At 44.6% G+C, this 115,343-nt stretch carries 110 protein-coding genes, 4 tRNA genes, 1 other RNA gene and 1 pseudogene (2 of these 116 cut by a window edge); 66 read left to right on the top strand and 50 right to left on the bottom strand.

Features of this window, described 5'->3' with window-relative positions:
- A protein-coding gene (locus tag DQN70_RS08075; protein WP_023936974.1) for a M16 family metallopeptidase crosses the window boundary here: on the top strand, positions 1-2,023 show its 3' portion. 908 nt of this gene lie to the left of the window's left edge; only the last 2,023 of its 2,931 coding nucleotides appear in the window; its start codon lies beyond the left edge, outside the window; its stop codon occupies positions 2,021-2,023.
- A gap of 122 nt (positions 2,024-2,145) precedes the next feature.
- Here the strand turns inward: DQN70_RS08075 and DQN70_RS08080 are convergent, their stop codons facing one another.
- Both DQN70_RS08080 and DQN70_RS08085 read right to left on the bottom strand, forming a co-directional pair.
- Positions 2,146-3,021 carry a nucleoside phosphorylase gene (locus tag DQN70_RS08080; protein WP_023936972.1) on the bottom strand — a complete coding sequence of 292 codons (876 nt, stop codon included), beginning with the start codon at positions 3,019-3,021 and terminating at the stop codon, positions 2,146-2,148.
- A 61-nt stretch (positions 3,022-3,082) separates the two neighbouring features.
- Positions 3,083-4,510 carry a hypothetical protein gene (locus DQN70_RS08085; RefSeq protein ID WP_023940818.1) on the bottom strand — a complete coding sequence of 476 codons (1,428 nt, stop codon included), beginning with the start codon at positions 4,508-4,510 and terminating at the stop codon, positions 3,083-3,085.
- A gap of 191 nt (positions 4,511-4,701) precedes the next feature.
- Here DQN70_RS08085 and DQN70_RS08095 point away from each other — a divergent pair, with 191 nt between their 5' ends.
- From DQN70_RS08095 to tssR, 30 genes are all read left to right on the top strand, one after another.
- Positions 4,702-4,911, top strand: a complete 210-nt coding sequence (locus tag DQN70_RS08095; protein WP_111759361.1) for a hypothetical protein — start codon at positions 4,702-4,704, stop codon at positions 4,909-4,911.
- A gap of 171 nt (positions 4,912-5,082) precedes the next feature.
- Positions 5,083-5,475 (top strand): type VI secretion system tube protein TssD, encoded by a 393-nt coding sequence (gene tssD / locus DQN70_RS08100; protein ID WP_023936966.1) that lies wholly within the window; start codon positions 5,083-5,085, stop codon positions 5,473-5,475.
- Positions 5,476-5,578: 103 nt separating this feature from the next.
- Positions 5,579-6,040 (top strand): hypothetical protein, encoded by a 462-nt coding sequence (locus DQN70_RS08105; protein ID WP_023936964.1) that lies wholly within the window; start codon positions 5,579-5,581, stop codon positions 6,038-6,040.
- 17 nt (positions 6,041-6,057) lie between these two features.
- A complete protein-coding gene (locus DQN70_RS08110; RefSeq protein WP_023940825.1) occupies positions 6,058-7,452 on the top strand; it encodes a DUF5458 family protein in 1,395 nt (464 codons plus the stop codon).
- 53 nt (positions 7,453-7,505) lie between these two features.
- Positions 7,506-9,377 (top strand): phage baseplate assembly protein V, encoded by a 1,872-nt coding sequence (locus DQN70_RS08115; protein ID WP_023940826.1) that lies wholly within the window; start codon positions 7,506-7,508, stop codon positions 9,375-9,377.
- Positions 9,378-9,393: 16 nt separating this feature from the next.
- The gene (locus DQN70_RS08120) at positions 9,394-10,239 is read left to right on the top strand and encodes a hypothetical protein (RefSeq protein ID WP_023936959.1); all 846 of its coding nucleotides are present in this window, start codon (positions 9,394-9,396) and stop codon (positions 10,237-10,239) included.
- 3 nt (positions 10,240-10,242) lie between these two features.
- A complete protein-coding gene (locus tag DQN70_RS08125) occupies positions 10,243-11,727 on the top strand; it encodes a PAAR-like protein (protein WP_111759362.1) in 1,485 nt (494 codons plus the stop codon).
- Between the two features lie 11 nt (positions 11,728-11,738).
- On the top strand, positions 11,739-12,623 hold the full coding sequence (locus DQN70_RS08130) for a hypothetical protein (RefSeq protein ID WP_111759386.1): 885 nt from the start codon (positions 11,739-11,741) through the stop codon (positions 12,621-12,623).
- 258 nt (positions 12,624-12,881) lie between these two features.
- Positions 12,882-14,264 (top strand): DUF4280 domain-containing protein, encoded by a 1,383-nt coding sequence (locus DQN70_RS08140; RefSeq protein ID WP_262510157.1) that lies wholly within the window; start codon positions 12,882-12,884, stop codon positions 14,262-14,264.
- Between the two features lie 10 nt (positions 14,265-14,274).
- Entirely contained in the window at positions 14,275-14,739 is a 465-nt protein-coding gene (locus DQN70_RS08145) for a hypothetical protein (protein WP_042226304.1), read from the top strand.
- A 56-nt stretch (positions 14,740-14,795) separates the two neighbouring features.
- Complete coding sequence (locus DQN70_RS08150) at positions 14,796-15,521, top strand: hypothetical protein (protein ID WP_111759364.1); 726 nt, start codon at positions 14,796-14,798, stop codon at positions 15,519-15,521.
- Complete coding sequence (locus DQN70_RS08155) at positions 15,508-16,404, top strand: hypothetical protein (protein WP_111759365.1); 897 nt, start codon at positions 15,508-15,510, stop codon at positions 16,402-16,404. The genes DQN70_RS08150 and DQN70_RS08155 overlap by 14 nt, the downstream gene beginning before the upstream one ends.
- A 258-nt stretch (positions 16,405-16,662) precedes the next feature.
- Positions 16,663-18,030, top strand: coding sequence for a DUF4280 domain-containing protein (locus tag DQN70_RS08165; protein ID WP_262510158.1), 1,368 nt, complete (start codon positions 16,663-16,665; stop codon positions 18,028-18,030).
- A 12-nt stretch (positions 18,031-18,042) separates the two neighbouring features.
- Positions 18,043-18,390 carry an immunity 22 family protein gene (locus tag DQN70_RS08170; RefSeq protein ID WP_036888631.1) on the top strand — a complete coding sequence of 116 codons (348 nt, stop codon included), beginning with the start codon at positions 18,043-18,045 and terminating at the stop codon, positions 18,388-18,390.
- 67 nt (positions 18,391-18,457) lie between these two features.
- Positions 18,458-19,129: a hypothetical protein gene (locus DQN70_RS08175; protein ID WP_023941025.1), complete on the top strand. Its 672-nt coding sequence runs from the start codon at positions 18,458-18,460 to the stop codon at positions 19,127-19,129.
- A gap of 21 nt (positions 19,130-19,150) precedes the next feature.
- Entirely contained in the window at positions 19,151-19,600 is a 450-nt protein-coding gene (locus DQN70_RS08180; protein ID WP_042226158.1) for a hypothetical protein, read from the top strand.
- A gap of 286 nt (positions 19,601-19,886) precedes the next feature.
- Positions 19,887-20,213 (top strand): hypothetical protein, encoded by a 327-nt coding sequence (locus DQN70_RS08190; RefSeq protein WP_042226163.1) that lies wholly within the window; start codon positions 19,887-19,889, stop codon positions 20,211-20,213.
- A gap of 336 nt (positions 20,214-20,549) precedes the next feature.
- Positions 20,550-23,039, top strand: coding sequence for an ATP-dependent Clp protease ATP-binding subunit (locus DQN70_RS08195; RefSeq protein ID WP_023941034.1), 2,490 nt, complete (start codon positions 20,550-20,552; stop codon positions 23,037-23,039).
- A 3-nt stretch (positions 23,040-23,042) separates the two neighbouring features.
- Positions 23,043-23,468 carry a type VI secretion system tube protein TssD gene (gene tssD, locus DQN70_RS08200; protein ID WP_023941035.1) on the top strand — a complete coding sequence of 142 codons (426 nt, stop codon included), beginning with the start codon at positions 23,043-23,045 and terminating at the stop codon, positions 23,466-23,468.
- Between the two features lie 21 nt (positions 23,469-23,489).
- A complete protein-coding gene (gene tssD, locus DQN70_RS08205) occupies positions 23,490-23,900 on the top strand; it encodes a type VI secretion system tube protein TssD (protein WP_036887898.1) in 411 nt (136 codons plus the stop codon).
- 97 nt (positions 23,901-23,997) lie between these two features.
- Positions 23,998-24,456: a hypothetical protein gene (locus tag DQN70_RS08210; protein WP_036887802.1), complete on the top strand. Its 459-nt coding sequence runs from the start codon at positions 23,998-24,000 to the stop codon at positions 24,454-24,456.
- A gap of 389 nt (positions 24,457-24,845) precedes the next feature.
- Positions 24,846-25,286 carry a GPW/gp25 family protein gene (locus DQN70_RS08220; protein ID WP_023938956.1) on the top strand — a complete coding sequence of 147 codons (441 nt, stop codon included), beginning with the start codon at positions 24,846-24,848 and terminating at the stop codon, positions 25,284-25,286.
- A gap of 155 nt (positions 25,287-25,441) precedes the next feature.
- A complete protein-coding gene (locus tag DQN70_RS08225; protein WP_231968822.1) occupies positions 25,442-27,145 on the top strand; it encodes a hypothetical protein in 1,704 nt (567 codons plus the stop codon).
- Positions 27,146-27,151: 6 nt separating this feature from the next.
- Positions 27,152-28,012 carry a TssN family type VI secretion system protein gene (locus DQN70_RS08230; RefSeq protein ID WP_036887810.1) on the top strand — a complete coding sequence of 287 codons (861 nt, stop codon included), beginning with the start codon at positions 27,152-27,154 and terminating at the stop codon, positions 28,010-28,012.
- An 18-nt stretch (positions 28,013-28,030) separates the two neighbouring features.
- On the top strand, positions 28,031-29,164 hold the full coding sequence (locus DQN70_RS08235; RefSeq protein ID WP_023941041.1) for a hypothetical protein: 1,134 nt from the start codon (positions 28,031-28,033) through the stop codon (positions 29,162-29,164).
- A 19-nt stretch (positions 29,165-29,183) separates the two neighbouring features.
- Positions 29,184-30,143, top strand: coding sequence for a type VI secretion system baseplate subunit TssG (locus DQN70_RS08240; RefSeq protein ID WP_023938951.1), 960 nt, complete (start codon positions 29,184-29,186; stop codon positions 30,141-30,143).
- A gap of 15 nt (positions 30,144-30,158) precedes the next feature.
- The gene (locus tag DQN70_RS08245; RefSeq protein WP_023938949.1) at positions 30,159-30,665 is read left to right on the top strand and encodes a hypothetical protein; all 507 of its coding nucleotides are present in this window, start codon (positions 30,159-30,161) and stop codon (positions 30,663-30,665) included.
- A gap of 33 nt (positions 30,666-30,698) precedes the next feature.
- Positions 30,699-31,184 carry a type VI secretion system transmembrane protein TssO gene (locus DQN70_RS08250; protein WP_023938947.1) on the top strand — a complete coding sequence of 162 codons (486 nt, stop codon included), beginning with the start codon at positions 30,699-30,701 and terminating at the stop codon, positions 31,182-31,184.
- Positions 31,181-32,071: a PKD domain-containing protein gene (locus DQN70_RS08255; RefSeq protein WP_023938946.1), complete on the top strand. Its 891-nt coding sequence runs from the start codon at positions 31,181-31,183 to the stop codon at positions 32,069-32,071. The genes DQN70_RS08250 and DQN70_RS08255 overlap by 4 nt, the downstream gene beginning before the upstream one ends.
- A 5-nt stretch (positions 32,072-32,076) precedes the next feature.
- Complete coding sequence (tssR, locus tag DQN70_RS08260; RefSeq protein ID WP_023938944.1) at positions 32,077-34,530, top strand: type VI secretion system protein TssR domain-containing protein; 2,454 nt, start codon at positions 32,077-32,079, stop codon at positions 34,528-34,530.
- Between the two features lie 457 nt (positions 34,531-34,987).
- Here the strand turns inward: tssR and DQN70_RS08265 are convergent.
- The 12 genes from DQN70_RS08265 to DQN70_RS08320 form a co-directional block, all read right to left on the bottom strand.
- Positions 34,988-35,060 (bottom strand) — tRNA-Phe (locus tag DQN70_RS08265).
- 329 nt (positions 35,061-35,389) lie between these two features.
- Positions 35,390-35,770 carry a hypothetical protein gene (locus DQN70_RS09625; RefSeq protein ID WP_231968824.1) on the bottom strand — a complete coding sequence of 127 codons (381 nt, stop codon included), beginning with the start codon at positions 35,768-35,770 and terminating at the stop codon, positions 35,390-35,392.
- Entirely contained in the window at positions 35,748-36,101 is a 354-nt protein-coding gene (locus DQN70_RS09630; protein ID WP_023938260.1) for a hypothetical protein, read from the bottom strand. The genes DQN70_RS09625 and DQN70_RS09630 overlap by 23 nt, the downstream gene beginning before the upstream one ends.
- Positions 36,102-36,564: 463 nt before the next feature.
- Complete coding sequence (locus DQN70_RS08275; protein WP_036887819.1) at positions 36,565-38,388, bottom strand: YgiQ family radical SAM protein; 1,824 nt, start codon at positions 38,386-38,388, stop codon at positions 36,565-36,567.
- A gap of 15 nt (positions 38,389-38,403) precedes the next feature.
- On the bottom strand, positions 38,404-39,255 hold the full coding sequence (gene ispE, locus DQN70_RS08280) for a 4-(cytidine 5'-diphospho)-2-C-methyl-D-erythritol kinase (RefSeq protein WP_023941051.1): 852 nt from the start codon (positions 39,253-39,255) through the stop codon (positions 38,404-38,406).
- Between the two features lie 143 nt (positions 39,256-39,398).
- Positions 39,399-39,482: transfer RNA gene (locus DQN70_RS08285), tRNA-Leu, on the bottom strand.
- Positions 39,483-39,529: 47 nt separating this feature from the next.
- Positions 39,530-39,611 (bottom strand) — tRNA-Leu (locus DQN70_RS08290).
- Positions 39,612-39,621: 10 nt separating this feature from the next.
- Positions 39,622-39,694 (bottom strand) — tRNA-Gly (locus tag DQN70_RS08295).
- A gap of 270 nt (positions 39,695-39,964) precedes the next feature.
- Entirely contained in the window at positions 39,965-42,676 is a 2,712-nt protein-coding gene (locus DQN70_RS08300) for a TonB-dependent receptor (RefSeq protein ID WP_023938268.1), read from the bottom strand.
- 503 nt (positions 42,677-43,179) lie between these two features.
- Positions 43,180-43,683, bottom strand: coding sequence for a thiol peroxidase (tpx, locus tag DQN70_RS08310; RefSeq protein WP_023938270.1), 504 nt, complete (start codon positions 43,681-43,683; stop codon positions 43,180-43,182).
- A 126-nt stretch (positions 43,684-43,809) separates the two neighbouring features.
- Positions 43,810-44,712 (bottom strand): coiled-coil domain-containing protein, encoded by a 903-nt coding sequence (locus tag DQN70_RS08315; RefSeq protein WP_023938272.1) that lies wholly within the window; start codon positions 44,710-44,712, stop codon positions 43,810-43,812.
- A 966-nt stretch (positions 44,713-45,678) separates the two neighbouring features.
- Positions 45,679-51,450: an alpha-2-macroglobulin family protein gene (locus tag DQN70_RS08320; protein WP_042226166.1), complete on the bottom strand. Its 5,772-nt coding sequence runs from the start codon at positions 51,448-51,450 to the stop codon at positions 45,679-45,681.
- 262 nt (positions 51,451-51,712) lie between these two features.
- On the opposite strand from DQN70_RS08320, the gene DQN70_RS08325 reads away from it, so the two are divergent.
- The 10 genes from DQN70_RS08325 (at position 51,713) to DQN70_RS08370 (ending at position 62,632) form a co-directional block, all read left to right on the top strand.
- Positions 51,713-52,789 carry a DHH family phosphoesterase gene (locus tag DQN70_RS08325; RefSeq protein ID WP_023938286.1) on the top strand — a complete coding sequence of 359 codons (1,077 nt, stop codon included), beginning with the start codon at positions 51,713-51,715 and terminating at the stop codon, positions 52,787-52,789.
- A gap of 4 nt (positions 52,790-52,793) precedes the next feature.
- The gene (locus tag DQN70_RS08330; protein WP_081711909.1) at positions 52,794-53,396 is read left to right on the top strand and encodes a DUF4827 family protein; all 603 of its coding nucleotides are present in this window, start codon (positions 52,794-52,796) and stop codon (positions 53,394-53,396) included.
- Between the two features lie 13 nt (positions 53,397-53,409).
- Positions 53,410-54,801 (top strand): phosphoglucosamine mutase, encoded by a 1,392-nt coding sequence (gene glmM / locus DQN70_RS08335; protein ID WP_023941063.1) that lies wholly within the window; start codon positions 53,410-53,412, stop codon positions 54,799-54,801.
- Positions 54,798-56,252 carry a 23S rRNA (uracil(1939)-C(5))-methyltransferase RlmD gene (rlmD, locus tag DQN70_RS08340; RefSeq protein WP_023941064.1) on the top strand — a complete coding sequence of 485 codons (1,455 nt, stop codon included), beginning with the start codon at positions 54,798-54,800 and terminating at the stop codon, positions 56,250-56,252. The genes glmM and rlmD overlap by 4 nt, the downstream gene beginning before the upstream one ends.
- A gap of 21 nt (positions 56,253-56,273) precedes the next feature.
- Positions 56,274-57,719, top strand: coding sequence for an MltF family protein (locus DQN70_RS08345; RefSeq protein WP_023941065.1), 1,446 nt, complete (start codon positions 56,274-56,276; stop codon positions 57,717-57,719).
- 21 nt (positions 57,720-57,740) lie between these two features.
- Positions 57,741-59,033 (top strand): adenosylmethionine--8-amino-7-oxononanoate transaminase, encoded by a 1,293-nt coding sequence (bioA, locus tag DQN70_RS08350; protein WP_036889425.1) that lies wholly within the window; start codon positions 57,741-57,743, stop codon positions 59,031-59,033.
- Between the two features lie 53 nt (positions 59,034-59,086).
- Positions 59,087-60,253, top strand: coding sequence for an aminotransferase class I/II-fold pyridoxal phosphate-dependent enzyme (locus tag DQN70_RS08355; protein ID WP_023941067.1), 1,167 nt, complete (start codon positions 59,087-59,089; stop codon positions 60,251-60,253).
- A 72-nt stretch (positions 60,254-60,325) separates the two neighbouring features.
- Positions 60,326-60,952 (top strand): pimeloyl-ACP methyl esterase BioG family protein, encoded by a 627-nt coding sequence (locus DQN70_RS08360; protein ID WP_231968825.1) that lies wholly within the window; start codon positions 60,326-60,328, stop codon positions 60,950-60,952.
- Positions 60,922-61,713 (top strand): malonyl-ACP O-methyltransferase BioC, encoded by a 792-nt coding sequence (gene bioC / locus DQN70_RS08365; protein WP_023941069.1) that lies wholly within the window; start codon positions 60,922-60,924, stop codon positions 61,711-61,713. The genes DQN70_RS08360 and bioC overlap by 31 nt, the downstream gene beginning before the upstream one ends.
- 169 nt (positions 61,714-61,882) lie before the next feature.
- The gene (locus tag DQN70_RS08370) at positions 61,883-62,632 is read left to right on the top strand and encodes a thioredoxin domain-containing protein (RefSeq protein ID WP_036887834.1); all 750 of its coding nucleotides are present in this window, start codon (positions 61,883-61,885) and stop codon (positions 62,630-62,632) included.
- Between the two features lie 141 nt (positions 62,633-62,773).
- On the opposite strand, the gene panB is transcribed toward DQN70_RS08370, so the two are convergent.
- Positions 62,774-63,595 carry a 3-methyl-2-oxobutanoate hydroxymethyltransferase gene (gene panB, locus DQN70_RS08375; protein ID WP_023938301.1) on the bottom strand — a complete coding sequence of 274 codons (822 nt, stop codon included), beginning with the start codon at positions 63,593-63,595 and terminating at the stop codon, positions 62,774-62,776.
- A 64-nt stretch (positions 63,596-63,659) separates the two neighbouring features.
- A complete protein-coding gene (gene guaA / locus DQN70_RS08380) occupies positions 63,660-65,180 on the bottom strand; it encodes a glutamine-hydrolyzing GMP synthase (protein ID WP_023941071.1) in 1,521 nt (506 codons plus the stop codon).
- A gap of 601 nt (positions 65,181-65,781) precedes the next feature.
- Between guaA and DQN70_RS08395 the strand changes: the two genes are divergently transcribed.
- Genes DQN70_RS08395 through DQN70_RS08410 form a run of 4 tightly spaced genes read left to right on the top strand, consistent with a single transcriptional unit; the run spans position 65,782 to position 68,776 of the window.
- Positions 65,782-66,318 (top strand): phosphoribosyltransferase, encoded by a 537-nt coding sequence (locus DQN70_RS08395; protein ID WP_023938306.1) that lies wholly within the window; start codon positions 65,782-65,784, stop codon positions 66,316-66,318.
- A complete protein-coding gene (locus tag DQN70_RS08400) occupies positions 66,315-66,893 on the top strand; it encodes an adenylate kinase (RefSeq protein ID WP_023938308.1) in 579 nt (192 codons plus the stop codon). Before DQN70_RS08395 ends, DQN70_RS08400 begins: the two co-directional genes overlap by 4 nt.
- A gap of 9 nt (positions 66,894-66,902) precedes the next feature.
- Entirely contained in the window at positions 66,903-68,054 is a 1,152-nt protein-coding gene (gene obgE / locus DQN70_RS08405; protein WP_023938310.1) for a GTPase ObgE, read from the top strand.
- A 2-nt stretch (positions 68,055-68,056) separates the two neighbouring features.
- Positions 68,057-68,776: a B3/B4 domain-containing protein gene (locus tag DQN70_RS08410; RefSeq protein ID WP_023938312.1), complete on the top strand. Its 720-nt coding sequence runs from the start codon at positions 68,057-68,059 to the stop codon at positions 68,774-68,776.
- A 62-nt stretch (positions 68,777-68,838) separates the two neighbouring features.
- Here DQN70_RS08410 and DQN70_RS08415 read toward each other — a convergent pair whose 3' ends face one another.
- The 5 genes from DQN70_RS08415 to rnpB form a co-directional block, all read right to left on the bottom strand.
- Entirely contained in the window at positions 68,839-70,104 is a 1,266-nt protein-coding gene (locus tag DQN70_RS08415) for a type IX secretion system plug protein (protein ID WP_023941078.1), read from the bottom strand.
- A gap of 15 nt (positions 70,105-70,119) precedes the next feature.
- A complete protein-coding gene (miaA, locus tag DQN70_RS08420; protein WP_023938315.1) occupies positions 70,120-71,052 on the bottom strand; it encodes a tRNA (adenosine(37)-N6)-dimethylallyltransferase MiaA in 933 nt (310 codons plus the stop codon).
- A 21-nt stretch (positions 71,053-71,073) separates the two neighbouring features.
- Complete coding sequence (locus tag DQN70_RS08425) at positions 71,074-71,640, bottom strand: IS1096 element passenger TnpR family protein (RefSeq protein ID WP_023938316.1); 567 nt, start codon at positions 71,638-71,640, stop codon at positions 71,074-71,076.
- Positions 71,641-71,692: 52 nt separating this feature from the next.
- Positions 71,693-73,117 carry a YihY/virulence factor BrkB family protein gene (locus DQN70_RS08430; RefSeq protein ID WP_023941080.1) on the bottom strand — a complete coding sequence of 475 codons (1,425 nt, stop codon included), beginning with the start codon at positions 73,115-73,117 and terminating at the stop codon, positions 71,693-71,695.
- Positions 73,118-73,179: 62 nt separating this feature from the next.
- Positions 73,180-73,554: RNase P RNA component class A (gene rnpB / locus DQN70_RS08435), an RNA gene on the bottom strand.
- A gap of 897 nt (positions 73,555-74,451) precedes the next feature.
- On the opposite strand from rnpB, the gene DQN70_RS08450 reads away from it, so the two are divergent.
- The 3 genes from DQN70_RS08450 (at position 74,452) to DQN70_RS08460 (ending at position 76,574) form a co-directional block, all read left to right on the top strand.
- A complete protein-coding gene (locus DQN70_RS08450) occupies positions 74,452-75,195 on the top strand; it encodes an outer membrane beta-barrel protein (protein WP_023941085.1) in 744 nt (247 codons plus the stop codon).
- 44 nt (positions 75,196-75,239) lie between these two features.
- Positions 75,240-75,935, top strand: a complete 696-nt coding sequence (locus tag DQN70_RS08455) for a porin family protein (RefSeq protein ID WP_023941086.1) — start codon at positions 75,240-75,242, stop codon at positions 75,933-75,935.
- 294 nt (positions 75,936-76,229) lie between these two features.
- A complete protein-coding gene (locus DQN70_RS08460; protein WP_023941088.1) occupies positions 76,230-76,574 on the top strand; it encodes a hypothetical protein in 345 nt (114 codons plus the stop codon).
- A gap of 606 nt (positions 76,575-77,180) precedes the next feature.
- Here the strand turns inward: DQN70_RS08460 and rsmA are convergent.
- The gene (gene rsmA, locus DQN70_RS08465) at positions 77,181-77,987 is read right to left on the bottom strand and encodes a 16S rRNA (adenine(1518)-N(6)/adenine(1519)-N(6))-dimethyltransferase RsmA (protein WP_036887861.1); all 807 of its coding nucleotides are present in this window, start codon (positions 77,985-77,987) and stop codon (positions 77,181-77,183) included.
- An 87-nt stretch (positions 77,988-78,074) separates the two neighbouring features.
- On the opposite strand from rsmA, the gene DQN70_RS08470 reads away from it, so the two are divergent.
- The 5 genes from DQN70_RS08470 to DQN70_RS08490 all read left to right on the top strand — a co-directional run bounded on the left by DQN70_RS08470 (position 78,075) and on the right by DQN70_RS08490 (position 82,643).
- Entirely contained in the window at positions 78,075-79,115 is a 1,041-nt protein-coding gene (locus DQN70_RS08470; protein ID WP_023941094.1) for a lysylphosphatidylglycerol synthase transmembrane domain-containing protein, read from the top strand.
- A gap of 36 nt (positions 79,116-79,151) precedes the next feature.
- Positions 79,152-80,606, top strand: a complete 1,455-nt coding sequence (locus DQN70_RS08475) for an aminoacyl-histidine dipeptidase (RefSeq protein WP_023941096.1) — start codon at positions 79,152-79,154, stop codon at positions 80,604-80,606.
- A 70-nt stretch (positions 80,607-80,676) separates the two neighbouring features.
- Positions 80,677-81,558, top strand: a complete 882-nt coding sequence (fabD, locus tag DQN70_RS08480) for an ACP S-malonyltransferase (RefSeq protein ID WP_023938551.1) — start codon at positions 80,677-80,679, stop codon at positions 81,556-81,558.
- A 465-nt stretch (positions 81,559-82,023) separates the two neighbouring features.
- Positions 82,024-82,302: a helix-turn-helix domain-containing protein gene (locus DQN70_RS08485; RefSeq protein ID WP_023941098.1), complete on the top strand. Its 279-nt coding sequence runs from the start codon at positions 82,024-82,026 to the stop codon at positions 82,300-82,302.
- Positions 82,303-82,304: 2 nt separating this feature from the next.
- A complete protein-coding gene (locus DQN70_RS08490) occupies positions 82,305-82,643 on the top strand; it encodes a helix-turn-helix domain-containing protein (RefSeq protein ID WP_036889437.1) in 339 nt (112 codons plus the stop codon).
- Between the two features lies 1 nt (position 82,644).
- Here the strand turns inward: DQN70_RS08490 and DQN70_RS08495 are convergent, their stop codons facing one another.
- The 3 genes and pseudogenes from DQN70_RS08495 to DQN70_RS08505 form a co-directional block, all read right to left on the bottom strand.
- Positions 82,645-83,988, bottom strand: a complete 1,344-nt coding sequence (locus DQN70_RS08495) for a T9SS type A sorting domain-containing protein (protein ID WP_081711910.1) — start codon at positions 83,986-83,988, stop codon at positions 82,645-82,647.
- A 43-nt stretch (positions 83,989-84,031) separates the two neighbouring features.
- Positions 84,032-84,457 (bottom strand): hypothetical protein, encoded by a 426-nt coding sequence (locus DQN70_RS08500; RefSeq protein ID WP_023941118.1) that lies wholly within the window; start codon positions 84,455-84,457, stop codon positions 84,032-84,034.
- Positions 84,458-84,765: 308 nt separating this feature from the next.
- Positions 84,766-85,935 (bottom strand): annotated as a pseudogene (locus DQN70_RS08505) (tyrosine-type recombinase/integrase).
- A gap of 678 nt (positions 85,936-86,613) precedes the next feature.
- Between DQN70_RS08505 and DQN70_RS09660 the strand changes: the two are divergent.
- The 9 genes from DQN70_RS09660 to DQN70_RS08560 are packed head-to-tail and all read left to right on the top strand — an operon-like array spanning position 86,614 to position 90,743.
- Positions 86,614-86,823 (top strand): hypothetical protein, encoded by a 210-nt coding sequence (locus tag DQN70_RS09660; protein ID WP_042226229.1) that lies wholly within the window; start codon positions 86,614-86,616, stop codon positions 86,821-86,823.
- A 12-nt stretch (positions 86,824-86,835) separates the two neighbouring features.
- Positions 86,836-87,054 carry a hypothetical protein gene (locus tag DQN70_RS08525; protein WP_023941126.1) on the top strand — a complete coding sequence of 73 codons (219 nt, stop codon included), beginning with the start codon at positions 86,836-86,838 and terminating at the stop codon, positions 87,052-87,054.
- Positions 87,055-87,065: 11 nt separating this feature from the next.
- The gene (locus DQN70_RS08530; protein WP_023941128.1) at positions 87,066-87,347 is read left to right on the top strand and encodes a hypothetical protein; all 282 of its coding nucleotides are present in this window, start codon (positions 87,066-87,068) and stop codon (positions 87,345-87,347) included.
- Between the two features lie 12 nt (positions 87,348-87,359).
- Positions 87,360-87,950: a hypothetical protein gene (locus DQN70_RS08535; RefSeq protein ID WP_023941130.1), complete on the top strand. Its 591-nt coding sequence runs from the start codon at positions 87,360-87,362 to the stop codon at positions 87,948-87,950.
- Between the two features lie 17 nt (positions 87,951-87,967).
- Complete coding sequence (locus DQN70_RS08540; RefSeq protein WP_023941132.1) at positions 87,968-88,384, top strand: PcfK-like family protein; 417 nt, start codon at positions 87,968-87,970, stop codon at positions 88,382-88,384.
- Between the two features lie 21 nt (positions 88,385-88,405).
- Positions 88,406-88,936 (top strand): antirestriction protein ArdA, encoded by a 531-nt coding sequence (locus tag DQN70_RS08545; RefSeq protein WP_023941134.1) that lies wholly within the window; start codon positions 88,406-88,408, stop codon positions 88,934-88,936.
- Positions 88,937-88,952: 16 nt separating this feature from the next.
- Positions 88,953-90,227, top strand: a complete 1,275-nt coding sequence (locus tag DQN70_RS08550; RefSeq protein WP_023941136.1) for a PcfJ domain-containing protein — start codon at positions 88,953-88,955, stop codon at positions 90,225-90,227.
- 26 nt (positions 90,228-90,253) lie between these two features.
- Positions 90,254-90,508 (top strand): hypothetical protein, encoded by a 255-nt coding sequence (locus DQN70_RS08555; RefSeq protein ID WP_023941138.1) that lies wholly within the window; start codon positions 90,254-90,256, stop codon positions 90,506-90,508.
- 4 nt (positions 90,509-90,512) lie between these two features.
- Positions 90,513-90,743, top strand: coding sequence for a hypothetical protein (locus DQN70_RS08560; RefSeq protein WP_023941139.1), 231 nt, complete (start codon positions 90,513-90,515; stop codon positions 90,741-90,743).
- A gap of 166 nt (positions 90,744-90,909) precedes the next feature.
- Here DQN70_RS08560 and DQN70_RS08565 read toward each other — a convergent pair whose 3' ends face one another.
- The 20 genes from DQN70_RS08565 to DQN70_RS08660 form a co-directional block, all read right to left on the bottom strand.
- Positions 90,910-91,479 carry a hypothetical protein gene (locus tag DQN70_RS08565; RefSeq protein WP_023941141.1) on the bottom strand — a complete coding sequence of 190 codons (570 nt, stop codon included), beginning with the start codon at positions 91,477-91,479 and terminating at the stop codon, positions 90,910-90,912.
- Positions 91,480-91,595: 116 nt separating this feature from the next.
- Positions 91,596-92,105 carry a glycoside hydrolase family protein gene (locus DQN70_RS08570; RefSeq protein ID WP_023941143.1) on the bottom strand — a complete coding sequence of 170 codons (510 nt, stop codon included), beginning with the start codon at positions 92,103-92,105 and terminating at the stop codon, positions 91,596-91,598.
- Positions 92,089-92,550: a DUF3872 domain-containing protein gene (locus tag DQN70_RS08575; RefSeq protein ID WP_042226195.1), complete on the bottom strand. Its 462-nt coding sequence runs from the start codon at positions 92,548-92,550 to the stop codon at positions 92,089-92,091. The genes DQN70_RS08570 and DQN70_RS08575 overlap by 17 nt, the downstream gene beginning before the upstream one ends.
- 20 nt (positions 92,551-92,570) lie before the next feature.
- On the bottom strand, positions 92,571-93,425 hold the full coding sequence (locus DQN70_RS08580; RefSeq protein ID WP_023941148.1) for a toprim domain-containing protein: 855 nt from the start codon (positions 93,423-93,425) through the stop codon (positions 92,571-92,573).
- Complete coding sequence (locus tag DQN70_RS08585) at positions 93,425-94,009, bottom strand: conjugal transfer protein TraO (protein ID WP_023941149.1); 585 nt, start codon at positions 94,007-94,009, stop codon at positions 93,425-93,427. Before DQN70_RS08585 ends, DQN70_RS08580 begins: the two co-directional genes overlap by 1 nt.
- A gap of 1 nt (position 94,010) precedes the next feature.
- Complete coding sequence (gene traN / locus DQN70_RS08590; RefSeq protein ID WP_023941150.1) at positions 94,011-94,931, bottom strand: conjugative transposon protein TraN; 921 nt, start codon at positions 94,929-94,931, stop codon at positions 94,011-94,013.
- A gap of 38 nt (positions 94,932-94,969) precedes the next feature.
- Positions 94,970-96,331: a conjugative transposon protein TraM gene (gene traM / locus DQN70_RS08595; protein WP_023941151.1), complete on the bottom strand. Its 1,362-nt coding sequence runs from the start codon at positions 96,329-96,331 to the stop codon at positions 94,970-94,972.
- Positions 96,282-96,614 carry a TraL conjugative transposon family protein gene (locus DQN70_RS08600; protein ID WP_042226202.1) on the bottom strand — a complete coding sequence of 111 codons (333 nt, stop codon included), beginning with the start codon at positions 96,612-96,614 and terminating at the stop codon, positions 96,282-96,284. The genes traM and DQN70_RS08600 overlap by 50 nt, the downstream gene beginning before the upstream one ends.
- Entirely contained in the window at positions 96,611-97,234 is a 624-nt protein-coding gene (gene traK, locus DQN70_RS08605) for a conjugative transposon protein TraK (RefSeq protein WP_023941153.1), read from the bottom strand. Before traK ends, DQN70_RS08600 begins: the two co-directional genes overlap by 4 nt.
- Positions 97,235-97,240: 6 nt before the next feature.
- On the bottom strand, positions 97,241-98,332 hold the full coding sequence (gene traJ, locus DQN70_RS08610) for a conjugative transposon protein TraJ (RefSeq protein WP_042226204.1): 1,092 nt from the start codon (positions 98,330-98,332) through the stop codon (positions 97,241-97,243).
- A gap of 2 nt (positions 98,333-98,334) precedes the next feature.
- Positions 98,335-98,964 carry a DUF4141 domain-containing protein gene (locus DQN70_RS08615; RefSeq protein ID WP_042226209.1) on the bottom strand — a complete coding sequence of 210 codons (630 nt, stop codon included), beginning with the start codon at positions 98,962-98,964 and terminating at the stop codon, positions 98,335-98,337.
- A 32-nt stretch (positions 98,965-98,996) separates the two neighbouring features.
- The gene (locus tag DQN70_RS08620) at positions 98,997-101,483 is read right to left on the bottom strand and encodes a TraG family conjugative transposon ATPase (protein ID WP_023941161.1); all 2,487 of its coding nucleotides are present in this window, start codon (positions 101,481-101,483) and stop codon (positions 98,997-98,999) included.
- Positions 101,480-101,857, bottom strand: a complete 378-nt coding sequence (locus DQN70_RS08625; protein WP_023941163.1) for a DUF4133 domain-containing protein — start codon at positions 101,855-101,857, stop codon at positions 101,480-101,482. The genes DQN70_RS08620 and DQN70_RS08625 overlap by 4 nt, the downstream gene beginning before the upstream one ends.
- Before the next feature lie 4 nt (positions 101,858-101,861).
- Positions 101,862-102,161, bottom strand: a complete 300-nt coding sequence (locus DQN70_RS08630; RefSeq protein ID WP_004332848.1) for a DUF4134 domain-containing protein — start codon at positions 102,159-102,161, stop codon at positions 101,862-101,864.
- Positions 102,162-102,333: 172 nt separating this feature from the next.
- Positions 102,334-102,927, bottom strand: a complete 594-nt coding sequence (locus tag DQN70_RS08635; RefSeq protein WP_023941165.1) for a hypothetical protein — start codon at positions 102,925-102,927, stop codon at positions 102,334-102,336.
- Complete coding sequence (locus DQN70_RS08640) at positions 102,915-103,655, bottom strand: ParA family protein (protein WP_042226215.1); 741 nt, start codon at positions 103,653-103,655, stop codon at positions 102,915-102,917. Before DQN70_RS08640 ends, DQN70_RS08635 begins: the two co-directional genes overlap by 13 nt.
- Positions 103,656-103,680: 25 nt before the next feature.
- Complete coding sequence (locus DQN70_RS08645; RefSeq protein ID WP_023941170.1) at positions 103,681-104,271, bottom strand: hypothetical protein; 591 nt, start codon at positions 104,269-104,271, stop codon at positions 103,681-103,683.
- Positions 104,268-104,621 carry a DUF3408 domain-containing protein gene (locus tag DQN70_RS08650; RefSeq protein WP_042226232.1) on the bottom strand — a complete coding sequence of 118 codons (354 nt, stop codon included), beginning with the start codon at positions 104,619-104,621 and terminating at the stop codon, positions 104,268-104,270. Before DQN70_RS08650 ends, DQN70_RS08645 begins: the two co-directional genes overlap by 4 nt.
- Positions 104,622-104,646: 25 nt before the next feature.
- Entirely contained in the window at positions 104,647-105,075 is a 429-nt protein-coding gene (locus DQN70_RS08655; protein ID WP_023941174.1) for a DUF3408 domain-containing protein, read from the bottom strand.
- A complete protein-coding gene (locus DQN70_RS08660; RefSeq protein WP_023941176.1) occupies positions 105,059-105,841 on the bottom strand; it encodes a ParA family protein in 783 nt (260 codons plus the stop codon). The genes DQN70_RS08655 and DQN70_RS08660 overlap by 17 nt, the downstream gene beginning before the upstream one ends.
- A gap of 856 nt (positions 105,842-106,697) precedes the next feature.
- On the opposite strand from DQN70_RS08660, the gene mobA reads away from it, so the two are divergent.
- The 4 genes from mobA (at position 106,698) to DQN70_RS09545 (ending at position 110,863) form a co-directional block, all read left to right on the top strand.
- On the top strand, positions 106,698-107,111 hold the full coding sequence (gene mobA / locus DQN70_RS08670) for a conjugal transfer protein MobA (protein WP_024999196.1): 414 nt from the start codon (positions 106,698-106,700) through the stop codon (positions 107,109-107,111).
- Complete coding sequence (mobB, locus tag DQN70_RS08675) at positions 107,096-108,328, top strand: conjugal transfer protein MobB (protein ID WP_023941184.1); 1,233 nt, start codon at positions 107,096-107,098, stop codon at positions 108,326-108,328. Before mobA ends, mobB begins: the two co-directional genes overlap by 16 nt.
- 14 nt (positions 108,329-108,342) lie before the next feature.
- Positions 108,343-110,355: a conjugal transfer protein MobC gene (mobC, locus tag DQN70_RS08680; RefSeq protein ID WP_023941186.1), complete on the top strand. Its 2,013-nt coding sequence runs from the start codon at positions 108,343-108,345 to the stop codon at positions 110,353-110,355.
- Positions 110,356-110,659: 304 nt separating this feature from the next.
- Entirely contained in the window at positions 110,660-110,863 is a 204-nt protein-coding gene (locus DQN70_RS09545) for a permease of the drug/metabolite transporter (RefSeq protein ID WP_197711764.1), read from the top strand.
- Positions 110,864-111,126: 263 nt separating this feature from the next.
- Here DQN70_RS09545 and DQN70_RS08690 read toward each other — a convergent pair whose 3' ends face one another.
- From DQN70_RS08690 to DQN70_RS08710, 5 genes are all read right to left on the bottom strand, one after another.
- Entirely contained in the window at positions 111,127-112,338 is a 1,212-nt protein-coding gene (locus tag DQN70_RS08690; protein WP_023941189.1) for an ATP-binding protein, read from the bottom strand.
- A gap of 152 nt (positions 112,339-112,490) precedes the next feature.
- Positions 112,491-112,826 (bottom strand): RteC domain-containing protein, encoded by a 336-nt coding sequence (locus tag DQN70_RS08695; protein WP_023941191.1) that lies wholly within the window; start codon positions 112,824-112,826, stop codon positions 112,491-112,493.
- 22 nt (positions 112,827-112,848) lie between these two features.
- Positions 112,849-113,097 (bottom strand): hypothetical protein, encoded by a 249-nt coding sequence (locus DQN70_RS08700; RefSeq protein WP_023941192.1) that lies wholly within the window; start codon positions 113,095-113,097, stop codon positions 112,849-112,851.
- A complete protein-coding gene (locus tag DQN70_RS08705) occupies positions 113,094-114,908 on the bottom strand; it encodes an ABC transporter ATP-binding protein (protein WP_023941193.1) in 1,815 nt (604 codons plus the stop codon). The genes DQN70_RS08700 and DQN70_RS08705 overlap by 4 nt, the downstream gene beginning before the upstream one ends.
- A gap of 22 nt (positions 114,909-114,930) precedes the next feature.
- A protein-coding gene (locus tag DQN70_RS08710; RefSeq protein ID WP_042226220.1) for an ABC transporter ATP-binding protein crosses the window boundary here: on the bottom strand, positions 114,931-115,343 show its 3' end. Its footprint extends 1,336 nt past the window's final position; 413 of the gene's 1,749 nt are visible here — the last part of the coding sequence; its start codon lies beyond the right edge, outside the window; the stop codon is at positions 114,931-114,933.

Here is a 115,343-nt window from a genome sequence, read left to right on the forward strand (position 1 = left end):
AAAAGCCAAACCTGTCCCTCAAAAAACATTCCCCAGAGAAAAGCCGATAGAAAAGCCGGTTGTTCGCGAGCTATACAGCAAGGATGCGGAAAATATATACCTGACCTATCGTTTTGACGGAGGCACGGGCAGCAAAGATGATATATACATATCCCTTATAGATATGTTGCTGACCAATGGTAAGGCAGGCTTGATAGACCTGTCTCTAAATCAGGGTCAAAAAGTCTTTATGGCCGGATGTTCTCCTCTCATCCTAAAAGAGTACAGCCTGCACAGCTTCTATGGTATTCCGAAAGAGGGTCAAACACTCGAGCAAGTAAAAGAGCTTCTTTTGGAGCAAATAGAAAGGATTAAGAAAGGGGATTTCCCCGACTGGCTTTTGGAGGCTGTAGTGAATGATTTGGAGCTTAGTGAAATCGCCTCCCTCAAAAATGCCGGTAGCATAGCCGAGGTGCTCTGCGCTTCCTTCATACAAGAGCGTCCGTGGAGCGAACGAGTATCACGTATCAGTGAGATGCGCAAGGTAACAAAAGCTGACATCGTAGCCTTTGCCAATAAACACTATGGCAATAACTACGTGGAAATACTGAAGCGTCAGGGTGAGAACGAAGACCTTATACGTGTAGAAAAGCCGGCTATCACTCCTCTTGAGATAGACCGAAGCGTAATTTCGGAGTTCGGTACCAAGATCTTGTCTGAAGAGGCTCCTCGGATCAAACCTCTCTTTGTCGACTATCAGAAAGAAATCAAAAAGGAATCGGTGAAGGGTCATGAGATCGACTATATCATAAACCCGGATAACGACCTCTTCCATCTCTACTTTATTTTCGATATGGGAAGCAGCAATGATAAGAAAGTAGAGTTGGCAACCTCTTATCTAAATTTCCTGGGAACAGACAAACTCAGTCCAGAAGAAGTAAAGCAAGAGTTCTACAAGCTTGGTATCGACTATAGTGTAAGTACCGGTCAAGATCGCACTTATTTGATGCTCTCCGGTTTGGGCCGCAATATGGGAAAAGGAGTAAAGCTATTCGAGGAACTGCTCGCCAATGTAAAGCCTGACAGCAAAGCCCTGCAGGAAATGATTGCTCTCACCCTGAAAGATCGTAAAGAGGAAAAGAATGACAAGAATCGGATCTTCAATGCCGCAACTGCTTATGCCATGTTTGGAGAGGTTTCTGCCAGACGAGACATCCTCTCTCGAGAAGAGCTTATGGCTATACAGCCGGAAGAACTTACAGCCATTATCAAGGATCTGACAAACTACAAACACCGTATATTCTACTACGGCAACAGGTTGTCCGAAGCCAAGAATGCTCTCAGTGCTTATCATCACTTTGGGCAAAAAGAATATCCTACTCCTGTCATCTACAAAGAACAGCCGACTGGGGGCAAAGTGTACTATACCGACTACGATATGGTACAAGCTCAAATCAACATGATCCGCAGAGTAAAAGTCTATGATCCGAGAGAAGAGGCTTTGGCGTTGATGTTCAATGCTTATTTCGGTGGTGGCATGTCTTCTATTGTTTTCCAAGAGATCCGTGAGGCCAAGAGTTTGGCATACTCGGCCTATGCATTCTACTCTCGTGCGAAAAAGAAGGAGGGGTATAATCACGTGATCGCATTCATCGGTACACAATCCAACAAACTCACCGATGCATTCCACGCCATGCAAGGCCTGGTACAGGATATGCCTCAGAGCGAAAAGAGTTTTGAAGCAGCTAAAAATTATGTACTGCAGGAGATAGAATCTCAGCGTATCACCAAGGACAATATATTCTGGTCTTACGAAGGGCTCAAACGCAAAGGGATCCATCAAAACAATGCGCGCGAGATCTACGAGGAAGTCAAAAAGATCACGATGCAAGACTTGCTCACCTTCTTCAACGAAACAATCAAGGGTAACGATTATACTTTTGTTCTCATCGGTAGAGAAAGTGACTTGCCTTTGGATCTGATGCGTCAGCTCGGTACTGTAGAAAAGCTCGATATAGACTATATCTTCAACAATAAGGAATAAGTTCGCAAGAGCTAATCCCCATTGCACAATAAAAGAGGGTGTGCCACACTTTGGATGGCACACCCTCTTTTTAGATTATTGGGAAATAATTTGATAAAGGGAAACGAGACTTTCTCTTATTCTTAAATGCGATCTAAGACCATATCAATCAGATTTTCCAAACTGCTCTTGTAGTCAGTATTCATCTTCTCATTCTTACGACCGGCAATGATACAGCAGACAGTCATTCCTCGGTGCCCCATCAGTGCAGCCAATCCTGCCAACGAAGAGCTCTCCATCTCGAAGTTGGTAATACGTTTACCATCGTAATCAAATGCCTGTATCTTTTTATTCAGTTCGCTGTCTTTCAGTTCTATGCGTAATTTTCGGCCCTGTGGTCCGTAGAAACCATTGGCAGCAATTGTAACTCCACGCAAGACATCGTCTTGGCATATTTGGTCTACCAATCCCTCATCGGAAGATACGACATAAGGCTTGAGACCATCCAGCTGCCAATCCAGCTGACGAAGAAGCTCTTTCTCAAAAGCCAAATCTCTTATTTGCTCGGTATTCCCATAGAAATACATCACCCCATCGAACCCAATACTTTTGCTTGCAGCTACATAAGTCCCAATCGTTGTATTGTCTTGCAGTCCACCGGATGTACCTACTCTCACCAACGTCAGCTGGCGAAAAGAATCCTTGACCTCTCTGGTCTGGAAATCTATATTAGCCAGTGCATCCAACTCATTGAGCACAATATCGATGTTGTCCGTCCCTATCCCGTGACTAAGCACTGTGATGCGCTTGCCCTTGTAGGTCCCGGTGATAGTATGAAACTCTCTACTGGAAACATTACACTCTATGCTATCAAAGCGTTTGGCCACCATATCTACACGAGCTGGATCCCCCACCAGAAAGACTTTATCAGCAAGCTGTTCTGGTTTGATGTGTAAATGAAATACGGATCCATCCGAATTGATGATCAGTTCAGATGCCGGAATAATTCTCTTTGTCATGGTCTATTCTCTATTTATTGGTTAATTGACTTTGTTTATATCAGAATAGGATTTCTTCGCATCATTCTCCTCCTTTTCGGGACAATTCTGCTGCAAGACAATCCTGTTTCAGTTGCGCTATTTCTCGTCGAAGAGATAATTCTTGCTCCTCAAAGGAATAGATACGATCCCTCAGTCCTACCCTTCGGTTAGGGTTTTGTCGATATACTGACCTCATTCGCCCCAGTTCTTTCAACACAAGCTCAAGCTTATCTTTTCGGTCAAGCATCTGTCGATATAGTTCGGCTCCTTTGGAGCTGCGAAAATCAGTCCAATATCTGTACCTGCGACCTTCCACCAAGAGATTAACTTCCTCGACATGAGCATCGGCAGTGTCCACAGTACGAGACTTGAGTTTCTCAGTATAGTCAGTACCGATCTCTTGCGTTGCTGCAATGCATCGGAGTGTGGCTTGAGTTCTTTTTCGGTCCAAATCATCAGTTGGGAGCTGAGTATTTATGTCATCAAGCAAGAAAGTATATATACAGACCCAACCTTGTGGTTGGTAACGGTCGGAAGCAAAGTAGCCTACTCCACGGCCTTCATCATAGACAAGCAGATAATCATTGTAAATGGAATTATAAGGCATACCAAGAAGAGTAGGATCAAGGAACAACTCACCGGAAGCATTGCGCCGAGTCATATATATATCCATACCACCCAAACCTCGCTCATTATCCTCTCTGCAGAAAAATAGAGTCGAACCATCTTGTTTCATCCCGGGGTAGTTTTCCGTACCTGTTTTATTGAGGTTTTCTTGTGATCGGACTTCTTCCCATCGAGAACCTATTTTCCTCAATTCGACCAATTCGGTACCTCCTCTCCCTGCTCTGCGGGCTCCGGCTACAGCTCTTTGGTTACGAGCATCTATATGAGCTGTGATGTAACGGTCAGTCCCATTCATATCAGCCCCAGACAAGATCCGACCGGCTTCAGGAGACAATCTACTATAAGCATTGATCAATTCTCTGGCAGGAATCACCAAGCTATCTATCACCTCTACTCTGGCGACCTGCTCCATCATAGCGGCTGCCCGATCTATTTTGTCAAGAAAATGCAACGCATCCTCTATCGGCTTCTTCTGTTTCTTCAAGAATGCAATGTAGGCATCCTCTTCCTGTCTGGCCTCTGAGAAGAAGTAAGAATGGAAATAGGCTTGAGCAAGTATCCGATGAAGTTCGGGTTCTCGTTTGGCAGCAGTCCGTAGCTCAGTCACAACTCTCTGGTACTCTTTGTGCTCTATCAAGGCTTGGCCATAGCGAAGTGCATAGGTCCGTTTGCGAGGATTCTTCCGATACAACTCAGCTATTGCCTCCAAAGAAGAAGTTTCACTGTTTTGTGCAACAAGTTTGTACCCACTCTCTGTACTTCCAAATAGAAAGATCATCAAGAGCAAATAGCGCAATGACAATATCGATGAAAGACGAATAAAACCTATATCTCTTGTCATGTATTCTTTTTTGGCTTTTGTAATACCTCCGATAAAGGTAATCCAAAAGCCAGAGGGCTACAAGGCTGCACATCTTACAGCTGTCTCTCACCCATATGTTCAAAGGAAAAGAACAAGGAGATTATTCAAGGCTTATAATCGAATCAATCATAGGCAAGATCTCCAACAAATCCGTAAAAAGGCTGCATAAAATGCCTCTTAAGAGATTCCCTGTCCAACTCTTAATAGGGGCCTATCTAATCCTTCAGTATGTCTTGAATTGGCTTGGGGCTATAATCCAGCAAGAAGTTTTTAAGCACACTGTCATTATTCATAGATCTCATAAATATCGTTTGATTGACTTCTATCAATCAAAGGGTTTCGACCTGACCGATTTCATCCATGGAGAAGAGAATGGATAAGGAGTAATACTTCGCAGAGGAGAGAAAAGCGTAATTTTGAGTGTTAAATAAAAATACTTACCTTGCAGTGTTGTTTCCTGTGTATGAGGAGCTTTAGGCATAATCTTAATGCTCCATGTTGTGGGAAATTCACTTAAAAACTACTCTAACCTAACTAAATTTTGTAGAGCTATGGCATTTAGATCAACTCTCAACTTAGGCGGAAAGGAATACGATGTTCTTGAATGCAAGTATTCGCTTCGCCGCGATGTAGACTCCAAAGGGCGTCCTGCATCCAACATCTATGGTGGGCGTATTCGTGTTCGTGTAGAATCGACTGCTGATACCACGATTTTGGAGCACATGGTGAATCAATTCAAGCCATTTAACGGTAGCATTGTTTTCAAGAAAGGAGATGAGGAAGCCAAGATGAAAGAATTGTCTTTCGAGAATGCTTACATCATCGAATTCGAAGAAGGCATCGACATCGTAGGTGAGAACCCCATGTCTTTGGCTATAACCATTTCAGCACAAACCATCAAGATCGGTGGAGCACAGTACGAGGAGAACTGGCCGACCAATTGATCTCCTAAGACGGATTCAAAACGGGTGTCGTTCCCTTGTCCGGGCCGGCGCCCGTTTTTGGAAAAAAAAGAAACTGGATTCCAACCATAATACAGACTATTCCATGGGCATACTGAACTACGAAATTGGCGGTAACGAAGTAAAAATAGATGCTTCGGAAGCCATTGCCGACATTCCAGAAAATCGAACTCTTCTGATAGAAAAATTGACAGCGGATGATCCTATCAATCCTGAAACAGTGGAAGGACTGACAACCATCGAGGAAGTTTTTGCGGCTTTCCAGCCGAACGTCGATGTTGAATTTGAAAACGCTGAGGGAGAACCTGTGAAAGAAAATTTCCGCTTCAATAGTACTGCAGATTTCCAAGTCAAGAACATGACAGCGGGAAGTCGCTTCCTGAACAACTTGTCAATCAAAAAAGATTTCTACAGCAAATTGGTGAAGCAACTTCGTTCGAACAAGGTGCTTCAGCGGGCATTGGAGAGTCCGGAAAGCCGACAAGCTCTCATCGATGCCTTATCAGAATTAAAGAAAGAACTTCAAGAAACATCATCCGCACAATAACCCCCCCTACATAAGCAATGGCAGATAAAGAACTGAAGCAACAGACAGAACAGGCCACATCCTTACAGCCTGAATTCCGGGAAAAACCCGCAGAAAAGTTCTCCAAGCAATCTTTGGATACCGCCTTGGCCGGGTTGTCGCGATTCGGAGGGTTCAGTTTTTTGGAATCAGCTATCGATGGAATCCAAAACCTGAATCCGGAACGCAAAGCTCGTAAGAAAATGTTCCTGCTTGAGGAACAGAAAGAAGGAGAACGTAAGGATTTGGCAGAAAAGATAGACCTTTGGCTCGAACTCCTCTCGGGCAATAAGGATGTAGCCCAAATGGTGGAAGAATGCCAAGGCAAGGCCTCTACCGTATCCGAATTACTCTCGAAAAATCAGCTAACAGCGGTGGAAGCGGTCAAGGATTTGGAGCGTTCATACCGTGCTGTACAGCTATTCTATAAGAATACAGAATCGGATAAACTCACGAACATAACTATCGTCAATGCTACTCCAGAACAGCTAACCGATTTGGATAATTCCCGCTTTATCGATTTTGTCGCCGACGAGCTGAAACAGAACTATGACCGTCTAGACTTGCGGAACAACTATTCCCTGCTTGTCATACCTGGCTACCTTGGATCAAACAAGGTAGTGGAGAAGTGGGCCAAAATAGCAAATAACAACAAGGTCATGTTATTTACAGATTTTGCAGACCTCGAAAAACCTGACGATGTTGTGGACATGTTCTTTAGCTCAAATCTATCGGGAGGTGACACTTTCAAGTGTAATACAGTTATGTGTTGCAATTGGCTGGTAGGACGTGGGGCCTATAAAGAAATAGGAGAGACAGACGATCTGCACGTTTCTCCGGCATCTGCACTTGCGGGAAAGGTCTATTACACTCTCATGTCTCAGGTGACGGCCGGCAAGAAACATGGAGGTCTGAACGAAGTCGATGCAGTTGCATTCCCTCTGAAAAAAAGCGAAATCTCTCAGCTCGATTCCATGGGCTTGGTACCTATGGTTAATGAATACGGTAAGGTCATGGCCTTCTCGGCCAAGACCCTCTTTAATGGAGACAATCTTGGCCTACAAACCTACTCGGTAGTTCGAGTTTTCGACTACATCACCAAAGTGCTATTCGATTTCCTGAATCGTCGCTCTTTCGAGAATTGGAGTGGGAAAACAGAGCGTGATCTGCGCAGTCAGATCGTAAAGTTCCTGGACAATATACAGGGGCCCGATCGTCTGATAGAGCGTTCAAAGATTGTGCGGTTAGAAAGGGATCCATACCAAAAGGACCGCATTTATCTGGATATCCATATCACGCCATATTTCCCTGCCAAGAGCTTTGTTATCAAGCTGGATGGGACTAAGGGAGATGACGAAGCCAGCTGGAACAGCGAATATGAACAGGAGAAATAATACTTCTCCTGTTATGTTCGGCCAAACTTAACAGAACAAAAAAAGAAACTATCATGGGAGCAGGAACGAACTTGAATGCGGTAAAAACGAAGATACGTCTTGACGGAGAGGAGATTCTTTTTGAATCCTTAATTCTCGATCAGACAATGAACTCTTGCCACCGGTTCGAAATAATCAGAGAGTATCCTACACACAATCAGCTCTGGAAAGAAACTCCCGAAAAACTGATCGGGGCGGTCGGTGCGCGAGTACTGATCCGCTTCGATCATATTGTATCTGGTCAGTTCTATGAATTTTCCGGTTGGGTCACGGATATTCGTATTGATACAGGGGAAGAGTCTGCAGACAGAGGTGTACGTCTACGCTCCAGCAGGATGCGAATCATAGGAAGGGGCGATGTAGTCAGTTTAGATGGAGCTCCTACAATGAACTCTTTCATCGACCAACAACTTTCGGGCATTGTCTCTGAAGTGACAAGAGACACCTACTTCAAAGTGGAATGTAATCCGCGATACAAAGGCATACTACCCTATGCCATGCAATACAGAGAAAGTAACTTCGAGTTTCTCAATCGTCTCTCTCGTATCTATGGAGAACTATTCTATTACGATGGTAGGACGCTATTTTTTGGAACACCGAAAAGTGCAGACTCCGAAAAACTCTTCTTTGACAAGGATTTACTAAATCTACGAACAGGAGCATCAGCCAGACCTCGAAAATATGCCCATTACGACTATGCTGCTGAAGAAGACAAATTCCTGCGCTTCCAAGCCGATGATCAAATCCCCGGTGGAAATCCATTGATCGACGACGTAGTCAATCGGGCTGATCGACTCTTCCCTGAGAAAGGAGTCATCCCCTCCAACTCGCCCGTCTACACGGAATTCAATTTACAGGATTTGGTCGAAGAACGTAAAGCCGATGCCGTCGGCAGGATGTTATATATTGAAGCAGAAACGCAAACTTGTCGTATCACCTTGGGTTCTGTGGTGGATATACTCTTCCCTGAAGCAATGGATGTTCCTGCTTTGGGCAAATACCGCATAACAGCCATCCAGCATTATGTCAGCACAGGGGGTAAGAACTATTCAAACCGTTTCTTAGCCTCACCTGCACTGATTGATTGTGTGCCGGAAGCATACTCCAGAGAAGTGAAAGCCTACCCAGAGATGGCCATCGTTTCGGATAATAAAGACCCAAAGAATCACGGCCGAGTAAAGGTACAATTCGACTGGCAGAAGCCCAAAGGACTTTCCACAAACTGGCTGCGTGTACAGACTCCCGATGCCGGCAGTAGCAAAAAAGTAACTACCAACAGGGGATTTGTGGCTATTCCAGAGGTAGGAGATCAAGTGATGGTAGGATTCGAGTATGGTGACCCACACCGCCCGTTCGTTATGGGAAGTCTCTTTCATGGGAAAAGTGGTATTGGAGGAGGTGTTGATAATAAGATCAAAAGTCTTTCCACTCGAAGTGGAAATCGCTTAGAGTTGAATGATGAAGATGGATCTATATTACTGGCCGATCCCGATAGTGTAAAAATGCGTTTTGATGGGAAAGGGAATGCTACTACTAACGCAAACATTTCCCATTCCATCAATGCCGGAAACAAAAGCTCCATTAATGTCGGAGCAACAAAAGAACAGCCCGCTCAGGCTGTTATATCTGCTGATGCAGAAGGTAATATCCTGATTGACGGGAAAACGAAAATAACAATCCAAGTCGGAAAGAACAGGATTGAAATCTCGAAAGATGGTATCATCACAACTGCTGCGGATGGGAGTATCGAAACACTTGCACAGACAGGGTCAGTGTCAATAGAAAGCGCATCTGCCGAGGCTTCGCTCAAGGGTTCTTCGAAGACAAAAGTCGGCGGAGGAGAAAAAACATATGTTTCGGGAGGGAAAGTAGAGATTAACTCTTGAGTAAATGAGCAACACGATGAAAAGACTGTATCCCGATGCGTATAAAACGATCGAGACTTACCGAATGGAGGCTTTGCAGCGCGTTGTCCTCGGCGGATTACCCAATGAAAACAGGGTAAGGTCAGAAATAAAAAAGATCCTCACGGACACAGCTAAAAACCGTTTTGTCTACCGCATCGAGATATCGGGGTGGGAACAGAGCAATATGGACGGAATCCGCAGGGCAGAGGCCTCGACTGTTATGCTTTGGGATGGGGTTCTGATAGAAACGGATAATACCGGTGCTATTATTCGTATCATCAATCAGAATGAAATTGCCGAAAAATGGTACAGAATGCGTCCGCAGGTTGAAAAGAACCTGACTTTTCTCGAAAATAAGGCCGAAGTATTGGCAAGCATTGATAATTTATGCATAGCTCCTGAAGAGCTGAAAACGGTTTTTGAAGAGAGCGATATGGGCACATTGCTTTTCCCTCCGATGTATAACTGTCTTGAAAAACCGGGAGACTCCATAGAACAGCACAAATCATATCACGATTTTTTCGGGAAGGTATCATTGCCTATACGGATCATTACCACCCTGAAAAGATGGGACATTCTGAAAGATAAGGTAACTATTATCAGAGAAGGACAGCTTGATGAACCGATTTTCGACCATCGGGAAATGGCACGCCATTTTAAAGTATTGGCCGATGACTTGAGCATCAAGGCAGGGAAACCCATACTAAGATATGTAGAAACGTTTGATCTTGACGGCTATCGATGGATAACGCATAGTGGACTGGTTTTTTCCGTTGAAATCCCCAACCTTTTCCATTACGAGAAAATTCTTCGTTTAACTCATTTGCCCAAGGGGGAGTAATCTATGGCTGGAAAGAAATATGTCCCTGAAGGAATCTGGCTGGTTTGTGACAAAGGAGTGAAGCCTTCGCAGTTGCGAAGCCTCTCTTACCGAGAAACGGTCATTATGGGCGAGCATATGTGCACTCGGATGGACAAGGTATTGGCAGTCAATTTCGATCCGTTCGGTGCCTGTGCCTGCTGCAATGGGTCGCCTTGTACAGCTCCCGTTATAGACTGGGTCAATGTAACAGAGAAGATTCGCCTGGGAGGGAATCCTCTTCTACTCGAAAACAGTGAGTTACTCTGTTCACTGGGTGGTCGGATTAGGATTTTCTATACTCTGACAGCTGCATCGGCTGCCTGCGGTGCCTCGCAAGAACAAGAACGCAGCTTCTGGAGTAAGGCCATCGATTTCGGTAAAGGCTTGGGCAAAGGACTTTGGAAAGGACTCAAAGGTACAGTTACGGGAGTCGTTGATCTGACAGTCTGGGCAGGAAAACACTCGCTCCCTTATATGCTACTGAATCCGGCTGGATTCGCTGACCAGTTGAAGCAAGATGGAGAGATTTTGAATTCTCTCGGTTCTCTGGTCGGTAAGGCCGGAACCTGGATCTACCGTAACTCTGCCGTAAATTTGTTGGCCAACCCTCAGGACTTTCTGGCAGCACAACAGGAGAACAGAGCCATGTTGGAAACCCTTGCCGACAAGGCTGCCAATATGAGTGCCGAGGAATGGGGTGATTTTGCCGGGCAGGTGCTGTTCGAAGTGGGAACGGAGGTTGCCACCGCAGGAGGAGCCGCAGCGCTCACAGCCGTAAAAGCTGCCGATAAGGTGATGGATGTTGCCAAGGTTGCCAATCGGGTCGATGATGTATTGGATACTGCCAAGACATTGGATAGGATTGATGATGCTGCAGATATAGCCAAGGCTGCCGACAAATTGGATGATGCAGCAGATGCAGCCAAAGCTTTGTCCAAAGCAATGGTGCCGAAATTGGAACCTCCAGTGAAAAACATAGACGAATTTCTTTTCGACTATAAAAAATATCGCTTACGTGAGGGTGAAAAATTAGGAGACTTTGGCGAAACTATTGCAAAGGATTATTATCGTTCTTTAGGGTATGATGAGTTTTATGCGGTACAAAATAAATCTGGCAATGGTGTAGATATTGTAGCCAGAAACTCCCAAACGGGAGATATGGTAAAGGCAGAAGTCAAAACGACCCAACAAGATAAGCTCTGGAATGGTGGTAAAACAAAGGAAATACCGCTAAGTAAGGATCAGAGACAGATGGGAGGTAAGCATTATACCAATGACAGATTAAACAGGGCTGCAAATGGTGATGATGGGTACACTGATGGCAGAAGTTCTGAACAAGCAGAAATGGCATTAGAGGCGCAAAGAGAAGCAATAAATAATGGCGCTGAAGTTAAGACAGAGAAGATAGATATATATGTGGATCAGAACGGAAGACTACGAGGTGAGCCTCAGATTAGAAAATGGTAAAAAAAGAATATATGGACAAGTTTAAGAAACTGAAGTTATATGCTTTAAAGAAAAAAAAGCACCAGATAGATAAGCACAATGGGCATTACACCAATTCAATGAGAGATATTCAAAACTTCATAGAAGGAGTGAAAGGTAGATCCATAATTGGGTTAAAATTTGAGAGAATATCAACCTGGCTTCATTGGGAATTTATGTTTAATTTCCTAAATAACAAAAAAATAGATTCTCATGGATTGGAATTGTCTACAATTTTTGCATTAGAGTCTGTTAATTGGGATTACTTCTTAGGCAAAGATGTTGAGAAATATAATGAAACCATCCAGTTTCATAAAGCGATAAAACACATGGCTCAGGCCTTACTATTAGGGTGGGACGAATTGGCTATAAACTATGGACGTTTATTAATTAGAATGCTTTATGGCAAGCAGTACGAAGGCTGGCATCCAGCGTACAAGCATCCATGGTTTATGTTGGAAATCTTCTGTAAATGGCAAAAAATAGAGCTTGACTACAGCAGACTCAATTACCCTAAGGATATGGGCGTTTATATTGAAGCATTAAAGTGCTGGGATACAACAGATACTACATTGTTGGCAAAGATAATAAATGACCTTACGGACTTCCATATCGCAGAATCAGACGAAAATGAATATGAAGACCGTACTCCGGATTTTCCGTCATCGGATTACTTCATTTTTCCGATAGAAATACTCTTATGGCTAAACATCCGCCAGAGGATTGGATTGCCAGACTATACACCGGACAACGAGTTGATGAATATGCCTATCAACAACTGGCATACCCAACAAACGGAGATTCCCCGAATAGAAATCATTGAGCAAGCAAAACAAAAATTACTACAAGATTGTCCGAAAATTAGTTTTGAGCTGTAGTGTGACTTAGCGAGACGGATGACTACAAGCTATTCGTATTCCATTTCCTCGAAGAGATTGATGTATGAGTGCCGAAAAGTATGTTCCCGAGAGAGTTTGGCTGTATTTTTATTTCAACGAAGAATTGCTCTGTAGAAGTCTTGAAATTTTGTGGCGCAAGAAAATAAAATTACCTCGCCAACAAAATATTTTTTCTTCGCGAAGAAAATTTCGGTCATTCGGCGTCGGAGATAAAAGATTGTCCCTGAAGGAATCTGGCTGGTTTGTGACAAAGGAGTGAAGCCTTCGCAGTTGCGAAGCCTCTCTTACCGAGAAACGGTCATTATGGGCGAGCATATGTGCACTCGGATGGACAAGGTATTGGCAGTCAATTTCGATCCGTTCGGTGCCTGTGCCTGCTGCAATGGGTCGCCTTGTACAGCTCCCGTTATAGACTGGGTCAATGTAACAGAGAAGATTCGCCTGGGAGGGAATCCTCTTCTACTCGAAAACAGTGAGTTACTCTGTTCACTGGGTGGTCGGATTAGGATTTTCTATACTCTGACAGCTGCATCGGCTGCCTGCGGTGCCTCGCAAGAACAAGAACGCAGCTTCTGGAGTAAGGCCATCGATTTCGGTAAAGGCTTGGGCAAAGGACTTTGGAAAGGACTCAAAGGTACAGTTACGGGAGTCGTTGATCTGACAGTCTGGGCAGGAAAACACTCGCTCCCTTATATGCTACTGAATCCGGCTGGATTCGCTGACCAGTTGAAGCAAGATGGAGAGATTTTGAATTCTCTCGGTTCTCTGGTCGGTAAGGCCGGAACCTGGATCTACCGTAACTCTGCCGTAAATTTGTTGGCCAACCCTCAGGACTTTCTGGCAGCACAACAGGAGAACAGAGCCATGTTGGAAACCCTTGCCGACAAGGCTGCCAATATGAGTGCCGAGGAATGGGGTGATTTTGCCGGGCAGGTGCTGTTCGAAGTGGGAACGGAGGTTGCCACCGCAGGAGGAGCCGCAGCGCTCACAGCCGTAAAAGTTGCCGACAAGGTGGTAGATGTGGCAAAGGTTGCCAATCGGGTCGATGATGTATTGGATACTGCCAAGACATTGGATAGGATTGATGATGCTGCAGATATAGCCAAGGCTGCAGACAAATTGGATGATGCAGCAGATGCAGCCAAGGCGTTGGATAAAGCAAAGGTGCCCAAGCTGGAAATGCCGGTAAAAAAAACAAAAAAACTTGTTCCAAATACGCCGGAACATAAGGCTGCACGGTGGACAGCATACAAAAAAAGAGGAGGTAAATGGGATTATGATAGGTGGAGCAAGCAGTATGATGCTAATATGAGGAATGCTGAATTTGGCTTAAAACGAGAAAAGGCTTATAGAGAACGATTTGGAGGTAATAGTGAAACAATAAAAACCAAATTTACAAATCGACAAATAGATATAAGTAATGGCAAATATTTGGGGCAATTAAAGACCGGTAAAGTTAGCTTAACAAAACAAGCAAAAATAGATATTCAAAAAGATGCTTGGTTAGTCAAGAGGGGTTATAAAGTTGAATATATATTGGAAAAGGGCGCATCAAAGAACTTTATAGACGCATTGGAAAAAGCTGGAATTGATTATCATATAGGAAGCAAAATACAATAAAATAATTATAATGAATTTAAAAAAAATACCCCGACGAGATTTAGAAGAAATGTTTGAAACCTTCTTGTCTTCGATAGATGATTATATTGAAAACATTTTAGAAATTAGTGCATACAAAGGATATAATTTAGATTTTTCTTTGGAAAGTTTGAGTGATCTAGAAAAATACATTTCAACGAGCAATATTAATGCTGATGATGACAGGATTAATGATTTGGCAGCTTATCTAGGTGAAGTTATAAGGAAAAACATCGGTGGAAACTGGAAATGTAGTTTAGACTTAAAATATAATTCTATTTTTTATGGGAAACCTGTTATTGCAGAGTATACAACTCCCAATGATTTAGAATTTTCACCTTTTGACTGTATATTAAACTATATAAGTGAGCCACACGCCAATTATTTTATAAATATAATTGAAAATGATTTAGATGATGTTCCATTAAATTTAGATGATATTCCAACCGAGGAATAAGACCTTTTGTATTTAGTCCTCGATCGTGGAGACTTGCCGTAAAAGTGTTCTTTTACATGTTATTTGAAAGTTTTTACTTACCGTTGCACTGGACTGCGGTAAAAGCCGCCGACAAGGTGGTGGTTGATGCCGCCAAAGCGTTGGATAAGCTGGATGATGCTGCAGATATAGCCAAGGCTGCCGACAAATTGGATGATGCAGCAGATGCAGCCAAAGCTTTGGACAAAGCAATGGTGCCGAAATTGGAACCTCCAGTGAAAAACATAGACGAATTTCTTTTCGACTATAAAAAATATCGCTTACGTGAGGGTGAAAAATTAGGAGACTTTGGCGAAACTATTGCAAAGGATTATTATCGTTCTTTAGGGTATGATGAGTTTTATGCGGTACAAAATAAATCTGGCAATGGTGTAGATATTGTAGCCAGAAACTCCCAAACGGGAGATATGGTAAAGGCAGAAGTCAAAACGACCCAACAAGATAAGCTCTGGAATGGTGGTAAAACAAAGGAAATACCGCTAAGTAAGGATCAGAGACAGATGGGAGGTAAGCATTATACCAATGACAGATTAAACAGGGCTGCAAATGGTGATGATGGGTACACTGATGGCAGAAGTTCTGAACAAGCAGAAATGGCATTAGAGGCGCTAAGAGAAGTAATAAATAATGGTGCTGAAGTTAAGACGGAAAAAATAGATATACATGTGGATCAGAATGGGACATTACGAGGGGAACCGCAAGTCGGAAAAATGGTAAAAACATCAAAAAATGAAGACTATTAAATTATTAGTAGAGTATACACTCTCAAAAAAAGAGCATCAGCTAGGCAAGAAAAATTATTTTTACACAGAGCCAATCTGTGATATTAACAAATTTATTAATGGAGAAAATTCTATAGCGGGGATTGGATTGGCTCTCGATTTTCTTTCTTCTTGGTACCACTATAATTGTATCTATTCATTCGCATTTAAACAAAATGAAGATCTAATAGTTGAGGAAAACAGCTTCTCTATATCCACATATATAGCTATTGAGGCCAATAATTGGTACTTTTCTCTGGGGAAGATTTTCGGAAGGTACAAACGCTCCATTGAATTCCATAAAGCCATCAAGCACATGGCTCAGGCCTTACTGTTAGGGTGGGACGAATTGGCTATAAACTATGGACGTTTATTAATTAGAATGCTTTATGGCAAGCAGTACGAAGGCTGGCATCCAGCGTACAAGCATCCATGGTTTATATTGGAAATCTTCTGTAAATGGCAAAAAATAGAGCTTGACTACAGCAGACTCAATTACCCTAAGGATATGGGCGTTTATATTGAAGCATTAAAGTGCTGGGATACAACAGATACTACATTGTTGGCAAAGATAATAAATGACCTTACGGACTTCCATATCGCAGAATCAGACGAAAATGAATATGAAGACCGTACTCCGGATTTTCCGTCATCGGATTACTTCATTTTTCCGATAGAAATACTCTTATGGCTAAACATCCGCCAGAGGATTGGATTGCCAGACTATACACCGGACAACGAGTTGATGAATATGCCTATCAACAACTGGCATACCCAACAAACGGAGATTCCCCGAATAGAAATCATTGAGCAAGCAAAACAAAAATTACTACAAGATTGTCCGAAAATTAGTTTTGAGCTGTAGTGTGACTTAGCGAGACGGATGACTACAAGCTATTCGTATTCCATTTCCTCGAAGAGATTGATGTATGAGTGCCGAAAAGTATGTTCCCGAGAGAGTTTGGCTGTATTTTTATTTCAACGAAGAATTGCTCTGTAGAAGTCTTGAAATTTTGTGGCGCAAGAAAATAAAATTACCTCGCCAACAAAATATTTTTTCTTCGCGAAGAAAATTTCGGTCATTCGGCGTCGGAGATAAAAGATTGTCCCTGAAGGAATCTGGCTGGTTTGTGACAAAGGAGTGAAGCCTTCGCAGTTGCGAAGCCTCTCTTACCGAGAAACGGTCATTATGGGCGAGCATATGTGCACTCGGATGGACAAGGTATTGGCAGTCAATTTCGATCCGTTCGGTGCCTGTGCCTGCTGCAATGGGTCGCCTTGTACAGCTCCCGTTATAGACTGGGTCAATGTAACAGAGAAGATTCGCCTGGGAGGGAATCCTCTTCTACTCGAAAACAGTGAGTTACTCTGTTCACTGGGTGGTCGGATTAGGATTTTCTATACTCTGACAGCTGCATCGGCTGCCTGCGGTGCCTCGCAAGAACAAGAACGCAGCTTCTGGAGTAAGGCCATCGATTTCGGTAAAGGCTTGGGCAAAGGACTTTGGAAAGGACTCAAAGGTACAGTTACGGGAGTCGTTGATCTGACAGTCTGGGCAGGAAAACACTCGCTCCCTTATATGCTACTGAATCCGGCTGGATTCGCTGACCAGTTGAAGCAAGATGGAGAGATTTTGAATTCTCTCGGTTCTCTGGTCGGTAAGGCCGGAACCTGGATCTACCGTAACTCTGCCGTAAATTTGTTGGCCAACCCTCAGGACTTTCTGGCAGCACAACAGGAGAACAGAGCCATGTTGGAAACCCTTGCCGACAAGGCTGCCAATATGAGTGCCGAGGAATGGGGTGATTTTGCCGGGCAGGTGCTGTTCGAAGTGGGAACGGAGGTTGCCACCGCAGGAGGAGCCGCAGCGCTCACAGCCGTAAAAGCTGCCGATAAGGTGATGGATGTTGCCAAGGTTGCCAATCGGGTCGATGATGTATTGGATACTGCCAAGACATTGGATAGGATTGATGATGCTGCAGATATAGCCAAGGCTGCCGACAAATTGGATGATGCAGCAGATGCAGCCAAGGCGTTGGATAAAGCAAAGGTGCCCAAGCTGGAAATGCCGGTAAAGAATATTGAAAGTATTCCAGGAATCAAAGAGTTTAGTAAATGGTTTGACGACTTACCTCTTGAAGATTTTGAAAGAATATGGAAAGATGAAGGCCTGAGGAGCAAAATAGAGTCACGTATACGGTATCCAGGAGGATTACACGAATGGCTGATGTGTTCAAGAGCAAATATATTTAAGAAATGGGGTGTTAGTATGGATGACATAAAAAAACTAAGGACAAAAGTAGATGATGTGATTTTCAAAAATCCTCCAGGAATACACGGAGGACCTGGTTCAATCAGAGCCCACAATGAGATTCTTGATTTAATCGATAGTTCCAATTCCTATGTAGAGTTTAAAGAAAAATTGATTAGTTGGTCTGAGAAACGATTAGAAGGAGGAAGTAAAAAATTACCAAGCGGATTTTTCGAGTAAAAATATATAAATATGAGAGCACAAAATAAAGTTTCAGTCCTTGTGGCAAATTTCCCATCAAAGACATATTTAGAGGAATATATTCAAGAACATTTCACCGAAGAAGGAGATATGTTCTCTGATTTAATGAAAGACTTGGATGCTGATTTTATTGATAATCAGTTTATGGAAACGCTATTTGTTGAAAAAACATTAACTATCTCCGATCTTGTTGATTTTTCATACTCGGAAAATTTTATTCATAAAATTTCGTGTGATATGTCAGATTCTAATTGCGCTATATTTTTGTATGATTACGAGCAAAAAAAGGATATTCTATCAAAAAAAATAAAACTCATTGGGGTTTTTGACTATCGATAAACATGCCTCTTTCTAATTACTGACGACCTCGCAGGACTTTCTGGCAGCACAACAGGAGAACAGGGCCATGTTGGAAACCCTTGCTGACAAGGCTGCCAATATGAGTGCCGAGGGATGGGGAGACTTTGCCGGGCAGGTGCTGTTCGAGGTGGGAACGGAGGTTGCCACCGCAGGAGGAGCCGCAGCACTCACAGCCGTAAAAGCTGCCGATAAGGTGGTGGATGTTGCCAAAATAGCAAACAAGGCAGATGATTTTGTTGATGTCGCCAAAGCGTTGGATAAGCTGGATGATGCAGCTGATATAGCCAAGGCTGCCGACAAATTGGATGATGCAGCAGATGCAGCCAAAGCTTTGGACAAAGCAATGGTGCCGAAACTGGAACCTCCAATCAAGAGTGAGAAAAGACTTGGGGGGGCACATAAAGATTTGGACTTTGATAGTAGCATAGCTACTGGAAAGAAAAGAGAAACAATAGAACAACACCACCATATGCCGTGTCAAGCGGCGGGAAATAAAGGAGGAAACGGCGGTGCCATAACTATGGAGACCTCAGATCATAAGAAAACAGCATCTTGGGATAATATTAGTGGGGCTAAAATGTACCAAGAAAGGCAAAGAACTTTGATCGAACAAGGGAAGTTTAGGGAGGCATTTGAGATGGATATTCAGGACATTCGAGAAAAATTTGGTGATAAATATGATGAGGCTATTAAGCAATTAGAAGAGTGGTATAAATAAAATCACAAAATAGAGTAAAATATGAAATATGATATTAAGCCATTTATAGGCGTTGGAAACTTAAAGTTTGGAATGAAACGTGATACTATCAACCGAACAATATTAAATAGCCTAACATTTGATTCTGTAGAAAATAAGAATGTTGAGAACGATGAGTTATCAACGAATGATTATTTTGAAAACGGATTAGTATTAGGGTATCTAAATACATCTTTCCTTCTGAAATATATTGTTTTATCTGACTCTTGTGAGGCCTTTTTTGAGGGAGTAGATTTGTTGTCTATGTCTTACTCCGAAAGTTTAACCTATATGAAAAAATTTGACTCAAATACAAAAGAGGAGGAATATATGGGCTTTACAACATATAAGTATGGGATTGCTGTTTATGCTCCAGAGGGGACAGAGAATCCAGACTGTTATATTGAAGCTGTTACCATTGGAGAAAAAGGTTATTTTCACCCAACAAGATAAGCTCTGGAATGGTGGTAAAACAAAGGAAATACCGCTAAGTAAGGATCAGAGACAGATGGGAGGTGAGCATTATACCAATGACAGATTAAATAGAGCTGCAAATGGTGATGATGGGTACACTGTGATGGCAAAAGTTCTGAACAAGCAGAAATGGCATTAGAGGCGCTAAGAGAAGTAATAAATAATGGTGCTGAAGTTAAGACGGAAAAAATAGATATATATGTGGATCAGAATGGGACATTACGAGGGGAACCGCAAGTCGGAAAAATGGTAAAAACATCAAAAAATGAAGACTATTAAATTATTAGTAGAGTATACACTCTCAAAAAAAGAGCATCAGCTAGGCAAGAAAAATTATTTTTACACAGAGCCAATCTGTGATATTAACAAATTTATTAATGGAGAAAATTCTATAGCGGGGATTGGATTGGCTCTCGATTTTCTTTCTTCTTGGTACCACTATAATTGTATCTATTCATTCGCATTTAAACAAAATGAAGATCTAATAGTTGAGGAAAACAGCTTCTCTATATCCACATATATAGCTATTGAGGCCAATAATTGGTACTTTTCTCTGGGGAAGATTTTCGGAAGGATCATATACTTCTGTTGACAAACCACACATCGAACATCTAAACGCCCTCATTCGATGATATGTCCCTAAAGGTTCTTCCTCCAAAGGCTTAACACGTAAACAGATTCACCCAATAGAGGACATACTGAACCATAGGTAAAGGAAGGGACTCGATTATAGAACGTCTTTCGAATGCTTCTTGCAAAACTTACCCTAGTGTTGCATTTATTTATGGAGTCTACAGACTGCATATTTAAATCTTTCATTCATGGTAATATGCCAATTTCGCGTATCTTTGGCATGAACGATTCCTCAAAAAGAACAACTGAGGATTTAGCGTTGTGGTAGTCAAACAACAGAATACGAGAACCGACCATGGACTTTCTGAATTTAGACGAATCAGTTCAAACAGGCATAAGGATAGCAAAATCCTTGGTCAGGGAGTATGGTAATGCGACCTATACTCCGGCACATCTTCTAAAAGCCTTGCTACACAAGGAGGTTGGTCTGGCTTCATTCATTGAATCCATTGGGAAAGATCCTCTTTATCTTGATGAATGGGCTGAGGTACATATAGAAATGAGTGAAAAGCTATCCGGTGTAACTGAAATTGAACCAGATGGACGGATTCCCGTATTGTTTGAGGAAGCCGACAACGTACGGTTAAAACTTGGCCTCCTACAAATCAATCCGATTTGTGTGCTTTGTGCCATAGCCAAACCCGAAGTAGCATTTTCTGCTGACCAATTGAAATCATTTCCCATTCGAGAAAAGGATATTTTAGATGTCTTCCTTCAGGGAGGTACCATTCCCCAACAGGTTTCTCAAGCCATGGCACCTTTTGTTGAATCTTCAACTGTTCCTTTGACACATTTAACAAAATACTGTATCAACAAAACAGCTGAAGCTCGAGAAGGCAAGGTACATCCCGTAGTTTGCAGAGACAAGGAGATGCGGCACATGACGGAAATTCTTGGTAGAAAGGGAAAACCGAATGTGATGATAATCGGTGATTCTGGTGTAGGAAAAACAGCAATGGTAGAAGGCTTGGCGTGTGGCATTGTGGAAGGGAATGTGCCCTCTTTCTTGCTCGAAACAGATATTTGGGAGTTGGATTGTGGAGCTCTGATTGCAGGAGCCACCTATAAGGGAGAAATTGAAGACCGCCTCAAAAATATCATCAAAGAGCTTAGGCAATTAGACCGTGTTATACTTTTTATTGATGAAATCCACATCCTACTTGATGTCAAGCAAGGAAATAGTGGGGCAGCCAACATCTTAAAACCAGAACTTTCCAAAGGAGATTTAACGGTCATTGGTGCAACTACAACTGACGAATATCGCAAACAAATTGAACCTGATCATGCTTTTAACCGCCGATTTGAGGTATTACAACTTACAGAGCCATCCATTGATAATGCCGTGGTAATGGTCAAGCTGTTACTAAAAAAATATCGTGAATACCATAAACTAGATGTCAATGAAATAGCTCTTTCGGAATGTGTGCGTATGGCCAAACGCTATGTTAAAGACCGCCGTCTTCCTGACTCTGCTATCGACTTACTTGACCGGACCATGTCTGCCGTAAAAATGGTCAATGAGACTGTAGAATCTGATTTATTAAGATTGACACAAGAATTGAATGAACTCGAAACGCACAGGATAGGTATGTCTGAAGAGGATTTATCAAACAAATTGCACCACTTGTGGCAAGAAACCACAAGTCGCATCAGTCCTGTCATACGATGTACCCTGAATTGTGCAGACAATGTGGAACAATCGGCAGATTCAGCCCAAATGTTTGATTGTTTATTTCTACTGGCAGAAGAGTTAGGATCATTTGCAAAAGAAAAAATAGAATGTGTTACCGGCGACCATGTCGCTGCAGTTGTAGCAAGCAAAACAGGCATACCTATCGGCAAGATACAGGCTGGAGAAAAAGAACGTTTGCTGAATATGGAGGATCTTCTCCGAAAAAGGGTTGTAGGGCAAGATCATGCACTAAAATCTTTGACGGATGCCATTTTGGAATCTCGTAGTGGGATGAACAAACCAGGACAGCCTATTGGGTCTTTTTTTCTACTTGGTCCTACTGGTACTGGAAAGACTGAACTGACCAAGGCTCTGGCGGAAGCTCTATTCAACGATGAAAAGGCGATGATTCGGTTTGACATGTCTGAATTTAAAGAGGAACATTCGGCAGCCCTACTCTATGGAGCTCCTCCGGGATATGTTGGTTACGAGGAAGGAGGACTATTGGTGAACAAAATCCGCCAGCAGCCTTATGCCGTCGTCCTTTTTGATGAAATAGAGAAAGCCCATCCATCGGTTTATGATACATTCCTTCAGATTATGGATGAAGGAAAATTGCATGACCGTTTAGGTAAAGAGGGAGACTTCTCCAATGCTATTATTATTTTTACGTCCAACGTTGGCAGCGAATGGATTGCTCAGGAGTTGTCAGAAGGAAGACAACCCACAACTCTCCAAATGATGGAAATAATGAGCAGTTATTTTCGTCCAGAATTTCTCGCACGATTATCTGAAATTGTTCCTTTTGCCCCGATCGGAGAGAGCATTCTCATGCAAATCTTTGAAATACAATTCAATGGGTTCCGAAAGTTACTTAAACAGCAAAATATGGATATTGAACTCTCGGACGAAGCAAAACAGATGCTGGCATTTAAAGGCTTTACTCCCAAATACGGAGCACGACAAGTGTCGGGTGTAATTCGCAACTACTTGAGACGCCCTATCTCTCGTATGATCTTGTCGGGTAAACTCAACCCAGGTGATATGCTACATGGCGCGCTATCTGAAAAACAAGAATTAGTATGGGAAACCATTTCCCTCAAAACAGCATAGATTATGTTTGGACATAGAAGTTTTCTTCGCATCGGCTCTCTGAACGATGCAAGTATAAAAGGATTGCTCATGGAGGGGATGGAACTGGAGAAATTCAGTTATTCATTTGACCAAGCCGTTGATGTACATGGAAAGGTTCAAGGAGAGGTCCGAAGTGGCACATTGCAGCTGGTTTTCGCCAACCTTCCCCCCAATGAGATTATCGATTGGATGCTGAATCCCAGAAAATATAAAGATGGGACCATTGTTCTGTATGATATGAACGATACTCCTCTTCAAAAGATATCCTTTACTACAGCAGCTTGCATTGGAATGGATATTAACTATTCCGAGGTTGGAGGCACATATACCTCTACTCGCATTATACTGTATGCCAAGAAATTAATCATCAATAGTATCATTATCGAGAATGATTGGAAAAACATCTAATCCTCTCCCCTCTCTATGATTATGAATCAGAATTTCTTACAACAACCCGATGGCAACATAAATGCAGTTCTATCATTTATGGGTAAAGAGTACGATGTACACCAATTCAGTATTTCGTTCACACAGCTAACAGATGGTAAAGGAGAACCACAGACCGAGGTACTTGGAGGAAAGCTTTTGATAGGACTTTCGCAGATACCTGATGATGCATTACTTCTTTGGGCTTCGAATCAATGGATGCGCAAAGACGGGGAAGTCCTCTTCCGAAATGACACGGGGACACCTCCTTTACGTATCAGCTTCAAAGAGGCTTATTGCATAAGTATACAACAGGAAATGGTTACAAACCAAGGAACAAGGACCTCCATAATTATTTCTCCGAGATCTGTTCGTCTTAATGAATTCACATTTGAGAACAGTTGGATTGATTAATGAAGTGAAAGTGGTAGTACGTAGTCTTGAAGTAAGCCCCGATGACCTCATGTCTTCGTTAGTAGACAAGTAGAGTAATGGGCACTCTTTCGTAAATATGGGCAACGGAAAGCTGATAAGATTATCCAATGTAGAAAAAGGCTCAGTGGATATTTCGATCCACGACAACGGAATAAATCTTATGCTTGATATACGAATAGCCGACAAAAATTTACAGCAGAAGCATAGTTTCCAATGTAAACTACAGGATATGCCAGCATATTTCTCTCCCGATGTATTGAGAGAATTGGCAGATTTAAACTTCAGGCAGATCTCCTTACAGACACCAACTGCAACCAATGACTTCCACTTCGTACAAAAACAGGACATGGGTGTGGATTGGTTCGGAATGACAGAAAAAACAAATGGCCTTGGATTCTATTGCAGTTACCGAAAGGGAGAACTAGTCAGATATAAGAGTACACTCGATACCAATCCTTCAGAATGGTACACAAAGAACAGACAAGCACCTTGTTTTCTGTCCAAGAGGGAGTTCCGGCACAGAAAAGGAGGATGAGAAGAGACTATAACCTCAGGAATTGACTTTTAATGGATATTGTTGCTACATTCGAAGGGCCCACAGGATTAAATATTGGGATTGTTTATTTCGTTTTTGATACCCTCAGCTCTTTCGATCGATTTTGGTTGGATAAAAAAGGGGTTAACAAATGCTTTTCACATCAGCGTCATTATGCTATGAGTAATAAATCTTTTCCATTAAGAGAGAATATAGAACTCTTACACGATATGTGTACGAAACAAAGTGATATACTGTTGAGAAATACTGATTTTATAAGTGTACATGTTTTCAGTATGGATCCATATCTATCGAAAGAATAAAAAGTATGCTATAGACACAAAATCTTTGTGTAAACATAAACAGATATTTTGAATACAGCGTAAGATATGGCAAACGGATATTATAAACTCCCCATTGATTTTGGAGCGCTCCTGGACGAAAAAAGAGGTGATGCAAGAAAGGTTTCGGAAATGGAATCTATTGATCAGCACATCGGTCTGTTAATCATGACTTGCCCAGGAGAACATATCTTCGATCGAAGATATGGCACGGCAATTTGGGAAATGGATTTTGAGCGAATCATGTCATTAGACAAATGGCAAACCCAGTTCATGGAATATTTATCAGAGTCCATCGGCACATATGAGAAACGACTTTCCAACTGCAGTTTCCGTGTTGAGATCACAGATGTCTTACACAAAGCTTTATCAGACAATGTAAATATCCGCAAGAGGGTAGATATATACACCACAGCCACTCTGGTGTCTAACGGTGATCCTTGTCGATTTCGCCATAGATTGTATTTAGGCCCTTTGTCAAAGGAATAACGTATTTTTGCCAACAGATGAGAGTTAATAATAGAGAAAGTAAAGAAGAAATCAAAGACCGGATGATTCGTACGGCTCTTGATTTTTGGGGAATAAGGAAGATAGAAAATCTGGACCCATTTATCCGTCTCCTGATAGAGGCTATGTCTGCCCAATTGCATATCCTTTCTGATGAAATTGCAGACATTGAGGTTCGTGCTATGCAACGACTAAGTGAAGTATTATTACCAGAATCGGTTGCTCGAGCCAGACCAGCTCATGCAATTGCTTGTATACAGCCTCTCGCGGAATCTCTTGCCACTGACCCATCAACCGGATTTTATGCTATTTCACCCTTTCCAGGTAGGAAGGAAAATACGCGCTACACATTTCGTCCTGTTTGCAGAACTCCATTACACAAAGGTGCTATAAGGACATTGATCGTAGGAAGCGATGTTTACGAAATTCTCCCGGATATGAATAAGAAACTCGTACTTCGCTCAGATCAAACGCCGGAAAACTACAATAAGGTTTGGATCGGATTAGAGTTTGATACTAGACCCAAAAATTTACTTCACCTATCCTTCTATATTGATTTCCCGAATATTGATAAGAGAAACGACTATTTGCACTTACTCCCTCAAAGCAAATGGACATTAGAAAACAACCAGATGAAAGTAAAATCCGGTTTGTATTCAGAAAGCTCTTCAACAGGAGACTCTTTAAACTCTTTTTTCGATAAACAAGAGTACGATACACGTATCAACTTTCAAATCCTCGAATATTATAGAGCCGGTTATCAAACGATTCAGGATGATTTAATTATTACAGAAGAGGATTTACATGTACTCCCTGAAGAAGTACTCTTCCGCATGGCAGAGGAAGAAAAAATGAAATATTTGGACATTTGTAATACTGACTTAGTATGGATCAAGGTGGAGTTTCCCCCTTATTTTACTCCAACAGTATTGGAAGACATCCTCATAATGATCAATACTGTTCCTGTCGCCAACAAAGAACTATACAACATAGTATCGAGAGTTGAGAAAAATTTTGGCATAATACCCCTCTCCGGCAAACCCAATGAACTTTTTTTATCCATCATAGATGTATCTGACGAAGAGAACAGGCTTTACACCCCCGCAAACGGATATAAAAGCAATACAGACAGTTGTACATATACCCTGCGGCAAGGTGGCTGTGAATCTTTTGACCGTCGAAATGCGAAAGATTTTTTGCAGCGTCTTCAGAATCTACTGGAAGACGAAATGGGTGTATTCTCTTCGTCCAAGTTGGGAAATAATACAGATAGCACTTACATCATCGAACGTCTAATAACAAGGATAAGCAGAGAATCAAAGAGCATTTCTTCAGAATCAGGGATTCCGTTCTATCTCTTTTTAGACTCCCCACAAATCCTCGGTAATTTCTATGTACGGTATTGGGCTACATTGGGAAACTTAGCTAATGGTATCAGGGCCGGGATACAATTACAACCCGAGGAGCCTCTTTTTGGGGAAGTTTCGGGAGCAGTTTTTGTGACTCCAACTGTAGGAGGAGCATCTGAACCATCTGAACGCGAAAGAATAGCGCGGTTCAAACATATTCTAGGTAGTCGGAATCAGATTGTAACAAACAATGATATAAAAAGCTTTTGCCTATCAGAGTTATCAGATATAATCTCTGGAGTCAATATAGAAAAAGGTATTGCTTTGGGGAATTCTCCCACAGAGGGATTAATCCGTACAATCGATGTCCACCTCATCCCTCTGGATAAGAATTTGGAAACTCAACTGAAGCAACAAATTGCAGATGATATCCATCGCAAACTTCTCTCTCTCTCTCCAATGACATTTAACTACAGGGTTTTTGTTGATTAAAAGAGTATGAATCCCACCATTATAAAAATATTCTCAACCTATCTTCTTGCTCCAATCATAGCATTTATATTGGGGCTTGTCGTTTTGTTAGTCGCTCAAAAGAATAAACTACTAGGAGATAAAAAAGCTATCTTCTACATTCTTCTATCAAGTGTGCTTATAGCAACACCTGGGCTGCTAGGCTTCCTTCATGTTAATTTTATGCCTTATGGTTACCTCCTTCTTCAGGGAGTTTATTTGCCTTTGGGGTATGTGAATAGTCGCCTGCTATTGAAGTATATCAAGCCTCTCAACGGACGCCCTTTTGGATTCTCTTTTCTCTTCATCAGCACGCAGATTATCATTGGATTAGCCTTGTTCTCTGTTCTATTCAATTTTTCCAACGATTTTCATTACGGCGTTTGGGCTGGAACTTGTATTACGACATTTGCCATCATCCCTCTTTTTTCTCAGGCATTTAGCTCTTATCTAAATATTCCCATCGAGATATACAAGATGCGAGTATACACGCCCAATAACATGATGCACCTATCGGCTCCAATCGATACAGAAGAGCTGCTTGTGTACGAGATAGAGATCTACAAAAATCCAGCTGATCGAAAGCCAATCCGTCTAAAGGCTAAAGCCAAGCAGGACATGATTTTTGGGGATTGGTTCGAGCTGATTGTATCTGATTACAATCAAAAGAAATTCACGGATCCTATTGAATATTATAATATGGACGATCCTTACGGATGGATTTTCTATGTGAAACCATCTTTCTTTAGGCCTCGGAAATATATTGACCCAGAAATATCATTTTTTGAAAATAAAGTTATTGAGAAATACTTGATTGTCTCTAAGCGAGTGCGGAAAAATGAATACTAAAAGTAAGTTCCTCCGAATATGAAAGAAAAGAAAATATATCACCCCATTAATTGGAAATTGGGGATGAGTGTCTCTCCTGATCATTTTATCGCAACGGAAAATTATCTTCTGGAGTGTATCCTCCAAAATGCAAATACTTTCAGAGCCCCTTTCCATTATGGACTTCTTCCAGCACCAGATGGCGGTAGTTCTGTTGACATTGCTCTTGCAGGGCATGGAGAACAGAGATCTGTCATCCTGAGATCTTACAAGGGTATTACGCCTGGGGGATACCTAATTCTTTTAGAAGATTCGGAGAGTGAGATTAGTTGTCCTTGTGAGAATGAAGGAGAAATCCCAGAAGAGGGGTGGGATATTTTACTGAATGTTGTGCCTTTTGACAGAAATCCATGTGGTATCCCTGACATCAATGAAACGCCATCTCGCTACCCACATGTTGAACCGACATACCGCTTGACTCTTCTGCCCCGTAATAACAGAAAGAGTGTAGTGGAAAATTATCCCTACAGCATTGTCATTGGATTACTTCGCAAACAGGATGGTGTATATACATTGGATGGGAATTATATTCCACCCTCCGTGTCAATGGCTTCCCATAGCAGACTGCATGAGTATATGGCAGATTTCACACGAGAAATATCAATACTAGATAATGCTGTAAAGAAAATTGTAGAGAAGACAGTTGCACAACCTGACCGAACCCCAATTGCCGAGAACGTACTTCTACTGTGCAAAGATTTTTCCCACGCCTTATCCACGATTTATTTCGAGTGGAGGAATAAGGCTCATATGCTCACCCCATACGAAATCGTCAAAACGTTGACATCTTTCGCCAGCACTATATTGACAAGCCTCTGTTTTTTGTCAATAAAAGAAAAAGAAACAATGTTGAAGTATTTCCACGAATGGAATGGAATCTCTCCATCAACATTTGAACAATTGTTGGATGAAGTGGTAAATAAATCATATGATCACAATAGAATTAACCTGTCCTTAGTTGCCGTACAAGGCATGCTACATATGTTGGAAGAGTTGTTCACCTCTCTCAGCCGGCTCGAATTCATCGGTCAACATAGAGAGAGCATTGTAATCTCTGAAAGACAGATACAGGATACTACATCTGATTCTAACCGTTGGACCTTGGTTGACTAAAGGCAATCAAAATATATCGATGAGAAAAAATAGAACCTTTCCTCCAAGTAGCGGATTTTATTCCACAAACAATACCCTTTATACTGACTTCAAGGCAGAGCTCGTTGCCTCTGGTCTTGTAGAAAGTGGTATTTCGATGGATACTCTCCGAATCCTTCGAAAAGGAAAAGCTCTGCGTGGAAAGGCAAAAGAGATTGACCAAATTTCGTGGGAAAATTCAGAACACACCTTTTCAGAATTTCTAAATATTCATATTCACAAGAGAGATTTATACGAATCCTTACCCGAGGGATTATTTCATCAGGGAACTACATCAGAGAATAAAAGAGGAAAAATGAGTGTTTTGGAATCGATAAAGCAAAATAAGCAAGAAGAATTCAATGCTCGTTATTTCTTTAAGCCCTTCGAGATTTCTATAGATCGCATGCTGGTTTCCGCTCAACTCTACGAGAGACGATTGGAAAAACGGGAAAAACATTCGGAGTTTATTCATTTATTGACAGCCGATTGGAAGATCCTTCAAACTATGCCTTTGCATAAAGCTTTATTCATTCTGAATTTTTTATCCCAAAGCCACCGCATAACATCACCAGAACAGATATCACAGATTTTATCCGTTTTCCTTGATTGCCAAGTAGTCATAGAACAAACCTGTAGTACCATCTTCATTCCCGATGATACAAAGTGGAAGTTGGGAGACGATGCACGGTTGGGATTAACGACATTCATGGGTGGGGGAATAACGGACTGTTTCCCAGTTGTAAATGTCAGGCTTAACAACTTACAACGAAAACACAAAGAATTACTATCTGCTGAAAGTCCTGCATATAAACAGTTTATAAGTCTTTTAGATCTGTTTCTACCGGCAGATGTAGAATTAGTTTTGAGTATGAAAAGTGTTTCAGAAGAAACGTCTTTTCTGCTTTCCGACAGGCAGGAGGAAGTACCTATTCTCGGTCTCACAACGGTACTAAAATAAAAGTTTAGCAAAAATATGAAAGCATTGAATCATAAAAACGTAGTTCTTTCCTATGCTAGGTTTGCCAAATATATGGTTCTTTTGATAGGAGGGACCCTTTTCTGCATCTATTTTTTTCTGAAAACATCGGAGCGGGAAATAGCGGAAATACGTATGCGCACAGGAGATAGTGAACGCATATATAGCGAACAGATAGCCATTTCTGATGGCTTCACTGATATCTTCAATACATATAGGACATTAGATATATCGCAAGGAGCGAATCCGGACTATTTTATGAACAACATTGCCTCCAAAAAGCTGATTATGGGGGATCTAATTGAGAGGTTGTCTGAAAAAGATGCCCTCCTTCATCGTCATCTTTTTGATAAGATGGATCTTCTTTTGCGTACGAGAGATTCTATATCGACCATGAGGCGGATCGAAGATATCACGAAAAATGACCTGATACGATGCAATGATGAAAATAGGAATGTTACGCGGCGTCTTTCGGTTGGAAGATTGAGCTATAGCCAAAAATGATTATAGTGTAGATACATGAAAGCGAATAAGACAATGAACCAGAGAGAAAAAACAATTGGTTTTTTCTACGTCCTAATTTTATTTTGTACAATGACCGCATTGTCCAGCCTGATATTATTTTTCCCAAATTATAGCTATCATCTATCCAGCAACAAAAAACAAGCTCTAGAGCAGATGGAGCGCATCAAGAGTTTCGAAATTAAGCAAATGGAGATGATAAATAAGGTTTTGAATGTCGAAGAAAAAATCAACCGGATGGACCCTGGATTGAATGCTTCATACGAAAAAAGAGAGATCAGTTATCTTTTAGGAGAGATACGAGATGTATATATCCAACACAATTGGGATGAACGATACAAGATATTTGATCATGTAGCGACATTCTACGAATTTCGCCTGTCCGACAGGGAACAGCTTTGGAGCATTAAGAAAAACATTGAGAAGTTTAAGGCAGACCTTGAACGCTGCAGAAGCAATACTGAAAACAAGAAAGACAACCTAAACAAAAACAATTCATGAACAAAATCTTTACTAGATGGATGATCATCGTTTTAGCTGCACTTGCAGCTGGGATACTTATTGCATGGCTCCTACGACTAGAATTTACAGACAAGGAAATTCATGCATATGTTTCCCCGACAGAGGTAGAATTAGGCTCTCCTATCTTTTTTACAGATAGTACCCAGAATGCCAGAGAAGTCTTGTGGGAGTTTGGAAATGGAGATATGTCTGTAGAGAGGAAAGGGGAGTACTTGTTTCCCCAAACGGGGCGTTACCAAGTTCGTCTGAAAATAGATGGAAAACAGGAAGCTCGCTTTATCGTAAATGTGCGAGAAAAGACCGAAACTAAGAAAGAGATTCTTGTACGCATTATAGCTCCGACAACAGCAATCCAAAATGAGTTGATAACCTTTATGGCCGATGGCGAATCTTCTGAATGGCGTTGGGAATTTGGCGAGAGTGGAGATGTCGATTCTCGAGAAAAAAATCCTACGTATGCATATCGCGAACCTGGGATTTATCAAGTACATCTGACATCAGAGAGCACCGAATATCCAGTACTCCATCAAATTGAAATTCTGCCAGAATACGCTGAAAGCGATTCTACAGATGTCTTGTCTCTAATTGCTGAAGATATCCGTGTACGCCTGCAAAACATTGTTGACGGAGAATCTTTCAATGCCAATTATAACTATATTCTGGACAAGTATCTCTGTAATAATCCTAATGTAATTGTGCTAATTAATAATGTCAGACAAAACGATTTCTACTCATATTGCCATGGGTTGAAGATTATTGGAAGTCGCTCGTCTACAACTGTACTCGAAGTGGCAGTAGAACCTGACAAAAAGTCTAATTGTGTAAAAAAACTACTTGTCCGCCAAAATTCATTACTCAAAAAGTAATCGTCATGAATGATATAAATAAAAAAACGATAGGATTTGGGTTGATCTTTCTCCTATTAATGGGGTGCACGCCTGTCAATAGATTTACAAAAATAAAAAGAACACCCAACGAGTATACCAGAAATTATTGCTGCGGAGATATTGCAGTATCTCGCTCTGTGGAAAAAAGAAGTCCTTGGATCGTATATTCCGACAGGAGCAATAATCCGACTTATTACAATCCAGGAGGGAAAGTACAATTAAAGACAGCCTCTTATCTCGAACCTTTCCTTGTAATTGGAAGAAAGGGAGATTTCCTGCGCTTAATCAAATACTCCCCAGATATTTTGGAGAACGGGAAACTAAAAAATAGAAAGCAGGCGGAGTATTATGGTTGGATCCATCAAGACAACCTCATCTTATCTTCTCACGCAACAACAAATATTGCTACGGGACGCACAATAAAGATGATCTCGATGTTCAAGGATGTAACACCATTGGCATCTACTAAAAGCTACTTCTCTTCGGATTCCGTTATCATTTTCAAAGAGCCGGAGTTATTGACACCAATTGCCAAAGTTCCTTTCCAGACTCCTCTTTATTTAGCTAAAAGGTCTGTTGACGATACCAAAAGTTTCATTATCGGAAAAGAAAGAATTATACCAGACAGTGCAGCAACGATGGTATCTGGATGGTTATCTTCCTCCTTACTAATGCCTTTCGGTGAAATTCTGTATATGGATTACTCCATGGTACCAGTATCAAGATATTCTGTTTATAACCAATTCGGTGCTGAACATTACATCCCGAATGAAGATATTAGGAAGCTGGCACACTCAAATTCGTCTCTCCCCTTTACAGGAATGCATGCTGTTTCGTCCATCCTGCAGGGAGACAGTGTCTCCTCAGTTCAGACGACTCTGACTGTTCCAATGATTGACAACAGCCGAAACTTTGTTTACAGTCTCTCTGGGAAACCCATAACCTATACGCAGGTTCAAGGATTGAAAGAAAGTTTGAAGCAAATCAATATCGTATTTGTCTTTGCCGGACAAAAACCTGTCTATGATAAGTTTGAGATGTTAGTTTCTTCTATACAAGGTTTGAGTGCTGTATTGAAACAAAAAAGAGGATACTCATATAAAGTCGGCGCAGTGATCGGATTCGCAGGAAACGATGAACAATTCCCAAGTGAAATTTCATTGAATTCAGATATTGATTCTGTATTAGGAAAATTCGAAGGTTATGCAGATAGTAAAGGACAAATGGATCCTAAACTAAACGAAGATGCATGGAATGGATTAAGAAAGGCTACACAGTTGTTGGCTCCATATAGAATGGAGAATAATGTCATTGTTTTGATTGGAGAAAATGGCAATACACAAGAACAGGTAGACCATTCCATCATTGAAAGCTTGGTCCAAAACAACTGTAGAATTCTCGGCTATCAAATTTATTCTGATACAGGAGACTCTTTTAACAATTTCGTTCTTCAGGTAGAAGACATGATTGACCGATCAGCTAAGCAGCTTTCTCTCAATAAAAAAGATATACTCGTCCATTCTGAGCAGCTACGCTTATTCAACCAATTTATTGAACGAACAGAAAATATTTATAGCCTGGATTTCCCAAAATCAAGCATGCAACAGGGATGGATTGTATTTCCCAGAAAAAAAGAACAGTTACCTCAGGATTTGTTGATTGCCACAACTGACTCTTTGATCCGCGAGATTGAAAAAGACAACGACAATGTACTTGCTCACCTGAATAAAGCCTTTCAAGAGACAGGGCAAGGCAGAACCAGATTAAACTCTTATTGGCTGGATCTCAATGGATTGTCGAAAGAATATTCAGTCCCTACCAAAGATTTTGTTCCTTTGGCACATATGAAACCAGGGACAAGTTATCCATTGACTTTGGAGACCTCTACTGCTGACTTATCTAAGGGGAACTATATTTTGCTACTGAGTGAAACAGAACTTTCCCGATTAAGAGGATTCATTAATGATTTAACCCGTTTGAGAGTGGATTACAAATACACAGGAAAAAGTTCCCTCAAAAAGGGAAAGAGCAAAACTTGCCCTACCCCACCTCAGGAAAAATCAGCATTGGGAGAAAAGCCTACAACTCCACCAATATACCTTAATACCTCTGCTGTTCGTAAGGGGATGATCAAAGCATATTGCAAATGGATCCAAGATGAAAAGATTTATCCGTTGAGTAAAAGAAATATTCTGAGTCTGTCCCTGTCTCAGGCGCAGCAACAGGCATTTACAATGCCTTCATTCCATCCTGTGCTTAAATCACTAAAAGTACGCGAACTCCGCAAAAAGAAAATTTTCCCCGATGCAGAATTAGACGAACTATTAGATTATTTCCTGAAAAAGCGGAAAGAATTGGAGGAGGCTATCACTCCTGATAATAGGATAGAAGTTAACGGAGAAATCTACTATAAGATTGAAGCTACCAAGATGCCATAAAGTCCACGGACAAACAAAATCTATATAAAAATACACCCTTGCCTCAGTTGAAATTTGAAGCAAGGGTGTTTTTTATATAGGAGAGACTTCTGTGTAATTGGGGAGGAAAAAAAATTACTTCCCCTTTGATTAACCTCCTAGTTCCCCAGGTTGACTGCTCACAATACGGCACTCGCTGTGTTATTTTTGAAGTTTGGGCTGGTCATAACAACAAGTATATCCCTTACTATTAGTATTCAAGCCAGCCCTACTCTTAGCACATTCCACAAAGTCCAGCCCAAAGACTGTTTCAACAGTATTTTAAGAGCCCATGCAATGAGCTCTAATGGCCCCTCCGATTGTTTTTGCTCCACCAAAATCGGTAATATTCTGCTATATTTTGCGTAAGTGGGAAAAATAAAAACTCCCGACTTCGTTTAGAAATCAGGAGTTTACGCCGTTTTGCTTTTCTTCAAAGTGGTGCCACCAGGAATCGAACCGGGGACACAAGGATTTTCAGTCCTTTGCTCTACCAACTGAGCTATGGCACCAAAAAGGCAGGAAACACGGACAAAGCACTAAAGAATCCTGCTTATCACCCGCATTCCGGATGCAAATGTACAACAAATTTTGAATCCTACAAGCTCTTTCCTCACTAGATAGATTCGGAATACAAAGGTTCTTTCCTCAAATCCGACTAATAAGCTATGAATAAGCGAATTACAAAATATCTCTATTGATCAATTTTCTCTACAGTAACTTCAAAACAAACAAAAGGGCCTAAAAATTTGGAGTCATTAACCACCTAGTTTTTAGACCCTCTTACAATCAAATAGTAGATCCTTGCCCTTCTCTATGCCGAAGTAATCCTACTCACTACCTACCACTGCACTAAGTTGTAGTTGATACCTATGCCAAGATAAGGGCCAACAGCCAACGAAAATTCCTTTCCTGCGAGACTATAGCCCGGCATAACTTCCACACCGGCTTGTATACCAAGCCCCCAACGCCTACGATTGCGATACTTAGTAATAGAGGGGTCAAGAAAACTATCAAGCTTGCTGAATGTTACATGTTCATTTTTGCTCCGAGCAATAAGCTGGTAATCTTTCGTAAAATAGACTTCAAGAGGAATATCCATACTGTATGTAAACTGCTGCAGGTAAATATTATCACGATGGATACGGATAAGACTATTAGCGTCAATGGCCTGATCAGAGAAGTGAATGTTCACTAAGCTATCCAAGGTATACTGAATCACATTGTCTTGAAAAATGGTATCTCTGACAACCACTCCAAACATTGGCTCCTGAGATCAATTGCTTACGCATTTCCTTTTTCAATGACTGTATGTTCTCATACATCTCACTGTTTAATTCTTTTAGGTCTTTGACTGTGGTGATAAAAGACATCTTCTCGGCAAGAAGCTTGCCATTCACATCCCGGAGATAACGGATGCTATCCAAAGCAGCAGAAACATTGTGCTCAGCAATGCGCAGTTTGTGGTGGGTATTTCTATTCCAAAGAAACGAAGCAATAAATAACAGCACAAAGGCTGTGATAATTGATACAATAACGACTTTCTTTTTCATATTCAATTGTGAATTAAATAATTAGACCTCAGATCAAATCCATTTCATCTCCTTTGAGTAAGGCACATTCGCAGCCTCATCTCTCAAAACACTCTCCTATCTGTGATTCATCCTCCCTATATGAATGGATCAAGAATAGAACAAAACGCCACGTACGCTTCTCTTTGAGCGATCACATTAGTCTCGCCTGCTGCGCCAAGTCTACAAAAAAAAGAGGAGAATAGTGAATATTATAGAATAAACATTCATTATATCTTCCCTCCAGAAGCATCTCAACCCTTATGAAGAGTTAGCTCTTTAGACAAAAGAACGACCAATCTTTAGACAAAGAAAAGACCAAAAAGAAAATAAGACCAAAGAGGAGTCCAGCTTTGAATAGATATAGAGAATAAAACAGGTGGGAAATCAAAAAACAGCTGTATCCTTGTTTTTCTACTCCTCAATATCAATAGGGACAGAAAAATTAGCCAAACAGCTTAGCAATCAAATCTGCACGTCCTATACGACGAAGTTCCTGTTTGAGTTTAGTCACTTGATCAGGTTTGTACCAAAAAAAGAACTGGCTTTGTGCCTTTTTCTGTTTATCAGTTCGAGCTGTATAAACGGGTTCAAGAGTATATGGATCTATACCTGTATAATAAATCTCAGTAGCTAAAGTCATCGGCGTCGGGGTAAAATCTTGCACTTGTTCCAATCGGAATCCCAACCGCTTAGTAATAACAGCCAATTCCGCCATATCAGCTTCGGTACAACCGGGATGAGAAGAAATGAAATAAGGAATAATCTGCTGCTTGAGCCCGGCTGCTTTATTCGTTTTATCGAAAAACTTCTTGAATTGCTCAAAAAGAGCAAACGAAGGTTTGCGCATCCAGCGTAAGACAGAGTCGGATGTATGTTCCGGAGCTACTTTGAGACGTCCACTCACATGATACTTCACCAAATCTTCTGCATAAGTGAGAGCTGCCTTTCTTAGCAGAGGATCTTTGTACGGCTCCAAAAGCAGATCATAACGTACGCCACTGCCAATAAAGCTTTTTTTAACTCCCTCTATTTTATCTATCCTTCTGAGCAATCGTGTCAAAGCCGTGTGATCTGCATGCAAGTTGGGGCATACCTTCGGATGAATACAAGAAGGACGCTTACAACGACTACACAAGTCCAAATTTCGGCCTTCCATCTTGTACATGTTGGCGGAAGGACCTCCCACATCGCTGAGATAACCCTTAAAATCTTCCATCTGTACAATTTGCTCAACCTCTCGTATAATAGAGGCTTCACTTCGCGAGGCTACAAATTTCCCCTGGTGAGCACTAATTGTACAGAAAGCACAACCTCCGAAACAACCTCGGTGAGCATTGACCGAATGCTTGATCATCTCATAAGCTCCTATCCGTTTACCTCGATAACGAGGATGAGGCAAGCGTGTATAGGGAAGATCAAAACTTCTGTCTATCTGAGCCTCTGTCATTGGGGGGAAAGGAGGATTGACTACCACAATATCTCGACCAACCCCTTGAAGGATACGTTTAGCATGATATTTATTGCTTTCGGTCTCTATATGACAGAAGTTCTGAGCTTGGTTCCGCTTGGAACTCACACACTCCTCATGGGTATGCAATACTATATCTCCCGGCAAAACTTGTATTTCATTTGCCGGACGAATGTAGACTGTTTGAGGAATGTCAGTAAGGTCTTGAAGGCGATGACCGGCTTTCAACTCTGACACAAGGTATTCAAGAGGTAATTCGCCCATCCCGTATATCAGGAGATCTGCCCTAGCATCGGCTAAGATACTCGGACGTAATCTATCCTGCCAGTAGTCATAGTGAGAGAGTCTGCGTAAACTTGGCTCTATACCTCCGAGAACTATAGGTACATCCGGGTAAACCCTTCGGATACATTCTGTATAAACAATAGATGGATACTCTGGACGCAGATCAATGCGACCATCCGGAGTGTAAGCATCCTCCGAACGCAAACGCTTGTGAGCTGTGTATTTGTTCACCATAGAATCCATAGCCCCAGGAGAGACACCAAAGAAAAGTCGAGGCCTACCCAACTTTCGGAAATCTCGCAAGTCATCTCTCCAATTCGGTTGGGGCACAATGGCAACTCGCAAACCCAAAGACTCCAAAAAACGTCCTACCACCGCAGCTCCGAATGCCGGATGATCCACATAAGCATCACCAGAAAAAAGAATTACATCAGCCATGTCCCAGCCACGCTCATCCATTTCCTTTCGTGTTGTAGGAAGCCATATGGAACGAGTTTTTGCTGAATGTGACATAAGAAAGAAGCAATCTTAATAACAGCCCTGCCAGCAGAAAAAATCAGAAAACAAGGGATTGACAGCAGCCAGTCGAGCCAATTGAGCATCAGAATAGAGCCCATACACGGCAGAACCGGAACCAGACATTAGAGCAAAGAAAGCTCCCGATTGGTACAGTTCCTCCTTGATAAGACTTATTTGAGGATACTGAGCTATAGCTTGTTCTTCAAAAGCATTGCTCAGCTGCGATACAGCTTTCTGGAGATTTCCCCCTCTCAGAGCAGACAAAAGCTCCGGGGTCATCCCCGAGCGAGTCTCTCCAATAGAGAATCCAAGAGAAGCGTATGCTTCAGGGGTAGATATATCAACGGGCGGACGGACGACCACGACCGCCACTCCTCGCAATAGAGAGATAGGCAAAGGCTCCAACTCTTCACCTATCCCTCGAGCAATGGCCGGTCTGTTATACAGAAAGAATGGACAGTCAGCACCAAGACTAAGGGCAGTCTGCTCCATTTCTTGACTGGAAAGGTCAAGACTAAAACGATCATTGAGCAGGTGAAGCATAAAAGCCGCATCTGCAGAACCTCCACCTAAGCCAGCCATAGAGGGAATATGTTTCTCCAAAGCTATGGAGGTTGGGGGAATATCCCGAATCAGTCGCAAAGCCTCAAGTGCACGTACCACCAAATTATCATGGTTACTCACAACTTCTCCCTGCCCAACTATATATAAACTATCTCTGCCCGTGAGGGAAGGCTCAACCTCCAAGACATCACATAAAGGTAGAGGGGCAAATACAGTCTCCAGACAATGATAGCCATCACTGCGCCTTGCTGTGACAAAAAGACCAAGGTTGAGCTTGGCATTAGGAAAGCAGATCATTTTCGTTTGCTATTTCTTGTCTTATGATTTAGAGACTGCTACAAAACATCCATCGGGAGGTGAACTTTCTGATGACAGCTCCTAATGGCAAAGAAAAAGCCGAGAGACCTCTCGGCCCTCGGCTCTTTCTATCATTAAACTTGTACGCGGAATGAGACTTGAACTCATACGCCAAAACCGGCACTACCCCCTCAAAGTAGCGTGTCTACCAATTCCACCACCCGCGCATTGGTTAGCTTTTTTCTTCTTCGCCACACAACCTCACTTGGCTGTGTGCCCAGGACAGGAATCGAACCTGCACGTCGTTAAACACTCGCACCTGAAACGAGCGCGTCTACCAATTCCGCCACCTGGGCTCCTCAACTGAGCGGAAAACGGGATTCGAACCCGCGACCCCAACCTTGGCAAGGTTGTGCTCTACCAACTGAGCTATTTCCGCCAATTGCCCTGCAAAGGTAGAATAAATTTTGAAACAGACAAATGAGAACACAGTTTTTCTTATACAAAACACCTTTATCACACTTAGCAGACTCTCATCCTTCGGAGCCAAGTTTTCAGAGTAAAGAAAGGAACCATACAGCAATCTCCTCTCAAATAAAAAAGAGAGTGTATCATGGGTAAAATCATGACACACTCTCTCCTCTTGAAAACCACAAACCGTAGGGGTATTTATTTCCAGCCCACGGAATGAAAAAGCAAATTTATCTCATCAGAAATTCACGCGCATACCACACTGCCATGTACGACCGAAACCGTAGTACACCAACGCATCCTCCCCTGTACGCTCGTTCTTTTCATTTGTCTTGAAGCCATCAGTTGCATCAGCGATATACTTCTTATCAAACAGATTATCTATACCACCGAAGAAAGATATGCCCAGACCACTCTCAAGTTTGAGTTTGTAAGAGGCAGACAGATCCACCAATGTATAGCTGGGCAACATCCACGAATCCCCGGTAAAGTTTGTTTCAAACTTAGGATTCTCCGGGGTGTGATCTTTCGCCTTGCTGATGCGATTAGCCGGTTCAAAATCAGCGTAGTTCTTGCCAAAGAAATTGATATTGGCACGCAAATGCAAGCTCTTAAAAACTTCCCAATCAGCACCAAGGGAAGCCGTAATTTGAGCTGCATTACCTACGTGTACATCATTCAAGTCTATTTCTCCGGAGCCCTTCTTCACCTGATTTTCATCGTAGATATCAAATTGTGTCTTGTTACCCCAACGCCAATCTCCAAGGGAAAGCATACCGTTGATATCGAGATTTTCAAGAGGTTTGGCTTGTACCTCCAACTCCAATCCCATATGTGTGGCATTTAGGTTGCGAAAATTGTAGAAGTCTCTATCCAGACCACTACGACGCAGGAAACGGTCGTTCCACTTGGTGTAATAACCATTGAAATCAACCTTGACATATTCGTTACGGAAACCATACCCCAACTCAGCTGTAAGAATTTTCTCATTCTTCTTATGCTTGTTGATCAGAGTAGAATAGTTCAAGAACACCCCTCCAAACTTGGGGGCACGTGTAAAGTATCCGGCATTGACAAACACATTGCTGTGCTCAAGGAATTTGTAAGAAACACCACCCTTGATACTGAAGGGAAGGAAGGTTACACGGTCGGATTCTTTCTTGTCTCGTATAGCAGGATCCATCTTACTATAGTTGGCCTCCGAATACAGATCCGGGACCAAATATCTATAGCCTTGATAGGAGAAAGAGCCGGACAAGAAAGCTGAAAGGAAGTCGGTATTGTATTCTCCTTGAGCAAAGACTCCACTCCAAATTACTTCTCCTTTATTGTGATAATTGTAGATATCACCTTTCTTGAGTTCTTTCTTTCCTCCCAAAGCATCCGTATGCATGATCCCTCCGTTAGGCACATATTTAGATCCCCCGAGCAGGCTGTGCACTTCATTGTAGTGATCTCCCAAATAATAGCGACCATCAAACCCGGCAGTGAGGGTGAGATCCTCATCTATTTTATTCTGATATGTAGAGAGCAAACCATACCAGTTGTGCTGATTTACGCTGTTAGCAAGAATTGCCTTGGAGCCTTTATCTCCCTCTGCGGCATTAGCCTGATAGACACCTTCCCAATCAATCAAACCTCCGGGAGTACGTTTGGCGATCTTGTCGAGTCGTCCCTTATAAGCTTGTATCCAATTTGAGTAGAAGATTTTTTCCTTTTTTCCACTCCCGTCTGTGATTGTCTCAGATAGACCATCAGCCTTACGGCCACCACCACGGGCCATAGAAGCATACACAGCTGTGCTCAAAGAGGATTGCTCATCAATTCTCCACATGTGATTGAGAGAAACCTGAGGCTTGTGGTAGTAATTGTAACGGGGAGCCAACACTTCTCCATTGAGGTAGCCATACTCAAGATTCATACGAATTCCGTCCGGATGCTCATCGTATTGCTTCTGTGTATAGGCAGAACTACGCTGATTGTGCCACTGTGGAGCACCGAAAGCGGAGAGAGAGAGAGTATGATCGGCATTTATTTTCTTCGACACATTCAAAAAGTAATTGTACCCACGGAAGTTTGTACCCATGATATAACCATCCCCTTTTGACGTACTTGCCGAAGCAGTCACAGCCCAGCCATTGTCCATCAAACCAGTAGAAACATTGAAGCCATACTTCAAGTAACCATCATTTCCGACACCGGAGAATACGCTACCTCCACGCTTAGCATCGACATTCTTAGTTACAATATTCATTGTTCCACCCACAGAGGAAAGACCAAGACGGGATGCTCCGATACCACGCTGTACCTGAACGAAACTGGAAACATCACTCAAACCAGCCCAGTTGCTGAAGTATACTTTGCCGTTCTCCATATCGTTGACGGGTACTCCATTGATAAGTACTCCGATATTACTCATATCGAAACCACGCAGGGCTATACGAGAGTCTCCAAAACCACCTCCGGATCGAGTAACATATACTGAAGGAGTAGACTTCATCAATTCAGGGAATTCAGAATTGAATGCCTTTGCCTCTATATCAGACAACTTAATGTTAGATACCGGCACCGGTGTGATACGATCTCTGGGGACTACCGATGCGATTACATTCACTACATCCAATGATGTTGCTTCGGATTCTAAAAGAATATCACCCAATTCGAGCTTGCTGCCTGCATTTCGAATAGAATGAGTAAGAGTCTTGTAACCTACATAGCGAAAAGAGATAGTAGCAGTGGAGGGAACTTCAAAAGAGAACTTCCCATCGACATCAGTCACTGTCCCTTTAAGGCTACTGCCCTGACCTGTGGTAACCGAGACACCAACGATGGTTTCTCGTGTTGTTTTGTCCAACACGCGACCTGTCAGCAGCGTTTGAGCCCAAGCCATGGAACCGGCAAGGAGACATAGCATACCTACCAGAGTCAAACGAAGAAATGCTCGCTTCATAAATAATTAAAATTTGGTTGATGATTTTTGTTGGTAACTAAAAACTGCGGAACAGATGTCACATACCTATTGCTAAAGTTTTTGACTATCGATCCTGCTTTGTGCGCAAAGATACAAAAGAAAGAACCGCTACTCCCCTCTCAAGTCCATTAAAGACGAAAGTAGTTCCAATTCGACATCTGATCCTGTTTTCAGCTCCATATAACCTTTTGCCAACACAGCATACTGCTAAATTGCTATCAACAATTTGAGCTTAGATAGCTAAGCTACCTAAAGGCACTATCGACGTCTTGGGATTATTGTTCCCTGCAAACTTCAGCAAAGGAGTTTCTCGGCAGTTTTTGAAGATCCTTCCAATGATCCTCATCTCCCTCTAGGTATCTCCCACGCTCTTTATATACAAATAAGAAATGGGGCTGTCTCCCAAATTGGAAGCCAGCCCCAGAGGTTTTCTTAATTTTTTCATCACCCAAAGTCCTCCAATTCAAGGACTGAGAGTGTGTTTATTTTAAGACAGCGATAGCTGCCTCATAATTCGGCTCTTGTGTGATTTCTGGCACAAGCTCGTTATAGATCACTTTTCCCTCTTCATCCAAAACCAATACAGCTCTGGCAAGAAGACCTTTGAGAGGGCCGTCTTCCATCAATACTCCATAATTCTTGGGGAAGCAATCGCAGCGGAAAGCGGAAAGGGTAATCACATTCTCCAAACCTTCTGCTGCACAAAAACGAGTTTGAGCAAATGGCAAGTCGAGAGAAATGCAAAGTACCACAGTATTTTGCAATTCGGAGGCTTCTTTATTGAAACGACGCACGCTGGCCGCACACACTCCGGTATCCAGACTGGGGAAAATATTTATCACCACCCTCTTGCCACGCAAATCTTCCAACTTGAGTTCACTGAGATCTCCCTTTATACCACAGAAATGCGGAGCCAAGCTACCTACTGCAGGTAAATTGCCGGATGTGTTTACTTTGATTTCGTGTTTGAATGTAACTGTTGCCATAGGTTTTACGTACTGTTTTATATGTTTGATTATTCGACTTTGACTCTCTGGTCTTACATTGTGAGTAACAGCTACAAATCACAGAATGTTCGTTTCATTGTCTCTACCAGGTGAGATCGGCAGTTCTCAATTCCCTAAATCGAAGAAACTTCGCCCGATCTGATTCCCATCAGAGAAAAGATAAACTCTATACTGACCAGGAGGGAGAGCCTCCGTTACAGATTTATAAATAGTGAGAGACATATCCTCTCCTGTATATTCAATCTCTTTTTTTGCCGTGTATCCTATATTCTTCCCTTCAAAAGAAAAAGTTCCGACTTCTCCCATGGCTTGCCCTGTAGGTAAAATGATCCTCATGTAGATGGATTTAGGCCCTGGTTCTGCCGTCACATTCCGTGCGAGAGTAAATTGCACAGCAAAGTCAGTGATTTTACTGATTTTCTTTGTCGATTTCCCCTTTTTGTTGAGTGTACTGACAGATATGCCTACTGCATTAAGTTTGGCAGCCAATGTCACCTTGTCAGATAGTTCTGCTCGCTCTTGTTTGAGACGACCCGCTTCGGCTTCAGCTCGATGATAATCAGCCTTCACTTGTTTGTTCTCATCTCTCAAACGCTCATTGGTAGCATGTAACGAATCTATTTGTGTCACATAAGAACGGAGAATATTACGCAAAGTCTTGACTTCGGATTGTAACTGACTGATACGTTTGAGGTTGTCGCTTTTTACTGTTGCCAACTCCTCGGTTAGCCGATCTACCTTTGCTCGCTCACTGATAAGTTGCTGCAAAATAGAATCATTAGCTATTTTAAGCTGTCCCTCTGTGTTCGTTCCAGACAATTTGTTGTACTGCATATCATATTGTGCCGAAAGCTCATACAATTCATCAAGCATCTGTTCTTTCTCTATTTGAGCGAAGCTCTCTCGTTCTTTTTGCAAAGATCTTTTCCCTTGCCAAAATAGCACTCCTAACACAACAGCTACCAGCCCCAATGCGATAGCTGCCACCACGATCGTTTTTTGTTTCATTGTCAAATTTCCTACTTAAGATCAAGCACACCGACACAGCCCTCTACATGAGACTTTGTCAAGTCTTTCTTTAGCAGGAGACAAAGGTAATAGTTCTGTTTCAGCCAGATTTAATAGCCATTTTATGACAGAGAGAAAAGAAGAAAGGAGAAAGTCAAAAAAAGACCACCATACGAGCTCTCAAAAGGCTATTTCGACTGCCTTTGCAGGATACAATAATCATGGTGAAAAGCTCTAAGACAAAGATGAAGATCTCCGCATTCTGCAAATCGACAAAAGGCAATTAAAACTTGCTTTTTAGAACCCATGCAAAGGTCTTCAAGAGGTTGTTTCTCGCCACCAAAATCGACATATTTTGTAAATTCCTTCTTACTACAAAAACAGAAGAAATGGAGAAAAAAAAGAGCCTGTATAGACAAGCGAATTTGTTCCTCATTTTTAGCTCATGATGGCCCTCCGAAACACCGATGAATAGGGCGTTTCGAGAGGGTTAAATTTCTCTCCTGAGAGAAATTTTGCTAACACAGGAGAGAATATTTTTTTTCTCAGGAGAGAATTTTCGTTCTCTCCCGTGTTAGTAAAAAACAGCTCCTATAGACATCAAAAAGGAGGGTGAAAATCAAGGCCAAAAACCTCGATTTGAAGTAGAAAAAGCCCTTCACCATGAAAACCTAAGCAAACATAAGAATACACAATAAAACACCTTCATCAGAGATCTACTTGAGGCTTTTGGCAGGAGCTCATACGATGGCCTCAACCACAGAGAAAGGAGCAAAAAAATATCTCCTGAGAGAACTTCCGCCAACACAAGAGCTAGCGTTTATTCCCACAGGAGACAATTTTGATCTTCTCAGAATGCTGATGAATAGATTTTTTTAGGAAGAGAGAAAAAGAAGTCCTCATATAGGAGAAAAACTCTCCATATATGAGGACTTTCTCAAGATCTATTTATGTCCACTACAGATCCTATTCCTTCCTAACACGTACTCTCAAACCCGGCAATTCGCAGGAAAAAGCTGGGGCATAAGCGGATCTGAGAGTCGCTTTTCCCGAGCGATAGAAACCCTCATGCTGAATTCTTTGAGAAAAAGACAATTGATAACTGCCTCGATGCAGTGTATCGAAAAAGAAATTTTGTCCAGAATCTTTAGCCTCAAAGTAGAAGAAGGTTCCACCCTCATATTTATATCCGCTAAGGGGTCCCATAGGCTCGGCTGCTGCAATACGAGAATCGGAAAGAACAATGAAGTCCATATCTCGATCCAGTCGGATGGTGTAATGAAGTCTGACTTCATCTCCGGGATGGAGCTCTTCTCCATCCTCCAATGCTTGCAGTCGCTTTTGATTCCCATTCACTACGACTTTATAAGCCTTGCTCTCGAGCTGCAGAGGCCCCTTGGCAACAGAAAGCAGTTCACTTGCCTGCTCCAAAGATCGAGAGTAATCTATATACACTCCGTACCACTGTATCTGACCACTCTCATTCCGGACTCTTAACTGCCCATCACTCGGAATTGTCAGCATCTGCCTGGAAGGAGCAGAAACCTGCCCCAACAACTCCTGTTCATTCATCAAAAGCCCTTGTATAATATTCACAGTCGTAGGAGAAGAGGGCCAGTACTGTACACGTCTCTGACTCAACAGCCACTTCTGCATGCGGTGAATGGTAGACCAATCTGCCTCCACTCTATTTATAGCCTCCATAGCAGCCAAGTGTAGCGGATAGCGATTGTCTTGCCAATGATAGCTTTCGGACTCTTTCATGGCAAAGAAAGTTCCTTGGTGGGGCAAATCAGTCAAATGTTGCCTCAATACCTCCACAGCCCAAGCAGCTTTCTGAGCCTGATTGTTTTCTTGTGCGATAATCGCAGCATAGGGAAGTTCCTCGAGAGGGAGCTTAGACATAGAGTGATACAGTAGAGGCAAACAATAGTCCCAGACCTTTTTTGTCTGCTCCGTTTCAGGTCTTCTATCAGCTATCGTGGATAAATAGAGATAGCGCAAAAGATTATAGGGAAGTCTCTTGGGGCTTATTTTTTGTAGCAACAATCGATTTACCTCGCGCAAAGCGTAGGCATCGAGGTAGTTGAAAGCCAGCATACAAATATCTAATTCGGGAGCTCTCCGTTCTGAAATACCAATAATTTTCAATCGAGTAAACAGCTCAACTATGTAAGATGTCACATGAAAAGAAGCCTCCATATCCGAGTACCAAGCAAAACCACCATTATCTCTCTGTAACTCTCTTAGCTGTTCGATGGCTACCGAGGCCGGCAATCTACTACTGTCATTATTTAACAAAGCCAAAAGAGCAGAAGCAGAGGCCTCTTCGAGCTTACTCTCTCTAAGCCAAGGCATCTCTCTATCCAACATATCATAGGCCTCTCCCGAATGACGCAGAGTGGAACTGACATCAGGGGACGATTGGCGTATATCTTTGAGTATGGGTTGCAATGATGGCCGAGAAAGCAACCACTCCACTACCCTATTGGCATACAGAGAAGAAGCTATTTCTATGGCATTGTTTTCTTTAGGTTTGACTACAGAGATCAGACTCCTGAAAAGGGGCCAAAGGAGTCCTCCTTCATTTTGCAGAGAAATCTGCAAGTCCGACACCTCATACTGAGGAAGAAGAGTGAACAAATCTACTACTTGCTCCTCTCCTGGAGATAAAGAAAGGGGGAGCGTAACACGTACTTTCTCTACATCACTCAGCTGAGGGAGGATATACTGCTCTCCATCTGTATGTGTCTCTCCAATAGCCATGAGACGCACCCCTATCAAAGGCAAATCTCCTACTGTCTGTAGCTCAAAAGAAGCTGTTGTATGTGCTCCCGGCTCCAATTTCAATGGCTGTGTCTGTCTTTGCAGAATAGCCTGAGAATCCAGATCGAACAGCTCCATGCAATATTCGACCTGTTGTGGAATATCTGTCCTATTATACACAGTTGCAGCGACGACTGTTTGATCTCCTCGGCGCAAAAAACGAGGCATGTTGGGCACAAGCATCAGTTCTTTGTAGGATTCGACATGCAAAACACGGTTTCCCCAAAATAAATCAGGAGTATGAGCAACCAATTGGAGCTCCCAGCGTGTGAGAGACTCGGGTAAGGTAAATCTCCAGCTGACTTCTCCGTGTTCATCGCTTGTAAGCTGTGGGTAGAAAAAAGCTGTTTCGGCAAAATTCTGCCGGACGGCCGGATTTTGCTCAATTGTACCCAAATTTTCCTGTACACTTTCTTCTACATCTGCTACCAGAGATAAGCTTTGGGCAAAAAGGGTCGGTCTCGTTGAGTCGCTTCCCTTCGCATACGACACACCACCCCTCGCATACCAAGGGCCTCTGTAGACATTGACTAGATGAGAATGCCAGTTTGGTCTATAGACACAATGAGGTAGAGTAGCGATTCTCTTTTGGGAGAAACTTATGGCACAATGGGCCATCTCTCTCCTCGAAACAGAAGCAGGCAGCTCATCCATCAAAAATGGATGTTGAGCTTCAATACCTATCCATTCGCGAGGTCGAATAGCTTGTAGAGCCTCATCAGTAAGAAATGCTGTCACATGGGCTTTGAGTGGTTTTCCCGATGCATCGGTTAGGGAGAAACTCCACTGTTGGGCACTACCGGCCAAGCTCCTATCTCTAAAAGAAATTTGCTTGATGCGAATGGTTTTGTCGGGCTCCTTTAGCTTAAAATGGACTCTATGCTCATAGAGTTCAGCATTCCTCACCGTGTAAATTCGGATCATGTATGCAGGAGGCAGTTTTCCGGATGGCAAGTTTGGCCGCAGACGGAACAATCGATTGCTAGACAAGCAGATATGCCTCCTCTCTATGATTCCTTTTCTCGTGATGACATCATAATATACCTGAGCATCCTCGAATTTGCTTGCTAAAAGAAGTTCTGGAGGATTTCCATCGGAATACTCCTCTTTGGATAGCCGTACAAATAACTTCGAAGCTTCAGAGATCTGTTTGTCTCTTGATCCATACAAAACAATGGGCCTGCTAAGCTCTACTCTGTCACCACTATCAGTGTATGCAAAAGCCTTAAGTACATAAGATCCGGAAGGAAGCTTACCCCACTCTTTAGCAATATCAATGATTGACACAAGGGGAAGATCATCCTTATGGTAACGGACTCTGCCATCTTTACCAGAAAGACTAAAAGAAACCTTTGCGGATTGCGCCGAATCGAAAGGGGCATCAAGCTCGAAGTACAACTTCTCTCCAGATCTACTCTTGTCGATAAACAATCGAGAATCATCCACACCATAGGTTATTCCCGTAGAACGCAGATGTACACTGAGTTGAGAATGAGGCTTACCAATCAAAAAGCTGTGCTCCACAGACTGTGTCTCTCCATTCTCAGACAATACTGTAACAGTTGTCCGGAAGTGATAGTAAGAGTTTCTGATAGCCTCCTTCTCCAGAGACTGTCTTTCTCTCTCCAGCTTCGCATTCAATCGGATCAATAGAGCAATCTGGAAGTTACCCAGAGAATCTGTTTCGGTAGTATCTACAGAGACTATTTCAGAACTTGCAGATCTGTACAGCATAGATCGGTAAAAACTATCATATCGCACTACGGTTGTCACAGCTCTCACCTGTGCTCCGGGCAGTCCCACTCCGCTGTACAGTTTGGCCTGTCCTTCTATAAGAGCCTTCTCTCCCAGTTTGTACTGCCTCTTTTCCTCCTTCTTCAGGGTCAGTTCAAAGCGAGGGCGTTTGTATTCTTCCACATATAAAAGAGCTTGACTTTCTTCTTCCTCATATTTAGCCTTGATGAAGAAAGCTCCACCGAGAGTCCTTTCAGAAAGTAAGAACGAACCATCATATTCTCCATACTCTCCGCTTGTTAGGCTCAGACTATCTACAAACTCCATATTGGCATCATAGAGGGCAACCTCCACCTTTCTGCCTGACAACACCTTCGACTTAGCTCGATAGACATTACTCTCATATAGGATACCGGAGAAAAAGACACGCTGCCCGGGGCGGTACACTGACCTATCCGTGTACACATAAGGAATAGGTTTGGCGGCTATCGAATCGTCTTTCTCCTGATACCCTCCCCTGACATATAAGTTAGATGAGGGACAGTACCTATCTTCTCCGGATATGGGCCGGCAGTGCAATGAACCTTGTAACTCAGAAGGAAGAACAACTATACCACTTTTGTCAGTCTTGAGTCGCATTTTAAGCTCAAGGTAATCGGTATGCCTGTTTTCTCCATACTTACGTTCGAGTGTGAAGATCTCAACTTCAGCCAAAGGAACCGCTCGCCCACTATTTGCCTCGTGAACACGAATTTCTGATGACCCACTATTCGTCAGCTTTACTGTCAATAAATCACTGACACCAAAGTAGAGAACAGACTCTACGCCCTCGAATGGAGAAAATTCCTTGGTCAGCAAAAGAGGCTCAACCTTTAGTTGCACTCTATAGGTACCATACGGCAATTTGGCTGCTATGGGATATCTAAAAAAAGTATCTGAAGAATCTCCCGTTTCATCTGTAAAAGACATCAGATCTTTAGGAGTCAAATGCAGCTCTAAAGTCTGTCCCTCTATCGGAGTTTCAGGTGTATTTGTTCGCCATCCCCCTTGCTGATCTTGCATCCTATCTATCTTCACGGATATGGACTGCATATCATAGGCCTCGAAGCGATCTACCTGCAACCAGACAGTGTCCTGACTCTGGACTACAGCAGGTAGTTGCCAATTGAAGCTTGGCTCAACTATCAAATAAAGGTTTCTGAGAAGCTTCCGACGAGAAAAAGTATCCTCCGGGCAACGCATCAAGAGCTGTTCACACAGTTCTATTAGCTCTGCTCTTCGCTGTCTATACTTGCGACGACCATAGTCATATTGTCTACACAAATCCTCATATAGATTAGACAACACATACTGCCCATTTGCTCGATCTATCAAAGATCGAAGTTTGGTAGCATATTCCTCCTGTGATATTCGGTGAGTATTCCTATCCAACTGCAGTCTTTTCCACACAATATAGTCTGCAAGCTCTTTATTTGAGGTTGCTTGAGCCACCCCATCCAATTGACTTGTGAGATAGACATATAGATCAACCATTTTGCCATCCACCTCTATCTGGTCTGTTTGCAGAAAAGGTGTATTCTGCATCAGTTTTTCGCAGAGGGAAATAAACTGAAACAGAAGAGAACGGCTCAAGTCTATAACTTCCGATTTTTCCGGAGAGGAACAGTCTGTTTTGAAGATTGGGTAATAGAGATCAATGGTGGTATCAGATAGCAATTTGGGATCTTTGAGCATACCATCCATACAGCGTAGCAACACCGAACGGAATTGATCCATTCCCCAAAAATCGGGAGATTCACCCAGCTGAGCTGCCCTATCAGTTTCAGGAGATTGAGTCTTCGGACTCCAAGAAAAAGAACGGAATCGCTGTGTATAGTAATCCAGCATGTAAGCATGCAAAACCATTTGATCCGCCTCAGACAACCAAGGAAGGGTACGTATCTCCCATATCCGAGCAATACTGTTCTTTCTTTCTTCTGGGTCTAGTTCCTCCCCGAGTTGAGAATGTAGTGCACTTGCATATAAGAGATAAGCAAGATGTTTTTGCCTCCGGGCTTGATCCATAAGATCTTCACAGAATCGGATAGCTTCTCTGGGTTTACGATCCTCTACTGCGAGATCTATCTTTTGTTTCAGCAAATCCATTTTTCCGGTTTTTCTATCAACTTTCGCTTGCATGACTTTGGTTGGGAGGGTTCTCTCTTGGGCCTGCACAGAAGGAAGGCAAGTACACGAGCCAAGCAGCACCAGTGTGCAAAGAGAAGAGTATAACAAGTGGTGAAATGTGTTATTTCTCATACCTTTTTATCGATATTAATGCTTTGCAAGGTAATAATTTCTCTGAGCATTTCGGATTATCCCGATGTGTGCAAACTTCGTATATTTGAAGCCCAGAATAAAACAAATATCGAAGAACCTCCAGTTCCCCCTTGAATGCATCATGAGCTGTAATACAAACTTGTCATCTCAACAGGAAGACTCTTTTTCTTTCGACACGGAAAAGTTTAGCCTACTGAAACAACGCATCGAAAGATCCACCAAAATATGCCTGTTGTCCCACACGGCTCCGGATGGAGATGCTGTTGGGTCGGTTTGTGGTCTTTGTGATGCTCTGCGATCAGCTTACCCAGAGAAGGATGTGCAAATGATTTTGCCCAATGCCATACCTCGCATCGTGGCCGACCTTCCTCTAGCAAAAGAGGTGCTGATCCATCACAATGGGACCACCAATCAAGAAGCCGAAAGAGTGCTGTTAGATGCCGACTTGATCTGTTGTTTAGATTTTCAGTCTCCCAAGCGAGTGGGCAATCTGTTGGCTCCAATCTTGACCAAATCGAAAGCACCCAAGATACTCATTGACCATCATTTGTATCCAGAAGAAAACTTCTTTGAACTTTCATTCAGTTTTCCAGGGATGTCATCCACAGCGGAATTGGTATATCATTGCCTGCAGGGGATGGGACTGGCTTCTGCTATTACCCCCAATTGCGCCCAAAGCCTACTCTGTGGAATTATTACTGACACGGGGTGTTTTTCCTATCAATCGGAATCACCACGTGTTTTTTGTGTCGTAGCCGATCTATTGAGTTGTGGGGCCAATAAAACTCTGCTGATAGATCAAATCTTTCACCGAAATACCACAGGTCAGGTGAAACTCCGCGGCTATGTCTTAGACCGGAAGTTGCAGTTGATACCAGAAATTGGTGCAGCCTATTTTGTATTGGAGAGAGAAGAGCTGGAGTCATTTGGCGTATCGGATAGTGATACAGAAGGCTTTGTGAACGAGCCTTTGGCAATAGAGGGTATCTACTACTCTTTCTATATCCGCAGGCGAGAAACTTATCTCAAGATCTCTCTCCGCAGCAGTGGAGATAGGCCGGTAAATGACATTGCCACTAAACTGTTTGGGGGAGGCGGTCATAAGAATGCAGCCGGTGCAGAATATCCCAATCCGGATGAAGCGGAAAAGGTAGCACAAATGATATTGGAAGAAATACGTAACCGAAAAAAAATATAGACAAATGAAGAGAACAATGCGTATATATCGAGCCGTTGGATTGATTTGTATGCTTGCCTGCTTTACTCTGATATCCTGTGAAAAGAGCAAAGTGCGCTCTTTGACAGAGATGAGACAAGATGAGCGCAAACGGATCAAATCTTTCATAGCAAGCAAAGGCTTCAAAGTGAAAGAAGCTGAGCGAGAACAAAAAGACTTTGTCCCGGGAATCCTCTACCATTTCGACAATGATCTATATATGGAGGTTCTTGACAAGGGTGGAGCTAAAGCCGTGCCTCAGAAGACGCATGTTTTCATGCGAATAAGAGGTTATGCATTAGACTCTTCTGAGCCGGTCATATTCGACAGTTTATCGAAAGGCAAATATCAGCCCATAGAGTTTATTTACATTGACGTCTACCGGGATGGGCCCTTACATTTCCAGCCATTGCCTCCTGCAGCAGGATTCAACCTAAACCGATACATGTGTGAAGGCTTGGCGTTCCCAATGTCTTTGCTCGGGGATGGAGCGAGAGTGCGATTGATAGTACCATTCAGCATTGGACCAGAATTTACCAGTCGCAGTGGTATTCCTATTTATTTCGATGAGGTTGAGTACACATTCTAAGTGAAGTATAGCAATGGCTTTGATTAAATCTATATCGGGCATACGAGGCACAATAGGAGGGGCTGTACAAGAGGGTCTAAATCCCTTGAGCACTGTTCGCTTCGTTTCGGCGTACGCTTCCTTTATCCAGAAAAATAGCGGACTATCTCGTCCGCGTATTGTTGTGGGGCGTGATGCCCGCATCTCAGGACCAATGCTCAAGCAGTTGGTGTTGGGAACTTTGTGTGGTATGGGCTGTGATGTATTGGATATCGATCTGGCCACTACCCCGACCACAGAATTAGCAGTAACACATTTCCATGCCGATGGAGGTATAATCCTCACAGCCAGCCATAACCCCCGACAATGGAATGCCCTTAAGCTGCTGACTTCAACAGGAGAATTTCTGGATGCGAAGCAAGGAGCTGAGGTTTTGGCTTTGGCCGAACGTGACGAATTTTCTTTTGCTGAAGTAGACCAATTGGGCAGAATAGAAGAATACAAGAACTTCCTCGATGAGCATATCCGACAAATACTTGCTCTGGATATAGTAGACGCAGAGTCCATCCGTTCGGCTGGCTTTGCAGTTGCTATAGATGCTGTCAATTCTGTTGGAGGGGTAGCTATACCCCGTCTTTTGGAGGCTTTAGGAGTAGAAGTAATCTACCCTCTCAATTGTGAGCCAGATGGAGAATTTGCTCACAATCCCGAACCGCGACCCCATCATCTAACAGAGATATGCAGCTTAGTAGCCGAACGAAAAGCAGACTTGGGAGTAGTAGTAGACCCTGATGTCGATCGTTTGGCTCTGATTGACGAAAATGGAGCCTTCGTGGGTGAAGAATATACATTGGTCGCTGTAGCTGAATACCTTCTGTCACAATTTCCTGGAAAAAACACAGTATCTAACCTCAGTTCGACACGAGCATTGCGAGACATTACAGAGCAATACGGAGGTCACTACTACGCATCTGCTGTAGGAGAAGTAAATGTGGTAGCAAAGATGAAGGAGGTAAAAGCCTTAATCGGAGGTGAAGGCAATGGCGGAGTTATCTATCCGGCATTGCACTATGGCAGAGATGCTTTGGTAGGTGTGGCTATCATACTTACAATGATGGCCAAAAGAAAACAAAACATGAGCTCCATCCGTGCTACCCTGCCACAATATGCCATGAGCAAACAGCGTGTCGAGGTTCCTCAAAGTAAGGATACCCAAGCTTTGTTGGACAAACTGGCCAAAGATATGTCCGAGCACAACCCCACACTCACAGACGGAGTGAAGATTGACTTCGCTGACAGCTGGGTACATGTAAGGCGCAGCAATACAGAACCGATCATTCGTATTTACACCGAAGCTCCAACCCAAGGGCAGGCAGATCGACTGGCTTTGGATTTTGTCGATCGTATTCAAACCCTTGTTAAATGAGTCGCAAACGAAAGCCTTTTCCTCTTCTTGAGAATGTACACATTGCAGATATAGCCGCCGAAGGAAAGGCTATCGCAAGAGTGGACGAACAGGTCATTTTTGTCCCTTACGCAGCTCCCGGAGATATCTGCGATATACAAATTGTACGCAAAAAACGCTCTTATTTGGAAGGACGTATAGAGCGTATCATCACTCCGTCTCCGGTTCGAGTGGAACCTCGTTGCCCTCATTTTGGCATCTGTGGTGGTTGCAGTTGGCAGCACATCCCGTATGAAGTACAACTCAAGGCCAAGCAACAACAAGTATCAGATGCTCTTACACGCATAGGGAAGATAGAACCTCAGGAATATCTACCTATTGTCGGGGCAGATGAGACCTATAGATACCGTAACAAACTGGAATTCACTTTCAGTCACAAACGGTGGCTTTCTCTTGACGAGATGACTTCCGAAGAGGAAAAGCCTCGCATAGAACCGGGACTTGGATTCCATATTCCTCGCCTTTTCGACAAGGTAATTGACATAAAACAATGCTTCTTAGGCTCGGATCTAAGTGATCGCATCCGATCTTTCGTTCGTGATTACTGTTTGGAGCGATTAGAGGACTATCCTTTCTTCGACCTGAAAAATCAGGAAGGAATGATGAGGAGTTTGTTGATCCGTACAGCTTCGACCGGAGAGGTAATGGTTGTAGTGATGTTCTATCACGATGACCCACCGAAACGGATGTCCCTCTTGGCTGCGATTGAAAAAGCTTTCCCCGAGATAACTTCTCTTTGCTATGTGATAAACCCCAAATGCAACGACACTTTAGCTGGCTTGGCCGTAGAAGTATACTCGGGTCGCAACTATATTCTAGAGGAAATGGAGGGCTTACGCTTCGGTGTTGGAGCCAAATCTTTTTACCAAACGAACAGCCGACAAGCATACAAGCTCTACTCAGTTGTAAGAGAGTTTGCTTCCCTCGGAGGCCAAGAATTGGTCTATGACCTATATACCGGGACTGGTACGATAGCCTCTTTTGTGTCTCGTTTTTGCAAAAAAGTTGTAGGGATAGAATACGTAGAAGATGCCGTGGCGGATGCACGAATAAACTGCCGAATCAATGGTATAGAGAATGCTACTTTCTTCGCTGGAGACATGAAAGATATTCTCACCATGGATTTTGTGTCAACTCATGGGAAACCCGACGTACTAATTACCGATCCTCCACGTGCCGGAATGCACGATGATGTGATCAAAACGATACTCACTGTGGAGCCAAAGCGCATCGTGTATGTCAGTTGCAACCCGGCAACCCAGGCCAGAGACCTATCTATACTGATGGCGGATGGTCGATACGAATTGTTGAAGTCAAGAGCTGTGGACATGTTTCCACAAACCCATCATATTGAGAATGTTGTATTGCTGGAGCTTCGGAAGACTTCCCTCTCTTCTGCCAGTGCCCTTTAGTTGCACCTCTTTCTTCCACAGATGGGTTTCTCCGGATCTATTTCTCTCAAGGATTCTTGTTTGGCTTTATTGGCTGGTCTGTTGCTAATATGGGTCACAACTTCTTTGCAAGAATGCTACAGGAAAGACAGCCAGCTCGGGCAGACAAACTTAGAAGACAAGTTGCCAGACACCTTGCGTATCGTCACACTGTTTGGCTCCACAACTTATTTCCAATATAGAGGAGAGGATATGGGGTATGAGTATGAGCTGGCCAAACTGTATGCAGAGCAAGCCGGGATGCCTATTGTAGTCAAAATCGCTCCCAGTGCCGAGGCTCTCTTGCAGTCTATAGACAGTGGCTATGCAGATTTATGCATCACCCCACAGGCTCAAACACAAACTGCTAACAGACACTACCTTTTTGTCGGACCAGAGGAAGAATCCGGCATTGTGTTGGTGCAACCCAAATCTGACTCGGCTCTATGTTCAGCAGCCGAATTACCAGGGCATAATGTCACTGTGCCAGCTTATACCCGCTATGCCTACAGGCTACATCATCTAGACAAAGAGCTCGGTGGAGGTGTAGATTCAACGATCCTTTATGGGGATACCATCACAGAAGAAGATCTGATCGAAGCTGTGGTAGAGCGCAGTATAGGTTGCACTTTTGCCGATGAAAAGTTAGCCAAGCTAAGCCATACCTATTACCACGACATCGATGTATCCGTACCAGTGGGACTTAGCCAGCGATTGAGTTGGATTGTAAGGAAAGACCGCAAACAATTGGCAACCTCTATCGAAGAGTGGGCTAAGGGCGTACCCACAAAAAATGCACACCGAATCATCTACAAACGATACTTCGAAGAAAGTAAGCAGAGTTACGAAGGAAGAACAGAAGAGTATAATGCAGCACCGACATCTCATCGTGGCTCTAGAAAGATCTACTACAAAGTAGCAGGAGGAATTTCTCCTTTTGACGAACTATTCAAAAAAGAGGCTCCCCGTATAGGTTGGCCATGGCAGTTGTTGGCTGCGATAGCTTATCATGAGTCCCGCTTTCAGCCTGATGTAGTGGGATGGAGTGGAGCTAGAGGTCTTATGGGTATCATGCCTGCCACAGGCAAAATATTCGGAGCATCAAAAGAAGAGCTGTTGGATCCTGCCATTTCCATACGAGTTTCTGTAGATTGCCTGATTTCTACAAAAAAAGCTCTCGGAGACTTGCCAGAGAGAAAAGAAACTATCAAAATTATACTAGCCGCTTATAATGCTGGAGCAGCCCATTTACAAGATGCTATGCGTCTTGCTCAGAAGCATGGACAAGATCCGCATGTATGGGAGGGAAGTGTAGAGACCTATCTAAGGCTAAAAAATGACCCTCGTTACTACAATGATCCTGTCTGCAAAGCTGGTTATCTGAGAGGTAAGGCTGTATCTCAATATGTCGAATCGGTCATCTCTTGGTATCGACAACATGCTCAATAGTTTTTCTTATCCCTTTTATCTATGAAAATATCAGAGAGATATATAGCATTGGATCGCACACACTTGTGGCATCCATATACCTCTACTATAGATCCATTGCCTGTTTATCCGGTGGAAAGAGCTTCCGGAGCACATATTTATCTGGAAGACGGCAAAGATTTGATTGACGGTATGAGTTCTTGGTGGGCTGCAATACATGGCTACAACGTACCCGAGCTCAACAAGGCTGCAATGGATCAGATAAGCCGGATGAGCCACATAATGTTCGGAGGGTTTACTCACCGTCCCGCAGTGGAACTCGCCGAAATACTCCTATCCGTTTTGCCTCAAGGTCTTGATCGGATCTTCTATGCCGATTCTGGCTCTGTTGCAGTAGAGGTCGCCCTCAAAATGGCTATCCAATACCAGCAAGCCAAGGGGTATTCCAACCGCAATCATTTCGCTACAATCCGAAGTGGATATCATGGTGACACTTGGCATGCCATGAGCGTTTGTGACCCTCAAACAGGTATGCACTCTCTCTTTGGTGGAGCCTTAACTACCCAATATTTCTTACCAACACCACCCATCGGATATTACGAATCATGGCAAGAGGAAAGCATGAATCCTCTGAAAGACCTTGTGAGAAAACATGGAAAAGATATCGCAGCATTGATATTAGAGCCTATTGTACAGGGAGCTGGAGGGATGTATTTCTATCATCCCCAATATTTAGTAGAGGCCAAGCGTATTTGTTCGGATGCTGGTATTTTGCTGATATTCGATGAGATAGCTACAGGATTTGGACGCACAGGACATTTTTGGGGAGGAGATCATGCAGGAGTCGTGCCGGATATCATGACTATCGGCAAGGCTCTCACAGGTGGGTATTTGACCCTCTCTGCCACTATCACCAGTCAGTTCGTTGCCGATACCATATGTGGTGGAGAAGCCGGCTGTTTTATGCACGGCCCCACCTTTATGGGCAATCCTTTAGCCTGTGCTGTAGCTGTAGCCAGTTTGCAATTATTACTCAAGAGTCCTTGGCAAGAACGAGTACGTGCCATTGAATCACAACTGAAAGAAGAATTGGAGCCGGCAAGAAAACTCCCTGCTGTAGCAGATGTGAGAGTATTAGGAGCCATAGGAGTTGTCCAGACTAAAGAAGCTGTGGATATGTCTAAAATGCAAAAGGCCTTTGTACAAGAGGGTATCTGGGTTCGACCCTTTGGCAAACTTTGCTATCTAATGCCTCCTTACATCATTCGCCCAGAAGAGCTTCGGAAACTCACCTCGGGTCTTCTGAAAGTGATTAAAAATTGCTGTTGCGGATAAATACATTGTGAGTGATCCACTCAAGGAATAGGAGAAAAACGAGGATAATAGCAATGATAGAGGAAAGATTATCAGCTGAATTAGAAGCGTTGTCTCTACAAGGACAGAAACGCGAACTACGTAGCATACAAAAGCAATATTGCGGACAGAGTATTGTGGTAGATAGCCACAAGCTAATCAATCTCGCCTCTAATGACTATTTGGGCTTAGGATCAAACAAAGAGCTGCGAACCCAATTTCTAAAAATGGTATCCTATGAAGATTGGGCTCTCGGGTCGACTTCTTCCCGGCTACTCACTGGCAACTATCCGATTTTGGAAGAGTTGGAGCATAGTCTGGCCAACCGATATGACCGAGAGTCTGCCCTTGTCTTTAACAGTGGTTATCACATGAATGTGGGTATCATTTCTGCTTTGGCCTCTCACCGGACACTTGTAATTGCAGACAAACTCGTACATGCCTCAATGATAGATGGTCTTCGCCTGAGTGGATGCTCATTCGAGCGATTTCGCCACAACGACATAACGGCTCTGGAGCGCATTTTGCAGCGCAAAGCTGACAAGTACGATGAAGTTTTGGTATTAACGGAAAGCATCTACAGCATGGATGGCGATGAAGCGGATTTGCGCTCCCTCGTTGCTCTTAAAAAGATCTACCCTCAACTTATCTTGTACGTCGACGAAGCGCATGCTGTAGGGGTACGAGGAAATCAAGGCTTGGGATTAGCCGAAGAATATGGTTTGATCCAAGACATCGATCTGCTGTGTGGTACCTTTGGGAAGGCTCTGGCAGGGATGGGAGGATATGTAGTTTGCTCATCCAATGTACGCTCATACTTGATCAATCATTCCCGGCCTCTCATCTTTTCTACAGCTTTGCCGCCTATTGTCTCGGCCTGGAACAAATTCATATTCGATCGTCTATCCGACTTCTACTCTCATCGCTCAATCTTGAGAGAAAAATCAGAAAAAATAAGAAATACACTGAAGGAGTTGGGTTATACTATGCCCTCTACATCTCATATTATTCCTATCATCTTGGGCAGCAATAGCCATGCTCTATCGGCTGCATCTCGATTGATCGAAGCCGGCTATTACTCCCCTGCTGTCCGCCCTCCCACGGTACCTCAAGGTTCGGCAAGACTACGTATCAGCCTAACAGCTCAGACTGAGATAGAAGGGCTTTTGCATTTACTCCCGACACTAAATATTGCCATTTAATCCATGACATCATATTTTCTCTCCCATTCGAATACAACAGAGAGTCTAATCCTGTTTTTTAACGGCTGGGCAATGGACAAAGCTGCCGTAGAACATATGGACACGCCACAAGGGTATGACCTACTATGTTGTCAAGATTATAGATCTTTACTATCGGGATCTGACATTGACATAATAAAAAAGGATTATCGTCGGCTGCATCTGGTAGCTTGGTCTATGGGAGTTTGGGCCGCCGAGCGACTTTATTTACACGGAACAATCCCTCCTCCAGACTCCGCTGTAGCTATAGCTGGGACACCAATCCCTATGCATGACAGCTTGGGGATTCCTCCACTACTCTTTCGCGCCACTTTGAACGGCTTATCCGAAGAGAATAGAGAACGTTTTAACAGACGAATGTGTGGCAGTCGATCCCTGCGTCATTTATTCGATTCTTTGGCAAAGAGACCCTTAGACGAAATCAAACAGGAGCTGCGAGATGTCTACGAATGGAGCAGAAATCACATCGCTGAGGCAGAACAGTTCTCTCTACCATGGACAGCAGCTCTAGTACCTATGAAAGACAAAATTATTCCTCCAATCAATCAACAGACATACTGGCAGCACAAAAATGTTCCGGTAGTAGAAATTCCGAGAGGAGAGCATTACCTGTTCAACGATATTACCCAATGGAGTCAGCTGATTCGAGACTTTTCATAGCCGAACGTTTTCGCAGGGCTCTGCCCACTTATGAGAAGTATGCTGTAGCACAGCAGAAAATCTCAAATCGTCTGATTAGTCTGGCCGAGAAATACCTGCCAACAGAGACCGAGTTGGAGCAGGTATTGGAGATCGGCTGTGGTAGTGGTATGCTCACAAGGGCTTTGTTGAATCACTACTCCGTGTACCGGTACACACTCAATGACCTCTATCCGGAAGCTTTCGAGTACCTACAATCCAATTCGGGAGGAGTCTCATTTGAGTTTATCTGTGGTGATGCTGAACAGCTCTCTTTTGAGAAAAGCCACTACGACTTGGTTATTTCGGCATCAACCATACAATGGTTTAAGGATCTATCCTCTTTTTTCTCTCAAATAGCAAGTGCAATAAAGCCGGGTGGTTACCTGCTGCTATCCACCTTTGCTCCTGACAATCTGTGTGAACTAAACAGCCTCATCGGACAGAAACTCCACTATCACAATTGCAATGAGCTATCCCGAATGCTCACTTCGCACTATGAAGTCTTGGAAGTGCTGCAAGAGGAAATTGTACTCCATTTTGCTAATCCAATGGAAGTACTCAAACACCTGAAGTACACCGGAGTCACAGCCACGGAGTCTGCAACCCCAAACTATTGGACTCCCAAGTCTCTTAAGCAATTTATCCAAGACTATAAGACTCGTTATTCCGAAACAGCCAATTCTAAAAAAGTCAGACTTACTTACAAACCAATCTATATTGTTGCCCGGAAGCCCCTCTGAGACCTTCTTTTTATACCAGTACAATCAAGATAGAAGCAATCTGTCGAAAGAATTAGATCTCAGAAAGACAAAATGTACTACTTTTGGGGGCACTTAGTGATTTCTTGGTGTATTCGGCAGGTAAATAGTAGAAAAACTAATGTTTAACCCAATAAATAAGATCAAACCAATGAAACTTTATCAAAAGCTCTCGACAGCAATGCTTATGCTGCTTTCTTTCTTTTTGCTTCTAACTTCTTGTGACGACACGACTCCGAAGAAAGAGAAACCGGAAAATAAAGATGTGGTAGAAATGAAAACTGGCGAACGCCAAGAGCTGAAGTTTGCTGAATACAATGATGTGACCTGGACGACTTCCGACCCAACCATAGCTATGGTAGGAGAAGATGGATATGTAACAGCCCTGAACGAAGGTCAAGCTCAGATCACCGGCAAATCTGCATCAGCTGGTCTGGAAACAATCATAAAGATAAAAGTCAGCTGGTCTAATAATTTTCCTGCTCTCAATAGTGACCATGCCCTTGAACTGACTCCTGAAATTATGCAACGCTACCTTTGGGACTATAAAACCAGTCCAAATAAATTTATCAGCAAGGCTGATGGTCCAATAATATTGGACTGTTGGGCAACATGGTGTGCACCATGCAAACTGATGTACAAGAGAGTAATAGAACCTCTTGCTAAGGAATATGCCGGTCGTGCCTATTTTGTAAAAGCTGAAATTTACGACCCCAAAGGAAAAACGACTCCCATAGGAGAAATCATAGGTGATGGTGTTGGAAAAGAAAACATCAATGCTATCCCTGCTTTATTCGCTATAGCTCCCGGCAAACCTGCCAAGAAGTTGGACGGATATAATACAATAGCCGATGTGAAACGAATGATACGAGAATTCTTTGCAGAAAATGGAGTGAAATAAGAAAACCTCTTGCATACGAACTCTCTGCTCTCAGACATCAATAATTGAGCCCCAGCAGGAAGAAAGCAAATAGCCTCACATGTCGTTCGGACTTGTGAGGCTATTTGCTTATTTTAAGAGAGACAATAAAATCTACATGGATCAGTATTGTTCGTTGATATTGGGAAAATCAGAGGATTTCACATCCTCAATATAACGAGCTGTAGCTTCTTTTATTAAAGAGCCTAATGAAGCATATCGTCTTAAGAAGCGAGGGCTAAAATCTTGGGTAATCCCTAACATATCGTGCATTACCAACACTTGGCCGTCTGTACCACCTCCGGCTCCTATACCAATGACCGGGATTGTCAGTTCAGAGGAAACTCTGGCAGCAAGTGATGCCGGTATTTTTTCCAATACCAGAGCAAAACAGCCCAAACTCTCCAGCAAATGCGCATCTTCAATCAACTTATTGGCTTCCTCTTCTTCCTTTGCACGGACACTATAAGTACCGAACTTATTTATCGACTGTGGCGTAAGCCCAAGGTGCCCCATCACTGGTATGCCAGCGGAGAGAATGCGGGTAATACTCTCTTCTATTTCTCGGCCACCCTCTACTTTGATTGCATCTACATGCGTTTCCTTCATCACTCTGATGGCCGAGCATAAAGCTTCTTTGGAATTCCCTTGATAAGAACCAAAAGGCAAATCACAAACAACCAAAGCACGGCGAACAGCCTTCATTACAGACTTGCCGTGGTAAATCATCTGATCTAATGTTATAGGCAAGGTTGTCACATTACCGGCCATAACATTGGAAGCGGAGTCTCCGATAAGGATTACATCCATCCCAGCGGCATCGATAAGAGTAGCCATAGAATAATCATAAGCCGTAAGCATGGCTATCTTCTCTCCACGCAGCTTCATTTCAGTGAGACGATGCGTAGTTACCTTGCGACCATCTTCTGCTTGATGTACAGACATTTTATTATATCAGTATAGTTTTTCGACTGTGTACCTTATGAAAAAAATCACCTGACAGAGGGATCTACTCCCACTCGATTGTACTGGGTGGTTTGGAAGAAATATCGTAAACGCAACGATTCACGCCACGAACTTTATTGATAATCTCGTTAGATACCTTGGCCAAAAACTCATATGGGAGCCTGCACCAGTCAGCACTCATGGCATCAACAGAAGATACAGCCCGAAGGGCTATCGTATAATCGTAGGTGCGTTCGTCTCCCATCACTCCTACCGAACGAATCGGAAGCAGGATAGCTCCGGCTTGCCAAACTTGATCATACAAACCCTCGGCACGCATCATAGACATATAGATATCATCTGCCTCCTGCAAGATACGCACCTTCTCTGGTGTAATCTCACCCAGGATACGTATGCCCAGACCGGGACCGGGGAAAGGATGGCGATGAATCAAGTGTGGCATCATTCCCAACTCTAAGCCGACTCTTCGCACTTCGTCCTTAAATAGAGCTCGCAAGGGTTCGACTAACTTCAAGTTCATCTTCTCGGGCAATCCCCCCACATTGTGATGACTCTTAATTACCATTCCGGTGATATTGACAGACTCTATCACATCGGGGTAGATCGTTCCCTGCCCCAGCCACTTGATGCCTTCCAGTTTGCGGGCCTCCTCATCAAATACTTCTATGAATCCCTTTCCAATGATTTTCCTCTTTTGTTCAGGATCCGTAACACCCTTCAGTGCTTTGTAGAATTTTTTCGAGGCATCCACCCCTATTACATTCAATCCCAGGTGCTCATAATCGGCTAAGACTTTCTGTGCTTCTCCTTTCCGGAGCAAACCATGGTCTACGAATATACAGGTAAGGCGATCTCCAATGGCTCTATTGAGCAATACTGCACATACAGAACTATCGACACCTCCGGACAGAGCCAAGATGACTTTGTCCTGACCCAATTGATCTTTGAGCTCTTGAACGGTCTGCTCAATAAAGCTTTGTGCCGACCAATTGTTTCGCACGCCACATATATCAATAAAGTTACCGATCAAGACCTTACCCTCTTCCGAATGGTGAGCCTCCGGATGAAATTGGACACCCCAAGTCTGTTCTCCTCGGATCTTAAAAGCAGCATTAGGGACATCGGAAGTAGAAGCAATCAATTCAAATTCTTCAGGCAAGGAAGTAATAGTATCTCCATGAGACATCCATACAACGCTTTTGTCTTTTAAGCCTTTCAGAAGAAGGTCATCTTTTTTATCTATGCACAAAGCCGCACGACCATACTCGCGACTATCGGCCGGCTCTACTTTTCCTCCAAACTGATTTACGAGGCTTTGTGCTCCATAGCAAATACCCAACAAAGGTAAATGCCCACGTATGGCAGAGAGATCCACTCTAAATGCGTGAGGATCGTAAACCGAGTAGGGACTCCCTGACAGAATAACACCTTTAATGCCTTCGAATGAATTCGGCAACTTATTGTAAGGTACAATCTCACAATACGTACCAAGATCACGGATACGACGCCCGATCAATTGAGTAGTTTGTGACCCGAAATCCAAGATGAGTATTTTTTCTTGCATTGCTATTGGTGAGTAATGACTTAATTGCTCCGGCAAAGGTAATCAATGTCACCAATCCTCAGTTTTCCTCCCAATTGGGAATGGGTTGTAGGCTCAATTGAGTATCGCGCCATATATATAGCCTCAAAGAGGGAGGTATTATTCCTTGCTCCCCTTATAGCAACGGTGAAAAAGATACTGAGCAATCGACAAAGAGATACCGAGCGATCAATCGAAAGCTTAGGTGCTTTTCATACGCTAATTAGGAGCTTTTCGGAAAAGATGCCGAGTAATCCGTCAAAAGCTTTATTGCTTTCTCCAAAAAGCTTTATTGCTTTCGGACAAAAGCTTTATTGCTTTTGACGCTCTCATTGGGTGCTTCCCGGAAAGAATACCGAGCAATCGACAAAAAGATACCGAGGCTTACAAAAAACAGGTCCATTCCCAACTCCGGTGAAACTCAACAGGAATCCAATGCACCGACAGTTTCTCCCCAAAGCTCCAGGGACAGAGTCTGGAATAAAATACAACTCTCCCTCTCTGGGAAGTCGCAGTCGAGCAAAACAAGGCAGACGCTCTCTTTTTAACTACCTTTGTGAGGCAATGATAGTTATATTACTCCATGAAAGAAATTCGGCTAAAGGATAAAGTATTCGAGTTATATATCTCCTCCGAAGAGATCAACAAAGCATTAGATCGTATGGCAGAAGACATTAGACGGGATTTGGGAGACCAAAACCCTCTCTTCGTCTGCATCATGAATGGCTCGTTTATGTTTGCATCAGAGCTGATGCAGAGACTCAATGATGGCTATGAAGTTGCCTTTGCTCGCTACTCCTCATACAGCGGTACTTCCTCAACATTCGAGCTCAAGGAAGTAATGCCGGTAACACAGTCTCTGGAGGGACGCACAGTGGTGATACTCGAAGACTTGATCGATACCGGATTCACAATGATGAATGTCAAAAGACGCTTCTACGAATTGGGGGCCAAACAGGTTGTGATAGCAGCCATGCTTTGCAAACCTGATGCCAAGAAATGCGATGTAGAGACGGATTATATCGGGCTCAATATTGCCAACGAATTTATCGTAGGACACGGATTGGACTATGATGATTTGGGACGCATGTATAACGACATTTATAAGATAAAAGAATGAGAATCGTTATTATCTTCGGAGCCCCCGGTTCGGGCAAGGGGACTCAGAGCGAGTTGTTAATCTCGCATTATGGATACAACCACATTTCCACAGGCGATCTGTTAAGAGCCGAAATAGCCCAAAATACAGAGCTTGGACAGATAGCCAAGACGTACATTGATCAGGGGCAGCTTGTTCCTGACTCCACTATCATAGGAATGATCGAACATGTGCTGGAAGCCCATAAGGATGCCAAGGGGATCATTTTCGATGGGTTCCCACGCACAGTAGCGCAAGCCGATGCTCTCTGCGATCTCTTAGGGAAACACGGCACACAAGTAGATCTGATGATAGAATTGGAAGTACCGGAGAAGGTGCTTATCGAGCGCATTCTGGAAAGAGGAAAGGCCTCGGGACGATCCGATGACAATCTGGATACCGTAAACAAGCGTCTCTCCGTCTACTACGACCAAACAGCCTCTATTGCGGACTACTACAAGAAGAAAGGCAAACACCGCAGTGTAGACGGGGTTGGCACAATAGAGCAGATTGCCGAACGCATACGCAAAGAGATAGACCAGCTAAACAGCAACTAAGACAGGCATATGGCCAAAGGCAGCAACTTTGTAGACTACGTCAAGATTTATTGTCGTTCGGGCAAAGGAGGACGAGGCTCTCGACACTTTCGACGTGAGAAATATATCCCCAAAGGAGGTCCCGATGGTGGCGATGGAGGACGTGGAGGACATGTATATATCCGAGCCAACCGCAACTATTGGACCTTATTACATCTAAAGTTCGATAGACACATCTTAGCAACGAACGGGATGTCGGGAGGAGCAAACAAATGCACCGGATCGGATGGAGAAGACAGGGTGATAGAAGTACCGCTCGGAACAGTGATATACAATGCCGAAGATGGTAGTTACATCGCTGATCTTAAAGAACATGGCCAAGAGATACGATTGCTAAAAGGAGGCAAAGGAGGTAAGGGAAATACCTTTTTTAAGTCTTCGACCAACCAAGCTCCACGGTACGCCCAACCCGGAGAACCTTCACAGGAACTCACGATCATCCTGCAGCTGAAAATGTTGGCAGATGTAGGCTTGGTCGGTCTACCCAATGCAGGAAAATCAACCCTTATATCCGTACTTACGGCTGCCAAGCCAAAAATAGCAGACTACCCTTTCACAACCCTTGAGCCAAGTTTGGGTATCGTAGCCTACCGGGATGGGAAATCTTTCGTAATGGCGGATATCCCCGGTATCATAGAAGGAGCCGCAGAGGGAAAAGGTTTAGGCCTGGAGTTTTTGCGTCACATAGAGCGCAATGCTACATTGCTAATAATGGTACCAGCCGACACCGAGCATATTGGAAAAGAATACGAAACGCTTATAAAAGAGCTGACACAATATAATCCTGAGCTTGCCCATAAGCACCGTGTACTCGCTGTTACTAAGTGCGACCTGATAGACGAAGAGTTGCAGGAAATGCTTTGTGAAGATCTCCCAACAGATTTACCCGTCGTCTTCATCTCCTCCGTTGCTCAAAAAGGCTTGGATAAGCTAAAGGATCTCCTGTGGGAAACACTTAGCAAAGAGAGTCTACACGAACCCGATGAAATTATCAAGCAAAACTTAGACCTCACCAAGATCGTATGGGAAGAAGACGAAGAGCTGACCCCTCCGGAAAACGAAATTGAGGATGATGATTGGGAGGAAGATGACGATTTGATAGAAGTAGACTGGGAAGATTGACAATGCCTAAGACATTAACTTTCGATCAGTTTTTCATCGAGCGAGTTCCGGAGTTTCGTGTATCTGTGACTGTGGCAAGAGGTTTGACTGAGAGGGGCGAGACCTCCCCTACGGTGGAACAGCTATTGAAAGAAGCGGGAGATCTCCTAAAGCAGAGATACGAAACAGCCGAAATAAAGCAGCGTGCGGCCATTGCTGCTACAAGGAAAGCCTACAAAGCTTTGGGCAAAGATCCCAATCGCTACAGACCTGCAGCCGAGCAACTTTGTCGCAGACTCACATTAGGACATGGGCTATACTTTGTCAATCCACTGGTAGACATAGGCAATGTAATCTCAATTACCACCGGCTTCTCTATCGGAGTTTTTGATTACAGTGCTGTGGGTGGTAACGTCTTGTTGCGAAGAGGAACGGCCGAAGACGAGTTCGAGGGAATCGGACGTGGCACACTTAATATAGAAGGTCTGCCGACCTATGTGGATGAACAAGGCCCGTTTGCTACTCCCACAAGCGACCACGAACGAACCAAAGTAAGAGAGGAAACACGAGATACACTCATTTTCATTAATGACTTCGGAGCAGAGAAGCTGCCGGACGGTAGAAACAGGCTGGCATTGGCTGCGGATACACTGGCAGAGATGTTGCGATCCCTCTACCTCGAAGTTTCAATCCTGCAAACAACTCTCTCGGGAACATCACCCAATCCCCTTTCTATTCCTTAAAAAAAGAAATCACTACGATTCTCCTCCCCCTCCGGGAATCTTCTTTCCCGGATGTACCTCCCTCATAACCCCATGTAGCGCTGAACAGTAGCGCCAACGATACGGTAGGAATCCTCGTTAGGAGAATCAGCCACGACAAAAGCCGTGTATGTGTTGCTGGTCTGCCGATGTTCTCCTCCCATGTGATGAAGTAAACCGGAACGATCTTGAGCTGTGTAGGCATATTCTACATAACCCTGCTTGAGAAGAACAGAGCAATAGGCAGTGCCATTACGCTCATCTATCTGCATAGTCGTCTTTTCGGGGAAAAAACAGAAAGCCTCCCCAGCAAGCCGGAAGACACATCCAGACCGAAGTTCTGGTTTGACCGGCTCGTATTCGAGAGCAAAATGAACAGTATAGTATTCTCCCTCCAACTCTGGAAGTGATACACCATAGGCCATGGAGCGGATTTTTCTTTTTCCATCCAAATCCGGCTGGAAAATATAAGGTCTATCTATTCTGTTGTGCCCCATCGGCAAATAAACATGATAACCATTGGAGGCCAATACCACGCTATCGATCCCTAACATGGAACCGGAGGAAATGTCCAGCAAATCGAAATGTTCGTATTCACTGCCGCCTCTAAAGATGGCCGCCCGTCTGGCATCGTACACGATCTTATCCGAATGAATCTGGGAAGGAATGGAAAGCTCCCTGTAATCTTCGGCATAGTTTTTCCAGACTTCCACTGTGATGTCTTGCGGATTTTTTAGCAGCTTGGAGTCTTCGTCTTGTACGGTTACCGCAACTTCTTGATCTTGCGAAAGATCTCCCTCGATATTGAAAGACTGAAACTCCAAATCTACATCCAGAAATGGCTCTACTACAGTGAATGGGACACGCACAAGTCCCTCTCCTCTCGAATAGTCTGTATCATTGCTATATACCTCCAAAATATAGAACCCACTCATCAGAGGACTTACCTTTTCGTTCGGGATCTGTATTTCATAATGGACATATGGGATACGAGTCGAACGAGAATGCCTACCGCCGGAAACTTCTACCGGCCATGAATTGCTGAGGTACTGTATTGGAGGCAACTCGGCTTCTTCTCCTTTCGGTAGTCTGTAAATACGATAGTAGAGAGACACATCATCATCCCCGATCAAATCAAAACCGATATCAATATGCTCCTCCGAATTCAAATGATAGTAGACTACCGGCCGCTCTTGAGATGTGCCCAACAATCTGGTCTGTACTCCTGCAACTTGTCTCTTTTCCTGAGCAACAGAAGTAAAAGAGACAAACAGCAGCACAACGTTGAGCAGTAAAACTCTAATTGCCATATCTTCCCAGTTGTTCTATGTAGGCGATTGAGCTTCCAGCAGCTCCTCTATAATCTTCATTGCGGAAGCATCCTCCCTTATCTTTACAAAATTCATTTCAGGATCCCGTCTCCACCAAGCCAATTGTTTGCGAGCATAGTGGCGACTATTTCTCCGTATCAAATCCACCGCCTCGTCAAGGGTAATTTGCCCATCAAAATAGGCAAACATTTCTTTGTATCCGAGGGTATTCAAAGCATTGAGCGAACGATACGGCCACACGGCCCGGGCTTCCTCTTCCAGCCCCTGCGTCATCATTAAATCGACGCGCTGGTTAATGCGTCGATACAGCTGTTCGCGCTCCATCGTGAGACATATCTTGAGTGTATCGAAGGGACGTTTTACGGATTTGTGCGTATGGAAAGAGGAGTATGGCTTGCCCGAGGCATGAAACACCTCCAAGGCATGGATAATGCGCTTGTGATTGCGAGGATCTATCCGTTTCAGATATTCCGGATCAACACGAAAAAGCTCTTCGGCAAGGGGTTCGACTCCTTCTGTCTCGAACCTACGCCAAAGAGCTGAGCGAAGCTCTTGAGGAATAGATGGGATGAAATCTATTCCGCTACAAACCGCATCTACATACATCATCGAACCTCCACAGAGGAGCTGTTTTGTTTTTTCTCTAAATAAGAGAGGTAAAAGCTTCAGAACGTCAGTTTCGTAGTCAGCTGCACTGTAAGCCTCCCATACATCTCTGCAGCCTACAAAATAATGGGGAACGGCAGCCAAATCCGCTGGGGAAGGGGCTGCCGTTCCTATGGGAATTTGTTTGTATACTTGGCGAGAATCAGCTGAGACAATGCTACATCCAATCTTCTGAGCCAAAGTCAAAGCCAAAGCCGACTTGCCAATCCCGGTAGGTCCGGTGAGCACAATCAATAACGGGCGATCGGCCTGTGTACTCATACGACTTGTCTCTTGCTGTATTCAAAGAAGATCAGCTGAGTCGGCTGGTATTTCGTCCAAATTGAAGAGTTCGTCTTCGTTGTAAGCCTCATCTCCATAGAAATCTTCGTCTCCCAGTTCGTCAGCCGTATTTGTGGTTGCAGTATGAGTTGCGACACTCCGCATTCCGGCTAATTCGATAGTAGAGGTCTGCTTGGGAGCATCACCTTGCGATAGAATACAAATAGGCTTGTCAAGGGTTTCGCGAGTGATCAATTCTACCACCTTCATGCAGAAGTAACGTTCGGAAAGCATATCATAGACGAATATCAACTGCTGGCCAACCTCTTCTATCAAGTCCTCTAAACGGGTTTCGTCCATTACGTATTCATCCATATCGCTGGAGCTACCCATGGGGATTTGTGTGATCTCCTGTTCTTTTTGCCAATCTTGGTCACAGATAAAGAAAGAACTCATTTCTTTATCACTGTAGCCACAACAATCCATGATAGCAGTATGCAGATCGGCAAAAGTAGCATCGGTATTGATTTTGATCTCGCGACGGAAGTTGTCCACTTCTTCGCTTACTAATATGATCCTGTATAGCATGAGAGCTTGAGAATTTAGTTATGTATGAAAGATTGATAAATATCCAGTAGTATTAAGATCCGCTGACATAGCGAAGGTCTCTGAGTAAGGTCTGATTTTCAATCGAAGTAAAACCTGCTCTGGAAGCCAAAACAGCCTGCCAAAGCTCACGGTAGACACCCTCATTATCTACTCTGAAACGCTCACTGCCGAAGCTATCTATACGCTGCATCAAATAGCCAACAGTGAGAATATCGGGAGCCAAGGCAGGATGGTAATGTCCGACCTCTCGCTCTTGTTTGTAGAAAACCTCTATGATAATGCCCATTTTGAGCAGTCTGCGAATAATATTTGAGGTCAATTTGATTGGGATTTTGCACTCTGCCGAAATTTCTTCGGCTGTATAAGGCTCATTGTTCTGGACATTGTCGAAACGTTGAACGATGCGCGAAGCAACCAGTATAGTCAGAAAATCCAAGTAACGCCGGGAAATCGAGCGAGCGTCTTGCTCAAAGGCAAAGTTTCGTACATTCTGTATCGAAAAAGCCAACTGCGCCCCAAAAAGACAAATTGCCCAAGAAACTTGGATAAACATGAACATCAAGGGGATAGCAGCAAAACTACCATAGATAGCGTTGTATTTAGAAATCCATATAACCCCATTGATATACAAAGCCTGCAGCACCTGAAATGCTATTCCGGCCAAAACTGCCGATATAAGCGCAGGAAAAAACTTGACCTTCGTATTCGGCAAAGCCATATAAGAGGCTGTGAAAATGAATATGATGATAAAGAAAGGGGTCAGGTTGAGAAAAAACTCCAAGGCCGGAGCAATCAAACCGTACTGCATGGGCAATGCTGATCGAACGGTAGACATCACCAGGGTAAGACCGGAAGAAAAAGTAATCAGGATAGGGATGATGATAAAAATGGCGAGATAATCCACAATCCGACGTCCCCACGGTCTGGACGAACTACATTGCCAAATTCGATTGAAAGTATCCTCGATAGACACAATTAGAGAGATCACCGTATAGAGCAAAATCACCAGACCAATACCAACAAATACTCCTCCCTGAATTTGAGAGAAATAGTTATCGACAAACCCCATGATCTTATTCAGCTCTTGGTGGTGAGAAGGCAGATAGGTGTATAGAAAATTCGATAAGAGTTGCTGTATCCCAAAACCCTTGGCTATCCCGATAAGCACAGCCAACATGGGTACAATAGAAAGGATTGTATCGTAGGTCAAAGCAGAAGCTTTAGAGAAAAGGCCGTCATCTATAAAAGCCTTGGCAGATACACATACCGGGCGCAGAATACGTGCCAATACCCCTCTCATTCCCCTCAATTCATCATCCCGCAAACGCCACATATCGCGAGTAATGAAACGAATGCTTACCAATATCCATACCCAGACATAATGCAGCTTGGAATGTTTTTTGGGGAGATTTTCCCGAGACAATCCTTCGGATCGTTTATTCGACTTCTTAGACATTTGCGCTAAACTAACATACTTAGGTAGAGATGGAACACTCCCGGAAGGCAATGTACAAAAAAGAGAGCAGTAGACCTATAAGCCGGGTTCTGTACCACTTGACTTCCTCGAAGCAATAAGCGGTGTCTGTCATTTATCTGTTCGTCGAGTCTCCTCGCGAATCAAGCGATCTACCCCCCAACCTCAGGCGAGCAACCCTCAAACGTTGGTATACATGATCTTACAACCCACAAGGCGTACGGCCAGAGCCATCGCTGACCCTGCCGGTGAGCTCTTACCTCACCTTTTCACCCTTACCATGGCAAGCCATGGCGGTTCTTCTCTGTTACGCTACTCTGCCCTCACGAACGGCTACCCGTTAGGTAGTGTGGTGCTCTACGTTGCCCGGACGTTCCTCCCCAACTCTCTAAAGTCGGAGCGACAGACCGGTCTACTGCTTTTCTTTTTTATTCCAGAGCAAAGATACAAACGGACTCCGGGAATACAATTAGAGATAGGCCCTTATGAATGAGACGGGCTATGTCAAAATCGGATTTTGCCTCAGCCTCATCTTTGTTTGGGAGGCAAGCCAAAGCCTTTCCTCAATACGCAATGCACGGACAGATCAAAAAGGCTGTTACAGCTGCTTTCCACGAAAACGTTATATCCTCATGGCAGTCCTTCTCATGAGCCCGGCAAAGAGCAGCCGAATGATCGAGATGAAGTCAAGAAGCTCTTTTTTGCCCCTCTCAAAGTGATATGTTTTGTAAATTCCGCTTGGAACGGGAATCGGGAAAAAAGGGGGAAAAAAGACCTCTCTATATGGGTAGACACACCTCCCTTTTAGGCACTTCAGATTGGTCTCCCAGAACATCGATGAATAGGGCATTCTGAGAGGGTCAAAATTCTCTCCTGAGAAAAATTTTGCTCTCTCCTGTGTTAGCGAAAATTCTCTCAGGAGAGAATTTTTGTTTTCTCCCGTGTCAGCAAAAAATACCTCCCGTCAGCATCAAAAAGGGAGAGAAAACCCTCAGAAAAAGCCCCTCTATTTGGGTGGAAAAACATAGGGCAAAGAAAATATATTTATATAATAATATACGTAACAACACTTTTCAATTAGACTTCTCAATTAGTAATTTTCGAGGTTTGCATATTCCAGCACCAAGAGCAATATCACTTTACAACTTGCTCGTATCGGTTCTTTATTTTATGTTTGCTCATAGTTTTTGTATTCGGGTGTGGATGCAAGATTTGACCAAGAGGGCGATGAGGTTACTACTCCAGAAAGACTAGCCTCAACAAAAAGAGATTCACATCCGTTGTGTTTGTGATATTGAAGAAGAATCGATAAGAGTATGAAGAAGTCGATATTAATTTCCGTCCTTTTTGCAGCTTTTGTAGGTACAACTGGTGCTCAAAACAAATTTCAGTTTAGGGCAGATGCGAACTTGAGTGCAAGCAAAATGCTCGTAAGTAATGCAGGAGAAGTTTTTGAAAATGGCTCTAAGCCGAGCAAACAATATCGATTCTCTGCTGGGGTGGATATTCCTTTGGGAACAGTTCTCTACCTCAATACAGGACTGACCTTCGCCACGAAAGGTGGCGAATTACAATATGATCTCCTCAAATTAGGAGTAAAAGAAGGGCTTATAAAAGTTCGGACAAAACAGGTGCAATTACCGGTCAATTTGGGATTTCGGTTAGCATTGGGGGATCTACTCGGGTTTTCGTTACAAGCCGGCCCGTACCTAAGTTACGCTCTCTCCGGAGAGGCTAACTTCACATCTCATTTGGGCACCAACTACACAATAGGTCTCTACAGAGAATACAGCAAAGAAGAGCTTGACAATCTGGGGTTATTGATCAAAAAAGCAATCAAAAACAACGAATCATTGGCCAATCGTTTTGATTTAGGAATAGGTGCAATAGCCATAGTGGATATAGCCCGCTTTTACATACAGATAGGAGCCGAATATGGCCTCTTCAATATGCTCAACAGAGATGCCTTGGGAGACCAAATCAAAGCACTCAACAAAAAGAGCAATTCTCTGTCTATCAACAACATTAGCAGCCACATTGGTTTAGGAATACGTTTCTAAATAACCCTTTTAGTTTGAAGTAAAAATTTAATCCAAAACAGATCATGAAAAAAATTCTTTTATCCGCAGCCCTGGTGTTGGGCTCTGTAGCAGCAGCAAATGCTCAAATTGGGTTCAAAGCTGATGCGAACCTCGGCTTCAGTAACATTGACATTAATGTTTCGCAGATAAGTCCTAAAATGATTCCGGGATATCGTGTGAGCGGAGCCGTAGAAATACCCTTTGCAGGGGATGTGTCCACAGGGCTATTCTACTTCTCCCCTGGGCTTACAGTGTTAAGCAAAGGAGCAAAGGCAGAAGCAAAGAGCTTAGCACCAGGCACCAAAATAGAAGCAACAGCAAGACCACATTATCTACAAGTACCCCTGCAGTTGGGAGCTCGCTTCCGTTTTGCAGAAAACATGGGTGTTTCTCTGCAATTTGGGCCATACTTGTCATACGGATTTGCCGGCAAAGCGAAAGCAGAATTGACAAATTCAAGAGGTAAGATAGAAGAGGACATCAATTTGTTCGAGGACTCATTTATCTTGGACGGTAGTTTCAAGGTTAAAGCTCCCCTCGAACGCTTTGACTACGGAGCAACGATTCAAGCTGCACTTGAGTTTTCTCGCTTCTATGCTCAAGTGGGAACAGACATCGGGTTTGCCAATGTTGCCAGCGATACCAACAAAGAGACTTTGGGGAAAGAAAACAAAATAAAGAACTACGACTTCTTTGTAGGAGTCGGTATCAGATTCTAAGTTTTGCGAATTGGGATGAGATATCGTATGCCTTGATCTCCCCCAAATGGAAAAACAGCTCAATCGACACGACAGTGTTGATTGAGCTGTTTCAATTAGCCTGAATTCTGTTGTAGTATTGTACTCACTTTGCACAAGCTATAAACTATAACAAATCAACCAGCACTCTATCTAATAATGTACCTTCAAAAAGTCAGATACACCGGAAATGTGTAACCCGGTTTTCTGTTCTGAAAAATCTGTTTTCGGAAAGCTACGTCCCCTTTTATTGTAGCCATGTTTTATCAATAAAACATGAAAAAGATTCTTCTATTCACAGTCTTTCTTTTGGGATCTGTAGTTATAACAAATGCCCAAATCAAGTTCAAAGTAGATGCAAACTTGAGTTTTAGCAGTTGGGATATCAATTTTCTTGGAGCAAACCCCAAGAAAATTCCAGGTTACCGTGTAAACGGAGTAGTGGAAATGCTCTTTGCAGGCAAAGAAACTACAGGGTTGTACTATTCCTCCCCCGGGCTTTCTATTTTGGGCAAAGGAGCAAAAATCAAAGAGCAAGGGATAACGATGGACCTTGAAGAAGGGGTAATGGAATTGACGATGCGTCCCCATTATCTACAAATCTCTCTGCAATTGGAGTAAGATTCAGATTCCCAAATAACTTAGGGTTTTCGTTGCAATTTGGTCCATATCTACATACAGTTTCGCTAGTAAGGCCAAACTAATAGAAACCGAACTATACTCCAAGGAAAAGAAAATCATAGAATTTGACTTGTTTGAGGGGAAAAGTTAGAAGACGAGAAAATCAAACCTGCCTTCACGAGGTTCGATTTTGGAGGAATAGTTCAGGTCTCTTTTGAGTTTTCTCACTTCTACACTCAAGCAGGTACAGACTTCGGTATTGCCAATATTGCAAAAAGTATAGATATAGATAATGTAAGAATTAAGAATAAAGAACTCTGACTTTTTCTTGGGTCTTGGGGTCAGGTTCTAAATGACTTCTCAGGAAAGGAAGATGATTATCATCCTTATCTTGTAGCTAACAAAAAACGGCGGTGTGTCATAATACGTAAACTGCCTTGTCTCTTGCGACATTCGGCTTCGGTTACATACTCCACGGTATGCTCCCTTCAGTCTCAGCCTTAGTACCTCACATTCTTCGCATTCTAATATACCTAAACGGGGCTGTGGCAAAATTTGATTTTTGCCACAGCCCCGTTTGGGTATAACAATAATAACTTGCGCTATTCAATCTTGAGGTGAACCAATGAGCAAGGTCAATTCAACAAAATCTTCCACAGATAATTGCTCAGGACGTTTGTTCAGTAGCTCTACGAGCAAAGATTTTTCTTCGGGTGGTAAAAGCGATTTCAGTGAATTGCGCAAAGTCTTACGTCTTTGGTTAAAAGCAGTCTTCACAACCTGCTTAAACAAAGCCTCGTCACAACCCAAGGTCTGTCGGTCATTTCTACGAAGTCTAATCACCCCACTCTTCACTTTGGGAGGAGGAGAAAATACATGTTCATCCACCGTAAACAAATATTCCACATGATACCAAGCCTGCAGCAATACAGACAGAATTCCATAGGCTTTCGGTCCGGGAGGAGAGGCCAAACGTAGAGCGACCTCCCTCTGCAACATACCCGTACAAAGAGGTATTTGATCCTTATAATCAAGCAAGCGGAAAAATATTTGAGAAGAGATGTTGTAGGGGTAATTGCCTGTAAGACAGAAATGCTGTCCCTTTGGAAAAAGTGTTTTCAAATCCAGACGAAGGAAGTCGGCCTCTAAAAATCGGCCATCCAAGCCGGGGAAACGTTGGTGTAAATAAGCGATACTTTCTCTGTCCAACTCTACGGCATAGAGATCATGTCCTTTCTTTAGCAAGAAATCAGTAAGGACTCCCATACCTGGGCCAATTTCCAAGACTGGCATCTGCCCTACAGCCTCATCGGCAGTCGATGCAATACGCTCTGCTACAGACAAGTCTGTGAGAAAATGTTGCCCCAAATGCTTCTTAGCCCTAACGAGTCCCTTATCTTTCAAATTGTACATATCTTTGTGGTACTGGATGTGCGAAGATACCACTATTACGCCGCTGCGCTAATCTTGGGAGGTCCGGTAGCAAAGAAAATTTAAGGTATGAAGCAAACGAACAGCCCTAAAGTCTCCCCGCTGCGGTCATTGACCAAAGTCATCATCCCGCTCTGTTTTGGAGTACTTATATTGTGGCTGGTCTATCGCAATTTAGATTTAGAGGAAGTTCGAGAAGCTCTAAACCGAGGTTTTAACATCTGGTATATCCTCCTCTCTCTCTTCTTTGGCTTGGCGGCCAATGTGGTAAGAGGTTTGCGCTGGCAGCTTCTTATTGAACCGGTCGCCACCCCCAAACCCAAGGCTCTCAATGCAGTACTAACAACCCTCGGCACTTACACAGTGAATATGGCCCTCCCCAGAGCAGGGGAGCTCTGGCGCTGCGCAGAAGAAGGGCGTTACGAACGCTTACCCTTCGCTCAACTTCTGGGAACTCTTTTCATGGATCGCATCATGGACTTGGTGGTTGTAGGATTAATATTTCTGGGAGTATTGCTTGGAGCCGGAGACTTCCTTTTCCGTTTTTTTGCTGATAATCAGTCCTCTTTTGGTGTTCCCGGTATTGCTACTATCTTCAGTTCCATGTGGCTCTATGTAGGATTTGTTATTCTTGTTGTGGGAGCCCTTGTGAGTTACAAATACCTGCGACAGACCAAGCCGATGAAAAAACTCATCGAAATGGTATCGAAGGTCATTCAAGGTCTCTACTCCATTTGGCATATGAAGCGCAAGTGGCTATTCCTTCTCTACACCGTACTTCTTTGGCTGGGATACTTCTTGTACTTCTACACGACTTTCTTTGCCTTTGGCTTCACCTCCAACTTGGGCATTGGTGTTGGATTGGTAGCCTTCACAATGGGTAGTATTGCCATGGCCGTACCGGTGCAAGGTGGTATTGGGGCGTGGCACTTCATGGTTATCAATACACTCACTTCTTACGGAATAGCAAAAGTCGATGCGGCTACATTCGCATTGGTTGTTCATACAATACAAACCCTATGGATTACGATTGTAGGGTTCGTGGCAATCATGCTTCTGCCTCTTGTGAACAAAGGCTACAACCGAGTCTCATCGCATCCAGAAGTCTAGTACACACAAAAACAATCTTAATAAATCGATTTTGTTATGGCTACAGAGATCAAATCACTCCAACCGGCAGCCGTATGGTCGTATTTCTACGAGCTTACTCAGATTCCTCGTCCGACATTTCATTGTAAAGAGGTCGGCGAATATATTTATCAAGAGGGATTGAGATTGGGACTGGAAACTCACAGGGATGATATCGGCAATGTGATCATCCGCAAACCTGCTACTCCTGGGATGGAGAATAAGCCGGTTGTCACTCTTCAGGCACACATGGACATGGTACCGCAGAAAAACTCAGATGTAAACCACAACTTCGAGAGCGACCCGATAGATGCCCATATAGACGGAGAATGGGTAAAGGCCAAAGGAACGACACTCGGGGCTGACAATGGCATAGGAGTGGCTTATGCTCTGGCGATTATGGCAGACAAAACTCTCAAGCATGGCCCAATCGAAGCTCTGATTACTGTAGATGAAGAAGTGGGTATGGACGGAGCGAATAATTTGCAACCGGGGTTCTCTCGCGGAAACATCCTACTCAATATAGACTCGGAAGTAGAGGGTTCTCTCTTTGTAGGCTGTGCCGGAGGAGTCGACGTAAATGTCTCTCTCGAATACAAAGATGATTGTCCTGTACCTAATTCAGATACAGGAGTTAGACTAAGCCTGAAAGGGCTCAAAGGAGGACATTCAGGAGTAGATATACATCTGGGCAGAGCCAATGCCAATAAGTTGATGTGCCGATTCCTCAAAGAGGCAATAGAGTTTTATGGAGCACGCCTGTCTTGGCTTGATGGAGGGTCTCTGCGAAATGCAATACCTCGAGAAGCAACAGCAGTTATTACATTGCCCAACGAAGATGTGGCAGGACTTTGGGAATTGGTATCCGATTATCAAGATCTCTTCCGTCAGGAGTATAAAGGGATTGAAGACAAAATCTCTTTCACAGCCGAACGAGTAGAATGTCCCGAACATCTCATTCCCGAGGAAATCCAAGATGCACTGGTCAATGCAGTAGAAGCCTGTGTCAATGGTCCAATATCCATGTTGCACGATTTCCCAGGCACAGTAGAATCAAGTACCAATCTGGCCAAGATAAAGGCTGCAAATGGAAAAATAGAGCTCTGTTTCCTTGTACGGAGTTCCAGTGAATCTCGAAAAATGTGGGTGGCTTCCGCCATCGAAAGTGCTTTCCGCTTGGGTGGCTTTGCCGTCGAATTTGACGCAGCTTACAATGGTTGGCAACCAAACATCGAAAGCCATGCTCTTGAGGTGATGAAAAAAAGCTCTGCCAAAATATTTGGCTACGAACCCAATGTATTGGTGATGCACGCTGGATTGGAGTGTGGGATCATTCAAGGAGTAATGCCGGACATGGATATGATCTCGGTAGGCCCCGAAATACGTCACCCACATTCTCCAGACGAAAAAGTTCACATCGAGTCTGTAGAACGGGTATGGCGTGTATTAGTGAACGCATTAGAACAGTTCTAACGAATCTCAAACATAAAGTCGGCTTGGAGCTGATGAAACCTTTTTACAATGGACTAAAAACCACATCAAGATGAAAACAGCTTATGTTTTCCCCGGACAGGGGGCACAATTCGTAGGAATGGGGAAAGACCTCTACGAACAAAATGATATCGCTCGTGGCCTATTTGATACAGCCAATAAGCAACTTGGGTTCAATATCACAGACATCATGTTTGCCGGTACAGCCGAGGAACTCAAACAGACCAAAGTGACTCAACCTGCAGTTTTCTTGCATTCAGTTGCTCTGGCTCTCTCTATGGGAGAGGAACTCAAGCCAGATATGGTGGCCGGACACTCTCTGGGAGAATTCTCTGCTTTGGTTGCTGCTGGAGCTTTGACGTTTGAGGAGGGACTGAATCTGGTGAGTCGTCGTGCTCAAGCCATGCAAAAAGCTTGTGAAATATGTCCCTCCACCATGGCAGCCATCTTGGGGCTACCTGATGAACAAATCAAAGAAATCGTAGCACAAGTAAAGGATACAGTGGTGGCAGCCAACTTCAACTGTCCTGGGCAAGTAGTCATATCAGGAACAATAGAGGGAGTGGATACTGCCTGTGAACTCCTCAAGGCAGCAGGAGCCAAGAGAGCTCTCAAATTAGCCGTGGGAGGAGCTTTCCATTCTCCGTTGATGGAACCTGCACGCGAAGAATTAGCATCAGCTATCGAGCAGGCCAAATTCAACAAACCAATTTGCCCTATATACCAAAATGCAACAGCAGCTCCTTCTTCTGATCCGTCAGAGATCAAGGAACACCTTATTGCTCAACTCACAGCTCCAGTACGTTGGACAGAGAGTGTAGAGCATATGATTGCCGATGGAGCTACCAAATTTATCGAATTGGGTCCGGGAGCAGTATTACAAGGATTGGTAAAGAAAATAGACCGTTCCATCGAAGTTGAAGGAAGACAGTAGGCGTAAACTAAGGGATTCAAACAAAACCAAAGAGAGTGCTGTAGCGTTTTGCTCACAGCACTCTCTTTTTTATCGATATAAGACATATAAGACCTTGCATAACACAGTACTCACTACCTCTTCATTATCGATATTCAGGTTTGATTACCTACCCTCTTGAAGTCCGCCTATCCTCCAACCACTTTTGATTTATCGAATTTCTTGATATCTCTACATGCTCGAAGTATGCCTCCTCCTTCTCCTATGTCTGAAAGCTGCGAATAACTGAAAATTCCACTACAAGGAATTCGGAGGAACAGAGAGAAAAGGCAAGGAATCCCTTCTAAAAACAGATAGGTTTTACTTATACATTTGCCTGTAAATTCCTGCGATTTCCTTTGATCTCATCAGGTCAGAGAACAAGGATTTCGGCTGCATACATTTGCACCAAAAAGAGAAAACAACAACAATTAAAACAATATTGATATGAGATTTACAGCCATCGACTCCTCTGCTTGGGAGGAACTGAAAAAGAGCATCGAAGAGTTGGCTCTTTGTATGAGAGAACATTTCGGTACGAAGCCCGAAGTCCCCGATATGTTGCACAACGGGGACATGTGCCGAATCCAGAACATCAGCAAACGGACGATCCAGCACTATCGGGATACTTCCGTGCTGCCCTTTATCCAAATCGGGCATAAATGTTATTACAAACGTGAGGATGTGGAAGCACTCCTTGAAAAGTCGAACCGAAAAATACAATGACTATGGAACACGAAATCGTAAACAAAGAAACACCCGAAATGAAACAACTCATTTCGGGCATTCAAGAAGTAAGCAAGCGTATTCGGGAGATTGCTCAAACGCACCGTCCGCTGTTCGGAGGAGAAATCTATCTCACGGGGCGGGAGGTATGCAAACGCCTTTTCGTCAGCCCCCGCACCTTGCAGGATTATCGCGACAAGGGCATTATTCCCTATACCCAAATCGCAGGGAAAATCCTCTACAAACTTTCCGACATCAACCGACTACTGCTAGAGAACTATAGGAACAAAAACACTCCGAAAGTTTTCTTAAACTTTCGGAGTGTTTTTGTCATTTCATAGATTATCTCTGTCTGACAATAGCAAGTTTCTGAGAACTTCCATTGATTACAATCAGATAGTTGCCTTCTGGAATAGTTCTTACATCGAGATTTAGTATCCCATCGCTACGACATAAGGATTCAATAAGGAGTTTCCCTGAGAGGTCTAAAATACGAACCTCCGTATTTGGAGATACTCCTTGAATAAAAACAAAATCTGTAGCAGGATTGGGCGATATCACAATCTCTGTGTTCGCGACCTGTTGAGCAGATAGCGGACGTCCTGCATATTGAACTTCTTTGCCGTCTTTTGTTTTGGCATAAAATATCCACTGTTTAGATAGAGCTTCTCTAATGTCGTTTTCGTAAGCGAAATTCCCCTCCATTTCATCAGGATCGTCTACTGATACACCACAAGATACAGCATAGCACTTCCCGTTTCCTGGATTGGTGGGGGAGCTGTAATTAGGAAGCTCTTCAATCATTTTTCGCATCTCTTCTCCGTTAATCTTGTTGTGGTAACAATCTATGGAGACAATATCAGGCGTATTGGCAAAACTCAGAGAACTCAATTTGTTATCTGCGCATAAGAGTACCTGAAGCTTAGGAGCACTGACCAAAGCCAAGCTCTCAAGTCCACAAAACGAAACATCTAGAGTACTCAGTTTTTGAAAATTAATCTTCAACGTTCCGCCTAAAGGATTATCCCTCATATAGCACTCCTTCAGATTGATGAGTCCATCAATTTTTAGAGAGCTAATCTTATTGCATTCAGCCTTAACAAATTCCATGTTCTTCAGATTGCGCAAATCCAATTTCGTAAGCAAATTCTTTGAACATTCTAGTCGTTTGAGTTGCTTTAGGTGCTGCACATCTAATTCGCTTAGCTTATTCTCAGAGCATAGTAAGGTCTCCAGTTTCTCATTTTTCTCTAGGTCTAGGAGAGCTATTTCTTGTTTTGAGCAATTGAGATAGACAAGATTCTCAAGAGATGACAGGTCTAGACCTCGAATACTGCCTCCGTTTGAGCCACAATCCAGATGAGTCAAAGAAGGTGCATGCCTCAAATCCAAACTTGTAGCAACAATCTGGTCAAGAGTTAGTCCTAAAATACGAGGAGCACTAATCGTTAGTGTACCCTCAGGATCATCTGAGTAAGGTAAGACACAGACGTACCTACCTTGCTCGTCTACTTTTACTGAGTTTGCTCCTTGTATAGAGACCTCTCCTTCTGCACGAATGGATAGAACAATCTCATCCAACGCTTTTCCTTCGCTCTTCAAGATAATGCTTTCCTTGTTGTCTTGAGCGAATGATAACATACTGCAACACAGGGTTGCAAGTAATATGTAGAGTGTTTTTTTCATATCAATTGAAGCTTAATAGGTTCATTATTCAATACGAAATAAGTCAATTTGTCCGATGGAAAATCTTCCCGTTGCAAATCTCCCCATCTTTCTCTTGTTTTAATTTTAGATTAATATCTAACGTTTGGTACAGCTCCATTCCCTCAGAAGAGGTGAAACACGGTAGGACTACAAGGTCCTTATTTCCCGCAAACTTATTCTCAAGGGATTTTCTTAACAGAGGAATTGATTTCTCCTTGGATTTTACAATCGTAATTTGGTAATCTCCTGTTGATATAGATTGAACCGCAGTTGCAGACAAAGGAGATAAACTGAATTTTGCGTCTCGTAAAGAAACCACAGCCACTGTCGTCTTGTCTATTGACAGCTTCTCTTGCTTCCCTCTATAGTAATAGAAGGTCTCCTGAGAGAAAGCATTAAATGACACCGAAAGCATCACAATAGATGCCAAGAATAGAATTTTTCTCATAGACAGATAGATTAATGTTAGTATTCCTTATTTACCCTAATCCCTCTTCAAGTCTTAACATCCGTCTCTTTCAGGAGGATAGGCTAAGTCTATAAATCGCTTACGCTCATACAGTTTCTATTTACACAACTGATCCCGGAGGGTAGAGAAACTCAAAAAGACCTTTGATCAGAGGGAGAGGATCTGTACTACCCTCGCCCCTAATATATAAATAAAAGATGAATCTGCAAGCATTTTTGAAAAAAGTACACAAAGCCATAATTAATTATTGCAATTGCACTCGCTTTTTGCAAAAGGATACCTATTTATTATGAAGTTTTTATTAGTCTCTCCATATCGTTTGCAATCTTTTGGTCAGTGATTTGAGCGTAGATTTGCGTGCTGGCAATGGACGAATGTCCCATCATCTTGGCAATGCTCTCCATCGGAATACCAGCCTCCAAAGTCAGCGTACCGAAGCTATGGCGGGCAACGTGTCAAGTTAGCGGAGTACGAACGCCACACGCCAAGCCCACGGCTTTGAGATGGGTAAGTAGTTTGCCTTTGCTCATCGTATCGGGAAATACCTTGTAATCCCCCTTGCTCTCTTTGATGTAAAGAGAAAGTATCTGCTCCGCTATCGGATGCAGAGGTATTAGGCTCTCCACCTCCGTTTTTTGTCTTGCCTTGCGGATATATCGCTTCCCCTCGCTGTTCGTTTCGATTTGCGAAGCTCGGAGGCTCTGCAAGTCGGCGAATGCCAACCCCGTAAAGACAGAGAAAAGAAACATTCTTCGGCTTAGTTCCGCTCCCTCATCCTGCAATGGGAATGCCAAGAGTTTTGCCACATCGCCCTTGCTCAGGAAACGAGGTTTGCGCTCCACGGCTTCATATTTCACCTCTTCAAACGGATTGAAGCGTATTGTCCCTTGACTGACGGCTCGATACATCAACCGACTCAACCAACAGAGATGCTTGTTTATCGTTGCAGGAGCATAGCCCTCCTTCTTCAAATAAAAACGGTAATCATCAAAAAAGTCTATCGTTAGAGCCGTTAGGGGAATATCCTCTTCGCCACGATTTCGCACAAAAGCATTGAGCTGTTTATCGGAACTTCGATTGTTGCTATACGTTCCCTCACTCTTGCTTTCTCTTTGGGCATTGAGTTCCTCTGTACTAAGGGCAAGAAGTGTCGTTGGATTCCGTCCGATGCCTTGTAAGTAGTTCTTCAGAAGCTCAGCACTCACTGCTCCATATTTGTAGAGCAAAGTATTGTAACCCTGTTCGATTTCCTCCCGAAAGGTTTGTAGGCGTTGGTTGGTCTTCTTGTCCATTGTTTCCCCTCGCTTCACGCTCCAATCGTGGGGGTTGATGCTTTCGCCTGTGGTTATCACTACGTTCGCTCCGTCAATGGTGATACGACAAAGGATTGCCGTTGTACCGTCTGCTTTAGTCTTGTTCTTATTGATATAGAATAGGATTTTGAATGTACTGCGCATAATCTTTTCGTGTGCTATGTAAATGGTAATTACTTTTTTTCTAAAATCTATCATTTAGGTCTAAGTAATTGGCTATGAACAGCCTTTTGAGTTATGATTTTCAGCAGGTAATGATTTAGCGACCTATCTTCTGCAATGACACACAACGCTTTGCATAACTCGAATAACCTATTGCAAAGGTAATATTATCTACGGAGAAAGACGAAACTTTCTCCGTTTTTCTTTTCTAATAGTTGTCTGTTCAGACAACGGCTTTCATTCTTTTCGTCTTATTCCTCACGATTATGGCAGTCTTTCTTGTGAAGGCTGCCTTTCATTTTTTCGCTCTGTCCTCTGCGGTGTTCCTCTCCACGTTCCATTCTATGTATTCGCATCGGGATCGGTTGTTCGTTGTCAGCGGCAAAGGTAGTTCCGGGCTTTCACGGACAAAAAAGGTCGAAGCGGCAAGCCGTTATGGCGACAATCTCCACACTTCCATTTCATTGCAGGTAGTATTCTCGCCATAAACCTTGTTTGTCCTAAGCCCTACCTTTTTACGCCACTGAAACGAAAACGACCGACCCGACGGAAAAACGCATAAAAAAAATGTCGGAAACACGAGGACAGAGAAAATGAAAAATGGAAACTCAACTCCCTCACCTCTGGAATCCGCATAAAATCAAAAAAAAATCAGACAAGATGAAACTGAGATACAAAATATCAATTTGGGTGGCACTTGCACTCGCAGGGTCTCTCCTTTGGGGCGGAAGCGTCTGGCTTTGGCTGGCAGGGATATGTGTAGGAAAACTCCTCATTCGGCTACTCCTTGCCATTGTTTTGGCAATCGTCGCATACATCTTGGCTTATGCTCTCATCATCGGGGCAATACTTTGGTTACTCATTTCTTAAACAGACAGATATATGAAAAGAAGAAGCAAAACTATCGCACAGCAATGCAGATACTACGAAGTGGACAACATCTTCGAGTATATGGTATCGGTTTACCTCAACGGAAACATATCCGCCTTTGGGGAACTATACAAGGAACTCAATCGGAAAGACAGAAAGGAATTTATATTCTATCTCTTTTCAGAAGTTGAACCTATTCATATCCAAGAAATCATTTTAGCAACCATCTAAATATAGGAATTATGGAAACATTCAGTTTTTACCAAGACCGAAAGGTTACTTGCTGGGAACGCACCCGATTTGAAGTAACAGCCGAGAATTACGAGGAAGCCGTTGCCCTTGTCAAATCGTGGCAAGGTGAGGACGTACTCTGTTTTGAGGACAACGAGAAAGTCATCATTACGGACGGAGAAACATTATATGACACCTCCGAAAGCCTATCCGTAGAGGAAAACGGAGGGAAACCGACTATCGAGGTCTTTGCGGACAATGGAGAAGACATCATCAATAATACAGCCCGATAACACCAAACGAATATGAGAACGGAAACAAGAACATACGAGGTATATAACCTCCACGAACTGACCAAAGAGGCACAAGCAAAGGCACACAGCCATTGGGCGGAACATTTCAACTATGGTTGGGACGAAGAAAACCGAAAGACATTGCAAGCCTTTGAACAGATATTCAATATCAAGGTGGACAGATGGTCATACGATGATTATTCCTATTGGTATCGTTTCACTTCTCCTTACAGCGAGGAAGAAGATAATTTGAAAGGGGTTAGACTTCTGAAATACCTTGTCAATAACTATTGGAACGACTTGTATATGCCCAAAACCATTTGGGGACACAATTACAAGACAAAGCGCAAGAGCCGTGTATTCGTCACCAATGATTGTGTTTTGACAGGCTACTATATGGACTATGAGATATTACAGCCTATATACGACTTTCTGAAAATCCCCGACAACACCACCCTTTACGAACTTATGGACAAGTGCTTAAACGGCTTTTTCAAGGCTTGCAGGGATGATATGAAATACCAACTCAGCGAGGAAGCCTTTGCCGAGAGCTGCGAAGCCAACAGCTACGAATTTCTTTCTGACGGAACATTATTCAACTGATAAAAACAACAAAGACAATGAAAGGTACAGAGCATTTCAAGGACGTTATCCAAAACTATTTGGAAACGAAAGCATCATACGATGAACTCTTTGCGGAGAATTTCCGCAAGGAGAGCAAGAACATAGACGAGTGCATTACCTACATCTTGACGGAAATCCAAAGAATGGGGTGTGCAGGTCTGTCTGATGAAGAGGTATATTCCCTTGCCGTTCACTATTACGATGAGGATAACATCGAGGTGGGCAAGTCCATCAACTGCCAAGTCGTGGTAAACCATACTATCGAACTTACGGAGGAGGAAAAAGCAGAAGCACGGAAAAAGGCTATCGAGCGATACCAAGCGGAGGAATACCGCAAACTGACCGCCAAGAAACCAAAAGCGGAGAAGCAAGTGGAACAGCAGATAGCACAACCCTCACTATTCGAGTTTTAACCCTCTAAACAACAAAAGGAAATGGAAACAAAGGAATTGAACGAAGCACGCATCTATGTAGGCACTTATGCTAAGTACAACAACGGCTCATTGCAGGGCGAGTGGGTGGAACTTTCGGACTTCTACGATTTGGACGGCTTTATGGAGCGTTGTGCCGAGATACACGAGGACGAGGAAGAACCCGAATATATGTTCCAAGCGTGGGAGGAAATACCCGATGGACTGATAGACGAGAGCCATTTGGAGGAAAACTTCTTTGAACTTCGGGAGGAGTTGGACAGACTGAACGACACGGAGAAAGAAGCCTTTTGGGTGTGGGCGGACGGCAACAACGCCCACCTCACACAAGACGCATACAGCCTTGTGAAGTCTTTCCAATCCGACTACATCGGAAATTATGCAAGCAAGGAAGATTTTGCGGAGGAACTTGCGAAAATGGAGAATGAATTATCCGATTTTGCATTGAGTTACTTCGACTTCTCCAAATATGCCGATGACCTTTTCGACACGGACTTTTGGTATAAGGACGGCTACGTATTTCGTAACAACTGATTAAGGAGGACAGATTATGAAACCGAGAAACAGATTTGAGAAGGCAGTACTTGCCGAGAGCAAAAAACTGCGACCGATAAGCAAGACACAATGTAAGTGGGCATTCCGTGAGTGCATAGACCACTTCGCCTATCGACTGCCCAAAGGTCGCACAACGTGTATGGATTGTGGGTATAGTTGGATAATGGAGAACCCAACCGAACATTGCACTTGCCCTCATTGTAGAGCAAAGTTGCAAGTCCGAACGACCTTTGAACGCAAGATAAGGCAGAAACAATACTTTACGATACTTACCACTTGTGGAGCATACCAAGTACTAAGAATGTTTCTTCTTTCTGTGGAAATGGAGAAAGGTTGCAAGGCATCATCATACACTATTGAAATCGGTCAGTATTGGTGGAACGCACAAGGAAGAAAAACGATTGTTGCCATTCAGAGAGTATTGGGCAGATACATCGACACCTTTTCTTATTGCTCGCCTATGGCAGTCAGAAACGACAACGAAGCCTACCGCCATATATCGTACTCACAGATATATCCAAAGTTTAAGGTTACGGACACTCTCCGCAGGAATGGATTTAAGAATGATTTTCACGGCATTGTACCAACCATTCTTATTCCAGCCCTATTGTCCGACAGCCGTGCGGAAACATTGATGAAAGCAGGCAGAACCGAGCATCTGAAATACTTTCTTGACAATTCGAGGGCATTTGACGCTTGTTGGCAATCCTATAAAGTAGCCACTCGCAACGGCTATGACATAGAGGACATTTCGATATGGTGCGACTATATGGATATGCTCCGAAGATTGGGCAAGGACATACACAGCCCGAAGTATGTTTGCCCCACTGACCTGCATAGGGAACACGACCTAAGACAAAGCGAACTTCGCAAACAAAGGGAAAAGGAAGAAAAGGAGAAGAGACGCAAAAAGGCAATGGAGGACGAGAAACGTTTCCACGAACTCAAATCAAAGTTCTTCGGTATCTCATTCACAGACGGTACAATCCAAGTCCACGTTTTGGAGAGCGTGCAGGAACATTTGGAGGAGGGAGTGGCAATGCACCATTGTGTGTTCGACAATGCCTACTATCTCAAAGAAAACTCGCTAATCCTTTCAGCAACCATCGAAGGCAGACGGATAGAAACAGTTGAGGTCAATCTTGACACGCTCAAAGTGGTACAAAGTCGTGGCGTGTGCAACAAGAACACAGAGTATCACGAGCAGATAGTGAACCTTGTCAATGCCAATCGCAAACTGATAAGGCAAAGAATGAGAGTAACAGCATAAGCAACTATCACCAAAACATCACAGATATGAAAGCAGAAATAGAAAGCATCGTATGCAATTGGGCGGACGAGATACCTCATATCCTTATAAGGGTAATCAATGCCATTACTCTATCCGCCAACGAGAAGGAATTGAGAGCAGCCGTCAATCGGATAGCCGAAGAAACGGAACTTGACAAGTTCTTTGCATACGGCTATGGCACACACCATTTTTGGCTTACCCACCGCAGGTTATCAAATGGAGAGCCAAAGGAACACAGATTATTAAAGGTTGAATTTTGAGAATATGAAGAAGAAAGTTTATAGAGTACGGACGCAGTACATTTTCGAGGGAGTTTTTGAGGTAGTTGCCGAGAGCAGAGAAGAAGCACGACAAAAGGTCATTCAGGATTGCGGAATGGTGATGGGCGGAAACATTCACAGCACCCTGCCCGATGAGGAGGTGAATTGGGCTTTCTCCACGCACCCCGAAGTAAGTACGGGACAGATAACCGTTCAAGAAGAGCAGACGGAGTAAAGCGGTCGGCAGATTTGCCGACCGCTCCTTTCTTTCGTGAGCCTAAGCGGATAAAGAAAGGAGCAAAGAAACCCCGATGAAAAACATCTCGTTACTTTTGACAGTGAGTTGAGACGGCTCAAAAGTAACAAAAAGCCATAGTTAAACCTCCATAAAAACGAATCTTTTACTTCGCAATATCTGAAAGTCGTTTTTGGTTTTCAAGCAATTCATTAATGTCAATGTCAGAAAGACGAACAATAGAGAATGGAGCTGTTTTCGAGCTAACATACTCTTTAAGTTTTTTCGCTTCTTCATAAAGGGCTTCAATCCAAGTAGGATTAGCAATAGTAGAATAGTATTTATTTGCTAATACCCCGTTTTCTCTAAAGCATATATTCGCTTCAAGAGAATATCTACTACAAATAGAATATTCATCCAGAGATATTTGATTTGCAAAATTCTTAAAGTTTGTAAAATCAGTATCTACTGATTGTATTTGGGAAAGGAGTTTTTCTATCTTATGAGAGCACCTCTTGATTTGTTCATATGTTTTCTTCTCATCATCTTGACTTTCAAGAAATATAAGAGCCTTCAGAGAACATTCTATTGAGAAAAGAATATCAACCAATAGTTTACTCCTATTTCCTATGTGAGTAAATCCGTGTTCATTAAATAGTGTACTAAATCGTGCTAAATAATCTCCACTGTCTTGCAAGAAAAATCCTGCAATTTCTTGTCTTAAACTTTCATTCATAAATTTTCTTATTTTGCATGGGTAAAGTTACTCATTCATAACAAGAAAGGCGAATAAAACGGTAGGAAAACGCCCCTTGCGGAGCATAAGAATGTCGCAAGAGGCGTATTTGACAATCAAGGTACATAAAACAGAGCAAACTCTACTTTTCGTCGTTTGACAAGCCCTCTGAGAACTTTGCCCTTGTATCGGCAGAAAGAGACAAATTCACGATAGAAATTCCTGTCGCCCAACTCTATCTTTCGTAGCAATTGGCTCTTGGCATACTTCCCATATCCCAGCAATCTGCCCACTCCGACATTATAGGACAGGACGGCAAGAAGCAAGGCATCCTTCCCATAGTCCTTGAACATCATCAGCCGCTTCATCAGGTCAGTCCGAAGCAGGGAGTCTGCCTGCCGTTCCGTCATCGCCGCCGTGAACCGTTCTTCGGGCAGAAGCCTGTGTCCATAGCCTACATACGGGTAGTCTTTCCAAGTATGCAAGCCCTCGAAGTGTTTGATGCAGACAACGGCACGCTCGAATGGAGGGAGTGAGAGCAGGAGATTTCTTCCGTCCTGAGCGGAAAGGCGGAAGTAGGAAAGGCAGATAAGACACAAGAGGGCAAGTTTACTTCCTATCCTCATCTTTCCTCTCCTTTTCCTCGTCCTTCTGACTGTTGAACTCAAACGAGAGTTTTGCCGTCTGTCCGAAATTATCCTCCACATACACGTCTATCGTCTGCTGGTCGGTGGAAGCGGATGTGTAGTAGAGCCTGAACTCTTCTTTCGTGAGCGGGTAACGGTCATTGGGTTTGAAGACCGTGCCGTTATCCATTTTCAATCTCCCTTTGCCGTCAGGTTGGAAATAACGGATGGTATAGCGTGCGTCTTCAAACCGTCCCTGCCGTTTGAGCGTGCAGCGTATCTCCGCCGTCTGTCCCTTGACGATGTGCTTCTGCACCGGCATCGTCTCTACCGTGAACGGGTACGCCTGCTGAATATCCAGCTCGTGATTACAAGCAGATAGACAAAACCCTGCGAGGGCAAGCACTCCCATTACCCAAATCGTATTCAATATTTTCTTTTTCATTGTTCGTTATCGTTTTGTTGTTATACACTGTTCCCTGCATTCTTGAAAAGCAGAAACTCATTCAAATCCTTGTGGTCGGCATACAGAGAGCTGCGGTCAATGACCTTTTCCCTGAAATCAGCTCTCAGCCTTTCCAATGTTCTTCGTCCCGCCTCGTCATTGTCGAGGAAGCAGTCAATCCTCTCATAGCCGTGCAATGCTCTTACAGCCTTCTCCACGTTGGAAACGGAATTAAGGACAAGCCAGTCCGAAGCAATGATACCTAATAGCATAGCGGAGAGGCAATCCATAAATCCCTCAAAGACGGAACACACGTCCGAGCCGTTACGCTTCAGGGAAATATCCTTCGGCGGTATGCATCCCTTGAAGAAGCGGTTGCGCAATTCCAATCCTCCGGCATCGTTGTGAAAGCCGATGGCATAGTACCGTTTGCCATGCACCCGGTATCGAACCTCCTCGCAGTTGGGTATGGCAACGTGGGTATTGATGCCCCGTTCTTTTAAGTAGCCCAGCAGTTTGGCGTCCTGCAACGGTCGCACCCAAATATCCTCAAAGACGGGTTCTTTCTTTTCGCTTCTTTGCGGTTGTTCCAAAGCAGGCAGCGGACACGTTCCGCTCTTGGCGATGAAAGCCGCCCGCAGAAGAAAATCACCGCTTCCGATAAACTCTCCCGCCAAGTCGAAGATGTCGCCGCCTTTGCCCGTCCCGAAATCGAACCAAACATTCTTGGCTGTATCGACCTTGAACGAGGGTGTCCGTTCCGTTCGGTAAGGGGCGGAATACCACAAGGCGTTTCCTTTCTGTCTGGTCGGATGAATCCCCATCGCGTTCAGGAAGTCCGCAATGGGAATCTCTCTCATCTGTCGTGCGTCCATCAGTCCAGCATGATTTTCAGTCCGACACCGTACTGCGTATGGAAACGTCCTGTAGACCCTCCCCACAGGCAACGCTCCCTGCCATAGAGCAGCAACACCAACCTGTCCGACAGATAGGTCTCCGCCTGCAAGGTAACGGCACCACCATAGAGAAAGCCGTCCTTATTGCGCAGCGTCGAGCCGTCAAAGAGTCGTTTCTCTCCGCCATTGACCGTCTCATAACCCGCCAAAGCGGAAATGCCGGCAGAGAGGAAGAAGGTCTTGCTGCCGTCCGAAAGCACACCAAAGAAGAAACCTCCCTCGCCCGTGAACTGCTCCGTAGGAATACCGCTTTCCCGATAGGGTTCATATCTACGGAGATACTCCGCCCCGAACACCCATTGGTGTCCGCCTTTCGTGTAGGTGGCAAGCGCAGCCCCGAACGAGTATCCTGTCTCATTCTTTGAGGAAGCGGAATAAAAACCGTCCGCCATACCTGTGGTCAGGCGTATGCCCTTCATCTTGGGCAGACAGCGTTGGGCGTGTGCCTGCCCTGCAAGGAGGGCAAGCGACACGACAAACAGGAAAAACAGAGACTTTCTCATACTACTTCACTTTGAGTTCGTCAATCACTCTTGCACGCACAAGGTCTTCGTTCTCCACGACAAAGGACTGGTGTCTTCCTCCGTTCTTCTCGTGCATCTCCACAATGAGATGCTTGTCATCGGGGATGGTAAACTTCTGAAGCGTGAACACCGTGCGACTGCTCTTCTGCCCCGCTACGCAGGTAACATAGTTGTAGGCACGCAGCGGAAGCAGCACCTGCTCCTGCATAGCGGTCTGCTTGGCGACCTTCTTGTCCACGATCTTGAACGTGATGAAGTCGATGTCGAACGGTACGTTGGACTTGTTGCGCAGTTCCGTATGGAAGTACAGCAGTCCGTTGTGCGAGTACAACCCTTTGAGCAGGTACTGAATACCGAAGGACTTGCTGCCGATATGCTTCACCGTCCTCTTGTCCTCCTTGTGAATGGACTTCATGATGAGCCGTACCAGCATCGGACTCTCGCTGCCGAGTTCCTTGAGATAGACCTCCATTGCATTGTTCGGGCGGTTTACGCTCGCACCGTCGTGGATGAAGTCCGCCATTTCCACATTGAGCAATAGCGGCTCGTTGGAATACTTGACATTGAAGGTGTAAAATGCACCGTCCTCCGTGATCACGCTCATGTTCGTCTCCTCACGGAACTCCTTGACTGTCGCTTTCACACGGATAACGTTCTCCGCTCCGTCCGCCTTTCCCGCAATGAGGTTGGGCGAACCCAAATCCACATAGCGCACGGCAGAGGGGAAGATGATGTGCACCGTCTTGTCGTAGGTGATTTCCAAGCCGTGAGGCGGTATCATCCGCTCAAAGGCAATCTTTCGGGTCAGCCCCTGATAGAGGTCTCCGCTTAACGTCGTTTCCTGTGCGTTGGCACAGACTGCACCCAGCATCAGGGCGATGGCTAAAACTGTTCTTTTCATTTTTACATTGGATTAAAGTGGTGAATAATAACTGTGAATTACTTGTTTTCGGGTTGGTAGAGCAGCACCCTATATCCTGCTTTCAGATGCACCTTGACGGTACGCATTTTCTTGGCAAAGTATTGGCTCGTTCCCTGTATCAGCCCCTTGCCGAGGTCAGAGGCGAGCTGTGCCCCCGCATCGGTGGAGATGTTCACGCTGCTGCCTACGGATGTCCCCATGTTTGCGACAATCTCCTTGGCGGCACTGCGCTCCATCGAACCGGGAATGAATATTCCTGCCTGCCCGTCCGTGTCATAGACCGACAGCTCCACGGGAATGATATTTCCCTGATATTCCAGTGAAGAAATGACAACGGCAAGCCGTTCGCCCTGTACCTTTGCCGTTCCCACGACGAGGGCGTTGCGTGGAATCTCCCTGCCCGATACCAACATCGGCTCCAAGAGACGGAAACGCACTGTCTGCCCGTCCGTAACCGTCTGCTGAGTATGCACACAGGCGGAGATGGTATTCTTCTCCGTCAGCGGGGCTGTTCCGATGGCGGTATGGAACATGTAGTTCCTCTCCTTGACATATTCGGAGCGGAAAGTCGAGTCGCTCATCGGCTGTGTCAGAGCCGACACCACTTGCTCGCTCACGGGGGCAACGGGAAAGGCTACCGCCTTCCCGTTTCGGGTGGTTGCGACCGCTTTCCTTTCGGAAGCCGTCTCCCCATCCGAAAGCAATGCCTTACTTGACAATTGCTGTCCACCGCCCGACGGCATATACTTTGCCGCCAACTGATAGGACTTTTCGAGCAGAGCCATCTGGTCGTTTACAGTTATGGCAGGCGACTGCTGTTCACTGCTTATGCGGGCTTCTAACTCTGTCAATCGGGCACGCAGTTCCTCTTTTTCAGGGTCTTCTCTCGGTGCTTCATAGAAACTACCGAGCGTGCGGTTGATGTCTTGATAGGCGGATGCAGAGGCGTGGAATCCGGCTTGCGGAGCAGCGGTGTGAGAGCCGAAGCCGTTATCTCTTTCTGATGCGTCTGCCTTCAAAGCCAACTCTTCGGAACTCTGTGCCGGTTGTCCTCCTGTCATTTCACCGAACATGGAACTGAGGCTTTGCATCGCCTGACTTCGTTCCTGTTCCTTCTGTTCCATTATCTCCTTCTCGTAGGCTTTCTTCTTGTCACCGATCAGTTCGGCTGCCATCGGGTCGGGCACTTCCGTGTTGAAGCCCTTTACCTGTTTCTCCTCTTCTTTCTTCGAAGGAGCAAAGATGAGCCACATGGAGCCTGCAAAAAGCAGGAACATCAGGGGATAAATGACAAACTTCTTTCGCCTTTGTCTCTCTTCCTCCGTCAGCTCAGGTGAGGTGCTCGTATCGGAGGTTGTCTTTCTTTTGAATGGGTACATAATCGTAATACTTTAATAGGTTGATACTGTCGTTGGGATAGAGCCGCCTTACTTCTGGGGCTTCTATATGCTTGATTATCGGTAGCGATTCCTCTTCGGAGTGTCCGTCACAGAAGATGCGATACAAACCGTTGAAGAAAACATAGTTGGCAAGGATGGCGAAAAAGAGAAGCATAGTCAGGACGACACACAGCCTCAGATGAGTGGGGATGCGTCCGCACAGGCGACGGAGTCTTGCCTCCGCTCCCTCTTGCATCATTCGGAACAGACTTTTCTTTTTCATCGCTTACGGGTACTGATGTCCTTATTCTCCACTATCTCGAATCCCTCGATATTGAAGCCATTCGGATTGTCGTCGCTGCGGCTCGTATTCAGCAGGCGGCAGACGGTGACGAGACTGCGCTCGGTCACGTTGGTGGCACGGATAATCATTTGTCGGGCATACGTCCGTACCGCATAGGGGTAGCGGTCGAAGTCGCAAAGCACGCTGTCCACCTGCACGACCTGATTGATGTTTCCTGCCACGATACGATTGTAGTACCCTTTCTCGGAGAAATCCCGATAATAGTTGTAGGCACTCTTGTCCGCCAAGAGCAGCGCACGGGAGATATTCCCCTCGATGGCACTCTTATCGGGCGAAAGGGTGAAGAACAGCTCGTGGAAGCGGCGCACATGTTCTTTCGCCTCCGCCGGTCTGTTCTGCGACAGATCCTGCGACAAGGCGAGCATCAGCGACTTACCGCCGTCCAGCACATAGATTTTCTGCCTCTGGGCTTCGGCAAAGGAGTAGGCACTCCATACCGAATAGCCCGCAAGGGCGGCACACAGGCAGACGACAACCAAGGTAAAGAGGCGTATCTGCCTGAAACTTGTTTCGATATTCTTTAATGACTTAAATTCCATTGCTTTTTAGTTTTGTTCCGATGGTTCAGAGGATTGGTTTCCTCCTCTGTGAAATAATTTTCCAGCAATCTCTCTTCCCTTGCTCCCTGCATAGTTCATCGCATTTCGTGCGTGTCCTCCGGCGAAACCGCCAACAGCTCCACCCACGGCACCTGCGATACCGGCGCCCTTTGCAGCAGCAAGTCCCACGTTCTTGCCATAGTTACCTGCACCTCCTGCCTGTATCACCCAGCCCGCAACGGTCGGAATGGTGAAGTAACCGATAATACCGATAATCATGAAGACAAGGTACACGCCGTTCGAGGCATCTATCGTGTAGGTCGGGTCGTTCTGCAACTGTGTGATGTCGTGCTTGAGCATCAGTTCCTGAATCTTTGCCAGCATCGAGCTGAACAAATCCGCCACGGGCAGCCACAAATAGATGGAGATATACCTCGTAAACCACTGCGTGAGGGTACTCTGAAAACCGTCCCACACGGAGATGGCGAAGGCTATCGGTCCCAAGATGGAGAGGACAATCAGGAAGAATGTTCGAAGCGTGTCAATAAGCAGAGCGGCAGCGGCGAAAAGCAGTTCCAAGAACTCCCGCACCATATTGCGGAACCATTTCTTGAAATTGTACATACTGCGCTCCACGTACATTCCCGCCATCGTCGCCATGTCCGAGGGAGCGATACCGAGTTCATCCAGTTTCTTGTCGAACTCCTCGTTGCTGACCAGATAGGCTGTTTCGGGATTTTTCACCATCGACTCATACTCTATCTTGTCCCGCATCTTGCGGTATTCATCCATGCTGAAAGTCTGTTTTTCGAGCATCTTGTGCGTCCCCTGCACGACGGGACTAAGCACGCCGTTGATGGTGTCCAAGACCATCGGGAAAAAGAGGATACAGAGACCGAGCGCAAACGGACGGAGCAACGGATAGACGTCAATGGGCTCGGCACGGGCAAGCGTCTGCCATACCCGGAGTGCCACATAGAAGAGTGCACCCAAGCCCGCAATGCCTTTGGCAACGCCTATCATGTCGCCGCACATGGGCATCATCTCCGTGTAAAGGGTACGGAGGACTTGGTGCAGGTTGTCAAATTCCGCTCCCATACCTACCAATACCTTTCATTATCCGTTCCATAGAGCGAGAGCACCCGGTCGGTGTCCTGCTGTTTCTTGGCTCTGAGATAGCTCACGGAGATGTTCTTATTCGTGTAGTAACGCACGAGGTTGCGGTAGTCCCGCACCTCCTTGTAGCAGCGATCCACCACGTCCATACGCTCCTTGTCGGTCATCTTCAGCGTGGTGATGTTCACCACCTGCTTCAGTTCCTTGAGCAGGTTGTTGCTCTCTCCGAGCAGTTTGGTATAGCCGTTGGCAATGGCGACCAGCTCCTCCGGACGGAAGTTCGGGTCGGAGAGCATTTTTTTGTAGTTGTTCACATAGATGTCGGAGATTTCCCCGACCATCAGGATGGTCTCCTTTACCCTTTGGGCATCCCGCACGAGATCATTTACCTTTTTCAGGGCATCGTAGTACTTCTTGCTCTCGTTGTAGAGCTTCTCCACTTCCTTGAAGTTATCGAGCGTATTCTTGACCGTCTTGGAGGTCTGCACTATTTCCTTGGTCGTGTTGATGATGCTCTGTGCAAGGTTGGTGGGGTCAGTGACTACCCATTGAGCGTGTGCGCTGCCTGCCAAGAGGCAACCGCACGTGATAAGCATTAAAATTCTCTTTTTCATTTTACGTTGGATTTTAGTGTGATTATTCTTTACTATTCTTCTTCGGCGAGCTGCCTGACGGCAAGCTCCATGTTTCCGCCGAGTTGCCCGGCACGGGCGAGCACCCGCATCTTCTCGGTCTCCTCTGTCGTGTAGGTGAGGTATTCGGCTTTCGACACTTCGGTGGCATAGACGGCGGACTGCACGCCACCGAGTCCGATCCACACCTCCTTGTACGACCGTGTGGCATCGTTGCTCTGGTTGATGGAGAGGATCTGTCCCCGTTCCTTGTCCGTCAATCCCAAGAGTGCCTGTATCTGATCGAACTTGTTCATGTACTTGCGCTGGTCAAGAAGTATCTTGCAGTCGGAGTTGTTGATGATACTTTCCTTGACAATATCTGAGGAGATGATGTCATCCACCTCCTGCGTCACCACGACCGCCTCGCCGAAGAACTTTCTGACCGTCTTGTAGAGATACTTGATATATCCCGCCATATTCGCAGACGCAATAGCCTTCCAAGCCTCCTCGATGAGGATGACTTTCCGCACTCCTTTCAGCCGTCGCATCTTGTTGATGAACAGCTCCATAATGATGATGGTCGTGATGGGGAAAAGGATGGGATGATCCTTTATCGCATCAATCTCGAAGACGATAAAGCGGGCGTTCAAGAGGTCGATCTGCTTGTCCGAGTTCAGCAGATAGTCATATTCGCCACCCTTGTAGTACGGCTCCAGCACGTTGAGAAAATTAGCCAAGTCAAAATCCTTTTCCCTGACTTTTTTCTCACGAAGCAGAGCCGAGTAATCGGTGGTGAGGTATTCGTAAAAGCTGTTGAACGAGGGTACGATGCCGTCGTCCGTCTTGATACGCTCGATAAAGAGCGACACGGCATTGGAAAGGGCGACCTCCTCCGAACGGGTGGCAGGCTCGTTGTCCTTCTTCCAAAGGGTCAGCAGCAGGGTCTTGATGCTCTCCCTTTTCTCCACATCATACACCTTGTCGGTGGTATAGAAGGGATTGAAGCTGATGGGATTTTCGTCCGAATAGGTAAAGTACACGCCATCTTCTCCCTGCGTCTTGTGGCGTATCATCTCGCACAGCCCCTGATAGCTGTTTCCCGTGTCCACCAAGACGATATGGGTGTTCTGTTCCCAATACTGCCTCAAGAGGTGGTTGGTGAAGAATGACTTGCCCGAACCCGAAGGTCCCAAGATGAACTTGTTGCGGTTCGTGATGATGCCTTGCTTCATCGGCAGGTCGGAGATGTCGAGATGAATCGGCTTGCCGCTGCGGTCAGCCATCTTGATGCCGAATGGAGACAACGAATCACGGTAGTTGGTTTCCTCATTGAAGAAGCAGACCGCCTGCTCGATGAAGGTGTAAAAGCTCTCTTCTGCGGGGAAGTCGGCTTCATTGCCGGGAATGCCCGCCCAGAAGAGCGTCGGCACATCCACCGTGTTGTGCCGTGGCTTGCACTCCATCAGTGCAAGCTGGCTGCCCACGTCGTTGCGGATACGGCGGAGTTCCTCCTCGTCCTCACTCCACGCCAAGACATTGCAATGGCAGCGGACGGAGGTAAGTCCGAAGCTGTGTGCCTCGTTCAGATACTCGTCAATCCACTGCTTGTTGATTTGATTGGAGCGACTGTAACGGGAGAGCGAGTGCATGTTCCGCGCGTTCTTCTCGAAGCGTTGCAGGTTCTCCGCACTGTCGTCAATCAGCACATACTGGTTGTAGATATGGCTGCACGGCAGCAACAGCCCCACGGGAGCAGCGAAGGAGAGGCGGCAGTCGCTGCGGTCGGTGGACAGGCGTTCGTAACGCATATCCGTACCGACCAGTCCGGGCAGGTCTTCCGTATCGGAGAGCGTATGCAGGCAGAGCCGCTTGTCGCCGATACGCATCCGGTCGGCTCTCAGGTCGATGTCCTCCAAGACCGTCGTGTCGGAAAGGGAGAGCGAGAAATACTTCTCTATCAGTCCCGGCTTTTCCTCCGTGCCGACAATCTCTTCATCGCTCAGGCGAGAGAGATGAATAAAACCGCACTCGTTCATAATCCGCTCGAACTGCTCGGTGGCTTCGATGAACTTGCGGGCGGTATCCCTGTCCCGTACCTCCTTGGGGATGATATGCCCACGGCAGAGCGTGGAAAAATTACTCTGCTGCCGGCTGCGGTTCTTCGTCGTCTTGGTCAGGAACAGGTAGCAGGCGTGGTTCAGGAAGGGTCGCTCGTTGAAGTGCCGCTCGAAACTGCGGGAGAGGAAACTCATCTCCTCCTTTTGCAAGTCCGGACGATAGCCCTCCTTGACAAACCAGTCCTGCTTGTGTACGACACTGTAGGTCGGCAAGACCTTGATTGCCTTTACCCAAGCCGAATGGATGGCGGCATACTCCGCACTTGTCACCGTATAGAGTTCGGGAAGCTCGACCCGAAAGGCGACCGTGATGTCGGCGTCCTTCGAGAGGATGCAGCCCTCTTCGACGGCAAGCAGCGGGAAGCGGTTCTCCAGCGTGGTGGCTTTCAGTACGTTTCTCATTTTTTGTCCTCCTTTCCTTCGTTCATTCTTTTATTCTCTTTTCTCTTTCGTCTCGGCAGTTCCTTGTGCCGCAGCAGACGGGGAATGCGTCGTCGGTTGATGAGGTATCGGGGATGGCTGTGCAGCGCGGAACGCTTCATCAGCCCGTGTTCCCCGTACTTCCTGTTCAGAGAGAAGGTCTGCCACACCAGAACGGATGCGGCAGTCCCTCCGAAGCCGATACAGATCCATTGATTGACACCCACCATATAGAGGATGACAAACAGCACGAAAAGGGCGAGCAGCCCTCCGGCAAAAATGAACAGGTATTGGCTTTTGAGTCCCTGAAACTCTACCGAGCGACCGATTCCCTTGTTGATGGGATAGGTCTCCATAGGCTTAGAGGAAGAAACTTCTCAGAATGGTGGCTGCGACTATCAAGAAGATACACGCTCCAAACCAGCTTGCGGCGGTCTTCGAGGTGTCGGGATCGCCGGACGAGAACTTGGAGTAGACCTTTACCCCTCCGATGAGACCGACGACCGCACCGATGGCGTAGATGAGTTTCGTGGCAGGGTCGAAATAGGAAGTCACCATGTTGGTGGCTTGGTTGATGCCCGACAAGCCGTTGCCTTGGGCAAAGGCAGAGGAAATGGAAAGCAGCAGGACGGCTGCGATTAGAAAATGTCTTTTGGTCATAAATCTTTGTTTTGTGCCAAGAGGATTGGATAGGTCCTCCCGACGGATGAATACTGTTGTTACTTTCGGATGTTAGTGGTGGCTCTTTTAGGGTCAGCCGTACTCTTTTTCTTTCATTGCTTGTTGCATTAAAAGGTTCATACTATTGGGTCAAGACCATTCGGAAGAAGCCTTACGCCTTTTCGCCGCTGTAAAGTTCCTCGAAACGGGCACGGATGATCTCATCGATCGTGGCCGAGCGTTTCGCATCGCTTCGGAGCGTTTCCATCAGGTGGGTTCCTTCCAACTCACTCAGCGTATCACCGGTTCTCTGTCGCTCTGCGTCGGTGTGGGCGTGACGGTGAATGACCGACAAGGCTTCCAGCACCCGTTCAAAATCAATTCCCGTGGCATATTCGCTCTCTCCCTGTATCGGAAGCTCTTCATCTTCCTCTTCAAAGGATGAAGAATCCGAGGACTCATACACTAAAGGGATCTCATCTATGTCGGGCTGTTCATCCGCCTCTTCCGATGGCTCTTGTCCGTTTTCGGGAGCAAATGTAGAAGCCTTTTTTGCTTCCGCCTCGCCTTTTGGATAACTGCGTACTTGTGGCGTCGAGTGGCTGAGTTTGAAGTGACTTTTACCGATGATTTCAGCCTCACTGACCGTCTGGCAAGGCTTTTTCTCCATTGCCCTGTTCTTTCTTCTTCTTCTTCGTTCATACGAGAGAAAAAGAAATAGCCACAGAAGATAGAGCAAGAGAGCGGCAAGTACTATTCGGCACATAGGCGTTGCAGGATTTCGTGAAGTTCATCGCCCAACCCGTTGCATAGCTGACTCAACTTTCCTCCGTGAGGAGGGAAGAGGGTACATACTCCTCTTTTGCGTTCGGAAAGGAACGGACGATACAAACGGGAGTGGCTCAATGAAGTTTGCATTAGCAAAGCTCCCGTTTCATCGGCAAGGGTGCGGCAGCGTTCGTCGGCATCCTCTCGTTCCCAAGCCTCTATCATATTGCGAAGCAGGTAAAGCTCCTTGATATTACCCTTTCCCATAGTCAATATCTGCTCTCCCAAGATGTCGATGAAATGGCGGACGGCTTCCATATCCATCGGACTGCCCGTAACAGGAAAGACGACGGCATCCATTGCTGAAAGCAGTTCCACCGTCCCTTCTGTACTCATCAATGGAGGGAGGTCGAAGAGGATGCAGCGAGGGGGATTGTCCGCACAGTGTCGCTCCACCCGGTTCAGGGCTTCCCGCACCGGAGCGCAGATAATCGGATAAGGGGTACAGGGTGTCCGATGTTTCAGACGCATCAGGCTTTGCCGGTTCTGTTCTTCCGACTCTTGCTGCCGCAGACGGGCGATGGTATGGACGGGATGGTTGCAATCCACGACGGCGACATCGCATCCTCTGTGGTAATGCAGAATGCTTGCGGCAAGTACCGTAAGCGAGGTTTTGCCGACACCTCCCTTGGGGGAAGCGATGGCGAGATAGATGGGAGTACTCATATTTTCTCCTTTCTTTGAATGAATCCTACGTAGTGATAAATCGTTTGTAATCGAAGTTGCCTGACTGAACCTCTTTCGGAGCTTCTTCGGCAACGCGCTCCAGCAGTTCGCGGACACGTTCTCCGGCCGCTTTCTTAATTGCTTGGAACATCGGGGAGTCGTGTATCTTACAGATGGTTTCGGCGGCTTTTGCAGCTTCCTCTATCGGAGCATTCTTGCAGGAAAGGACATTACCCATTTGTTGCAGTTCTTCCACGGTGATGCTTTCCGAAAGAGAGTGGCTTTCACCTTGGACTTCCACCAATACATAATCCTCTTCCTCTTCGGGGATGAAAGGAGAGGTCTCTTCCGACATTCCCGTTTCAGGCGTCTGTTCCTGTTGCTCTTCTTCAATGGGCAACTCGGCTAAAAGGATATTCTCCTCTTGGGAGAGTTCCTTCTGAGGGATGCGGATGGTAACGACGAATTTCCCCTTGCCTCGTTCTCGGAAAAAGAGCCGCAATTCACGATAGAGTCTCACGGCACTCCGATAGCGTCCGTACAGAAAGCGGGCAACCTGTACGCTGCCGAGATAGGCTAAGCCTACCGACAGCAGAATGACAATCACCTGCTTCATCGCTCGAAACGTTTACGGAACTGTTGCTCAAACAAGGCATCTATCTCATCACGGTGACTCTCTAAGTGATGCCGGAGAATATGTTCTACGAATGCCCCAATCGTCAGTTTGCCTGCGGCTGCCACATAGACGATTTCAGAAATCTCTTCCTGTGTCTTTTTGGAAATGAACACTCCCTTTCGGTCTCCGATGTTCAGGGGTTGCAGAAAGGCGGTTTCATAATCGCTTCTCTCTTCCTGAAGGAGACCTGTAGAGTGTCCCTCGGAATGTTCGATGAGCGTGGTGGAGTTACGGATGGTTACTTTTGATGAGACGCTTTTTCGTTCTCTGCAGGACTTATTACCTGCCATTGGTCGGTCTTTTTTCTGTTTCATATCACAATAATTTCTTGAAGTTCTTTTCACTTAATCGGTTGATTTCTTCCTTGTAGTCCTCCAAATGTTTGAGAAGGATGTTTTCCACGTACATGCCCAATGTCATCTCTCTCTTTCGGATGAAGAGGACGATTTCCGACAGTTTGTCCTGCAACTCTTTGGAGATGTAGATTGCCTTACGGTCATACAGGTCATTGCGGTGCATGAAGAGCGAGATGTAATCTCCTTTGGCGGGATTCTTGCGACGTGTTCGGATGGGGAGTTGTGGCTCTTCCGAAACCTCTTTTTGTGTTTCCGGAACAGACTCATCCGCCTCTTCGACGGTGGCAGGCGGTATCATCTCGCTCTCTTTCTTTTTCATTGGGATACCCTGCGAAATCAGTTCCCGGATAGCGACGGGATCTATCGCCCCCTTATTCTTTCCTGCCATATGCTTCTGGTTTTACGATGGACAGGATTTCCTCCACAAGCTCTTTCAGACGACTGCCTCTAAGCAGCGTGCGAGAGGCGGGAAAGATGGTCGAACGGAAGAGGGTCGTACCCTCCTCCATTACCTCCTTTTTGTAGCGGGTCGTATTGGGGACTACCGTTTTTAAGATGGGAAGTTCTAAATCAGCAATGACCTTTTCATACATCGCATAGAGGGGTGTTTTCTCTCTCCCGTCCACCATATTCCAAAAGAGATAAATCCCTTTGTTGGCAGTGGCTGCATTATTGGTTATCGCCTCCTTGATGATGGCAGAAAAGCTCAGCGTGCTTTCCAAGGAAATACGGTCGGCGGAGATGGGCGTGAAGATGTAATCCATACCGGAGAGTGTGTTCAGTACACCGTCATTGTTGATGGTTCCGGGCAGGTCAAAAAAGACGAAATCCGTATCGGGTTCGTCTGTTTTCAGATATTCCCTGACCGTATCCACGGCTGCCTCTGCCGTGGCACAAAGAATGGTGTACGTGGGCTTTTGCAACTCGGAGAATTGAGTTGCTGCCAATTCTTGTAGTGCGGGGTTGCGATCCACGCCCTGTGCGTCACGCTGACGCATGGCATTGATGCTGAATTGCGGATAGTCGCAATCCACCACAATAAGGTTATACCCGCAGGCATAGTGCAGGTAACTTGCCGTCAAGACCGTAAAGGTCGTTTTGCCGACACCGCCCTTCTGGGTGGAGAAGGCAATGAAAACAGGTTTCTTTTTCATTTCATTTTCTGTTTAATGGTTTTACATATATGTGTGGAAAGGCGTATGCACACCTTGGTTTGTTTCCTTGAAAAGGCAGATGTGGAAACGAGTCTGTGAGGGAATAGATCCCCGGACAGGCATACAGAAAGGTATTCCAACAAGGGAACATAGACCTGCCTTTCGGGATATGTCCCTCCCTGCATAAGGGTGGGGCTATATGACGGGATTCATACCTGCGCACATCCACCCATCCATACGTCCGCACTTGTACCCTTGTGCAAGGGTGTAAGGGGCGACGGGTGCAATAACTTGTACATATTCTCATTTCTATTTCCATTTCCGTAATTGTCTGTTCAAATGGCTGCGGACTGGTTTTCAGACTTGGGTAGGCAGGTATGCCCACCGATCTGCAAACACCTGTTCGATGGGGCAAATATAGATGCCTCCAAAGCTCTTTTTTTATCCTTTTTGCTAACTGCGTACTTGTGGCTTCGATTTGCGTATTTGTGGCTTCGTAAAAGATAAGTGACTTAGGCACAAGGCTTAGTAACTTTGCACCCAAGCGGAAAGCCGAAGTATTCGAGGCATGAAGCGTTCTTTTTTGAGAGACTCGACTTCCGTCCTTCGCGGACGGATTTATTTGCGTCGGAGCAAATAGCAAGATATGTCCTGCGTTACCCGAAATAAATTCGGTAACTCAGAACTCTTGCTCTTGCAGAGGGCTGAAAAAACTCCGAAGTCGTTTTTTCCTGGAAGAGAGAATGACTTGTCTTGAATGCCGGTGATGCCGTGAAACCTCCCGAAAGGGACTCCATCGTGCTTTGCACATCTGTCCCCTTAGAGAGAAATACAAACCATTAAAATCCAAAGTAAAATGACAAAAAGACATGTGGGGAGACCCTTGAAAAAAGAGAAAGCCAACCATTGTTGCATGGTTCGGTTTACGGACACGGAGTTTGCGCGTTTCCTGACGCTTTATGAGCAATCAGGAGTCCCGAACAGAGCGGTTTTCATCAAAGCAAGGGTCTTTGATGAGACTTTTCGGGTAATAAAAGTGGATCGCTCGCTGCTCGATTACTACCAAAAACTGACGACTTTGTACGGACAGTTTCGCAGCGTGGGAGTGAATTATAACCAAGCTGTGGTCGCCTTAAAGAGTAATTTCACCGAGAAAAAAGCCTACGCCATGCTTGCCCAACTGGAGAAACTGACTCTTGAATTGGCGGCTATCGGAGGCGAAATCGTACAACTTACCCGTGAATTTCAGGAGAAATGGTCGCAAAGATAAACTATGGCAATTCCCTTTACGGTGCTTTGGCGTACAATGGAGAGAAGGTGAACGAGGGCGTTGCCAAGATTTTGGATACCAACAAAGTGTTCTCTCCGGCTGATGGAACACACAATATATCCGCCTGTATGCAGGATTTTATGGCATATATGCCAAGTCATGTCCTCACTAAAAAACCGGTTATACACGTCTCCTTGAATCCGCATCCCGATGATCGCCTCTCCGATGAGCAGTTCTCAGCCATCGCACGGGAGTATATCGAAAAGATGGGCTACGGCAATCAGCCCTTTGTCGTGTATAAACACGAAGACATAGACAGGCATCACCTACATATTGTCACCTTAGCCGTCGATGAACGGGGAAAGAAGATTAACGATGGCAATAATTTCTATACCAGCACCCGTATTCTCAAAGAACTGGAACAGAAGTACGGTTTGATTCCTGCGCAAATGCGGAAGGAAAAAGAAGCGTTTCGCCTGAAAAAAGTCTGCTACAGCGACGGAGAGAATCTTAAAAAACAACTGGCTTCGGTTATCAAGCCGGTAGCGAAATTCTACCATTGTCCGAGCTTCAAGGAATACCGTGCCTTACTCTCCACCTATAATATATGTGTGGAAGAGGTCAAGGGGGAGGTAAACGGAAAGACTTATATGGGACTTCTCTACTTTGCCTCGGATGACAAGGGAAATAAAATAGGAAAAGTATTCAAATCCTCTCTCTTTGGGAAGTCTGTCGGATATGAAGCCCTGCAAAACAACTTCAAGGCTTCAAAGGAGAAACTGAAAGAAAAATGGCTTGCTCCCAAGACCAAAGCGGTCGTAGCCGGAGCATTGAAACGTTCTGCGACGAAAGAGGATTTCAGGGGGAATCTCTATCGCAAGGGAATTGATGTCCTCTTCCGTGAGAACGAAGAAGGTCGGCTCTATGGTGCCACCTTCATAGACCATAACAACGGCTGTGTCGTCAATGGCTCACGATTGGGCAAGGAACTTTCGGCAAACGCCGTTGCCGAGTGGTTCGACCGCCCGCATCCCGAATTGTCTGCTCCTATACAACAGAGTGAGAAAGGCAGTATTCCCCAAACTCAGACTTCGGACGGGGATTCTGTCTTGGGCGGTTTACTTGACCTGCCCTTGGAGACACACGGAACGGATTGGGAGGAAGAGCAATTCCGCAGACGGATGCAGCGAAAGAAAAGGAAACAACGTAAACTCTAAAAAACAGAAAGATTATGTCACAACAAGAGGACGATTTGAGGGCACTGGCGAAAATCATGGATTTTCTGCGTGCCGTAAGTATCATACTGGTGGTTGCCCATCTCTATTGGTATTGCTATGAAGCGATACGGTTATGGGGCGTGAATATCGGTGTGGTGGACAGGATACTGATGAACTTCCATCGCACGGCGGGGCTGTTCGGCAATATGCTCTACACCAAACTCTTTGCGCTGGTACTGATGGGGCTTTCCTGTCTGGGTACAAAGGGTGTGAAAGAGGAGCATATCACGTGGTCGAAAATAGGGGCATTCATGGGGGGCGGCTTTGTCTTTTTCTTCCTCAATTGGTGGATACTTGCCTTGCCTCTGTCCATAGAAGCCAATGCGGCTCTCTACACCTTTACAATAACCGTCGGGTATGTGTGCCTGCTGATGGCGGGACTCTACATGAGCCGACTCTTGAAGAACAACCTGATGGAGGATGTCTTCAATCAAGAGAACGAATCCTTTATGCAAGAAACAAGGCTCTTGGAAAATGAGTACTCGGTCAATCTGCCGACCCGTTTCTATTACCACAAGAAGTGGAATAAAGGATGGATAAACGTGGTCAATCCTTTCCGTGCAGTCTCCGTCTTGGGGACGCCGGGCAGCGGTAAGTCCTATGCCATCATCAATAATTTCATCAAGCAGCAGATTGAGAAAGGGTTTGCCATCTACTGCTACGACTTCAAATATCCCGACCTCTCCACGATTGTTTACAACCATCTGCTGCATCACTCGGAAGGGTATAAGGTCAAGCCGAAGTTTTACGTGATCAACTTCGACGACCCTCGCCGGTCGCATCGTTGCAATCCGATACACCCTGACTTTATGAGTGACATTTCGGATGCCTACGAGTCGGCGTACACCATCATGCTCAATCTCAACAAGACGTGGGTGCAGAAGCAGGGGGATTTCTTTGTGGAGTCGCCAATCGTACTCTTTGCCGCTATCATTTGGTATCTCCGCATTTTCGAGGGAGGAAAATACTGCACTTTTCCGCACGCCATAGAGTTTCTCTGCCGCAAGTATGAAGATATTTTTCCGATACTCACCTCATATCCTGAATTGGAGAACTATCTTTCTCCCTTTATGGACGCTTGGCTCGGAGGAGCCGCCGACCAGCTTCAGGGACAGATAGCATCCGCCAAGATACCGCTGTCAAGAATGATAAGCCCGCAGCTCTATTGGATTATGACGGGGGATGATTTTACGCTCGACATCAATAACCCACAAAAGCCGAAAATCCTTTGTGTGGGCAATAACCCGGATCGGCAGAATATCTATGGGGCAGCATTGGGATTGTACAATTCGCGTATCGTCAAGCTGATAAACAAGAAAGGGATGCTGAAAAGTTCCGTGCTGATAGATGAACTGCCTACCATATACTTCAAAGGGCTTGACAATCTGATTGCCACCGCGCGAAGCAACAAGGTGGCGGTATGCTTGGGCTTTCAGGACTTTTCGCAATTGAAGCGTGATTATGGGGACAAGGAAGCGGCTGTGGTGATGAATACCGTCGGAAACATCTTCTCCGGTCAGGTCGTCGGAGAAACGGCAAAGACCTTATCGGAGCGTTTCGGCAAGGTGCTTCAAAAGCGGCAGAGTATGAGTATCACCCGCAGCGACAAAACGACCTCCATATCCACGCAGATGGACAGCCTTATCCCACAGAGTAAGATTTCCACGCTCACGCAGGGTATGTTCGTGGGAGCGGTCACCGACAACTTCTCCGAACGTATCGAGCAGAAGATATTCCACTGTGAGATTGTAGTGGACAATGCAAAGGTGGCAAAAGAAACAGCCGCCTATCGACCGATACCCATTCTGACGGACTTCACAAATGAAAACGGAGAGGATATGATGGATGAGGAAATCAAGGCGAACTATGACCGGGTAAAGTCGGAGGTGCGGGACATCGTGGAACGGGAGTTGCAACGGATTGCTGATGACCCTGAGCTTTCCAAGCTACTCAATACCAGGAAATAATGGCTGTTTTTCTTGGCTCAAAGGTAGGATTTTCGTATTTTTGAACACACAAAATGATGACACAATGAATTGTTTTAATCATACCCAAGAACCGGCGGTAGCCCAGTGTTCCGATTGCGGGAAAGGACTCTGCCCCGAATGTGCTGAAAGGTATCAGCCGATACTCTGTACACCTTGTTTTCAGAAGAGGAAACGCAGCGAGATTTTGCGAAGCATCTTCAGTATGTTGTTTCTCATCGCCTTGTTTGTCATGGGATTCAAGTGGAACTTCTTGGCGACCAAAGGCTTTGAGAATATGAGATGGATGTCAGGATATGTGCTGATGGCGATATGGTCGGGCTATCTCTTTGCAGAGAAGTTCATTCCCTATAAAATGATTGCAGGAACAAACTGGCAGTGGGTATTTTACTATATCTTCAAACTTCTCCTCTTTGTCGTCATAGGAGTCTTCACCGCTCCTTTCACCTGCCTGTGGGCTGTCTATAGAGTTATCAGGGCTTTTCGGTAAGAGGATGCAATTTCTCCAACTAAGGGTTGGACTTTTTTAATCTTCTTTTGCGAGACTCGAAGAGTTTCTGCAACCAATAGTTGCAGAAACTAAATCAAGGGAGGTACTCCGAAACCGGAATACCTCCCTTTTGATTTGCTGCATCTTGTGTTCTCTTCATTTCGGCTCCCTTATAAATGAAGAACGTCCCTCAAGTATGCTGTCTTTCAACGCGCCTGAGAGGCTTATTATCTTTTAGTTATATTCTGCAGAGAAGTATAATATCATCCCAACAATACCTCTATGTCACACCTCAGAAAGTCTTCCAACGAAACGCCTCCCGAGCCCACGACAAAAGATTTCTTGGGATGGAATGCCTCCACAAAGACAGGAAGACCTGAGTTCATCCCGCGACGACCGCTTTTCACCTCAATAGCTGTCACCTCACCATCGTTTACGATGATGAAATCCACCTCTTTGTCCTTATCTGTCTTGTTCCTTGCAGGCTCTCGCCAGTAATACACTTGATAGTCTGCCTCCTCTGCCATGCCCAGCAAATGAGCACCTACCGCACTCTCCACCCATCGCCCCCAAAGCGTCGTGTCCGTTCTGTCCATAAGGAACGACCTGCCTTTATATGCCGTCAGCAAGGCGTTGTTGTACACTTGGTATTTGGGAATGGAGCCACGCTTTCGGGCATCATCATTGGCGTACTTTTGCAATCCCGTCAGCAATGCACATTGGTCGAGTATCTCCAAATACGAAGCCAACGTGGTCACGTTGCCGGCATCCTGCAGTTGTCCCATCAGTTTTGTCAGCGAAAGTATCTCGGCAGAATAACCGCACCCTAACTCAAATAATTGTTTCATAAGGGCAGGCTTGTAGATGTTGGAGGTCATCAGTACATCCTTTTCAATGGCGGGAGCCACCAACGAATCCTTGATATACTTACGCCAACGCTTTCCGTCATCAATCATGTGGGCAGCACCGGGATAGCCGCCAAAGTAGATGTACTCGTCGAGTGTCACTCCGAAAGCGTCGTGCATCTCCTGATAGCTCCAATGTCCGAGACGAATAAGCTCAAAACGCCCTGCCAACGACTCCGTAAGTCCTCTCTTGAGCAACAGACGACTGCTGCCCAGCAGTACCACCTTCAGATTGACATGCTTGAGCGTGTCCTCGTCCCATTCTCTCTTGACCACCTCGCTCCAATTGTCAATCTTCTGGATTTCATCAATCACAAGCAAGCGTTCAGCCTCTCCACGGAGTGTCATGGTGGTTCGTGCTCCTTCCCATACTCGGCGTATCCAGTCGCTGTCCTTCGGATCGACGGCATCTGCCACTTCTACCGAATATGGAATAGGTACGTCCTGCAGCACCTGCCCTACGAGAGTAGATTTGCCTACTTGTCTCGGACCTGCCAATACTTGCATAAAACGCCTTGGCTCCTGAATGCGTGCTTTCAGAGTGTGATATTGTTTGCGAATATAGTTCATGCTCAAATCTAATGATGGACTTACTCAATTGTGATGAGTATTTTACTCAATTCTGCATGCAAAATTACTCAATTCTCTCTGTTTCTCCAAATAAAATTGCCGTAAACTTAAGGTAATCGGCAAATGAGAGGGAGAGAGTTCCTCCTTTTGATTCACCGTTTCTTGAACTTGCCGCCTTTCAGGTCGCTCTCCACCATACGCTTGTTCAGCTTCTCTCGGAGTTCATCAAGAAAGTAGGTACGGCTGTCATCCTTGCGGCGTTTCATGTTCATATAGACGTTGTAGCAGTTCTTGATTTCTACACCAAAGATTTCAGAAAAGGTATCTGCCAATTCTTCTATACCGATTTCACCATCGTTGATACAGTCACAGGTATCGAGTGCATAGAGTAGTTCGACCAAGTCGGTTGCTTTACCTGTCCAATGAATACAGAAGGAATTGGATTGCAAACTCGGAGGTGATAAAGATAAAGCTCCTTGCATTCGCATATACCATAATTCTAACTCTTTGTCAATGACGTATAGCAGCTCTGATACATTTTTTCCCCATCTCCGTTGTTAATCCGCTCTTTTCGTAGATTGTTTGCAAATGGAAACGAGTGTAACAAAGAGTCCGAAATAAAGATTGTGGATTTCTTTCCGTTTCGCTTAGTTTTATTACATCCTTGATAAAACTATCACAAACAGCCCTCATTTGGATTGCTGTCAAATCATTTGAAATTAGTTGTTCAAATGCAGTTGTTTGTATAAGTCGTTTCATATTGATAATTCTGTTTTATTGAGATCTTTTTTTCCTCCGATTGTCCATGTTTTTGCGCGGTTATAAGTTTCCCACAAGTGGGCATACGATTGGCGAAGGGCAAGCAATTCTTCGTGTGTGCCTTCTTCCACGATAACCCCTTTATCCACATATAAGATGCGGTCGGCGTTCGTGATTGTGCCCAAACGATGAGCAATGACCAATACAGTCTTTCCCTTGATGAGGTGTGAAAAGGCTTCTAATATTTTACCTTCATTTTCGGGGTCTGCAAATGCGGTAGCCTCATCCAGTAAGATGATGGGAGCATCTTTCAGCAGGGCACGAGCCAATGCAATGCGTTGCGTTTCACCGCCGGAGAGATACGTTCCTCCTTCGCCCACCAAAGTCTGATAGCCATTGGGCAAAGATTCGATAAACTCATGACATTGGGCAGCACGTGCAGCTCGTGTCACATCTTCAAAGGTTGCATCCTTATTCCCCATACGGATGTTTTCTTCGATGGTGTCGAAAAAGAGCATGTTATCTTGGAAAACAAAGGCTACGTTGTCCATTAATACGGAAGTCGGAATTTCTTTGATCGGAACTTTTCCTATTAAAATTTCTCCACTTTGAATATCCCAAAATCTGGCAGTGAGCATGGCCACGGTACTTTTACCGGCTCCCGAAGGACCGACCAAAGCCGTTACCGTGCCGGGATGAGCCACGAAAGAAACCTCTTGGAGTATCGGGGTCGTATCGTAGGCAAAAGAGACATTCCGAAACTCTACAGACGTGTCTTCGGGGTATCGGGGCGTAGTCGGTTCTTTAATTTCGTCCATATAGAGGATGTCGTCTATTTTCTGTACGCCCATATTGTTTTGATTCAGGAAACTGCCTATCCACAAGAGCTTCAATACCGGAAAGAAAACAGCCACGCCGAAAATCAGAAACATCAGTACCACAGGAATGAATGCCACATACGAGGCACTTCCTATGAGTAACCATATGGCTACGGGAATGATAAAGAGCAACGCCGAGGAAAGTATGGTGAGAAATCCCACATAGGTCGGTTGGTATTGGACGTTCACTTCGTTGGCGAACTTGCGGTACTCTTTGATGTCATCATTCAGTTTACGATAGGCATCGGTCGATTCAGTAAAGGTTTTGACGATTTGAATGCCGCGGATGTACTCCACAATGCCGGCATTCATTTTGCCCAATGTTTCCAAATATCGCTCGGAAACCTCTCTAATCTTTTTACCGGCGTACATCTTTCCCATGACACAGAATGCCACTGCCAATACAGCCAAAACTATGAGAGCCAACCGCCAGTCTATGGTAAACATATACCCGATGAGAATCAGAGGGAAAAGTATGGCGGAAACGATGTCGGGAATATGGTGGGCAATAAACAGTTCGATACGCTCCACATCATCGCTCATTATCTTTTTTAGTTCTCCGGAGGCTCGGTGAGTGAAAAAACCCAAAGGCAGGCGAGCCATCTTTTGCGCTAACTGCATCCGTATTTCATACAGAATATTGAATGCGGCAATATGTGAGAGCATCAGGGAAACGAAAGTGAGTACCCCGAAAGCGAAAAATGCACCCAAGGCAGTATATCCCCATTTCCAAATGTATGCCTTGTCAATCAATGAAGGGTTAAGGGCATATTTAGCCAGCTCGATAAGAATATTATACACAGCTATGATGGGCACGAACTGCATGATGGTGGTAATGACAGCCAGCGACATTGCTCCGATAAGCAACCAGCGTTTGGTGCCGGCTATTTCTATCAACCGTGCCAGCCCGGTCTTGCGTTTATTTATATCCATTGTCTTGTAGTTTATTCGATTGTTAGAATTTCCATCTCTTTACTCGCTGTTGCTCCTGCCAAAGATTACGATACACTCCTTCTTCTTCGAGCAGTGCTTGGTGTTTGCCTTGCTGCACCACTGAGCCATTGTCAATCACCACGATGTTATCGGCATGGACTACCGTGCCCAAACGGTGAGCGATGATGACCACAGTCTTTTCCCTTACTAAGTCGTCGATGGCATCTTGGATGTGTACCTCATTTTCGGGGTCGAGCGAGGCGGTTGCCTCATCAAGCAATACGATGGGTGCATCTTTCAGAATGGCACGAGCAATGGATATGCGTTGTTTCTCTCCGCCGGAGAGCGTACTTCCCCCTTCACCCACCAAGGTGTCATAGCCATCGGGCATGGCTGTAATAAATTCGTGGCATTGTGCTTTGCGTGCGGCTGCTT

This window comes from Porphyromonas crevioricanis, assembly GCF_900476255.1.
Taxonomy (GTDB): Bacteria; Bacteroidota; Bacteroidia; order Bacteroidales; family Porphyromonadaceae; genus Porphyromonas; species Porphyromonas crevioricanis.

Bases quoted from the DNA above. Each gene is read 5' to 3' on its own strand.
- DQN70_RS08575 (WP_042226195.1), bottom strand. From the start codon at position 92,550: ATGAAAAAGAAAATATTGAATACGATTTGGGTAATGGGAGTGCTTGCC.
- DQN70_RS08330 (WP_081711909.1), top strand. From the start codon at position 52,794: ATGAAGAGAACAATGCGTATATATCGAGCCGTTGGATTGATTTGTATG.
- DQN70_RS08360 (WP_231968825.1), top strand. From the start codon at position 60,326: ATGGACAAAGCTGCCGTAGAACATATGGACACGCCACAAGGGTATGAC.
- DQN70_RS09660 (WP_042226229.1), top strand. From the start codon at position 86,614: ATGAAACTGAGATACAAAATATCAATTTGGGTGGCACTTGCACTCGCA.
- DQN70_RS08170 (WP_036888631.1), top strand. From the start codon at position 18,043: ATGAGAGCACAAAATAAAGTTTCAGTCCTTGTGGCAAATTTCCCATCA.
- DQN70_RS08705 (WP_023941193.1), bottom strand. From the start codon at position 114,908: ATGGATATAAATAAACGCAAGACCGGGCTGGCACGGTTGATAGAAATA.
- tssD (WP_023936966.1), top strand. From the start codon at position 5,083: ATGGCATTTAGATCAACTCTCAACTTAGGCGGAAAGGAATACGATGTT.
- DQN70_RS08620 (WP_023941161.1), bottom strand. From the start codon at position 101,483: ATGAGAAACGTACTGAAAGCCACCACGCTGGAGAACCGCTTCCCGCTG.
- traM (WP_023941151.1), bottom strand. From the start codon at position 96,331: ATGTACCCATTCAAAAGAAAGACAACCTCCGATACGAGCACCTCACCT.
- rlmD (WP_023941064.1), top strand. From the start codon at position 54,798: ATGAGTCGCAAACGAAAGCCTTTTCCTCTTCTTGAGAATGTACACATT.
- DQN70_RS08345 (WP_023941065.1), top strand. From the start codon at position 56,274: ATGGGTTTCTCCGGATCTATTTCTCTCAAGGATTCTTGTTTGGCTTTA.
- panB (WP_023938301.1), bottom strand. From the start codon at position 63,595: ATGTCTGTACATCAAGCAGAAGATGGTCGCAAGGTAACTACGCATCGT.
- DQN70_RS08150 (WP_111759364.1), top strand. From the start codon at position 14,796: ATGTTATTTGAAAGTTTTTACTTACCGTTGCACTGGACTGCGGTAAAA.
- DQN70_RS08470 (WP_023941094.1), top strand. From the start codon at position 78,075: ATGAAGCAAACGAACAGCCCTAAAGTCTCCCCGCTGCGGTCATTGACC.
- glmM (WP_023941063.1), top strand. From the start codon at position 53,410: ATGGCTTTGATTAAATCTATATCGGGCATACGAGGCACAATAGGAGGG.
- DQN70_RS08115 (WP_023940826.1), top strand. From the start codon at position 7,506: ATGGGAGCAGGAACGAACTTGAATGCGGTAAAAACGAAGATACGTCTT.
- DQN70_RS08475 (WP_023941096.1), top strand. From the start codon at position 79,152: ATGGCTACAGAGATCAAATCACTCCAACCGGCAGCCGTATGGTCGTAT.
- DQN70_RS08175 (WP_023941025.1), top strand. From the start codon at position 18,458: ATGTTGGAAACCCTTGCTGACAAGGCTGCCAATATGAGTGCCGAGGGA.
- DQN70_RS08155 (WP_111759365.1), top strand. From the start codon at position 15,508: ATGAAGACTATTAAATTATTAGTAGAGTATACACTCTCAAAAAAAGAG.
- DQN70_RS08145 (WP_042226304.1), top strand. From the start codon at position 14,275: ATGAATTTAAAAAAAATACCCCGACGAGATTTAGAAGAAATGTTTGAA.
- DQN70_RS08485 (WP_023941098.1), top strand. From the start codon at position 82,024: ATGAGATTTACAGCCATCGACTCCTCTGCTTGGGAGGAACTGAAAAAG.
- ispE (WP_023941051.1), bottom strand. From the start codon at position 39,255: ATGATCTGCTTTCCTAATGCCAAGCTCAACCTTGGTCTTTTTGTCACA.
- DQN70_RS08660 (WP_023941176.1), bottom strand. From the start codon at position 105,841: ATGAAAAAGAAACCTGTTTTCATTGCCTTCTCCACCCAGAAGGGCGGT.
- DQN70_RS08190 (WP_042226163.1), top strand. From the start codon at position 19,887: ATGAAGACTATTAAATTATTAGTAGAGTATACACTCTCAAAAAAAGAG.
- DQN70_RS08325 (WP_023938286.1), top strand. From the start codon at position 51,713: ATGAGCTGTAATACAAACTTGTCATCTCAACAGGAAGACTCTTTTTCT.
- DQN70_RS08560 (WP_023941139.1), top strand. From the start codon at position 90,513: ATGAAGAAGAAAGTTTATAGAGTACGGACGCAGTACATTTTCGAGGGA.
- DQN70_RS08500 (WP_023941118.1), bottom strand. From the start codon at position 84,457: ATGAGAAAAATTCTATTCTTGGCATCTATTGTGATGCTTTCGGTGTCA.
- DQN70_RS08110 (WP_023940825.1), top strand. From the start codon at position 6,058: ATGGCAGATAAAGAACTGAAGCAACAGACAGAACAGGCCACATCCTTA.
- DQN70_RS08245 (WP_023938949.1), top strand. From the start codon at position 30,159: ATGAAAGCATTGAATCATAAAAACGTAGTTCTTTCCTATGCTAGGTTT.
- DQN70_RS08655 (WP_023941174.1), bottom strand. From the start codon at position 105,075: ATGGCAGGAAAGAATAAGGGGGCGATAGATCCCGTCGCTATCCGGGAA.
- DQN70_RS08700 (WP_023941192.1), bottom strand. From the start codon at position 113,097: ATGAAACGACTTATACAAACAACTGCATTTGAACAACTAATTTCAAAT.
- DQN70_RS08645 (WP_023941170.1), bottom strand. From the start codon at position 104,271: ATGAAGCAGGTGATTGTCATTCTGCTGTCGGTAGGCTTAGCCTATCTC.
- traJ (WP_042226204.1), bottom strand. From the start codon at position 98,332: ATGGGAGCGGAATTTGACAACCTGCACCAAGTCCTCCGTACCCTTTAC.
- DQN70_RS08120 (WP_023936959.1), top strand. From the start codon at position 9,394: ATGAAAAGACTGTATCCCGATGCGTATAAAACGATCGAGACTTACCGA.
- DQN70_RS08580 (WP_023941148.1), bottom strand. From the start codon at position 93,425: ATGGACGCACGACAGATGAGAGAGATTCCCATTGCGGACTTCCTGAAC.
- DQN70_RS08695 (WP_023941191.1), bottom strand. From the start codon at position 112,826: ATGCGAATGCAAGGAGCTTTATCTTTATCACCTCCGAGTTTGCAATCC.
- obgE (WP_023938310.1), top strand. From the start codon at position 66,903: ATGGCCAAAGGCAGCAACTTTGTAGACTACGTCAAGATTTATTGTCGT.
- tssD (WP_023941035.1), top strand. From the start codon at position 23,043: ATGTTTGGACATAGAAGTTTTCTTCGCATCGGCTCTCTGAACGATGCA.
- DQN70_RS08095 (WP_111759361.1), top strand. From the start codon at position 4,702: ATGCCTCTTAAGAGATTCCCTGTCCAACTCTTAATAGGGGCCTATCTA.
- DQN70_RS08540 (WP_023941132.1), top strand. From the start codon at position 87,968: ATGAAAGGTACAGAGCATTTCAAGGACGTTATCCAAAACTATTTGGAA.
- DQN70_RS08275 (WP_036887819.1), bottom strand. From the start codon at position 38,388: ATGTCACATTCAGCAAAAACTCGTTCCATATGGCTTCCTACAACACGA.
- DQN70_RS08555 (WP_023941138.1), top strand. From the start codon at position 90,254: ATGAAAGCAGAAATAGAAAGCATCGTATGCAATTGGGCGGACGAGATA.
- miaA (WP_023938315.1), bottom strand. From the start codon at position 71,052: ATGAGTACACAGGCCGATCGCCCGTTATTGATTGTGCTCACCGGACCT.
- DQN70_RS08615 (WP_042226209.1), bottom strand. From the start codon at position 98,964: ATGAAAAAGAGAATTTTAATGCTTATCACGTGCGGTTGCCTCTTGGCA.
- bioC (WP_023941069.1), top strand. From the start codon at position 60,922: ATGGAGTCAGCTGATTCGAGACTTTTCATAGCCGAACGTTTTCGCAGG.
- traK (WP_023941153.1), bottom strand. From the start codon at position 97,234: ATGGAATTTAAGTCATTAAAGAATATCGAAACAAGTTTCAGGCAGATA.
- DQN70_RS08625 (WP_023941163.1), bottom strand. From the start codon at position 101,857: ATGGAGACCTATCCCATCAACAAGGGAATCGGTCGCTCGGTAGAGTTT.
- DQN70_RS08410 (WP_023938312.1), top strand. From the start codon at position 68,057: ATGCCTAAGACATTAACTTTCGATCAGTTTTTCATCGAGCGAGTTCCG.
- traN (WP_023941150.1), bottom strand. From the start codon at position 94,931: ATGAAAAGAACAGTTTTAGCCATCGCCCTGATGCTGGGTGCAGTCTGT.
- DQN70_RS08210 (WP_036887802.1), top strand. From the start codon at position 23,998: ATGGGCAACGGAAAGCTGATAAGATTATCCAATGTAGAAAAAGGCTCA.
- guaA (WP_023941071.1), bottom strand. From the start codon at position 65,180: ATGCAAGAAAAAATACTCATCTTGGATTTCGGGTCACAAACTACTCAA.
- DQN70_RS08320 (WP_042226166.1), bottom strand. From the start codon at position 51,450: ATGCAAGCGAAAGTTGATAGAAAAACCGGAAAAATGGATTTGCTGAAA.
- DQN70_RS08630 (WP_004332848.1), bottom strand. From the start codon at position 102,161: ATGACCAAAAGACATTTTCTAATCGCAGCCGTCCTGCTGCTTTCCATT.
- DQN70_RS08220 (WP_023938956.1), top strand. From the start codon at position 24,846: ATGGCAAACGGATATTATAAACTCCCCATTGATTTTGGAGCGCTCCTG.
- mobC (WP_023941186.1), top strand. From the start codon at position 108,343: ATGTCACAACAAGAGGACGATTTGAGGGCACTGGCGAAAATCATGGAT.
- DQN70_RS08495 (WP_081711910.1), bottom strand. From the start codon at position 83,988: ATGAAAAAAACACTCTACATATTACTTGCAACCCTGTGTTGCAGTATG.
- DQN70_RS08545 (WP_023941134.1), top strand. From the start codon at position 88,406: ATGGAAACAAAGGAATTGAACGAAGCACGCATCTATGTAGGCACTTAT.
- mobB (WP_023941184.1), top strand. From the start codon at position 107,096: ATGGTCGCAAAGATAAACTATGGCAATTCCCTTTACGGTGCTTTGGCG.
- DQN70_RS08425 (WP_023938316.1), bottom strand. From the start codon at position 71,640: ATGCTATACAGGATCATATTAGTAAGCGAAGAAGTGGACAACTTCCGT.
- DQN70_RS08235 (WP_023941041.1), top strand. From the start codon at position 28,031: ATGAAAGAAAAGAAAATATATCACCCCATTAATTGGAAATTGGGGATG.
- DQN70_RS08370 (WP_036887834.1), top strand. From the start codon at position 61,883: ATGAAACTTTATCAAAAGCTCTCGACAGCAATGCTTATGCTGCTTTCT.
- DQN70_RS08585 (WP_023941149.1), bottom strand. From the start codon at position 94,009: ATGAGAAAGTCTCTGTTTTTCCTGTTTGTCGTGTCGCTTGCCCTCCTT.
- DQN70_RS09545 (WP_197711764.1), top strand. From the start codon at position 110,660: ATGTCAGGATATGTGCTGATGGCGATATGGTCGGGCTATCTCTTTGCA.
- DQN70_RS08525 (WP_023941126.1), top strand. From the start codon at position 86,836: ATGAAAAGAAGAAGCAAAACTATCGCACAGCAATGCAGATACTACGAA.
- rsmA (WP_036887861.1), bottom strand. From the start codon at position 77,987: ATGTACAATTTGAAAGATAAGGGACTCGTTAGGGCTAAGAAGCATTTG.
- DQN70_RS08130 (WP_111759386.1), top strand. From the start codon at position 11,739: ATGGACAAGTTTAAGAAACTGAAGTTATATGCTTTAAAGAAAAAAAAG.
- DQN70_RS08395 (WP_023938306.1), top strand. From the start codon at position 65,782: ATGAAAGAAATTCGGCTAAAGGATAAAGTATTCGAGTTATATATCTCC.
- tpx (WP_023938270.1), bottom strand. From the start codon at position 43,683: ATGGCAACAGTTACATTCAAACACGAAATCAAAGTAAACACATCCGGC.
- DQN70_RS08565 (WP_023941141.1), bottom strand. From the start codon at position 91,479: ATGAATGAAAGTTTAAGACAAGAAATTGCAGGATTTTTCTTGCAAGAC.
- DQN70_RS08570 (WP_023941143.1), bottom strand. From the start codon at position 92,105: ATGAGGATAGGAAGTAAACTTGCCCTCTTGTGTCTTATCTGCCTTTCC.
- bioA (WP_036889425.1), top strand. From the start codon at position 57,741: ATGAAAATATCAGAGAGATATATAGCATTGGATCGCACACACTTGTGG.
- DQN70_RS08690 (WP_023941189.1), bottom strand. From the start codon at position 112,338: ATGAACTATATTCGCAAACAATATCACACTCTGAAAGCACGCATTCAG.
- DQN70_RS08460 (WP_023941088.1), top strand. From the start codon at position 76,230: ATGAAAAAGATTCTTCTATTCACAGTCTTTCTTTTGGGATCTGTAGTT.
- mobA (WP_024999196.1), top strand. From the start codon at position 106,698: ATGACAAAAAGACATGTGGGGAGACCCTTGAAAAAAGAGAAAGCCAAC.
- DQN70_RS08300 (WP_023938268.1), bottom strand. From the start codon at position 42,676: ATGAAGCGAGCATTTCTTCGTTTGACTCTGGTAGGTATGCTATGTCTC.
- fabD (WP_023938551.1), top strand. From the start codon at position 80,677: ATGAAAACAGCTTATGTTTTCCCCGGACAGGGGGCACAATTCGTAGGA.
- DQN70_RS08490 (WP_036889437.1), top strand. From the start codon at position 82,305: ATGGAACACGAAATCGTAAACAAAGAAACACCCGAAATGAAACAACTC.
- DQN70_RS08085 (WP_023940818.1), bottom strand. From the start codon at position 4,510: ATGACAAGAGATATAGGTTTTATTCGTCTTTCATCGATATTGTCATTG.
- DQN70_RS08455 (WP_023941086.1), top strand. From the start codon at position 75,240: ATGAAAAAAATTCTTTTATCCGCAGCCCTGGTGTTGGGCTCTGTAGCA.
- DQN70_RS08400 (WP_023938308.1), top strand. From the start codon at position 66,315: ATGAGAATCGTTATTATCTTCGGAGCCCCCGGTTCGGGCAAGGGGACT.
- DQN70_RS08230 (WP_036887810.1), top strand. From the start codon at position 27,152: ATGAATCCCACCATTATAAAAATATTCTCAACCTATCTTCTTGCTCCA.
- DQN70_RS08105 (WP_023936964.1), top strand. From the start codon at position 5,579: ATGGGCATACTGAACTACGAAATTGGCGGTAACGAAGTAAAAATAGAT.
- DQN70_RS08635 (WP_023941165.1), bottom strand. From the start codon at position 102,927: ATGTGCCGAATAGTACTTGCCGCTCTCTTGCTCTATCTTCTGTGGCTA.
- DQN70_RS08640 (WP_042226215.1), bottom strand. From the start codon at position 103,655: ATGAGTACTCCCATCTATCTCGCCATCGCTTCCCCCAAGGGAGGTGTC.
- DQN70_RS08315 (WP_023938272.1), bottom strand. From the start codon at position 44,712: ATGAAACAAAAAACGATCGTGGTGGCAGCTATCGCATTGGGGCTGGTA.
- DQN70_RS08195 (WP_023941034.1), top strand. From the start codon at position 20,550: ATGGACTTTCTGAATTTAGACGAATCAGTTCAAACAGGCATAAGGATA.
- DQN70_RS08430 (WP_023941080.1), bottom strand. From the start codon at position 73,117: ATGTCTAAGAAGTCGAATAAACGATCCGAAGGATTGTCTCGGGAAAAT.
- DQN70_RS08550 (WP_023941136.1), top strand. From the start codon at position 88,953: ATGAAACCGAGAAACAGATTTGAGAAGGCAGTACTTGCCGAGAGCAAA.
- DQN70_RS08125 (WP_111759362.1), top strand. From the start codon at position 10,243: ATGGCTGGAAAGAAATATGTCCCTGAAGGAATCTGGCTGGTTTGTGAC.
- DQN70_RS08355 (WP_023941067.1), top strand. From the start codon at position 59,087: ATGATAGAGGAAAGATTATCAGCTGAATTAGAAGCGTTGTCTCTACAA.
- DQN70_RS08530 (WP_023941128.1), top strand. From the start codon at position 87,066: ATGGAAACATTCAGTTTTTACCAAGACCGAAAGGTTACTTGCTGGGAA.
- DQN70_RS08240 (WP_023938951.1), top strand. From the start codon at position 29,184: ATGAGAAAAAATAGAACCTTTCCTCCAAGTAGCGGATTTTATTCCACA.
- DQN70_RS08600 (WP_042226202.1), bottom strand. From the start codon at position 96,614: ATGAAAAAGAAAAGTCTGTTCCGAATGATGCAAGAGGGAGCGGAGGCA.
- DQN70_RS08450 (WP_023941085.1), top strand. From the start codon at position 74,452: ATGAAGAAGTCGATATTAATTTCCGTCCTTTTTGCAGCTTTTGTAGGT.
- tssD (WP_036887898.1), top strand. From the start codon at position 23,490: ATGAATCAGAATTTCTTACAACAACCCGATGGCAACATAAATGCAGTT.
- DQN70_RS08415 (WP_023941078.1), bottom strand. From the start codon at position 70,104: ATGGCAATTAGAGTTTTACTGCTCAACGTTGTGCTGCTGTTTGTCTCT.
- DQN70_RS08250 (WP_023938947.1), top strand. From the start codon at position 30,699: ATGAACCAGAGAGAAAAAACAATTGGTTTTTTCTACGTCCTAATTTTA.
- DQN70_RS08180 (WP_042226158.1), top strand. From the start codon at position 19,151: ATGAAATATGATATTAAGCCATTTATAGGCGTTGGAAACTTAAAGTTT.
- DQN70_RS08650 (WP_042226232.1), bottom strand. From the start codon at position 104,621: ATGGCAGGTAATAAGTCCTGCAGAGAACGAAAAAGCGTCTCATCAAAA.
- DQN70_RS08535 (WP_023941130.1), top strand. From the start codon at position 87,360: ATGAGAACGGAAACAAGAACATACGAGGTATATAACCTCCACGAACTG.
- DQN70_RS09630 (WP_023938260.1), bottom strand. From the start codon at position 36,101: ATGAAAAAGAAAGTCGTTATTGTATCAATTATCACAGCCTTTGTGCTG.
- tssR (WP_023938944.1), top strand. From the start codon at position 32,077: ATGAATGATATAAATAAAAAAACGATAGGATTTGGGTTGATCTTTCTC.
- DQN70_RS08080 (WP_023936972.1), bottom strand. From the start codon at position 3,021: ATGACAAAGAGAATTATTCCGGCATCTGAACTGATCATCAATTCGGAT.
- DQN70_RS08255 (WP_023938946.1), top strand. From the start codon at position 31,181: ATGAACAAAATCTTTACTAGATGGATGATCATCGTTTTAGCTGCACTT.